General features: G+C 72.3%; 95 protein-coding genes, 2 pseudogenes and 1 riboswitch (1 of these 98 running past the window's edge). Of the genes and pseudogenes, 73 read left to right on the top strand and 24 right to left on the bottom strand.

The window, feature by feature from the left end; translation table 11 throughout:
• Nucleotides 1-514: the 3' portion of a bifunctional DNA-formamidopyrimidine glycosylase/DNA-(apurinic or apyrimidinic site) lyase gene (mutM, locus tag ABZ370_RS17275; protein WP_358621158.1), read on the top strand. The gene continues 386 nt to the left of window position 1, outside the view; 514 of the gene's 900 nt are visible here — the last part of the coding sequence; the start codon falls outside the window, past its left edge; the stop codon is at nt 512-514.
• Here the strand turns inward: mutM and ABZ370_RS17270 are convergent.
• Entirely contained in the window at nt 457-906 is a 450-nt protein-coding gene (locus tag ABZ370_RS17270) for a helix-turn-helix domain-containing protein (RefSeq protein ID WP_358621155.1), read from the bottom strand. The genes mutM and ABZ370_RS17270 overlap by 58 nt on opposite strands.
• A gap of 67 nt (nt 907-973) precedes the next feature.
• Nucleotides 974-1768, bottom strand: coding sequence for a CAP domain-containing protein (locus ABZ370_RS17265; protein WP_358621153.1), 795 nt, complete (start codon nt 1766-1768; stop codon nt 974-976).
• A 266-nt stretch (nt 1769-2034) separates the two neighbouring features.
• Here ABZ370_RS17265 and ABZ370_RS17260 point away from each other — a divergent pair, with 266 nt between their 5' ends.
• From ABZ370_RS17260 to ABZ370_RS17245, 4 genes are all read left to right on the top strand, one after another.
• Nucleotides 2035-2316: an acylphosphatase gene (locus tag ABZ370_RS17260; RefSeq protein WP_358621151.1), complete on the top strand. Its 282-nt coding sequence runs from the start codon at nt 2035-2037 to the stop codon at nt 2314-2316.
• Between the two features lie 385 nt (nt 2317-2701).
• Nucleotides 2702-2908 (top strand): hypothetical protein, encoded by a 207-nt coding sequence (locus ABZ370_RS17255; RefSeq protein ID WP_358621148.1) that lies wholly within the window; start codon nt 2702-2704, stop codon nt 2906-2908.
• A gap of 244 nt (nt 2909-3152) precedes the next feature.
• A complete protein-coding gene (locus ABZ370_RS17250; protein WP_358621146.1) occupies nt 3153-6959 on the top strand; it encodes an AAA family ATPase in 3807 nt (1268 codons plus the stop codon).
• 207 nt (nt 6960-7166) lie between these two features.
• The gene (locus ABZ370_RS17245; protein WP_358621143.1) at nt 7167-8585 is read left to right on the top strand and encodes a sugar porter family MFS transporter; all 1419 of its coding nucleotides are present in this window, start codon (nt 7167-7169) and stop codon (nt 8583-8585) included.
• Nucleotides 8586-8627: 42 nt separating this feature from the next.
• Here ABZ370_RS17245 and ABZ370_RS17240 read toward each other — a convergent pair whose 3' ends face one another.
• Nucleotides 8628-9614: an LLM class flavin-dependent oxidoreductase gene (locus ABZ370_RS17240; RefSeq protein ID WP_358621140.1), complete on the bottom strand. Its 987-nt coding sequence runs from the start codon at nt 9612-9614 to the stop codon at nt 8628-8630.
• A gap of 271 nt (nt 9615-9885) precedes the next feature.
• Here ABZ370_RS17240 and ABZ370_RS17235 point away from each other — a divergent pair, with 271 nt between their 5' ends.
• From ABZ370_RS17235 to ftsY, 5 genes are all read left to right on the top strand, one after another.
• Nucleotides 9886-10278 (top strand): hypothetical protein, encoded by a 393-nt coding sequence (locus tag ABZ370_RS17235; protein ID WP_358621138.1) that lies wholly within the window; start codon nt 9886-9888, stop codon nt 10276-10278.
• A gap of 128 nt (nt 10279-10406) precedes the next feature.
• Entirely contained in the window at nt 10407-10682 is a 276-nt protein-coding gene (locus ABZ370_RS17230) for a hypothetical protein (RefSeq protein WP_358621135.1), read from the top strand.
• A 1-nt stretch (nt 10683) separates the two neighbouring features.
• Nucleotides 10684-12828, top strand: a complete 2145-nt coding sequence (locus tag ABZ370_RS17225) for an ATP-binding protein (protein WP_358621132.1) — start codon at nt 10684-10686, stop codon at nt 12826-12828.
• A complete protein-coding gene (locus tag ABZ370_RS17220; RefSeq protein ID WP_358621129.1) occupies nt 12825-13493 on the top strand; it encodes a response regulator transcription factor in 669 nt (222 codons plus the stop codon). The genes ABZ370_RS17225 and ABZ370_RS17220 overlap by 4 nt, the downstream gene beginning before the upstream one ends.
• Before the next feature lie 129 nt (nt 13494-13622).
• On the top strand, nt 13623-14840 hold the full coding sequence (ftsY, locus tag ABZ370_RS17215) for a signal recognition particle-docking protein FtsY (protein WP_358621126.1): 1218 nt from the start codon (nt 13623-13625) through the stop codon (nt 14838-14840).
• A gap of 110 nt (nt 14841-14950) precedes the next feature.
• On the opposite strand, the gene ABZ370_RS17210 is transcribed toward ftsY, so the two are convergent.
• Nucleotides 14951-15607: a bifunctional DNA primase/polymerase gene (locus tag ABZ370_RS17210; protein WP_358621123.1), complete on the bottom strand. Its 657-nt coding sequence runs from the start codon at nt 15605-15607 to the stop codon at nt 14951-14953.
• A 444-nt stretch (nt 15608-16051) separates the two neighbouring features.
• Here ABZ370_RS17210 and ABZ370_RS17205 point away from each other — a divergent pair, with 444 nt between their 5' ends.
• The 5 genes from ABZ370_RS17205 (at nt 16052) to ffh (ending at nt 23960) form a co-directional block, all read left to right on the top strand.
• Nucleotides 16052-17554, top strand: a complete 1503-nt coding sequence (locus tag ABZ370_RS17205) for a hypothetical protein (RefSeq protein ID WP_358621587.1) — start codon at nt 16052-16054, stop codon at nt 17552-17554.
• 207 nt (nt 17555-17761) lie between these two features.
• Nucleotides 17762-19138: an ammonium transporter gene (locus tag ABZ370_RS17200; protein ID WP_358621121.1), complete on the top strand. Its 1377-nt coding sequence runs from the start codon at nt 17762-17764 to the stop codon at nt 19136-19138.
• The gene (locus ABZ370_RS17195) at nt 19135-19473 is read left to right on the top strand and encodes a P-II family nitrogen regulator (RefSeq protein WP_358621118.1); all 339 of its coding nucleotides are present in this window, start codon (nt 19135-19137) and stop codon (nt 19471-19473) included. The genes ABZ370_RS17200 and ABZ370_RS17195 overlap by 4 nt, the downstream gene beginning before the upstream one ends.
• A 45-nt stretch (nt 19474-19518) precedes the next feature.
• Nucleotides 19519-22077 carry a [protein-PII] uridylyltransferase gene (locus ABZ370_RS17190; protein ID WP_358621115.1) on the top strand — a complete coding sequence of 853 codons (2559 nt, stop codon included), beginning with the start codon at nt 19519-19521 and terminating at the stop codon, nt 22075-22077.
• Between the two features lie 320 nt (nt 22078-22397).
• Nucleotides 22398-23960: a signal recognition particle protein gene (gene ffh / locus ABZ370_RS17185; RefSeq protein WP_358621113.1), complete on the top strand. Its 1563-nt coding sequence runs from the start codon at nt 22398-22400 to the stop codon at nt 23958-23960.
• Nucleotides 23961-24148: 188 nt separating this feature from the next.
• On the opposite strand, the gene ABZ370_RS17180 is transcribed toward ffh, so the two are convergent.
• Nucleotides 24149-25003 (bottom strand): SAM-dependent methyltransferase, encoded by an 855-nt coding sequence (locus ABZ370_RS17180; protein WP_358621111.1) that lies wholly within the window; start codon nt 25001-25003, stop codon nt 24149-24151.
• Nucleotides 25004-25321: 318 nt separating this feature from the next.
• Here ABZ370_RS17180 and proS point away from each other — a divergent pair, with 318 nt between their 5' ends.
• The 18 genes and pseudogenes from proS to ABZ370_RS17090 all read left to right on the top strand — a co-directional run bounded on the left by proS (nt 25322) and on the right by ABZ370_RS17090 (nt 40151).
• On the top strand, nt 25322-26737 hold the full coding sequence (gene proS / locus ABZ370_RS17175; protein ID WP_358621108.1) for a proline--tRNA ligase: 1416 nt from the start codon (nt 25322-25324) through the stop codon (nt 26735-26737).
• 256 nt (nt 26738-26993) lie between these two features.
• Nucleotides 26994-27587 (top strand): hypothetical protein, encoded by a 594-nt coding sequence (locus tag ABZ370_RS17170; RefSeq protein ID WP_009714740.1) that lies wholly within the window; start codon nt 26994-26996, stop codon nt 27585-27587.
• Between the two features lie 155 nt (nt 27588-27742).
• Nucleotides 27743-28186 (top strand): 30S ribosomal protein S16, encoded by a 444-nt coding sequence (rpsP, locus tag ABZ370_RS17165; RefSeq protein ID WP_358621105.1) that lies wholly within the window; start codon nt 27743-27745, stop codon nt 28184-28186.
• 2 nt (nt 28187-28188) lie between these two features.
• Nucleotides 28189-28428, top strand: coding sequence for an RNA-binding protein (locus ABZ370_RS17160; protein WP_003958958.1), 240 nt, complete (start codon nt 28189-28191; stop codon nt 28426-28428).
• An 82-nt stretch (nt 28429-28510) separates the two neighbouring features.
• Nucleotides 28511-29062 carry a ribosome maturation factor RimM gene (rimM, locus tag ABZ370_RS17155; protein ID WP_358621102.1) on the top strand — a complete coding sequence of 184 codons (552 nt, stop codon included), beginning with the start codon at nt 28511-28513 and terminating at the stop codon, nt 29060-29062.
• Nucleotides 29059-29913, top strand: a complete 855-nt coding sequence (gene trmD / locus ABZ370_RS17150; RefSeq protein WP_358621099.1) for a tRNA (guanosine(37)-N1)-methyltransferase TrmD — start codon at nt 29059-29061, stop codon at nt 29911-29913. The genes rimM and trmD overlap by 4 nt, the downstream gene beginning before the upstream one ends.
• 133 nt (nt 29914-30046) lie before the next feature.
• Nucleotides 30047-30397, top strand: a complete 351-nt coding sequence (gene rplS / locus ABZ370_RS17145; RefSeq protein WP_055557941.1) for a 50S ribosomal protein L19 — start codon at nt 30047-30049, stop codon at nt 30395-30397.
• Nucleotides 30398-30459: 62 nt separating this feature from the next.
• On the top strand, nt 30460-31335 hold the full coding sequence (gene lepB, locus ABZ370_RS17140) for a signal peptidase I (RefSeq protein WP_358621096.1): 876 nt from the start codon (nt 30460-30462) through the stop codon (nt 31333-31335).
• A pseudogene (lepB, locus tag ABZ370_RS17135) lies at nt 31328-32468 on the top strand (signal peptidase I). The gene lepB (ABZ370_RS17140) and the pseudogene lepB (ABZ370_RS17135) overlap by 8 nt, the downstream one beginning before the upstream one ends.
• Nucleotides 32452-33378 (top strand): signal peptidase I, encoded by a 927-nt coding sequence (gene lepB / locus ABZ370_RS17130; protein WP_358621094.1) that lies wholly within the window; start codon nt 32452-32454, stop codon nt 33376-33378. The pseudogene lepB (ABZ370_RS17135) and the gene lepB (ABZ370_RS17130) overlap by 17 nt, the downstream one beginning before the upstream one ends.
• A 90-nt stretch (nt 33379-33468) precedes the next feature.
• Entirely contained in the window at nt 33469-34224 is a 756-nt protein-coding gene (gene lepB, locus ABZ370_RS17125; RefSeq protein ID WP_358621092.1) for a signal peptidase I, read from the top strand.
• A gap of 118 nt (nt 34225-34342) precedes the next feature.
• Nucleotides 34343-34825 (top strand): NUDIX hydrolase, encoded by a 483-nt coding sequence (locus tag ABZ370_RS17120; RefSeq protein WP_358621090.1) that lies wholly within the window; start codon nt 34343-34345, stop codon nt 34823-34825.
• A gap of 39 nt (nt 34826-34864) precedes the next feature.
• Nucleotides 34865-35173, top strand: a complete 309-nt coding sequence (locus ABZ370_RS17115; RefSeq protein ID WP_009714730.1) for a DUF2469 domain-containing protein — start codon at nt 34865-34867, stop codon at nt 35171-35173.
• Nucleotides 35174-35315: 142 nt separating this feature from the next.
• On the top strand, nt 35316-35675 hold the full coding sequence (locus tag ABZ370_RS17110; RefSeq protein WP_358621086.1) for a YraN family protein: 360 nt from the start codon (nt 35316-35318) through the stop codon (nt 35673-35675).
• Nucleotides 35676-37292, top strand: coding sequence for an ATP-binding protein (locus ABZ370_RS17105; protein WP_358621083.1), 1617 nt, complete (start codon nt 35676-35678; stop codon nt 37290-37292).
• Between the two features lie 53 nt (nt 37293-37345).
• Nucleotides 37346-38545 carry a DNA-processing protein DprA gene (gene dprA / locus ABZ370_RS17100; RefSeq protein WP_358621584.1) on the top strand — a complete coding sequence of 400 codons (1200 nt, stop codon included), beginning with the start codon at nt 37346-37348 and terminating at the stop codon, nt 38543-38545.
• A gap of 129 nt (nt 38546-38674) precedes the next feature.
• A complete protein-coding gene (gene whiG, locus ABZ370_RS17095; protein WP_358621081.1) occupies nt 38675-39508 on the top strand; it encodes an RNA polymerase sigma factor WhiG in 834 nt (277 codons plus the stop codon).
• A gap of 103 nt (nt 39509-39611) precedes the next feature.
• Nucleotides 39612-40151 (top strand): helix-turn-helix domain-containing protein, encoded by a 540-nt coding sequence (locus ABZ370_RS17090; protein WP_358621582.1) that lies wholly within the window; start codon nt 39612-39614, stop codon nt 40149-40151.
• A 476-nt stretch (nt 40152-40627) separates the two neighbouring features.
• On the opposite strand, the pseudogene ABZ370_RS17085 reads toward ABZ370_RS17090, so the two are convergent.
• Nucleotides 40628-41128 (bottom strand): annotated as a pseudogene (locus ABZ370_RS17085) (M23 family metallopeptidase); the annotation flags it as partial.
• A gap of 361 nt (nt 41129-41489) precedes the next feature.
• Here ABZ370_RS17085 and rpsB point away from each other — a divergent pair.
• The 9 genes from rpsB to ABZ370_RS17040 all read left to right on the top strand — a co-directional run bounded on the left by rpsB (nt 41490) and on the right by ABZ370_RS17040 (nt 51366).
• A complete protein-coding gene (gene rpsB / locus ABZ370_RS17080; RefSeq protein WP_358621078.1) occupies nt 41490-42452 on the top strand; it encodes a 30S ribosomal protein S2 in 963 nt (320 codons plus the stop codon).
• A 100-nt stretch (nt 42453-42552) separates the two neighbouring features.
• Nucleotides 42553-43389, top strand: a complete 837-nt coding sequence (gene tsf, locus ABZ370_RS17075) for a translation elongation factor Ts (RefSeq protein ID WP_358621076.1) — start codon at nt 42553-42555, stop codon at nt 43387-43389.
• 155 nt (nt 43390-43544) lie between these two features.
• Entirely contained in the window at nt 43545-44324 is a 780-nt protein-coding gene (pyrH, locus tag ABZ370_RS17070) for a UMP kinase (RefSeq protein WP_358621073.1), read from the top strand.
• A 104-nt stretch (nt 44325-44428) separates the two neighbouring features.
• Complete coding sequence (gene frr, locus ABZ370_RS17065; RefSeq protein ID WP_358621071.1) at nt 44429-44986, top strand: ribosome recycling factor; 558 nt, start codon at nt 44429-44431, stop codon at nt 44984-44986.
• A complete protein-coding gene (locus ABZ370_RS17060; protein WP_358621068.1) occupies nt 44986-46182 on the top strand; it encodes a phosphatidate cytidylyltransferase in 1197 nt (398 codons plus the stop codon). The genes frr and ABZ370_RS17060 overlap by 1 nt, the downstream gene beginning before the upstream one ends.
• A gap of 86 nt (nt 46183-46268) precedes the next feature.
• A complete protein-coding gene (gene rlmN / locus ABZ370_RS17055) occupies nt 46269-47375 on the top strand; it encodes a 23S rRNA (adenine(2503)-C(2))-methyltransferase RlmN (protein WP_358621066.1) in 1107 nt (368 codons plus the stop codon).
• A 65-nt stretch (nt 47376-47440) separates the two neighbouring features.
• A riboswitch (TPP riboswitch) is annotated at nt 47441-47544 on the top strand.
• Nucleotides 47540-48613, top strand: coding sequence for a thiamine ABC transporter substrate-binding protein (locus ABZ370_RS17050; protein WP_358621063.1), 1074 nt, complete (start codon nt 47540-47542; stop codon nt 48611-48613). Its footprint overlaps the riboswitch before it by 5 nt.
• A 95-nt stretch (nt 48614-48708) precedes the next feature.
• The gene (locus ABZ370_RS17045) at nt 48709-50322 is read left to right on the top strand and encodes an iron ABC transporter permease (protein ID WP_358621580.1); all 1614 of its coding nucleotides are present in this window, start codon (nt 48709-48711) and stop codon (nt 50320-50322) included.
• A 15-nt stretch (nt 50323-50337) separates the two neighbouring features.
• Complete coding sequence (locus ABZ370_RS17040; RefSeq protein WP_358621060.1) at nt 50338-51366, top strand: ABC transporter ATP-binding protein; 1029 nt, start codon at nt 50338-50340, stop codon at nt 51364-51366.
• 22 nt (nt 51367-51388) lie between these two features.
• Here ABZ370_RS17040 and ABZ370_RS17035 read toward each other — a convergent pair whose 3' ends face one another.
• From ABZ370_RS17035 to ABZ370_RS17015, 5 genes are all read right to left on the bottom strand, one after another.
• The gene (locus ABZ370_RS17035) at nt 51389-52525 is read right to left on the bottom strand and encodes an LOG family protein (protein WP_358621059.1); all 1137 of its coding nucleotides are present in this window, start codon (nt 52523-52525) and stop codon (nt 51389-51391) included.
• A 54-nt stretch (nt 52526-52579) separates the two neighbouring features.
• A complete protein-coding gene (locus ABZ370_RS17030) occupies nt 52580-53818 on the bottom strand; it encodes a hypothetical protein (protein WP_358621056.1) in 1239 nt (412 codons plus the stop codon).
• Nucleotides 53800-54528, bottom strand: coding sequence for an ATP-binding cassette domain-containing protein (locus tag ABZ370_RS17025; RefSeq protein WP_358621054.1), 729 nt, complete (start codon nt 54526-54528; stop codon nt 53800-53802). The genes ABZ370_RS17030 and ABZ370_RS17025 overlap by 19 nt, the downstream gene beginning before the upstream one ends.
• Nucleotides 54529-54671: 143 nt before the next feature.
• Entirely contained in the window at nt 54672-56318 is a 1647-nt protein-coding gene (locus tag ABZ370_RS17020) for a thiamine pyrophosphate-binding protein (protein WP_358621052.1), read from the bottom strand.
• 30 nt (nt 56319-56348) lie between these two features.
• Nucleotides 56349-57806 (bottom strand): sodium:solute symporter, encoded by a 1458-nt coding sequence (locus ABZ370_RS17015; RefSeq protein ID WP_358621051.1) that lies wholly within the window; start codon nt 57804-57806, stop codon nt 56349-56351.
• Between the two features lie 110 nt (nt 57807-57916).
• Between ABZ370_RS17015 and ABZ370_RS17010 the strand changes: the two genes are divergently transcribed.
• Nucleotides 57917-59368 carry a PucR family transcriptional regulator gene (locus ABZ370_RS17010; RefSeq protein ID WP_358621049.1) on the top strand — a complete coding sequence of 484 codons (1452 nt, stop codon included), beginning with the start codon at nt 57917-57919 and terminating at the stop codon, nt 59366-59368.
• Nucleotides 59369-59617: 249 nt separating this feature from the next.
• Here ABZ370_RS17010 and ABZ370_RS17005 read toward each other — a convergent pair whose 3' ends face one another.
• Together ABZ370_RS17005 and ABZ370_RS17000 are read right to left on the bottom strand one after the other, a co-directional pair.
• A complete protein-coding gene (locus ABZ370_RS17005) occupies nt 59618-60979 on the bottom strand; it encodes an aspartate aminotransferase family protein (protein WP_358621047.1) in 1362 nt (453 codons plus the stop codon).
• 2 nt (nt 60980-60981) lie between these two features.
• On the bottom strand, nt 60982-61455 hold the full coding sequence (locus ABZ370_RS17000; RefSeq protein WP_358621046.1) for an Lrp/AsnC family transcriptional regulator: 474 nt from the start codon (nt 61453-61455) through the stop codon (nt 60982-60984).
• Nucleotides 61456-61632: 177 nt separating this feature from the next.
• Between ABZ370_RS17000 and ABZ370_RS16995 the strand changes: the two genes are divergently transcribed.
• On the top strand, nt 61633-63084 hold the full coding sequence (locus ABZ370_RS16995; protein ID WP_358621043.1) for a gamma-aminobutyraldehyde dehydrogenase: 1452 nt from the start codon (nt 61633-61635) through the stop codon (nt 63082-63084).
• A 9-nt stretch (nt 63085-63093) separates the two neighbouring features.
• Here ABZ370_RS16995 and ABZ370_RS16990 read toward each other — a convergent pair whose 3' ends face one another.
• Nucleotides 63094-63783 (bottom strand): glycerophosphodiester phosphodiesterase, encoded by a 690-nt coding sequence (locus ABZ370_RS16990; protein ID WP_358621041.1) that lies wholly within the window; start codon nt 63781-63783, stop codon nt 63094-63096.
• Nucleotides 63780-64802 carry an adenosine deaminase gene (locus ABZ370_RS16985; RefSeq protein WP_358621038.1) on the bottom strand — a complete coding sequence of 341 codons (1023 nt, stop codon included), beginning with the start codon at nt 64800-64802 and terminating at the stop codon, nt 63780-63782. Before ABZ370_RS16985 ends, ABZ370_RS16990 begins: the two co-directional genes overlap by 4 nt.
• 114 nt (nt 64803-64916) lie before the next feature.
• On the opposite strand from ABZ370_RS16985, the gene ABZ370_RS16980 reads away from it, so the two are divergent.
• A complete protein-coding gene (locus tag ABZ370_RS16980; RefSeq protein ID WP_358621035.1) occupies nt 64917-65822 on the top strand; it encodes a DUF4190 domain-containing protein in 906 nt (301 codons plus the stop codon).
• Here ABZ370_RS16980 and ABZ370_RS16975 read toward each other — a convergent pair.
• Nucleotides 65768-66394: an NADAR family protein gene (locus tag ABZ370_RS16975; protein ID WP_358621032.1), complete on the bottom strand. Its 627-nt coding sequence runs from the start codon at nt 66392-66394 to the stop codon at nt 65768-65770. The two genes, ABZ370_RS16980 and ABZ370_RS16975, sit on opposite strands and share 55 nt — an antisense overlap.
• Nucleotides 66395-66658: 264 nt before the next feature.
• On the opposite strand from ABZ370_RS16975, the gene ABZ370_RS16970 reads away from it, so the two are divergent.
• The 5 genes from ABZ370_RS16970 to ABZ370_RS16950 are packed head-to-tail and all read left to right on the top strand — an operon-like array spanning nt 66659 to nt 72377.
• Nucleotides 66659-67906 carry a spermidine/putrescine ABC transporter substrate-binding protein gene (locus tag ABZ370_RS16970; RefSeq protein WP_358621578.1) on the top strand — a complete coding sequence of 416 codons (1248 nt, stop codon included), beginning with the start codon at nt 66659-66661 and terminating at the stop codon, nt 67904-67906.
• Nucleotides 67907-67934: 28 nt separating this feature from the next.
• Nucleotides 67935-69122 carry an ABC transporter ATP-binding protein gene (locus ABZ370_RS16965; RefSeq protein WP_358621030.1) on the top strand — a complete coding sequence of 396 codons (1188 nt, stop codon included), beginning with the start codon at nt 67935-67937 and terminating at the stop codon, nt 69120-69122.
• On the top strand, nt 69119-70036 hold the full coding sequence (locus tag ABZ370_RS16960; protein ID WP_358621027.1) for an ABC transporter permease: 918 nt from the start codon (nt 69119-69121) through the stop codon (nt 70034-70036). Before ABZ370_RS16965 ends, ABZ370_RS16960 begins: the two co-directional genes overlap by 4 nt.
• Nucleotides 70036-70830: an ABC transporter permease gene (locus ABZ370_RS16955; RefSeq protein WP_358621024.1), complete on the top strand. Its 795-nt coding sequence runs from the start codon at nt 70036-70038 to the stop codon at nt 70828-70830. Before ABZ370_RS16960 ends, ABZ370_RS16955 begins: the two co-directional genes overlap by 1 nt.
• A 20-nt stretch (nt 70831-70850) precedes the next feature.
• Nucleotides 70851-72377, top strand: coding sequence for an FAD-dependent oxidoreductase (locus ABZ370_RS16950; RefSeq protein ID WP_358621575.1), 1527 nt, complete (start codon nt 70851-70853; stop codon nt 72375-72377).
• A gap of 16 nt (nt 72378-72393) precedes the next feature.
• Here ABZ370_RS16950 and ABZ370_RS16945 read toward each other — a convergent pair whose 3' ends face one another.
• Together ABZ370_RS16945 and gabT are read right to left on the bottom strand one after the other, a co-directional pair.
• Nucleotides 72394-73011 (bottom strand): phosphatase PAP2 family protein, encoded by a 618-nt coding sequence (locus ABZ370_RS16945; RefSeq protein WP_358621021.1) that lies wholly within the window; start codon nt 73009-73011, stop codon nt 72394-72396.
• 379 nt (nt 73012-73390) lie between these two features.
• Nucleotides 73391-74740, bottom strand: coding sequence for a 4-aminobutyrate--2-oxoglutarate transaminase (gene gabT, locus ABZ370_RS16940; protein WP_358621018.1), 1350 nt, complete (start codon nt 74738-74740; stop codon nt 73391-73393).
• A gap of 270 nt (nt 74741-75010) precedes the next feature.
• Between gabT and ABZ370_RS16935 the strand changes: the two genes are divergently transcribed.
• The 3 genes from ABZ370_RS16935 (at nt 75011) to ABZ370_RS16925 (ending at nt 80778) form a co-directional block, all read left to right on the top strand.
• Nucleotides 75011-77179 (top strand): ATP-binding protein, encoded by a 2169-nt coding sequence (locus ABZ370_RS16935; RefSeq protein WP_358621016.1) that lies wholly within the window; start codon nt 75011-75013, stop codon nt 77177-77179.
• A 250-nt stretch (nt 77180-77429) separates the two neighbouring features.
• Nucleotides 77430-79160: a PucR family transcriptional regulator gene (locus ABZ370_RS16930; RefSeq protein WP_358621014.1), complete on the top strand. Its 1731-nt coding sequence runs from the start codon at nt 77430-77432 to the stop codon at nt 79158-79160.
• A gap of 157 nt (nt 79161-79317) precedes the next feature.
• Nucleotides 79318-80778 carry an aldehyde dehydrogenase family protein gene (locus tag ABZ370_RS16925; RefSeq protein WP_358621011.1) on the top strand — a complete coding sequence of 487 codons (1461 nt, stop codon included), beginning with the start codon at nt 79318-79320 and terminating at the stop codon, nt 80776-80778.
• A 47-nt stretch (nt 80779-80825) separates the two neighbouring features.
• On the opposite strand, the gene ABZ370_RS16920 is transcribed toward ABZ370_RS16925, so the two are convergent.
• Nucleotides 80826-83843, bottom strand: a complete 3018-nt coding sequence (locus tag ABZ370_RS16920; RefSeq protein ID WP_358621009.1) for a glycoside hydrolase family 3 C-terminal domain-containing protein — start codon at nt 83841-83843, stop codon at nt 80826-80828.
• Nucleotides 83844-84100: 257 nt separating this feature from the next.
• Here ABZ370_RS16920 and ABZ370_RS16915 point away from each other — a divergent pair, with 257 nt between their 5' ends.
• The 5 genes from ABZ370_RS16915 to ABZ370_RS16895 all read left to right on the top strand — a co-directional run bounded on the left by ABZ370_RS16915 (nt 84101) and on the right by ABZ370_RS16895 (nt 90525).
• Nucleotides 84101-85783, top strand: a complete 1683-nt coding sequence (locus tag ABZ370_RS16915; protein WP_358621007.1) for an extracellular solute-binding protein — start codon at nt 84101-84103, stop codon at nt 85781-85783.
• On the top strand, nt 85783-86724 hold the full coding sequence (locus ABZ370_RS16910) for an ABC transporter permease subunit (RefSeq protein ID WP_358621004.1): 942 nt from the start codon (nt 85783-85785) through the stop codon (nt 86722-86724). The genes ABZ370_RS16915 and ABZ370_RS16910 overlap by 1 nt, the downstream gene beginning before the upstream one ends.
• A complete protein-coding gene (locus tag ABZ370_RS16905) occupies nt 86721-87677 on the top strand; it encodes a carbohydrate ABC transporter permease (RefSeq protein ID WP_358621002.1) in 957 nt (318 codons plus the stop codon). The genes ABZ370_RS16910 and ABZ370_RS16905 overlap by 4 nt, the downstream gene beginning before the upstream one ends.
• Before the next feature lie 71 nt (nt 87678-87748).
• Nucleotides 87749-89740, top strand: a complete 1992-nt coding sequence (locus tag ABZ370_RS16900) for a beta-galactosidase (RefSeq protein ID WP_358620999.1) — start codon at nt 87749-87751, stop codon at nt 89738-89740.
• Nucleotides 89741-89820: 80 nt separating this feature from the next.
• Complete coding sequence (locus ABZ370_RS16895; RefSeq protein WP_358620996.1) at nt 89821-90525, top strand: hypothetical protein; 705 nt, start codon at nt 89821-89823, stop codon at nt 90523-90525.
• Between the two features lie 57 nt (nt 90526-90582).
• On the opposite strand, the gene ABZ370_RS16890 is transcribed toward ABZ370_RS16895, so the two are convergent.
• A complete protein-coding gene (locus tag ABZ370_RS16890; RefSeq protein ID WP_358620994.1) occupies nt 90583-92661 on the bottom strand; it encodes a glycoside hydrolase family 31 protein in 2079 nt (692 codons plus the stop codon).
• A gap of 81 nt (nt 92662-92742) precedes the next feature.
• A complete protein-coding gene (locus ABZ370_RS16885) occupies nt 92743-93750 on the bottom strand; it encodes a LacI family DNA-binding transcriptional regulator (protein ID WP_358620991.1) in 1008 nt (335 codons plus the stop codon).
• Between the two features lie 233 nt (nt 93751-93983).
• Here ABZ370_RS16885 and ABZ370_RS16880 point away from each other — a divergent pair, with 233 nt between their 5' ends.
• The 7 genes from ABZ370_RS16880 to ABZ370_RS16850 all read left to right on the top strand — a co-directional run bounded on the left by ABZ370_RS16880 (nt 93984) and on the right by ABZ370_RS16850 (nt 103434).
• Nucleotides 93984-95918 (top strand): acyl-CoA dehydrogenase family protein, encoded by a 1935-nt coding sequence (locus ABZ370_RS16880; RefSeq protein ID WP_358620988.1) that lies wholly within the window; start codon nt 93984-93986, stop codon nt 95916-95918.
• A gap of 106 nt (nt 95919-96024) precedes the next feature.
• Nucleotides 96025-97290, top strand: a complete 1266-nt coding sequence (gene dxr, locus ABZ370_RS16875) for a 1-deoxy-D-xylulose-5-phosphate reductoisomerase (protein ID WP_358620985.1) — start codon at nt 96025-96027, stop codon at nt 97288-97290.
• On the top strand, nt 97287-98588 hold the full coding sequence (locus ABZ370_RS16870) for a site-2 protease family protein (RefSeq protein WP_358620982.1): 1302 nt from the start codon (nt 97287-97289) through the stop codon (nt 98586-98588). The genes dxr and ABZ370_RS16870 overlap by 4 nt, the downstream gene beginning before the upstream one ends.
• A gap of 140 nt (nt 98589-98728) precedes the next feature.
• Nucleotides 98729-99886, top strand: coding sequence for a flavodoxin-dependent (E)-4-hydroxy-3-methylbut-2-enyl-diphosphate synthase (gene ispG, locus ABZ370_RS16865; protein ID WP_358620979.1), 1158 nt, complete (start codon nt 98729-98731; stop codon nt 99884-99886).
• Between the two features lie 311 nt (nt 99887-100197).
• Nucleotides 100198-101043 (top strand): GNAT family N-acetyltransferase, encoded by an 846-nt coding sequence (locus ABZ370_RS16860; RefSeq protein WP_358620976.1) that lies wholly within the window; start codon nt 100198-100200, stop codon nt 101041-101043.
• Between the two features lie 30 nt (nt 101044-101073).
• Nucleotides 101074-101640, top strand: coding sequence for a GNAT family N-acetyltransferase (locus ABZ370_RS16855; protein ID WP_358620973.1), 567 nt, complete (start codon nt 101074-101076; stop codon nt 101638-101640).
• 84 nt (nt 101641-101724) lie between these two features.
• Entirely contained in the window at nt 101725-103434 is a 1710-nt protein-coding gene (locus tag ABZ370_RS16850) for a proline--tRNA ligase (RefSeq protein ID WP_358620970.1), read from the top strand.
• Nucleotides 103435-104575: 1141 nt separating this feature from the next.
• Here the strand turns inward: ABZ370_RS16850 and ABZ370_RS16845 are convergent.
• The 3 genes from ABZ370_RS16845 to ABZ370_RS16835 all read right to left on the bottom strand — a co-directional run bounded on the left by ABZ370_RS16845 (nt 104576) and on the right by ABZ370_RS16835 (nt 106788).
• Entirely contained in the window at nt 104576-105538 is a 963-nt protein-coding gene (locus ABZ370_RS16845) for an aminoglycoside phosphotransferase family protein (RefSeq protein ID WP_358620967.1), read from the bottom strand.
• A gap of 43 nt (nt 105539-105581) precedes the next feature.
• Nucleotides 105582-106055 carry a ferritin-like domain-containing protein gene (locus tag ABZ370_RS16840; protein ID WP_358620964.1) on the bottom strand — a complete coding sequence of 158 codons (474 nt, stop codon included), beginning with the start codon at nt 106053-106055 and terminating at the stop codon, nt 105582-105584.
• Between the two features lie 91 nt (nt 106056-106146).
• Complete coding sequence (locus tag ABZ370_RS16835) at nt 106147-106788, bottom strand: hypothetical protein (protein ID WP_358620961.1); 642 nt, start codon at nt 106786-106788, stop codon at nt 106147-106149.
• A 185-nt stretch (nt 106789-106973) separates the two neighbouring features.
• Here ABZ370_RS16835 and rimP point away from each other — a divergent pair, with 185 nt between their 5' ends.
• The 8 genes from rimP (at nt 106974) to ABZ370_RS16795 (ending at nt 115249) form a co-directional block, all read left to right on the top strand.
• The gene (gene rimP, locus ABZ370_RS16830) at nt 106974-107480 is read left to right on the top strand and encodes a ribosome maturation factor RimP (RefSeq protein ID WP_358620958.1); all 507 of its coding nucleotides are present in this window, start codon (nt 106974-106976) and stop codon (nt 107478-107480) included.
• A 2-nt stretch (nt 107481-107482) separates the two neighbouring features.
• The gene (gene nusA / locus ABZ370_RS16825) at nt 107483-108487 is read left to right on the top strand and encodes a transcription termination factor NusA (protein WP_358620955.1); all 1005 of its coding nucleotides are present in this window, start codon (nt 107483-107485) and stop codon (nt 108485-108487) included.
• A 135-nt stretch (nt 108488-108622) separates the two neighbouring features.
• Nucleotides 108623-108913, top strand: coding sequence for a YlxR family protein (locus tag ABZ370_RS16820; protein ID WP_358620953.1), 291 nt, complete (start codon nt 108623-108625; stop codon nt 108911-108913).
• A gap of 152 nt (nt 108914-109065) precedes the next feature.
• Nucleotides 109066-112227: a translation initiation factor IF-2 gene (infB, locus tag ABZ370_RS16815; RefSeq protein WP_358620951.1), complete on the top strand. Its 3162-nt coding sequence runs from the start codon at nt 109066-109068 to the stop codon at nt 112225-112227.
• Nucleotides 112228-112349: 122 nt separating this feature from the next.
• On the top strand, nt 112350-112646 hold the full coding sequence (locus ABZ370_RS16810; protein WP_358620950.1) for a DUF503 domain-containing protein: 297 nt from the start codon (nt 112350-112352) through the stop codon (nt 112644-112646).
• Between the two features lie 89 nt (nt 112647-112735).
• Nucleotides 112736-113254 (top strand): 30S ribosome-binding factor RbfA, encoded by a 519-nt coding sequence (gene rbfA / locus ABZ370_RS16805; protein ID WP_358620948.1) that lies wholly within the window; start codon nt 112736-112738, stop codon nt 113252-113254.
• Nucleotides 113251-114171 carry a tRNA pseudouridine(55) synthase TruB gene (truB, locus tag ABZ370_RS16800; RefSeq protein WP_358620946.1) on the top strand — a complete coding sequence of 307 codons (921 nt, stop codon included), beginning with the start codon at nt 113251-113253 and terminating at the stop codon, nt 114169-114171. Before rbfA ends, truB begins: the two co-directional genes overlap by 4 nt.
• 121 nt (nt 114172-114292) lie before the next feature.
• Nucleotides 114293-115249, top strand: a complete 957-nt coding sequence (locus ABZ370_RS16795) for a bifunctional riboflavin kinase/FAD synthetase (protein ID WP_358620943.1) — start codon at nt 114293-114295, stop codon at nt 115247-115249.
• Nucleotides 115250-115343: the final 94 nt, after the last annotated feature.

The following is a 115343-nucleotide window of genomic DNA, read 5'->3' as shown; positions in this document are numbered from 1 at the left end:
CGGTGATCTGGAGGGGCTGCCGGACGCCATCGCGCACATCGCCCGCGACCCGCTGGACCCCGCCTTCGACGAGGCGGCCTTCCACCTCGCGCTGCGCCGTCGCCGTACCACCGTCAAGCGCGCCCTGCTCGACCAGTCGCTGATCAGCGGCGTCGGCAACATCTACGCCGACGAGGCGCTGTGGCGCGCCCGGCTGCACTACGACCGGCCGACCGCCACCCTCACCCGGCCGCGCTCCACGGAACTCCTCGGCCATGTGCGGGATGTCATGAGCGCGGCACTGGCGGTGGGCGGCACCAGCTTCGACAGCCTCTACGTCAATGTGAACGGCGAGTCGGGCTACTTCGAGCGCTCCCTCGACGCCTACGGCCGGGAGGACGAGCCGTGCCGCCGCTGCGGCACCGCCATGCGCCGCCGCCCCTGGATGAACCGCTCCAGCTACTTCTGCCCGCGCTGTCAGCGCCCGCCGCGCCCGGCCGGGGCCTCGGCGTTCTCGGTGCGCCGCCCGTCGTAAGCCTCCCGGGCCGTCAGCACCTCCGGCATCCGCGCCTCGACCAGGCCGATCAGCGCGAGCAGCCGTTCGGCGACCGCGAGCCCCAGCGGGGTGAGCCGGTAGTCCACCCGCGGTGGATTGACCGGCTGCGCCTCGCGGTGCACCAGACCGTCCCGCTCCAGCGCGTGCAGCGTCTGGGACAGCATCTTCTCGCTGACCCCGTCGACCCGCCGCCGCAGTTCGTTGAACCGGCAGCCGCTCTCGTACAGTGCGGTCAGGGTGAGGCCGCCCCATTTGCCGGTGATGTGCTCCAGCGTGGCGCGGGACGGACAGGCGCGCGCGAACACGTCGAAGGCCTCGTCCCCGGCGGCGTCCTCCTCCGGGCGGCTTCCGGCGATGCGTTCACATTCCATGCACACACCATACGCGCGCAGCGCTCTCTCCTGGATCGCGCTGTCGTCCGGTGAGCGCTCTCTGTGTCTAGTACCCGAAGTCCTGGGTCCACCAGGGGCCGTCGTCGCCGAAGTGCGTGCCGACGCCGAGTGTCGTGTACTGGCAGTTGAGGATGTTCGCCCGGTGGTCGGGGCTGTCCATCCACGAGTCCATCACATCCTGCGCGGTGGTCTGCCCGCGCCCGATGTTCTCCCCGCCCAGGTCCAGGATGCCCGCGAGCTTGGCGCGGTCCCAGGGGTCCTCGCCGTCCGGGCTGGTGTGGTCGAAGAAGTCGCGTATCGCCATGTCGTCGCTGAAGTCCTGCGCCAGCTGGGCGAGTTTCCGGTCCTCGGTCACCGGCCGGCAGCCGGCCGTGGCCCGCTCCTGGTTCACCAGGGCGATGACCGCCTTCTCGGCCGCCGCCGTCCGGTCCGGCTTCTCCGGCGGGAGGCTGGGCACCGGGTCGGTGGTGGGCGTACGGGACGGAGTGGCCGAATCCGAGCCGTCCCCGCCGCCACCGCCGCCGGTCCCGCCGGGCTTGCTGCCGGAACCCGGGCGCTCGGCCGGGCTCGTGGACGGCGTTCCGGCGGGCTTCGAGGGCGTCTTGGAAGGGGTCGTGGACGGCGACCGCGGGCTCGTGTCGCCGGAGCCCGTCGACGTCCCGGTGCCGCCCGGCGGGAAGGCCGTCCCCGGGTCCTGGGTCTCCAGGCCGGTGCCGGGCGACCCGCCGGCCTGCACCTGACCGGCGGGTTCACTGGCACCGCCGAGGCCCGAGGGGCTGCCCGGAACCAGTCCGGAGGCCATGGCCACAGCGCCCACCGCCATCGCGGCGGAAACGCTCAACAGTCCAGTTCTCACCGGTGCGAGAGGGCTACGGCGCGGTCCCCGGTGGCGGCCGGCGCCCACCTCGGGCGGGGTCGCGGAGCCGGGGGCAGATCGTCGATGGCGGCCCATCTCCTGCCTTCCTTGTGCGCGAGGGGTCAAATGTGTGGCTCGTGTGGGCAACTCATGTGTCACTCGTGTGAGTGAGTCTCGCTGAGCCGGGACTGTACGCCATGCGGCAGGAGATGAATGTGCCGAGGCGCCAATTAGCCCGTTAACGTGCACACATGAACGACAACGTGCGCCTCACCGCGTGGGTCCGCGGCCGTGTCCAGGGCGTCGGCTTCCGGTGGTTCACCCGGGCCAACGCGCTGCGCGTCGGAGGCCTCGCCGGTTTTGTCTCCAACCTCGCCGACGGCCGCGTACAGGTGGTCGCGGAGGGCCCGCGTGCGGGCTGCGAACAGCTGCTCGACTGGTTGCGGGAGGGCGACACGCCCGGGCGGGTCGACGGTGTCACCGAGATCTGGGACACACCGCGCGGCGGTTACGACAGCTTCGAGATCCGCTGAGCGAGCCCCCGCGTGACCCCCGTTCGGCCCTCTTCCGGCACCCCGCTGACCACGCCTTCCGTGCGCGCTGTGAGCAGAAATCGGCTGATGGTTGCGAATGGCGCCGCTCCGTGGAAGGCTGCGGAGCGTAGGAAGATCCCCAACCGCTACGGGTCCTCTGGAGAGCGGCGGCGCAGCTCGCGCCCCGATGTGCTCTCGGCCCTCGCGGTGCCCGGCGGCATGTGATCGTGTTGACCCTCAAACCAATTGGTGAGACTCTGGAAGTCCCCGCGCACCTTAGCTTGTCCGCCACCTCAGCACGGCAATATCGGCAGACATCGCGGGTGCGAATCCCTCACGACCCACACCGCTTCGGTCGGTCACTCAGTGTGGAGGACCATCCATCATGGCAAAGGCGCTTCTCGGTTACGTCGGCGGCTCCGACCCCCGAGTCCTCGCCGAGATGCGACGGCTTCAGCAGCGCGTTCAGGATCTTGAATCCGAGCTGGTTCGGATTCAGGCCGAGAACGACTCGCTGTCCGCCGCCGCTCGTCACGGCGACTCGCTGCTCGACAGCATCGACGTACCCCAGGCGGAGCCTGCGCTCGCCTGACCCAGCCCTCGGGCCGGTCGGGCTGAACCGTCAGCCGCTTGAGAATCTTCAAGGGACGCCTCGGCGTCCCTTCGTCGTTCCCCCACGTTTTCGGTTTTCCCTTACCGCTTGATGTGCCCCACCCCCTCGTCGGTGAAACCGATCATTACCGATCATTGAGGAAAGCGGGAAAAGCCGGGACGGTCCGCGGCGCCACGCCTTCGCGAGGCTGCCGGAGGAGGCCCGGAAGGTAGAGTCCAACGGCGTGCACCTGAAGAGCCTGACCCTGCGGGGTTTCAAGTCCTTCGCCTCCGCCACGACGCTCCGCTTCGAGCCGGGTATCACCTGCGTCGTCGGCCCCAACGGGTCGGGCAAGTCCAATGTCGTGGACGCACTCTCCTGGGTCATGGGCGAACAGGGCGCCAAGTCGCTGCGCGGCGGCAAGATGGAGGACGTCATCTTCGCCGGGACCACCGGCCGTCCCCCGCTCGGCCGCGCCGAGGTCTCCCTGACCATCGACAACACCGATGGCGCGCTGCCCATCGACTACGCCGAAGTCACCATCACGCGGATCATGTTCCGCAACGGCGGCAGCGAGTACCAGCTCAACGGCGACACCTGCCGTCTGCTGGACATCCAGGAGCTGCTGTCCGACTCCGGCATCGGCCGCGAGATGCACGTCATCGTCGGCCAGGGCCAGCTCGACGGCGTCCTGCACGCCGATCCGACCGGCCGCCGGGCCTTCATCGAGGAGGCCGCGGGCGTCCTCAAGCACCGCAGGCGCAAGGAGAAGGCGCTGCGGAAGCTGGACGCGATGCAGGCCAATCTGGCCAGGGTCCAGGACCTCACCGACGAGCTGCGGCGGCAGCTCAAACCCCTCGGGCGGCAGGCCGCGGTCGCCCGCCGGGCCGCCGTCATCCAGGCCGACCTGCGCGACGCCAGGCTGCGGCTGCTCGCCGACGACCTGGTCACCCTGCGCGAGGCGCTGCGCGCCGAGGTCGCCGACGAGGCCGAGCTGAAGAAGCGCAAGGAGACCACCGAGGCCGAGCTGCGCACCGCCCAGCAGCGCGAGGCCGCCCTCGAGGAACACGTACGGCAGCTCGCACCGCGGCTGCGCGACGCCCAGCAGACCTGGTACGAGCTGTCCCAGCTCGCCGAGCGGGTGCGCGGCACGATCAGCCTGGCCGACGCCCGGGTCAAGAGCGCGACCACCACCCCCGCCGAGGAGCGGCGCGGCCGCGACCCCGAGGACATGGAACGCGAGGCGGCCCGCGTCCGGGAACAGGAAGCCGAGCTGGAAGCCGCCCTGGAGGCGGCGAGCCGCGCCCTGGACGACACCGTCGAGCACCGCGCGGAACTCGAACGGAGCCTGGCGCAGGAGGAGCGCCGGCTGAAGGACGTGGCCCGCGCCATCGCCGACCGCCGCGAAGGGCTCGCCCGGCTCCAGGGCCAGGTCAACGCCGCCCGCGGCCGCGCCGCTTCGGCCCGCGCCGAGATCGAACGCCTGGCCGCCGCCCGCGACGAGGCCCAGGACCGGGCCACCGCCGCGCAGGAGGAGTACGAACAGCTCAAGGCCGAGGTCGACGGACTGGACGCGGACGACGCGGAACTGGCGGAACGCCACGAGGCCGCCAAGCAGGAGCTGTCCGGGGCGGAGACCGCGCTGAGCGCGGCCCGCGAGGCCGCCACCGCCGCCGAACGCGACCGCGCCGCGACCGCCGCCCGGCACGACGCCCTGGCGCTCGGCCTGCGCCGCAAGGACGGCACCGGCGCGCTGATGGCCGCGGCCGACCGCCTCACCGGCCTCCTCGGCCCGGCCGCCGAACTGCTGACCGTCAGCCCCGGCTTCGAGGTCCCGGTCGCCGCGGCCCTGGGCGCCGCCGCCGACGCGATCGCTGTCACCGACCCCACGGCCGCCGCCGAGGCGATCCGCCTCCTCCGCACCGACGACGCGGGCCGCGCCACCCTGCTCCTGGGCGCCCCCGCGATCCCGCCCACCCGGACACCCGCCACGGACGATGCCAGCGGTTCTGGTGCCGTCGGCACACCGGGTGCCCCGGCCACGGGACCGAGCGCCGCACCGGCGGCCCCGTCCCCCGGCGCTGCCGCCGTGCCGGGCACGCGGGCGTCCGCCGATGCCGGTGAGCGGGCTGGTCACGCGGCCGCCCTCTCCACCGCTGGGGGAGGCCTGTCACCGGGGGTGCGCACTGCGGGCGACGGCGCGGCCCAGCGGGACGTATCCGTACCGGTGCCGCAGCCTGCCGGGGGCGGGATGCCGTGGGTGGCGGGGCTGGTGGAGGGGCCTGCCGGGCTGGTGGGGGCCGTGCGGCGGTTGCTCGACGGCTTCGTGGTGGTCGGGACGCTGGAAGAGGCCGAGGAAGTCGTCCGGGCGCACCCGGAGTTGACGGCGGTGACCGCCGACGGCGATCTGCTCGGGGCGCACTTCGCGCAGGGCGGGTCCGCCGGGGCGCCCAGTCTGCTGGAGGTGCAGGCGTCCGTCGACGAGGCGGCGGCGGAGCTGGAGGAGCTGGCCGTACGGTGCCAGGAGCTGGCCGGGGTGCAGCGCGCGGCGGGGGAGCGGCGTACCGCGTGCGGGGCGCTGGTGGAGGAGCTGGCGGCCCGGCGCAGTGCGGCCGACAGGGAGAAGTCGCAGGTCGCGCAGTCGCTGGGCCGGTTGTCCGGGCAGGCGCGGGGCGCGGCGGGGGAGGCGGAGCGGTCGGCCGCGGCCGCCGCCCGGGCCGAGGAGGCGCTGGAGAAGGCGACCGGGGAGGCCGAGGAGCTGGCCGAGCGGCTGGCGGTGGCCGAGGAGCAGCCGGGTGAGGAGGAGCCGGACACCTCCGTACGGGACCGGCTCGCCGCGGACGGCGCCAACGCGCGGCAGACCGAGATGGAGGCGCGGCTCCAGGCCCGTACGCATGAGGAGCGTGTGAAGGGGCTCGCGGGGCGGGCCGACGCGCTCGACCGGGGCGCGCGCGCCGAGCGCGAGGCGCGGGCGCGCGCCGAGCAGCGGCGCGCCCGGCTGCGCCACGAGGCACAGGTGGCGTCGGCGGTGGCGGCGGGGACCCGGCAGCTGCTGGAGCACGTGGAGGTGTCGCTCGTACGGGCCGCCGAGGAGCGGGACGCCGCCGAGCGCGCCAAGGCCGAGCGCGAACGCGAGCTGGAGACGGCGCGCAACCGGGGCCGTGACCTCAAGGGCGAGCTGGACAAGCTGACCGACTCGGTGCACCGGGGCGAGGTGCTGGGCGCCGAGAAGCGGATGCGGATCGAGCAGCTGGAGTCGAAGGCGCTGGAGGAGCTGGGCGTGGAGCCGTCCGGGCTGATCGCCGAGTACGGCCCCGATCAGCTCGTACCGCCGTCGCCGCCCGCGGAGGGCGAGGAGCTTCCGGAAGACCCCGAGCATCCGCGCAACCAGCCGGTGCGGTACGTCCGGGCGCAGCAGGAGAAGCGGCTGAAGGCCGCCGAGCGGGCGTATCAGCAGCTCGGCAAGGTCAATCCGCTGGCGCTGGAGGAATTCGCGGCGCTGGAGGAGCGGCATCAGTTCCTGAGCGAGCAGCTGGAGGACCTGAAGAAGACGCGGGCGGATCTCCTCCAGGTGGTCAAGGAGGTCGACGAGCGGGTCGAGCAGGTGTTCACGGAGGCGTACCGGGACACCGCGCGCGAGTTCGAGGGGGTCTTCTCCCGGCTCTTCCCGGGCGGGGAGGGGCGGCTGGTGCTCACCGACCCGGACAACATGCTGACCACGGGCGTGGACGTGGAGGCGCGGCCGCCGGGCAAGAAGGTCAAGAGGCTGTCGCTGCTGTCCGGCGGGGAGCGCTCGCTGACGGCCGTGGCGCTGCTGGTGTCGATTTTCAAGGCGCGGCCGAGTCCGTTCTATGTGATGGACGAGGTCGAGGCCGCGCTCGACGACACCAATCTGCAGCGGCTGATCCGGCTCATGGAGGAGCTGCAGGAGTCGTCCCAGCTGATCGTGATCACTCACCAGAAGCGGACGATGGAGGTCGCGGACGCGCTGTACGGCGTCTCGATGCAGGGTGACGGAGTGTCGAAGGTCATTAGTCAACGCCTGCGGTGACCGCTTCAATACTTGAAGTCAATGGCGCAAAGGGTGCAGCGTAACTTCTTGGTCTCCTCCTATTGACTTCGAAACTTGAAGGAATAGTCTCTGCAACGTCGCTTTTACCTTTAAGTGGTGGCCGACCCCACGCGGCTCCGCCTCCACCGGAAGGGTCTGCCCCCCCCACGTCCGGCAGCGTTGCCGGACGGGCCACAGGAGTTCACGTTGACCACCACCGCGCAGGCGCAGGGGTCCGAAGGCCGTAAGGCCAAGCCGGACCATCTCGGCCATGTCATCTTCATCACCGCAGCCGCCGCGATGGGCGGCTTTCTCTTCGGCTACGACAGCTCGGTGATCAATGGAGCGGTCGAAGCAATCCGCGGCCGGTACGACATCGGGTCCGCGGCCCTCGCCCAGGTCGTCGCCATCGCCCTGATCGGTTCGGCGATCGGCGCGGCCACGGCGGGCCGGATAGCCGACCGGATCGGCCGCATCCGCGTCATGCAGATCGCCGCCGTGCTGTTCACCGTCAGCGCGGTCGGCTCGGCCCTGCCCTTCGCCCTGTGGGACCTGGCCATGTGGCGGGTGCTCGGCGGCATCGGCATCGGCATGGCGTCCGTGATCGGCCCGGCCTACATCGCCGAGGTCGCCCCGCCCGCGTACCGCGGCCGGCTCGCCTCCTTCCAGCAGGCCGCGATCGTCATCGGCATCGCCATCTCTCAGCTCGTCAACTACGGCATCCTCAACCTCGCCGACGGCGACCAGCGCGGCAAGATCGCCGGTATCGAGGCCTGGCAGTGGATGCTCGGCGTGATGGTCGTCCCGGCCGTCCTGTACGGGCTGCTGTCCTTCGCCATCCCCGAGTCGCCCCGCTTCCTGATCTCCGTCGGCCGGAACGACCGCGCCAAGGAGGTCCTGGCGGAGGTCGAGGGCAGGACCGTCGACCTGGACGTCCGGGTCGACGAGATCGAGCAGGCGATGCGCAGCGAGCACAAGTCGACCTTCAAGGACCTGCTCGGCGGCCGGTTCGGGCTGCTGCCGGTCGTCTGGATCGGTGTCGGGCTGTCGGTCTTCCAGCAGCTCGTCGGCATCAACGTGGCGTTCTACTACTCCTCGACGCTGTGGCAGTCCGTCGGCGTCGACCCGAGCAGCTCGTTCTTCTACTCCTTCACCACGTCGATCATCAACATCCTCGGCACCGTGATCGCGATGGTCTTCGTCGACAAGATCGGCCGTAAGCCGCTCGCGCTCATCGGTTCCATCGGTATGGCGTTCTCGCTCGCGCTGGTGGCCTGGGCCTTCTCCGCGGACCTGGTGGACGGCAAGCTTCCGCACTCCCAGGGCGTCGTGGCGCTGGTCGCGGCCCACGCCTTCGTGCTCTTCTTCGCGCTCTCCTGGGGCGTGGTGGTCTGGGTGCTGCTCGGCGAGATGTTCCCGAACAGGATTCGCGCCGCCGCCCTGGGCGTCGCCGCCTCCGCCCAGTGGATCGCCAACTGGGCCATCACGGCCAGCTTCCCGAGCCTGTCGGAGTGGAACCTGTCCGTGACCTACATCCTGTACACGGTCTTCGCCGTGCTCTCGATCCCGTTCATCCTCAAGTGGGTGCCGGAGACCAAGGGCAAGGCGTTGGAGGAGATGGGCTAACCCCCCGCCGCCCACTCCTCACTCGAAGAGAACTGCCCCGCCTCACTCCTTGAGGCGGGGCAGCACTCGTTCCGCGAACAGCCGCAAGCCCCGCCAGCCCTCCTCGACCGGCATCCCGCCGCACAGCGGATGCAGCACCAGGCTCGCCTGCTCGCCACCCTGCCGCGCGTACTCCACGCACTCCTCGGGCGTGACGATCCGGTAGACGCCCTCGCGGCGCAGCGCCCCGGCGTCCGCCGCGTGCGAGCGGACCGCCGAGCGCACCGTGCCCGACTGCCACGACGCGTAGGTGCGCGCCTCGTGCAGCAGATGCGTCCCGTACAGCGCCCAGGCCCGGTCCGGGTCCTCGGCGACATGCAGCAGCGGGGTGACCGCCGGGGGCATCAGACACCAGCCGTCCGTGCCGTACTCCATCCGCCGCGCGTGGTAGTACCCCTCCAGCTCCGGGAGATGGGCGCTCGGGAAGAACGGCAGGCCCAGCCGGGCCGCGCGGCGGGCCGCGGCCCGGGAGCTGCCGCCGACCAGCAGCAGCGGATGCGGCTGGGAGTACGGGCGCGGGGTGACCCGCACGGTGCGGCCCCGGTACGCGAACGGCTCGCCCGTCCACGCCGCGAGCAGCGTCTCCAGCGCCTCGTCCTGGAGCGCGCCGCGCCCCTGCCAGTCCTTGCCGAGCGCCGCGTACTCCTCGGACCGGTAGCCGATCCCGGCCACCGTGACCAGGCGGCCGCCGCTCACCAGGTCGAGCACCGCGATGTCCTCGGCCAGCCGCAGCGGGTCGTACAGCGGTGTGATCAGCGCGGAGACGGTCACCGTGATCCGGCGGGTGGCGCCGAGCACCGCGCCCGCGAAGGCCAGCGGCGCGGGTAGCCAGCCGTTCGCGGCCCCGTGGTGCTCCTCGGTCTGGACGGTGGAGATGCCCCGTTCGTCGGCGTAGGCGGCCATGTCGACGGCGGCGCGGTACCGCTCGGCCAGCGAGCGCGGAGTGGCGGCGGGATCGACGAGGTTGAGGCGTACGACCGTGACGGCCATGGCGGAGGGTCCTCCTTCGTCGCGGGGCGGCTCGAACGGACGTGAGCGGATGTGGGCAGGCGTGAACGAGTGCGAGCGGACGTGAACGCGCGTGAGCGGCGTCGCGCGGGCCACCGGACCGTAGCTGACGGAGCGTCAAATCGCTACCACCGTGAGGCACCGGGCAGGCCCGGGACGGATGACTCATGCGCCTGGGACGCGGGGCGGGCGAAGCTCATCCTGGGCCCGGCGAGCCGGGCCCGGAACCGCACAGCCACCTGAGGAGGGGCGCATGATCACCACGGGGGAAACGCTCATCACCACATCCGACATCGACGACCTGGTCGGCCGGGTCCGGCGCGGCGCGGGCGACACCCGGGAACTGGAGGCCGCGAAGGAGGCGCTCTTCGCCGGTGGACTCACCCCCGCCGAGGCACAGCGCATCCGCCAGCGGCTGATGGTCACCGCGCTGCGCCACGGCGGCGACCTCCTCGCCAAGGTGCTCGGCCGGCTCACCCCGCGCGAGACCGCCATGGTCCGCCGCTACGCCCACCGGCTCGCCAACTACCTGGACACGCTGGACATCTGGGCGGCGCAGCCCGTCATGCTCGCCCTGATGCGGTTCGGAATCCCCTACGACGAGGCCGAGTCGATCGCCGTCGCCGTCCTCTTCCAGGTGTGGTGAACCGGAAAGGGTGAACGCGCCACCGGAACGCGGGTGCGGGCGGGTCACCGGTTCGGGTGGGCCATGGTGTCCGCGCACTTCAGTGCCGTGCTGCGGGGTAAGGCTCGGGCGAGTACAGGAGGTTGAAGATGAGACTTTCCCGAATCCGCGCGACCACCGCGCTCGGCCTGCTCGCGGGAACCGTCATGTGGACCGCCAGTGCCTCCCCCGCCACCGCGTCCGGAGGTGCGGGGTGGCGGGAGGAAGGACACTTCGACACCCAGGGCGCCTGCCGGAAAGCGGGGCAGTCCGGGGTGGAGAGAAGCAAGTGGGACGAGTACAAATGCCGCCCCGGCCGCAGCGCCAGCTACGTCACGCTGTGGGTCCGGGGCGGCGCACGCCTCACCGGGCCGACCGTCGGCTGATATGCGGCACGCCCTTCCGAAAGACCGTGCCGTGCAGGCCGCGGGCGGGGTCTCCGCGCTGTTCGTCGTGGTGCTGGCGGGCTGGCTCGCCGGTCTGCTGCGGATCAACGACCAGTGGCTCGCCCTGTCCTCCACCCGCCTGCGCGGCACCGCGGTCCTGACCTCGGTGGCCGTGGGCGTCCCGGTGCTCGGCGTCGGCGTCCTGCTGCTCGCCGAGCGGTCCGCCCGGCGCTACGGCGGAGTGCTGCTGGTGGCGGGCGCCCTGTGGCTGCTGCCCTCGGCCGTCGCCGACCTGCTGGGACCCGCCGGTCTCGGACCGGTCGGCGCCGCCGTGTCCCTGCTGCTCGCGGTGGCCGGGATGGTCTGCCGGCCGCTGACCGTCCTGCTGCTGCCGCTGTGGCTCTTCCCCCGCGGCGCCAAGCGGCGCTGGCAGTGGTGGGCCATGAGCGCCGCCGCCTCCGCCTACTGGCTCGGATACGCCGCGCTGTGGCTGGTCAGCGAGCCGCGGGTCGGCGCGGTCAGCAACCCCGCCTTCCACACCGCGGGCGGCCAATGGGCCTTCGACCACCTCGACACCTACGCCGAGGCCGAACCCTGGGTGCTGCGCAGCGTGGCGGTCGCCGTCACGGCCGCCCTGTGCTGCCGCGCCGCCGTCACCGGTGGCGCCGAGCGGCGCGACTGGGCCCTGCTGGCCGCCGCCTACCCGGCCTGCGTCTCCCTCCTGCTGTCGGAGTGGGGCGAGGGCATGCCCACCATCGCCGCCCGCACCCTCGGCAGCGCGGTCTGGGCGGCCGCCATCTGCCTGGGCGTCGCCCGCACCGGGATCTGGCGGCTCGACCGCTCCACCAGCCACCGGCTCGCCCGCGCCTTCGTCCTCACCTCGCTCGCCGCCGTCGTCGTCTGCGCCGTCGTCGCCGTGCGGGCCGGGCTCCCCTCCATGCGCCATGGGACGACCGCCACCGCCGTCGGCGGCGCCCTGCTGCTGGGCTGGGCCCTGCGGCCGTCCGCCCGCTGGCTCACCCTCCGCGTCGAGCGCGCCTTCTACGGGCCCCGGGCCCGGCCGCACGAAGCCGTCAGTGCCCTGGCCGTACGCCTCCAACAGGCCCCGCACCCGGGCGAAGTGCCCCAGCAGATCTGCCGCAGCGCCGTCGAGGACCTCGGCGTCTCCGGCGCGGCCGTCAGCGTCGACACCCGCGCCGGACCCCGCATGCTGGCCGACGCCGGGGCACCGCTCACCGGCCGCGTCCAGACCTACCCGCTGCGCTACCACGGCCGCACCGTCGGACGGCTCGACGTCTCCCGGGACGGCTCCGGCACCCCCGCCGAGCGCGACAGCGGGCTGCTGTCCCTGCTCGCCGACCAGGCCGCCCCGGCGCTCGCCGCGCTGCGGCTGGCCGAGGAGGCCCAGGCCGCCCGCGAGCGGCTGGTGCTCGCCCGCGAACAGGAGCGGCGGCGGCTGCGCCGGGAGATCCACGACGGCCTCGGCCCCCAACTCGCCGCCGTGCGGCTGCGCCTGGACATCGCCCAGACCACCTGTCCGCCCGGCCACCCCGCCCGCGTCCAGCTCTGCGAGGCCGCCGAGACGCTCGCCGACGCCCTGGTCGAGGTGCGCCGCATCACCGCCGGGCTCGCCCCGGCCGCCCTCGCCGAGCGCGGTCTCGCCGGTGCGGTGCGGGACCTGGCGCGGCGGCTGGGCGTGGACGGGCTGCGGGTGAGCGTGGCCAGCCGCCCCGCCGTGCTGCCCCCGCTGTCGCCGGGCGTCGAGACCGCGGCGTACCGGATCGCGGCCGAGTCGCTCACCAACGCCGTACGACACGCCCGGGCGCGCCAGGTCCGGGTCGAACTCGCCACCGACCCCGATTCCCTCGAAACCCTCGAAATCAAGATCACCGATGATGGCAGCGGACTGCCCGAGACCGCGGTCCGCGGCATCGGGCTGGCCTCGGTCCGGGAGCGGGCCGAGGAGATCGGCGGCTCCTGCTCGGTCACCGGCTCCGCGACCGGCACCGTGGTGCACGCCGTGCTGCCGCTCACCGGCGCCGGGGAGAACGAGGACCCCGAGGAACACCTGGAGCACACCGGATGCCGGTCCTGTACGACGCTCATCACCCAGGCCAAGCCCAGGGAGAGGACCCGGGCCCCGTGACCGCGCCGGTGGGCGCCGCGCAGTGGCGCGTGCTGCTCGTCGACGACCATCCCCTCTTCCGGGAGGGCCTGGCCGCCGCCCTCAACCTGGACGACGCCTTCACCGTCGTCGGCCAGGCGGCCTGCGCGGACGAGGCGGTCGCCGAGGCGGGGCGGGCCGCACCCGATCTGGTGGTGATGGACCTCGGGCTGCCCGGCCGGTCCGGTCTGGAGGCCACCCGGCGCATCCTGTGCGCCCGCCCGGAGGCGCGGGTGATGGTCATGACGATGTCCGAGGACGACGACAGCCTGCTGGCCGCCGTGCGCGCCGGGGCCCGTGGCTATCTCCTCAAGGGCGCGGGCCGGGACGAGATCCTGCGCGCCCTGCACACCGTGGTGCGCGGCGGCGCCGTCTTCAGCCCGCGCATGGCGGAGCGGCTCGGGGCGCTGCTGGGCGCCTCCGGCGCGGCGTCGGCCAAGGAGGCGTTCCCGACCCTCACCGCGCGCGAACGGGAGGTGCTGGACCTGCTCGCGGGTGGGCTCGGCTACCGGCAGATCGCCCAGCGGCTGGTGGTCACGGACAAGACCGTGCGCAACCACGTCGGTTCGATCTTCGCCAAGCTCCAGGTGCACGACCGGGCCCAGGCGATCGTCCGGGCCCGGGAAGCCGGACTCGGCGGCGAGTGAGGGGGCGAGCGAGAAGACAAGTGAGGGGCGAGCGGGAAGACGAGTGGGTGGACGAGCGGGTAGCCGAGTAAGGAGACGAATGACGAGGCGAATGACTCCCTCCGCCGTGTGTCTGATACTGGGTGGGTTATGGAATTCGTCATCCTTGCTGTAGTCATCGCTGTGGTCGCGCTCGGCGCGATCAGCGGGCTTGTGATCAGCAGCCGCAAGAAGAAGCGACTGCCCCCCGCACCGCCGAGCAGCCCGTCCGTCACCGCGCCGCCCGCCGAACCGCACGTCGGTGAGGAGGCCGAAACCCCGCGCGAGGAGCCGCGCAGGACCATCGAAGAGGTGGACCTGCCCGGCGCCGAGGCACCGGCCGCGCCCGCGGAGGCCGCCGCGCCGGAGGCCCCGCCGGTCGAGGTCCCGGAGCCGACCGCGGGCCGGCTCGTCCGGCTGCGCGCCCGGCTGTCCCGTTCCCAGACGACCCTGGGCAAGGGGCTGCTGACGCTGCTGTCCCGTGAGCACCTCGACGACGACACGTGGGAGGAGATCGAGGACACGCTGCTGACCGCCGACGTCGGCGTCGCTCCGACCCAGGAGCTGGTCGAGCGGCTGCGTGAGCGCGTCAAGGTGCTCGGCACCCGCAGCCCCGAGGAGCTGCGCGGGCTGCTCCGCGAGGAGCTGCTGCACCTCGTCGGCACCGAGGCCGACCGCACCGTGCACACCGAGAGCGGGGTGGGGACGAACGGCGAGGAGAAGCCGGGCGTCGTCCTGGTCGTCGGGGTCAACGGCACCGGCAAGACCACCACCACCGGCAAGCTGGCCCGGGTCCTGGTCGCCGACGGCAAGTCGGTCGTGCTGGGCGCGGCGGACACCTTCCGGGCGGCCGCCGCCGATCAGCTGCAGACCTGGGGCGAGCGGGTCGGCGCCCGTACGGTCCGCGGCCCCGAGGGCGGCGACCCGGCGTCGGTCGGCTTCGACGCGGTGAAGGAGGGCATCGCCGAGTCCGCGGACGTCGTCCTCATCGACACCGCCGGGCGGCTGCACACCAAGACCGGTCTCATGGACGAGCTGGGCAAGGTCAAGCGGGTCGTGGAGAAGCACGGCACGGTGGACGAGGTGCTGCTCGTGCTCGACGCCACCACCGGCCAGAACGGTCTGGTGCAGGCGCGGGTCTTCCGCGAGGTGGTGGACATCACCGGCATCGTGCTGACCAAGCTCGACGGCACCGCCAAGGGCGGCATCGTGGTCGCGGTCCAGCGCGAGCTGGGCGTACCGGTCAAGCTGATCGGACTGGGCGAGGGCGCGGACGATCTGGCGCCCTTCGAGCCGGAGGCGTTCGTCGACGCGCTGATCGGCGACTGATCCGGCCCCTCATCTCCCTCACCTGCCTTATCGCCGGACGGGCTTGAATCGACGGACGATTCGAGCCCGTCCGGCGTTTCGTTTCGGCAAGACCGCTGTCGTGGGGGCCGTCAGGCCCCGGCGCGGTGGCTCGCGTAGGCGAGGGTGCCCAGCACCAGCCGGGCGTGCGGCGGGCGGCCCGCCGTGTCGAGGGCCGGCGGGCGCAGCCAGCGCACCGGTCCCCGGCCCCCGAGGTCGGAGGGCGGCGCGGTGATGTGGTCGCCCTTTCCTAACGAGCGCAGATCGAGGTCGGCGTCGTCCCAGCCCATGCGGTAGAGCAGCTCGGGGAGTTCGGCCGCGGCCCCCGGCTCGACGAAGAACTGGGCGCGCCCGTGCGGGGTGACGGCCACCGGGCCGAGCGGCAGACCCATCCGCTCCAGCCGCACCAGGGCGTGCCGCCCCGCGTACTCGGCCACCTCCAGGACGTCGAACGACCGGCCCACGGGCAGCAGGACGGCCGCCCCCGGGACCTCCTCCCACGCCGCCGCCGCGGCGTCGAGGGTGGCGCCCGCGGGCACGCCGGGTGCGAAGCCGAGCGGATGGGCGCCGGGGGCGGGGCAGTCGGCCGCACCGCAGGAGCATGCGCCGCCACGCGTGGCCCGGGCGCCCGGCACCACGTCCCAGCCCCACAGCCCGGTGTACTCCGCCACCGTGGTGGACTCGGACGGACGGCCGCGGCGCCGTGAGCCGGACCGCATCTCCCGGATGCCGCCGATCGTGAAGCCCATGCCCCCTCCAACGGGTCGCGCTCTGGATGGTTACGAGCCGGAGCGCACCCATGACACTCCGTCGCCGATGTGGTGCGTCAGACGGTGTGTCGCGGTGTAAGACGGTGGTGCGGAACGGCGCGTGCGCCCCGCTGTGCACCTCTTCGCGTTCTTCCGGTCGCCCCCTGTCAAGTGAATCCTGTGAATCCGCGATGGGGTTCATTCGAAGGGGTGGCGAATGGTGGCGTTTTCCCGATCCACCTCGCATGGGGCGTGATCGTAGGATTACTTTCGGTGCACGATCCCCGATTGCGAGCATATGCCCGGTCGCGGTCCGGTACTTGCCCCTGGCAAGGGCCGGTTCCGGCGGCGGACGGTTGATGCGCCGTATCGAGGGGACAACTGACCGTGACAGAAGGCATTCTGGTGGCGGTCCGGGAAGATTCGTGGGATGGGGGCGTTCCGGTGGGCGACAGCGGCGGCGGTGCTGACAAGCGACCCAACGAGCAGCTGGGGTCGTGGTTCGTGCGCAGCGGCTGGTCGAAGGGCGAACTGGCCCGCCAAGTGAACCGCAGGGCGCGCCAGTTAGGCGCCCACCACATCAGTACGGACACCTCGCGGGTGCGCCGCTGGCTGGACGGGGAACAGCCGCGCGAGCCGATTCCGCAGATCCTCTCCGAGCTGTTCTCCGAGCGCTTCGGCTGTGTGGTCGGCATCGAGGACCTGGGGCTGCGCCCCGCCCACCGGTCACCGTCCGTGTCCGGTGTGGATCTTCCGTGGGCCGGGCCCGAGACCGTCGCGCTGATCGGCGAGTTCTCCCGCAGCGACCTCATGCTCGCCCGGCGCGGCTTCCTCGGCACCTCCCTCGCCCTCTCCGCGGGCCCCGCCCTCATCGAGCCGATGCAGCGCTGGCTGGTGCCCTCGCCGGGCGGGGCGCCCGGCGCCGCCCGCGCGGCGGACAGCGGCCGCTCACGGCGCATCTCCCGGCTCTCCGAGCCGGAGCTGGAGCTGCTGGAGTCCACCATCACGATGTTCCGCACCTGGGACGCCCAGTGCGGCGGCGGGCTGCGCCGCAAGGCGGTGGTCGGCCAGCTCCACGAGGTCACCGACCTGCTCCAGGAGTCGCACGCCGAGGCGGTGTCCAAGCGGCTGTTCAAGGTCGCCGGTGAGCTGGCCGAGCTGGCCGGGTGGATGAGTTACGACATCGGGCTCCAGCCCACCGCCCAGAAGTACTTCGTCCTCGCGCTGCACGCCGCCAAGGAGTCCGGCGACCGCCCCCTCGGCTCGTACATCCTTTCCAGCATGAGCCGCCAGATGATCCACGTCGGCCGGCCTGACGACGCGCTGGAGCTGATCCACCTCGCGCAGTACGGCAGCCGGGAGAGCGCGACCTCGCGCACCCAGGCCATGCTGTATGCGATGGAGGGCCGGGCGTACGCCAACATGGGCCAGCCCAGCAAGTGCCACCGCGCGGTCAAGATGGCCGAGGACACCTTCGCCGACTCAGCCGCGGGCGACGGCGACCCGGACTGGATCGGCTTCTTCTCCGAGGCCGAGCTGAACGCGGAGAACGCTCACTCCTACCGCGACCTCGCCTATGTCGCGGGCCGCAGCCCCACCTACGCCCAGCTCGCCGACCCGGTGATGCGCAACGCCGTGCGCCTCTTCGGCGAGGAGACCGCCGGGGGTGAGGGCGGGCACCAGCGTTCGTATGCGCTCAACCTGATCGGCATGGCCACCGTCCACCTCCTCCAGAAGCAGCCCGAGCAGTGCGTGGAGGTCGCCGGGAAGGCGCTGCCGCTCGCCCAGCGCATCCGCTCGGAGCGGGTGAACAACCGCCTCCGCAAAACCGTGGACACGGCGGTGCGCCACTTCGGGGACGTGCCCGAGGTCGCCGAGCTGAGCGACAGGCTCGTCGCCATGCTGCCCGACTCCCCGGACGGGACGGGCTCCCCCCGGGCCGTCTGAGGCCGCCCGGAGAGGGTTGCGACACGGTAACGGAGCGGAAGGACTCCGCACCGCCAATTCATCGGCGCGTAACACGCCCGCGGCCTTCGTCACTGCCGCGAAACATCGAGTGGCATCGACTGAAACGGCGCTGCGCCAATCTCGTGGCGAATACCGGCCCTTTTGTTTATTGCCCGCACGGGCCGTTTCGACAGCGAGGAGACGCCGATGCCAGTGGGCATCACGATGCTTGCCGCGGACAAGATCACGCCAGATGACGCACTCAGCGCGGCCAACACCGGGTTCATGCTGCTGTGCGCCGCGCTGGTTCTGATCATGACGCCCGGCCTTGCCTTTTTCTACGGCGGCATGGTCCGCGTCAAAAGCGTGCTGAACATGCTGATGATGAGCTTCATCAGCATCGGCATCGTCACCGTCCTGTGGGTCCTCTACGGCTTCAGCGTCGCCTTCGACAAGGGCAATGCCCTCTTCGGCGGCTTCGACTGGCTGGGCATGCACAACATCGGGCTGACCGAGCTCTGGCCCGGATACACCATCCCGATCTATGTCTTCGCCCTCTTCCAGATGATGTTCGCGATCATCACCCCGGCGCTGATCAGCGGTGCCCTCGCGGACCGCGTCAAGATCACCGCTTGGGCGCTGTTCATCGCCCTGTGGGCGACGGTCGTCTACTTCCCGGTCGCGCACTGGGTGTGGGCACCCGACGGCTGGGCCTTCAAGCTCGGCGTGATCGACTTCGCCGGTGGTACCGCCGTCCACATCAACGCGGGCGCCGCCGCGCTCGGCGTGATCCTCGTCATCGGCAAGCGGGTCGGCTTCAAGAAGGACCCCATGCGGCCGCACAGCCTGCCGCTGGTCATGCTCGGCGCCGGTCTGCTGTGGTTCGGCTGGTTCGGCTTCAACGGCGGCTCCTGGCTCGGCGCCGACGGCGTCACCGCGGCCGCGTTCACCAACACCCAGGTCGCCACCGCCTCCGCGATGCTCGGCTGGCTCGCGTACGAGAAGATCCGGCACGGCTCCTTCACCACCCTGGGCGCCGCCTCCGGCGCCGTCTCCGGACTCGTCGCGATCACCCCGGCCTGCGGCGCGGTCAGCCCGCTCGGCGCGATCGCGGTCGGCGTCATCGCCGGTGTCGTCTGCGCCATGGCGGTCGGCCTGAAGTACAAGTTCGGCTACGACGACTCGCTCGACGTCATCGGCGTCCACATGGTCGGCGGCCTCATCGGCTCGCTGCTCATCGGCCTCTTCGCCACCGGCAAGGTGCAGAGCGACGCCAAGGGCCTGTTCTACGGCGGCGACTTCAGCCAGCTCGGCAAGCAGGCCGCCGGTGCCTTCGCGGTCCTCGCCTACTCCCTGATCGTCTCCGCGATCCTGGCCAAGATCGTCGACCTGGCCATCGGGTTCCGGGTGGACGAGGACGACGAGGTCGCCGGGATCGACCAGGTCGAGCACGCCGAGACGGCGTACGACTTCGCCGGTGCGGGCGGCGGTTCCCTCGGCGGCCTGCAGTCGGCCGCGCACTCGGCGGCCGGTGAGGCGAAGAAGAAGGACGCGAAGAAGGACCCTAAGAAGGTGGACGCGTGAAGCTCATCACGGCGGTAGTGAAGCCGCACCGGCTCGACGAGATCAAGGAAGCCCTCCAAGCGTTCGGCGTGCAGGGCCTCACCGTCACCGAGGCCAGCGGCTACGGGCGGCAGCGCGGCCACACCGAGGTCTACCGGGGCGCGGAGTACACCGTCGACCTGGTGCCCAAGGTCCGTATCGAGGTGCTGGCCGAGGACGAGGAGGCCGACGATCTCATCGAGGTCGTGGTCAAGGCCGCCCGCACCGGCAAGATCGGGGACGGCAAGGTATGGAGCGTCCCCGTCGAGACCGCGGTCCGCGTCAGGACCGGCGAACGGGGCCCGGACGCTCTGTAAGGGGCACCAACCGATCGCACGCCCAGCTGACAGGGAGCAGCCGAGTTGACGGAACGCGTCGAAGCACGGACAGAGACCACCGACTCGGGCCCCGGCGGCTACGCGGCGGCCCGGCTGCGACTTCTCCAGGAGGAGTCGCGGTCCGGGCCGCCGCGCCGCGGCGCGCTCGCCGACCTCACCGACCAGTGGCTGGCCGCGCTCCTCGCGGGCGGCGCCGAGACCTCCGGGATCACCGACGGCGTGGCGCTGGTGGCGGTCGGCGGATACGGACGCGGCGAGCTGTCCCCGCGCAGCGACCTCGACGTCGTCCTGCTGCACGACGGCTCCGCCGACTCCTCGGCCCTCGCCGCGCTCGCCGACCACGTCTGGTACCCCGTCTGGGACATGGGGCTGGCCCTCGACCACTCCGTACGCACCCCCGACGAGGCCCGCAAGACCGCCGCCGAGGATCTGAAGGTCCAGCTCGGCCTGCTGGACGCCCGCCATCTCGCGGGAGACGCCGCCCTGACCGCGGGCCTGCGCACCACCGTCCTCGCGGACTGGCGCGCCCAGGCCCCCAAGCGCCTGCCCGAACTGCGCGAGCTGTGCCAGGAGCGAGCCGAGCGCCACGGCGAGCTGCAGTACCTGCTCGAACCCGACCTGAAGGAGGCCCGCGGCGGGCTGCGCGACGCCATCGCGCTGCGCGCCATCGCCGCCTCCTGGCTCGCCGACGCGCCCCGCGAGGGCCTGGACGACGCCCGGCGGCGGCTGCTGGACACCCGCGACGCGCTCCACCTGGCCACCGGCCGGGCCACCGACCGGCTCTCCCTCCAGGAACAGGACCAGGTCGCGGCCGCGCTCGGCCTGCTGGACGCGGACGCCCTGCTGCGCCAGGTCTACGAGTCGGCCCGGACCCTCGCCTACGCGAGCGATGTCACCTGGCGCGAGGTCGACCGGGTGCTGCGCGCCCGCTCGGCGAGCCGGCCGCGGCTGCGCGGACTGCTCGGCGGCCGCGGACGCGGGGGCTCCGGTTCCGCGCAGACGCCGGGGGAGCGCAGCCCGCTCGCCGAGGGCGTCGTCGAACAGGACGGCGAGGTGGTGCTCGCCCGCGCCGCGCGCCCCGAGCGCGACCCCGTGCTCCCCCTGCGGGCCGCCGCGGCCGCCGCCCAGGCCGGTCTGCCGCTCTCGCTGCACGCCGTACGGCGGCTGTCCGCCGCCACGGGCCCGCTGCCGGTGCCCTGGCCGCCCGAGGCCCGGGAAGAACTCGTCACCCTGCTGGGCGCGGGCGAGTTCACCGTGCCGGTCTGGGAGGCGCTGGAGGCCGAGGGCCTGATCACCCGGCTGCTGCCGGATTGGGAGCGGGTGCGCTGCCGCCCGCAGCGCAACCCCGTGCACCGCTGGACCGTCGACCGCCACCTCGTCGAGACCGCGGTGCGCGCCAGCGCGCTCAGCCGCCGCGTCGGCCGCCCCGACCTGCTGCTGGTCGCCGCGCTGCTGCACGACATCGGCAAGGGCTGGCCCGGCGACCACTCGGTGGTGGGGGAGACGATCGTCCGGGACGTGGCCACCCGGATCGGCTTCGACCGCGCCGATGTGTCCGTCCTCGCCACCCTCGTACGTCACCATCTGCTCCTCGTCGAGACCGCCACCCGCCGCGACCTGGACGACCCGGCCACCGTGCTCTCGGTCGCCGAGGCGGTCCGCGGCCCCGCCGCCCTGGAGCTGCTGCACGCCCTCACCGAGGCGGACGCGCTGGCCACCGGACCCGCGGCGTGGAGCGCCTGGCGCGGCGCGCTCGTCGCCGACCTGGTCCAGCGGGTCGCCGCCGTCCTCGCGGGCGAGCCCGCCCCGGACCCGGACGCCCCGCAGCAGATCACGGCCGAACAGGAACGGCTCGCGATCGAGGCGTGGCGCACCGGCGGCCCGGTGCTGGCCCTGCACGCCCGGTCGGAGGCGCTGCCGCCTGGTGACCCGGCCACGGAACCGGAATCGGAACCGGAACCGGAACCGATCGGCGTCGAGCTGCTGATCGCCGTCCCCGACCAGTCCGGCGTGCTGGCCGCGGCCGCCGGGGTGCTGGCCCTGCACCGGCTCACGGTCCGGGCGGCCGATCTGCGTGCCGTGGAGCTGCCGTCGGAGCTGGACGGCGCGGACGGTGCGGGCAGTGCGGACGCTGCGGGTAAGCCGGGCGGCGTTCTGCTGCTGAGCTGGCGTGTGGCCGCCGAATACGGCTCGCTGCCGCAGGCCGCCCGGCTGCGGAACGATCTGCTCCGGGCGCTGGACGGCTCGCTCGACATCGTCGCCCGGCTCGCCGAACGCGAGGCCGCCTACCGCAGGTACCCGCGCCGCCGCGGCATCCACGCCCCGCCGCCGCGGGTGACGGTCGCCCCCGGCAGCTCACAGCTCGCCACCGTGATCGAGGTCCGGGCCCAGGACATCCCCGGCCTCCTCCACCGCATCGGCCGCGCCCTGGAGGCCGCCGGTGTCACGGTCCGCAGCGCCCATGTCAGCACGCTGGGCGCGAACGCGGTCGACGCGTTCTACGTCACGGACGCCACCGGCGCCCCACTGACCCCGACGCGCGCGGCGCAAGTGGCCCAAGAGGTCGAGCAGACACTGCGCTAGCGGATTCCCCGGCCAGCCTCGTCGTCGCCCGCCCTGGCGCCGCCCGCCCCGGCCCGGTGCTCGGTGCGGAGATGCCCGCCCCTGGCCGTTCCCGGGATTGAGGAGCGGGCGCCCGGGGCGGAGCTGCCCCAACCTCAGCCCCTCCGGCGTTTGAGGAGCGGGGGGCGAGGCGGAGCCCCGGTTCGGGGAGGGGCGGGGTGGGGGAAAGGCAGGCGCCGACCGGGCGGCGGACGCCCGGGGGCAGACCGTTACCTCAACGTGCGGATACCCTGGGAGGCCGACCGCCGACCCGACATCCGACCGAAGGATTCGCGACCACCGTGTTCGATACCCTCTCCGATCGCCTCGCAGCGACTTTCAAGAACCTCCGGGGCAAGGGCCGCCTCAGCGAGGCGGACATCGACGCGACGGCACGCGAGATCCGGATCGCCCTGCTAGAGGCGGACGTCGCGCTGCCCGTCGTACGGGCGTTCATCAAGCAGATCAAGGAGCGCAGCCTCGGCGCCGAGGTCTCCCAGGCGCTGAACCCCGCTCAGCAGGTCATCAAGATCGTCAACGAGGAGCTGATCGGCATCCTCGGCGGCGAGGCCCGCCGTCTCCGCTTCGCCAAGCAGCCCCCGACGGTCATCATGCTCGCGGGTCTGCAGGGCGCCGGTAAGACGACGCTCGCCGGAAAGCTCGGCCGCTGGCTGAAGGGGCAGGGCCACGCGCCGCTGCTCGTCGCGTGTGACCTCCAGCGCCCGAACGCCGTCAACCAGCTTGAGGTGGTCGCCGAGCGCGCGGGCGTCGCGGTGTTCTCGCCGGAGCCGGGCAACGGCGTCGGCGACCCGGTGAAGGTGGCCGAGGACTCCGTCGAGTTCGCCCGCACCAAGCAGCACGACGTCGTGATCGTCGACACCGCGGGCCGCCTCGGCATCGACGAGGAGCTGATGCGCCAGGCGGCGGACATCCGCGACGCGGTCAGCCCGGACGAGGTCCTGTTCGTCGTCGACGCGATGATCGGCCAGGACGCGGTGAACACCGCCGAGGCGTTCCGCGACGGCGTCGGCTTCGACGGCGTGGTGCTCTCCAAGCTCGACGGCGACGCGCGCGGCGGTGCCGCGCTGTCCATCGCACATGTCACCGGCCGTCAGATCATGTTCGCCTCCAACGGCGAGAAGCTGGACGACTTCGACGCGTTCCACCCGGACCGCATGGCGTCCCGCATCCTCGGCATGGGCGACATGCTCAGCCTCATCGAGAAGGCCGAGCAGACCTTCAGCCAGCAAGAGGCCGAGCAGATGGCGGCCAAGCTGGCGAAGGGACCCAAGGAGTTCACGCTCGACGACTTCCTGGCGCAGATGGAGCAGGTCCGCAAGATGGGCTCCATCTCCAAGCTGCTCGGCATGCTGCCGGGCATGGGCCAGATGAAGGACCAGATCAACAATCTGGACGAGCGGGACGTGGACCGCACGGCCGCGATCATCAAGTCGATGACGCGGGGCGAGCGCCAGGACCCGCACATCATCAACGGCTCCCGCCGCGCCCGTATCGCCCGTGGTTCCGGCGTCGAGGTGAGCGCGGTCAAGAACCTGGTGGAGCGGTTCTTCGAAGCGCGCAAGATGATGTCGAAGATGGCCCAGGGCGGCGGCATGCCGGGAATGCCCGGGATGCCGGGCATGCCGGGTGGCGGTGCCGCCAAGCGCAAGGGCAAGCCGCAGAAGAAGGTCAAGGGCAAGCAGCGCTCGGGCAACCCGCTCAAGAGGGCGCAGCAGGAGCGCGAGGCTGCCGAGCGCAGGGCGTCAGGCCAGCAAGGCGGCGCGTTCGGCGCGCCCGGTGCTGGTCAGGGTGCGGAGGACTTCGAATTGCCGCAGGAGTTCAAGAACTTCCTTCCCCCGAAGTGACGCTCTTGGGTGGGGCGCACGTGCGCCCCACCCAAGAAGACCCCGCAGAGCGGCGGGGAGCGGGCGCTTCATCGGGTTGCCGCACCGCTGGTTGCCCGGATCACCTCCGCGAAGGCGGAGAGCAGGTCGCGTTATCTCCGGACGTGAGCTCCAACGAGCGTGTGTACGAATGGGTTACGCCCGCAGGTTCAGACCCGGGCGATCAGATACCGCAGAACGTTCGGCATCCACACCGTCCCGTCCGGACGCTGATACGGATGCAGCGCCTCCGCTATCTCCTTGCGCACCTGCGTCGGATCGGTCGCCCGCTCCGCCGCGTCGAACAGCCCCGTCGACAGCAGGCCTCGCACCGCGCTGTCCACGTCGGCGTACCCGAACGGGCAGGCCACCCGCCCCGATCCGTCCGGCCGTAGCCCGGCCCGCTCGGCCAGCGTCTCCAGGTCGTCCCGGCCGCACGGCCGCCAGCGCGCCGGGGCGCACATCGGGTCGGCGAGCCGGGCCCCCACCCGCAGCACCGACGAGGTGGCGCACCGCTCCGGCGGACCCCACCCGGCCAGCACCACCGCGCCGCCGCGCTCGGTGAGCGCCGCGGCCGCCGTGAGCGAGGAGACCGCCGCGTCGAGCCCTCCGGGGCCGCCGGGGCCGCCCGCCGCCGGGGCGGACAGCGGCTCGAAGGCGGTCACGACCGTGAAGCGCGAGCCCGCCGCCGTCTCCCGCGCGCACACCGACTCCGGACCGCCGAGCCCCAGCCGCGCCGGGTCCCCCAGCCGCACCCGCGCCAGCGCGAGGCGCGGCTCGTCCGTGTCGACCCCGCAGACGGACGCGCCGCGCCCGGCCGCCATGAGCAGGGCGAGCCCCGAGCCGCAGCCCAGGCCCAGCAGCCGCGTTCCGGCGCCGACGTCCAGCCGTTCATAGACGGCCTCGTACAGCGGCACCAGCATCCGCTCCTGGATCTCCGCCCAGTCGCGGGCGCGGGCGCGCGGGTCCGCCGTGCGCGGTGGCGAGGGGTGCGGGCGGTGCGGCCGTACGAGCGTAGATGTCATCGAAAGGGCCCCAATCAGCGAAGATGCAGTGCCGTCGTCAGATCCGCCGTTGTGCGCCAGAGGGTGCCGTGTGGATGGTGTCGGCTCGTCCACAGGACACCCGCTCGTCGCGTCCCACCCCCGTATGCCAGAGAACTCCGCATCCGTCCGCGCGTCCAGAGCTTTCACGGCCGTGCTTACGTGCCCCCTCCGTGCGCCCCCGCACTCCTTCGCGTCCGCCCCGCTCCCGGGCCCGCCCCGGGGTGCCGCGACCACCCCGGCGCGGGCCCGGGCGATATTCCCTGGGGTGCGCCGCGCCGCCGCCGTACGATCGGCGGCATGGCGAAAGCACCCGTTCTCACCCCTCGTGCGGTGGATTTTCCGCGCTGGTACCAGGATGTGATCAACAAGGCCGAGCTGGCCGAGAACGGACCCGTGCGCGGCACCATGGTCATCCGGCCGTACGGATACGGGCTGTGGGAGCGGATGCAGGGCGACCTCGACGCCCGGATCAAGGCGGTGGGCGTCCAGAACGCCTACTTCCCCCTCTTCATCCCGCAGTCGTATCTGACCCGGGAGGCCGAGCACGTCGAGGGCTTCGCGCCCGAACTCGCGGTCGTCACCCACGCCGGCGGCAAGGAGCTGGAGGAGCCGGTGGTGGTCCGGCCCACCTCCGAGACCATCGTCAACGAGTACTTCTCGAAGTGGGTGCGGAGCTACCGCGATCTGCCGCTGCTGATCAACCAGTGGGCCAACGTGGTGCGTTGGGAGCTGCGGCCCCGGCTGTTCCTGCGGACGACCGAATTCCTCTGGCAGGAGGGCCACACCGCCCACGCCACGTACGAGGACGCCCGGGAGTTCGCCGCCCGTATCCACCGCGACGTCTACGCCGACTTCATGGAGAACGTGCTCGCCATGGACGTCGTCCCGGGGCGCAAAACCGCCCGGGAGCGCTTCGCCGGCGCCGTCAACACCCTCACCCTCGAAGGGATGATGGGCGACGGCAAGGCGCTTCAGCTGGGCACCAGCCATGAGCTGGGCCAGAACTTCGCCCGCGCCTTCAACACCCGCTATCTGTCCAGGGACGGCGAACAGGAACTGGTCTGGCAGACCTCCTGGGGCAGCACGACCCGCCTGGTCGGCGCGCTGGTGATGATGCACGGCGACGACGACGGGCTGCGGCTGCCGCCCCGGCTGGCCCCGGTCCAGGCCGTCGTCCTCGCGGTCAAGGGCGATGACGCGGTGCTCGCCGCGGTCCGCGAGACGGGCGACCGGCTGACGGCGGCGGGGGTACGGGTCCGGGTCGACGACCGCACCGACATCCCCTTCGGCCGCCGCGCCGTCGACTGGGAGCTGCGGGGCGTACCGGTGCGCGTCGAGATCGGCCCGCGCGACCTGGAGTCCGGCACCGCCACGCTCGTCCGGCGCATCCCGGGCGGCAAGGAACCGGTGCGCACCGACCTGCTGGCCGAGGCGGTCCCGAAGGCGCTGGAGGAGGACCAGGCGCTGCTGCTGCGCCAGGCGCGGGAGCGCCGCAAGGCGCGCACGGTGGAGGCGCGGACCGTGGAAGAGGCCGCGGAGGCGGCGGTCGCGGGCGGCTGGGCGCGCGTCCGGTGGGCCGACCTGGGCCCGGAGGGCGAGGCCGCGCTCGCCGAGCGGGCGGTGTCCGTACGGTGTCTGGTCGCCGAGGACGGGGCGGTGCCGGACGCCGATGACGCGCCAGGTAACGTCGCCCTCGTGGCGCGCGCCTACTGAGCGCTGCGATACCCGCGAGCCGGTGGCTACGGGCCCTGCGGGCCGGTGTCCAAGGGCCGGTGCCTGCGGGCCGGTGTCTACGGGCCGGGCCGTACGTGGCGGTACGTACCGCCTTGGTGCGCCGTGGGCGGCTCATCCACGCATGTGCGCACCCGCCCTCGTCGCGACGCATCAGCGTTGAACTGACTGGTACGTGCAAATTATTTGAGATGCCCCGGAATCGGAACACCGGGCGGCTCCTGCTCGTTAGCACGACGTGAGCACGACACCACCTGTACTCGCCGCAGAGCTGGCACAGGCGTGGGCCGATATTCAACGGCACCACCCCGAGCTGCCGGATCTAGCCGCGCCCGAATCGCTGATCGGAGAGTCGTCGTCCGCATGTGGCGCCGAGCTCTCCTTCGAACGGCTGCTGCACGAGGCAGTCCATGGCATCGCCGCCGCCCGCGGTGTCCGTGACACCTCGCGCGCCGGCCGCTACCACAACCGCCGGTTCCTGGCGATCGCCGAGGAGCTGGGGCTCGACCACTCCGAGGAACCGCATCCCAGCAGCGGCTTCTCGCTGGTCACCCTCAGTCCCGAGGCGAGAAAGCGCTATCGGACCACGATCGACCGGCTGCACCGCGCCCTCAAGGCGCACACCGTCGCGACCGCGGCCGAGACCTCCCGTGCCTTCCGCGGCCCCGCGGCGCGGCACGGCTCGTCCGGGGGAGGTGTCCGGGTCAAGGCCGTCTGCGACTGCGGGCGCAACGTCCGCGTCGTTCCGTCGGTGCTGGCCCAGGCGCCGATCATGTGCGGTGGCTGCGGGAAGCCGTTCCGCATTCCGGACGCGGTGGCCGCGGTCGGCTGACCTGTCACGGTGTGGCAGAATGGTCCGCTGTACTCGACAGCCGACCAGGACCCCTCTCTCCTCCGGCTGACGCGTCCATCGGGCACTCGGGTACCGCAACCCCACGCGGCACTTCGCAGTGCTCAACCACGTCAAGACCAGGAGACACCACTTCCGTGGCAGTCAAGATCAAGCTGAAGCGTCTGGGCAAGATCCGTTCGCCTCACTACCGCATCGTCGTCGCCGACTCCCGCACCCGCCGTGACGGCCGGGCCATCGAGGAGATCGGCCTGTACCACCCGGTGCAGAACCCGTCGCGCATCGAGGTCGACTCGGAGCGCGTGCAGCACTGGCTGAAGGTCGGCGCCCAGCCGACCGAGCCGGTGCTCGCCATCCTGAAGGTCACCGGCGACTGGCAGCAGTTCAAGGGCCTGCCCGCCCCGGCCCCGATGAAGGTCGCCGAGCCGAAGACCGACAAGCGCGCCCTGTTCGAGGCCGCTGCCAAGGACGCTGGTGACGAGCCGAAGGGTGAGGCCATCACCCCGAAGGCGAAGAAGTCCGAGAAGAAGTCGGACGAGGCGGCCGAGGCCGCTGAGTCCACCGCGTCGACCGAGGCCTGAGGATGCTCGAGGAAGCCCTCGAGCACCTGGTGAAGGGCATCGTCGACAACCCCGACGACGTGCAGGTCGCCTCGCGCAACCTGCGTCGCGGACGCGTGCTCGAGGTCCGGGTGCACCCCGATGACCTGGGCAAGGTGATCGGTCGCAACGGCCGCACCGCCCGCGCGCTGCGTACCGTCGTGGGCGCCATCGGCGGCCGTGGAATCCGCGTCGACCTCGTCGACGTGGATCAGGTCAGCTAGAGGCGATCAATAGGAGCACCGGCACGGGCCGGGGAGGGCTTTGCGCCGTCCCCGGCCCGTGTGCGTGAAAGGGACATGCATCGTGCAGTTGGTTGTCGCGCGGATCGGCCGTGCCCATGGCATCAAGGGCGAGGTCACCGTCGAGGTGCGTACGGACGAGCCCGAGCTGAGGCTCGGCCCGGGCGCCGTGCTGGTCACCGAGCCCGCCTCGGCCGGACCGCTGACCATCGAGACCGGCCGGGTGCACAGCGGCCGGCTGCTGCTGCGCTTCGAGGGGGTGCGGGACCGTACGGGCGCGGAGGCGCTGCGCAACATCCTGCTCATCGCGGAGGTCGACCCCGACGAGGTCCCCGAGGACCCCGAGGAGTTCTACGACCACCAGCTGATCGACCTCGACGTGGTCACCGTGGACGGCACGGCGATCGGCCGGATCTCCGAGATCTCCCATCTGCCGTACCAGGACCTGCTGATCGTGAAGCGGCCCGACGGCAGCGACGTGATGATCCCGTTCGTCTCCGAGGTGGTGCCGGAGATCGACCTGGAGGAGCAGCGCGCCGTCATCGACCCGCCGCCCGGGCTGCTGGACGAGGCCGAGGCGGAGATCGCGAGCGGCCGTGAGGACGCGTCGTCATGAGGCTCGACGTCGTCACGATCTTCCCGGAGTACCTGGAGCCGCTGAACGTCTCGCTGGTCGGCAAGGCGCGCGCCCGCGGTGTGCTGGACGTCCACGTCCACGACCTGCGCTCCTGGACGCACGACCGGCACAACACGGTGGACGACACCCCGTACGGCGGCGGCCCGGGCATGGTCATGAAGCCCGATCCCTGGGGCGAGGCGCTGGACGCGATCATCGCGTCGGGTGAAGGCGAAGGCGAGGGCGACGGGCTGGCCAGGCCGACGCTGGTGGTGCCCACTCCGAGCGGCCGCCCGTTCACCCAGACCCTGGCGGTGGAGCTCTCCGAGCGGCCCTGGCTGGTGTTCGCGCCCGCGCGCTACGAGGGCATCGACCGGCGGGTGATCGAGGAGTACGGGGAGCGACTGGAGATCCACGAGGTCTCCATCGGCGACTATGTCCTGGCGGGCGGCGAGGCCGCGGTGCTGGTGATCACGGAGGCCGTCGCCCGGCTGCTGCCCGGGGTGCTGGGCAACGCCGAATCGCACCAGGACGACTCCTTCGCTCCGGGTGCGATGGCCGATCTGCTGGAGGGGCCCGTCTACACCAAGCCCCCCGAGTGGCGCGGCCGGAGCATCCCGGAGGTGCTGGTCAGCGGCCATCACGGCAAGATCGCCCGGTGGCGCAGGGACGAGGCGTTCCGCCGCACCAGCGCCCATCGGCCCGATCTGATCGAGCGCTGCGACCCGGCGACGCTCGACAAGCACGACCGCGCGCTCCTGGCCGATCTCGGCTGGGAGGAGCTGCCCGGGGCGGGCGAAACCGGGGGCCGGGCCCGATTTGGGCGGCCGGACCGGGCCATGGAACAATAGGCCGCTGCCGTACGTCCGGGTGGGCGCCCCTGCCACAGGGGGACCGACGCTCGTCCGATGAGGGCGGCACTCCGAATCAACATCCCGATATGCCGCTGATGACCTGTGGCATCAGCGAAGAAAGCAGACGATCATGACTCACCTGCTCGACAACGTCGACTCCGCGTCGCTGCGCAGCGACATCCCGACCTTCCGCCCCGGCGACACGGTCAACGTCCACGTCCGCGTCATCGAGGGCAACCGCTCGCGTGTCCAGCAGTTCAAGGGCGTCGTCATCCGCCGCCAGGGCTCCGGCGTGCGGGAGACCTTCACCGTCCGCAAGGTGAGCTTCAGCGTCGGCGTCGAGCGCACCTTCCCGGTGCACACCCCGATCGTCGAGAAGATCGAGGTCGTCACCCGCGGTGACGTGCGCCGCGCGAAGCTGTACTACCTGCGTGACCTCCGCGGCAAGGCCGCGAAGATCAAGGAGAAGCGCACCCGCTGACTTTTGCGCGACTACTGAGCTCCCGTCGGATGCCCCGGCCGGGCCGGATAGGCTCTGGCCCGATGGACATCGAAGGACGGCTCGCGGAGCGCGATCGCTCCTCCTGCTCCGGCCCGGAGCACGAGGAGCGATCGCGCTCTTCGCATACCCCGGAGCAGCTCCCGGCGGCGCGGCCCGCGACCGGGCAGGTTCCCGAGGAGCAGCCCGCGGGGGATCAGCCCCCAGCCGAGCAGCCCCGCTCGCATGAGTGGCCGTGGCGGCGGGCCGCGCTCCTCGCGGCCACCTCCATGGCGCTGGTCCTGCTGGTGAGCGGGTTCGTGGTGCAGCCGTTCCTGATTCCCAGCGGCTCCATGGAGAACACCCTGCGCCCCGGGGACCGGGTGCTGGTGAACAAGCTCGCATACCGTTTCGGGGACGATCCGCGCCGGGGCGACGTTGTCGTCTTCGACGGCACCGGCTCCTTCCTGCGGGAGGAGCCGTCCGGCAACCCGGTGACCGGTGTGCTGCGCAAGGCGGCCGCGGCGGTCGGACTCGCCGAACCGGCCGCGACCGACTACATCAAGCGTGTGGTGGGCGTCGGCGGTGACCGGGTCGTCTGCTGCGACAAGCGGGGGAGGATCGAGGTGAACGGCCGGCCCGTGAACGAGGACTATCTGTACCCGGGGGACACCCCCTCGCGGGTGCCGTTCGACACCGTCGTGCCCGAAGGGCGGCTGTGGGTGATGGGCGACCATCGCGGCGCCTCCCGGGACTCCCGGGACCACCTCGGCGAGCCGGGCGGCGGCACCGTCCCCGTGGAGCAGGTGATCGGGCGGGCCGACTGGATCGGCTGGCCGTTCGGCCGGTGGTCCCGCATCCGGGGCCCGGAAGCCTTCGCACATGTCCCCGGCCCCGGCGGGGCACCGGGCGCCGCGGTCCCGGGCGGTGCGCATGGGTAACCGCGGACGCCCCCGCTCCGGCACCCGCCGGGCGGGACCCGCCCCGGCCCCGGCCCCCGCTCCCGCCGCCGACGCGCCGTCGCGGGAGCCGGGGCAGCGCCGGCTCGCCACGCGCGCGGAGCGGCGCCGGGTGCAGCAGCGGATCAAGCGCCGAAGGCGCCGCTCCGCCGTGCGGGAGATACCGATCCTGATCGGTGTGGCGCTGGTGATCGCGCTGGTCCTCAAGACCTTCCTGGTGCAGGCGTTCGTGATCCCGTCCGGCTCGATGGAGCAGACGATCAAGATCGGCGACCGGGTGCTGGTCGACAAGTTCACCCCGTGGTTCGGTTCCAAGCCGGAGCGCGGGGACGTGGTGGTGTTCAAGGACCCCGGCGGCTGGCTCGAGGACGAGCGGAAGCCGCCCAAGGACGATCCGCCGGTCATCAAGCAGGGCAAGGAGTTCCTGACCTTCATCGGTCTGCTGCCCTCGTCGGACGAACAGGACCTGATCAAGCGAGTGGTCGCGGTCGGCGGCGACACGGTGGCCTGCTGCGACACGAACGGCAAGGTCACGGTCAACGGGACGCCGCTGAACGAGGCGTATCTGTACCCGGGGAACGCGCCCTCGCAGCGCAAGTTCAAGGTGACCGTCCCCGCGGGGCGGATGTTCATGATGGGCGACCACCGGGCCAACTCGGCGGACTCCCGGGTGCACCTCGGCGAGGCGCACATGGGCACCGTCGCGGACGCGAGTGTGGTGGGCCGGGCCGTGGTGATCGCCTGGCCGTTCGGCCATATGCGGCAGTTGGAGGAGCCCGGAACGTACGCGTCCGTGCGGGACGCGCCGAGTGGGGCGACACAGGCGAGCGGTGCGCCGCATAGGCTGTCCCCCATGGATCAGCAAGGAATGATCCAGCTCCCGACCCCTGCGGAACTCCCGCTCGTTATGGGAGTGGTGGGCCTGCGCCGTTCGTGGAGCAGGCGGCAGCGGCGTGAGGAGTGAATGTGGGGGACTTGGCGGTCGGCGCGCGATCCGGTCACGAAGAGCCCGAAAGGCGGCCCGGGGTGACGGGAGAGGGAACCGCGGACCAGGCACCGGAAGCGTCCGGGGCGTCCCCGGCACCGGGTGGCGCTCCCATGGCCGGACCGGCTGACGCGCCGCCCTCCGGCCCTCCGGGACCGCCCCGGCCGGGGCCCGGGACCGGGCTCGGCGCGGAGCGGGAGACCGGTTCCGAGGAGGGAAGCGAGGAGGCCGGGGCACCCGGCTCCGGGCGGCGGCCCGCGAAGGGGCGGAAGGTGCGCTCCTTCTGGAAGGAGCTGCCGATCCTGATCTTCATCGCGCTGGTGCTGGCGCTGCTGATCAAGACCTTCCTGGTGCAGGCGTTCTCGATCCCGTCCGACTCGATGCAGAACACGCTGCAGCGGGGCGACCGGGTGCTGGTGGACAAGCTCACCCCGTGGTTCGGCTCGAAGCCGGAGCGCGGCGAGGTGGTCGTCTTCCACGACCCGGGCGGCTGGCTCGGGGAAACCCAGACGCAGGACTCGGGCCCGATCGCCGAGGGCATCCAGGAGGCGCTCAGCCGCGTCGGCCTGATGCCGTCCGCCGATGAGAAGGACCTGATCAAGCGGGTCATCGCGGTCGGCGGGGACACGGTCTCGTGCCGCCGCGGCGAGAAGGTGATGGTCAACGGCAAGGCGCTGGACGAGCCGTACATCTTCCCCGGGAACACTCCCTGTGACGAGAAGCCGTTCGGCCCGGTCAAGGTGCCCAAGAACCGGATCTGGGTGATGGGCGACCACCGCCAGGACTCGCTGGACTCCCGGTACCACCAGAACCTGCACAACGGCACGGTCTCGGTGGACGACGTTGTCGGGCGCGCGATCGTGGTCGCCTGGCCGGTCAACCGCTGGTCCGCGCTGTCGGTCCCCGGCACCTTCGACCAGCCGGGGCTGAGCGCGGCGGCTTCGATGGCCCCCTCGGCGCTCGGGCTCGCGGGCGCGGTGCCGCTCGTGCTGTGGCGTCGTCGCAGGCAGGCGGCGAAGGTGCGGGGGACGGCTGACTGACGCCCGTACCGCGGGTAAGGTGCGATCCCGTGCCCTAGGGCATGCGGAACAGGACCTTCTATGTCTGCTGGACGCGGCGGGAGCACTGGAATGAGCGATGCCCGAGGGGCGGGGGGCAGCAGGCTGGGCGTCGTGCTGTCCGGGCTGGTCGTGGCTGTCGGCTGTGTGCTGTTCCTGGGCGGCTTCGCCTGGGGCGCGGTGCTCTACAAGCCGTACAGCGTCCCGACCGACTCGATGTCACCGACCATCGGCAAGGGCGACCGGGTGCTCGCGGAGCGCATCGACGGCGGCGAGGTGCGCCGCGGTGATGTGGTCGTCTTCCAGGACGAGATCTGGGGCGCCCTGCCGATGGTGAAGCGGGTCATCGGGGTCGGCGGTGACAAGGTCGTGTGCTGCGACAAGCAGAACCGCCTCACCGTGGACGGCAAGGTTCTCGAAGAACCGTATCTGCAGGCCAAGGAACCGGCCTCGATGACCAGGTTCTCCACCACCGTGCCCAAGGGGAGTCTGTTCCTCATGGGCGACCACCGCAGCGACTCCCTCGACTCCCGGGTGCATCTCACCGACAGCAGCCGCGGAGCCGTTCCCACGGACGCCGTGACGGCCCGGGTGGACGCCACCGCCTGGCCGCTGGGGGCCTTCGGCATGATGGGGCGCCCTGAGGTGTTCGAGAAGTTGCCGGGCGGGGTCTCGCAGCCCGGTCCGCTCCGGCTCGTATCGGTCTCGGTCCTGACCGGCGCCGTGCTCATCCTGGGAGGTGCGGCCTACGGGCCGGTCGCGCGCCGGATGGGAGGCGGCACCACCCGGCGGGACGAGACGCGGGAGAAGGTGGCGGCCAGTGGCTGACGGGACTGACCGGGCTGACAGGACCGACGGGGCTGACGGGACTGACCGGGCTGACAGGACCGACGGGGCTGACGGGACTGACCGGGCCGACGGGGCCGACGAGACCGGCGCGGAGGGCATGCCCCTGCGCAAGGTCGCCCGGGTGGTGCTGCTCGACCCGAGGGACCGCATCCTGCTGCTGCACGGCTTCGAACCCGACGACCCCTCGCGGACCTGGTGGTTCACCCCGGGCGGCGGGCTGGAGGGCGACGAGAGCCGCGAACAGGCCGCGCTGCGCGAGCTGGCCGAGGAGACCGGGATCACCGATGTCCGGCTCGGCCCGCTGCTGTGGCGGCGCACCTGCTCCTTTCCCTTCTGCGGCCGCCGCTGGCACCAGGACGAGTGGTACTACCTGGCCCGTACGGAGCAGACCACGACGCGCCAGGAGGGGCTGACGGAGCTGGAGCGGCGCAGCATGGCCGGGACGCGCTGGTGGACGGTGGAGGAGCTGGCCGGGGCCACCGAGCCGGTGTACCCGACCCGGCTCGTGGGACTGTTGCGTACGCTGCTCGACGAGGGACCGCCCAGTACACCGGTGATCCTGGAGACTGAGCGCGTCTGACGCACAATGGGGGGACGCACGGCTGAAGGGGAACATGCCATGAGCGCCGAGGACCTCGAGAAGTACGAGACCGAGATGGAGCTGAAGCTCTACCGGGAGTACCGCGATGTCGTCGGGTTGTTCAAATACGTGATCGAGACCGAGCGCCGCTTCTATCTCACCAATGACTACGAGATGCAGGTGCACTCGGTTCAGGGTGAGGTCTTCTTCGAGGTGTCGATGGCGGACGCCTGGGTCTGGGACATGTACCGACCGGCGCGGTTCGTCAAGCAGGTCCGCGTACTCACGTTCAAGGACGTGAATATCGAGGAGCTGAACAAGAGCGACCTCGACCTGCCGGGCGGCTGACCGGCCCGGTGTGACGTCCCGCGGCCGGCTCACTCTTCCGGGTGGCTGAGTTGTCCACCGGCGGCTGGTCGTCCACAGAAATCCACCAAGATCCCTGAATTCGGGGCGGGGGCGTCACAGTCGGTGCCGGAGGTGGTGCCGAATGAACGCCAGGGGAGCACTGGGCCGCTACGGCGAGGATCTGGCGGCGCGCCGGCTGGCCGAGGCCGGGATGACCGTCCTGGAGCGCAATTGGCGGTGCCGGGACGGCGAGATCGACATCGTCGCGCTGGATGCCGGGGCGCTGGTCGTATGCGAGGTCAAGACGCGTCGCGCGGAGGGTTACGAACCTCCGGCGGCGGCGGTCAGGCCCGGCAAGGCCGACCGGCTGCGGCGGCTCGCCGAATGCTGGCTGGAGCGGCACGGCGGGCCCCCGCCGGAAGGCGTGCGGATCGACCTGGTGGGTGTGGTGCTGCCGCGGCGCGGCGCGCCCGTGGTCGAGCACGTGCGGGGGGTGATCTGAATGGGGTTCGCCCGCACCTGCTCGGTCGCCCTGGTCGGGGTCGAGGGCGTGGTGGTCGAGGTCCAGGCCGATCTGGAGCCCGGCGTGGCCGCCTTCGCCCTGGTCGGTCTGCCCGACAAATCCCTGGTGGAGAGCCGGGACCGGGTCCGCGCCGCCGTGGTCAACTCCGGTGCCGCCTGGCCGCAGAAGAAGCTCACGGTGGGGCTCAGCCCGGCGTCCGTTCCCAAGGGCGGCAGCGGCTTCGACCTGGCCGTGGCCTGTGCGGTGCTCGGCGCCGCCGAGCGCATCGACCCCCGGGAGATCGCCGATCTGATGATGATCGGGGAGCTGGGTCTGGACGGCCGGGTCCGGCCCGTGCGCGGGGTCCTGCCCGCCGTGCTCGCGGCCGCCGAGGCCGGATACCGGCAGGTCGTCGTCCCGGAGCAGACGGCGGCGGAGGCAGCCTTGGTCCCGGGCGTCTCGGTGCTCGGCGTCCGGAGCCTGCGCCAGCTGATCGCGGTCCTCACCGACGAACCGGTGCCCGAGGAGGACGAGCCACTGGAGGCCGGGCGGCCCGATCCCATGCTGGCCGGGCTCACCATGCCCGGCGCGGGCATGGGCACCGGAGTGGCCGCGCTCCCCGGCGCCGGGGCGGGGCGGCCCGATCTGGCCGAGGTCGCCGGGCAGCGGGCCGCGCGCGCCGCCCTGGAGGTCGCCGCCGCCGGGGGCCACCATCTGTTCCTCGTCGGGCCGCCGGGGGCGGGGAAGACCATGCTCGCCGAGCGGCTGCCCGGGCTGCTGCCGCCGCTCACCCGGCAGGAGGCGCTGGAGGTCACCGCCGTGCACTCGGTGGCCGGAGTGCTGCCCCCGGGCCAGCCCCTGGTGGAGACGCCCCCGTACTGCGCACCGCATCACTCGGCGACCATGGCCGCCCTGGTCGGCGGCGGCAACGGGCTGCCGAGGCCGGGCGCGGTCTCCCTCGCCCACCGCGGGCTGCTCTTCCTGGACGAGGCCCCGGAGTTCAGCGGCCGGGCCCTGGACGCCCTGCGGCAGCCCCTGGAATCGGGCCATGTCGTGGTCGCCCGCTCCGCGGGCATGATGCGCATGCCCGCGCGCTTCCTCCTCATGCTGGCCGCCAACCCCTGCCCATGCGGGCGGCACGGGCTGCTGGGGGACGGGTGCGAATGCTCGCCCTCGACGGTCCGCCGCTATCAGTCGCGGCTCTCCGGCCCGCTGCTGGACCGGGTCGACCTGCGTGTCCGCGTCGAGGCGGTGAGCCGGGCCGAGCTGACCGGGGCGGGCGGCGAGAGCACCGCCGCGGTCGCGGCCCGGGTGCGCGAGGCGAGGGAGCGGGCCGCCGCGCGCCTCGCGGACACCCCCTGGCGGCTGAACAGCGAGGTGCCCGGCCATGAGCTGCGCACCCGCTGGCAGGCCTGCCCCGGGGCGCTCCGGGAGGCCGAGCGCGACATGGAGCGCGGGCTGCTCACCGCCCGCGGCCTGGACCGGGTGCTGCGGGTCGCCTGGACCGTCGCCGACCTGGCCGGGCACGACCGGCCGCTGGCGCCCGACGTCGCCCAGGCCCTCCAGCTGCGCACCGGCGTGACCCGCGGGGTGCCCGTCGGCGCGGGGGAGTACTGATGACGGTATGCCCGGTGGAAGGCCCGGTCACGGAGCCCGGGATGTCATCCGCCATGGACCCCGGGCCGGGCGTGGCCGACGAGGAGCGGCTCGCCCGGGCGGCCCTCACCCGGCTCGTGGAGCCCGGCGACGAAGCGGTGGGGCGCTGGCTGCGCCGGCTCGGGCCGGTCGGCCTGCGGCGGGCGCTCACCGGGCAGGCCGCGCCGCCGCCCGGGGCGAGCCCGCAGCGGCTGGCCGGATGCGCGCTGCGGGCCGCCGGGCTGGACCCCGCGGCGGACCTCGGCCTGATCGCCGCCCGCGGCGGGCGGTTCATCTGCCCCGGGGATCTGGAGTGGCCCGGTCAGCTCGACGACCTGGGGGACGCTCGACCGGTCGGGTTATGGGTGCGCGGCCCCGCGTCACTGCGCATGTGGGCGCTGCGCTCGGTCGCCGTGGTGGGGGCCCGCGCCTGCACCGACTACGGCGCGCATGTCGCGGCGACGATGGGCGCCGGGCTCACCGAGCGGGGCTGGGTGGTGGTCTCCGGCGCGGCACAGGGAGTGGACGGTGCGGCACATCGCGGGGCGCTCGCCGCGGGCGGGGCCACCGTCGCCGTGCTCGCCTCCGGTGTGGACACCCCCTATCCGCGGGGGCACGCCGAGTTGATCGAGCGCATCGCGGAACAGGGTCTGGTACTGGCCGAGTTGCCGCCCGGAGCGCATCCCACCCGCAGCCGCTTCGTGCTGCGCAACCGGGTCATCGCCGCGCTCACCCGCGGCACGGTCGTCATCGAGGCCGAGTACCGCAGCGGATCGCTGGTCACCGCGCGCCGGGCACAGCAGCTCGGCCGGTCCACCATGGGAGTGCCCGGCCCGGTCACCAGCGGGCTTTCCGCGGGGGTCCACGAACTGCTGCGCGGCGAGGCCGTCCTGGTCACCGACGCCGACGAAGTCGCCGAGCTGGTCGGCGCCATCGGGGACCTCGCCCCTGTCCGGGAAGGGCCCCTCGTCGAGCGGGACCTGCTCGATCCCGTGACGGCACGGGTGCTGGAAGCGTTGTCGGCACAGGGCGGCAACGAGGGACGTGAGGTGGCCAGGGATTCCGGGACGAGCTGTGAGGAGGCCGTGGGCCGGCTCTACGAACTGCTCGCCCTGGGTTTCGTCGAACGCCATGGCGACCGCTGGCAGTTGGTGCCGCCCACGCGCCGTAGTGACCGCACACGGCGAGGCGATCCCCCAAATCGGGGCAATCGGGTGAAAGGGTTGAGGCGATGACCGTATCCGCACACCGCCGAGTCGATGCCCTTCGCATACCGCGACGTCGCAGTCACGCTACGCTCACAAGGTTTCCGGTGGAAGCGTACGTCCTCACCCATGTCATGGCAGAACGGCTCAAGGCGACGAATGCCCCAGCACATCTCCGGGTCTGACCGCGCGGCGCCGCCCGCTGCCCGCGGCGCGGTGCGCCCCGCGGCACCGTCCTCGCTCGACGAGCTGTGGCGGTCGTACAAAGCCACGGGCGACGGGCGGCTGCGGGAGCAGTTGATCCTGCACTACTCGCCACTGGTGAAATACGTGGCCGGGCGGGTCAGCGTCGGGCTGCCCTCCAACGTCGAGCAGGCCGACTTCGTCTCGTCCGGTGTCTTCGGACTCATCGACGCCATCGAGAAGTTCGACCCCGAGCGCGCCATCAAGTTCGAGACCTACGCCATCACCCGCATCCGCGGTGCGATGATCGACGAACTGCGGGCGCTGGACTGGATTCCGCGCTCGGTCCGCCAGAAGGCCAGGGCGGTCGAGCGGGCGTACGCCACGCTGGAGGCGGCGCTGCGCCGCACCCCCTCCGAGGCCGAGGTCGCGGCCGAGATGGACATCAGCGTCGACGAACTGCACGGGGTCTTCAGCCAGTTGTCGCTCGCCAACGTGGTCGCCCTGGAGGAGCTGCTGCACGTCGGCGGCGAGGGCGGCGACCGGCTCAGCCTCATGGACACCCTGGAGGACACCGCTGCGGACAACCCGGTCGAGGTGGCCGAGGACCGGGAGCTGCGCCGGCTGCTCGCCCGGGCCATCAACACCCTTCCGGAGCGGGAGAAGACCGTGGTCACGCTCTACTACTACGAGGGGCTCACCCTGGCCGAGATCGGCCAGGTCCTCGGGGTCACCGAGAGCCGGGTCAGCCAGATCCACACCAAGTCCGTGCTCCAGCTGCGCGCGAAACTCGCCGACGTCGGCCGCTGAATCGTCCCGCCGGGACAGCCACGGCCGTGACGCCACCGTGACGTCTCCGTACAGTGGTGACGTGCCCAGGATTCGAGCGGCCTCAGTGGCCGAGCACCGGACGATGCAGCGCGGCGCCCTGCTGGAGGCCGCCCGTTCCTTGCTGTCCGAGGGTGGTACGGAGGCGTTGACCTTCCCCGCACTCGCCGAGCGCACGGGTCTCGCCCGCTCGTCCGTCTATGAGTACTTCCGCTCCCGCGCGGCCGTGGTCGAGGAGTTGTGTGCCGTCGACTTCCCGGTCTGGGCCGCCGAGGTCGAGGCCGCCATGGAGGAGGCCGGTACGCCCGAGGCGAAGGTCGAGGCGTATGTGCGCCGACAGCTCGCCCTCGTCGGCGACCGCCGCCACCGTGCCGTGGTGGCGATCTCGGCCGGTGAGCTGGACGCGGGCGCGCGCGAGAGGATCCGCGCCGCCCACGGCGGGCTGATCGGCATGGTGGTCGAGGCCCTCGGCGCGCTCGGCCATCAGCAGCCCCGGCTGGCCGCGGTGCTCCTGCAGGGCGTCGTGGACGCGGCGGTCCGCCGCATCGAGCTGGGAGCCGCCGAGGCCCCCGAGGGCATCACGGAGGCAGCCGTCGCCATGGCCCTGAACGGCGTCCACGGCTGACCCCCGGTGCGCCGGGCTTGGCCCTGCGGCCCCGCTTTCCCGGCGGCCCCGCGCCCCTCGGTCCCACGGACCCCACGGCCCTCGTGGCCCTGCGGGCTCCACGGCCCTGGGCGAACACCGAGGCCCCGGTGGCCTTTGCGGCCCCCGCGCCGGTCGCGGAACCTGGGCCCTCGCGCTGTGCGGAACCTGCGGCCCTCGGCGAACGCCGGGGTGGCCGCGGACCCCAAGGTCCACTCCGTCGCGCCGGTCTGCTCCGGTCCGCTCCGGTCGATGTCGGCCCGGGGCGGTGACGGCGCGGCCGCGCGCCCGGCCGCATGGGCGCGCTTCCGGCGGGTCCGGCCGCGCAGGCGCTGTCCGGCCCAGGCGGTCGCGGCCGCCAGTGCCGTGGCCGGTGGCAGGTCCGACGGGCCGGTGGGGGAGGCGGCGGCCGACCCGGCGGTGGCCGGAGGTGACGCCGCCGCGCGGCCCCGGGCGGGCGGGACGTCGAAGACCGGCAGGAGGCGGGACGGGCCGCCCCGCAGCATCGGCGGCGGCAGCAGCGACAGCGGATCAAGGTAGCGGTCCCCGCGCCGCAGCCCCCAGTGCAGACAGCCGGGCGGGCAGTGGAACGGCCCCGCGTCCACCACGCCGACCACCTGCCCCGCCGCCACCCGCGCGCCCTTAAGCACCGCGGCCCGCACCGGTTCGTAGGACGTCCGCAGCGGAGGGGCGCCGGTCCCGGACAGCTCGATGGTGAGCACCCCGCGCCCCGCGACCGGCCCCGCGAAGCTCACCCGCCCCGCGGCCGCCGCCCGCACCGGTTGCCCCGCCCGCACCGCCAGATCGACCCCGCGATGACCCGCCGCCCACGGCGCGGGCGGCGGGCGCCACGCCCTCAGCACCGAGGGCCGCTCCGCCCCCTCCGGCCCGGCCACCGGCCACGACCGTCCATCGGTACCCGGGGCCGCTACCGCGGCCGGGACCAGTGCCGGGAACATCAGAACGCACAGGGCCAGAGCCCACACCACACCAAGCTGTCGCATGTCACCCACGGTGATGCCAATCGCCGCATCCGGTGGATCATGGACGCGAACTGGGGACTACTTACGGGTTGTGGATATCGCCGTCACCCGGCACCGCACGGGTCCCGTACACTTCTTATGGCGATCCGGGTCACCGGATCGACTTCGCACGCCCCGCCGCCGACGCCCCGAGCACGTATCGGCAGCACGGCGGCCGCGCCCCTCGGTCCTCGGACGAGCCCCCTACCAGGGCCCTCGTCCGTGGCAGGCGCGCCGGGGCGTCAGGAGCGGCGGCCGCCCGGCCGCCGTGGAACCGAGTACCTCAAGGAGTACGGCCATGGCCGTCGTCACGATGCGGGAGCTGCTGGAGAGCGGCGTCCACTTCGGGCACCAGACCCGCCGCTGGAACCCGAAGATGAAGCGCTTCATCTTCACCGAGCGCAACGGCATCTACATCATCGACCTGCTCCAGTCGCTGTCGTACATCGACCGCGCCTACGAGTTCGTCAAGGAGACCGTCGCCCACGGCGGCTCCATCATGTTCGTCGGCACGAAGAAGCAGGCGCAGGAAGCGATCGCCGAGCAGGCGACCCGCGTCGGTATGCCGTTTGTCAACCAGCGCTGGCTGGGCGGCATGCTGACCAACTTCTCGACCGTCTACAAGCGCCTGCAGCGCCTGAAGGAGCTCGAGCAGATCGACTTCGAGGATGTGGCCGCCTCCGGCCTCACCAAGAAGGAGCTCCTCGTCCTCTCCCGCGAGAAGGCCAAGCTGGAGAAGACCCTCGGCGGTATCCGTGAGATGCAGAAGGTGCCGAGCGCCGTCTGGATCGTGGACACCAAGAAGGAGCACATCGCCGTCGGTGAGGCGCGCAAGCTCCGCATCCCGGTGGTCGCGATCCTCGACACCAACTGCGACCCGGACGAGGTCGACTACAAGATCCCGGGCAACGACGACGCGATCCGCTCCGTCACGCTGCTCACCCGCGTGATCGCCGACGCCGTCGCCGAGGGCCTCATCGCCCGCTCCGGTGTCGCCACCGGTGAGAAGGCCGACAAGGGTGCGGTGGCCGAGCCGCTCGCCGAGTGGGAGCGCGACCTGCTCGAGGGTGAGAAGAAGGCCGACGAGCCCGAGGCCAAGCCCGCCGAGGCCGCCGAGACGCCGGCCGAGGCCGCTGTCGAGGCCCCCGCCGAGGCCCCCGCCGAGACCGCTGTCGAGACGCCGGCCGAGGCCGTCGCCGAGAAGCCGGCCGAGGACGAGAAGCCCGCCGAGGCCCCGGCAGCGGACGCCGAGCAGGCCTGACCACTCAGACGGTGTAAGAACGGCGGGGGACGGTGCGACGGCGCCGCCCCCGTCGTTCAACCCGTAGAGCTTTCGACTTTCGAGAAGAGATTCACAGATCATGGCGAACTTCACCGCCGCTGACGTCAAGAAGCTCCGCGAGCTCACCGGCGCCGGCATGATGGACTGCAAGAAGGCGCTGGACGAGGGCGAGGGCAGCGTCGACAAGGCCGTCGAGATCCTCCGCGTCAAGGGCCAGAAGGGCGTGGCCAAGCGCGAGAGCCGCAGCGCCGAGAACGGTGCCGTCGTCTCCGTCATCGCCGACGACAACTCCTCCGGTGTGCTGGTCGAGCTGAAGTGCGAGACCGACTTCGTGGCCAAGGGCGACAAGTTCGTGGTCGTCGCCGACACCATCGCCGCCCACGTCGCCAAGACCGTCCCGGCCGACCTGGAGGCCCTGCTCGCCTCCGAGATCGAGGCCGGTAAGACCGTCCAGGCGTTCGTGGACGAGGCCAACGCCACCCTCGGCGAGAAGATCGTCCTCGACCGTTTCGCGCAGTTCTCCGGCGGCTACGTCGCCGCGTACATGCACCGCACCAGCCCGGACCTGCCGCCGCAGGTCGGCGTCCTGGTCGAGCTGGACAAGGAGAACGCCGAGGTCGCCAAGGACATCGCGCAGCACGTCGCCGCCTTCGCGCCGAAGTTCCTGAGCCGTGACGAGATCTCGGCCGAGACGGTCGAGAACGAGCGTCGCGTCGCCGAGGCCACCGCGCGCGAGGAGGGCAAGCCCGAGGCCGCCCTGCCGAAGATCATCGATGGTCGCGTCACCGGCTTCTTCAAGGAGAACGTCCTGGTGGACCAGGCGTTCGCCAAGGACAACAAGAAGAGCGTCCAGAAGGTCCTGGACGAGGCCGGCGTCTCCCTGACCCGTTTCGCCCGTTTCCGCGTCGGCGTCTGAGCCGAGCGGCGAAACACCGGCGACACCGATAGGGTCGTAGGCAGCCAACCGTCAACCGGTCGGCCGCAGATGTGACGAGGAGGCCATTGCCGCAGAGGTCGTACCAGGACCCGTCCGGCAGTGGCCTTCTTCGTATGTGCACGAGGAGATCTCCAATGAATCACGGCGCGGACGCCGAACAGGCCGCCGACAAGAACGCGGACGGCCCAGCCCGACACGGCCGTTTCCTGCTGAAACTGTCCGGCGAGGCGTTCGCCGGCGGCGGGGGACTCGGGGTCGACCCCGATGTCGTGCACGCCATCGCCCGCGAGGTCGCCGCCGTTGTGCGGGACGGCGCGGAGATCGCCATCGTGATCGGCGGTGGCAACTTCTTCCGCGGGGCCGAGCTGCAGCAGCGCGGCATGGACCGGGCGCGCTCGGATTACATGGGCATGCTGGGCACCGTCATGAACTGCCTCGCCCTCCAGGACTTCCTGGAGAAGGAGGGCATCGACTCCCGCGTCCAGACCGCCATCACCATGGGCCAGGTCGCGGAGCCGTACATCCCGCTGCGCGCGGTGCGCCACCTGGAGAAGGGGCGCGTCGTGATCTTCGGCGCGGGCATGGGCATGCCGTACTTCTCCACCGACACCACCGCCGCCCAGCGTGCCCTGGAGATCGACGCCGAGGCGCTGCTCATGGGCAAGAACGGGGTGGACGGGGTCTACGACTCCGACCCCAAGCGGAACCCGGACGCGGTCAAGTTCGACGCCCTGGAGTACGGCGAGGTGATCACCCGGGACCTCAGGGTCGCCGACGCCACCGCGATCACCCTCTGCCGGGACAACAGGCTGCCGATCCTGGTTTTCGAGCTGACCGCCGAAGGAAATATCGCGCGCGCGGTGAAGGGTGAGAAGATCGGCACGCTCGTGAGCGACCGGGACGTACGCGCCTGACGGCTCGTTCGGGGGATGGACAACGGCCTGCCGGTCGGACACCGTGCAGGAGAAGACGCACGCAGGGGCGAGGCTCTGCTTACGGATAACACCAGGAGCAAGTGGTGATCGAAGAAATCCTCCTCGAGGCCGAGGAGAAGATGGAGAAGGCCGTTGTGGTCGCCAAGGAGGACTTCGCGGCGATTCGCACCGGGCGTGCGCACCCGGCGATGTTCAACAAGATCGTGGCGGACTACTACGGTGCGCTGACGCCGATCAACCAGCTCGCGTCGTTTTCGGTGCCCGAGCCGCGCATGGCTGTGATCACCCCGTTCGACAAGAGCGCGCTGCGCAACATCGAGCAGGCGATCCGTGACTCGGACCTGGGGGTCAACCCCAGCAACGACGGCAACATCATCCGGGTGGTGTTCCCCGAGCTCACCGAGCAGCGCCGCAAGGAGTTCATCAAGGTCGCCAAGGCCAAGGGCGAGGACGCGAAGATCTCGATCCGCAGCATCCGGCGCAAGGCCAAGGAGTCGATCGACAAGCTGATCAAGGACGGCGAGGTCGGCGAGGACGAGGGCCGCCGTGCCGAGAAGGAGCTCGACGACCTCACCGCGAAGTACGTCGCGCAGGTGGATGAGCTGCTCAAGCACAAGGAAGCCGAGCTGCTCGAGGTCTGATGAACGACTCTTCCTGGGGGGCCCCACCACGCGCCGGACTCTGGGGACCGACTGATCAGGGCACCTCCCCCGGCTACGGCTGGGAGGTGCCCCCTTCTTCGGCGGGTCCCGCGTCTTCGGCGGGTCCCGCGCACGAGGTGGCCGAAGCGGCGCAGACTCGCCCCATGCCCACCGTGCCGCACGCAGGCGGCGACCCCGGCGACGCCGCCGGCCGTGACCGGGGGGCCGCCCGGCCGGGCGGCCCCTTGTTCCGCGATGAGCACGAGCCGCGGCCCGGACCCCGGCCGCCCGCCGGGCAGCCGCCGACGCCCCCCGGCCCCGGCCCCGAGGCCACCGGTGGCGCGCCCGGCAACGGCGGCAGCGGCCAGGGGACGAAGAAGAAGAGCGCGGGCCGCGATCTGCGGGCCGCGATAGGGGTGGGCGTCGGGCTGGGCGTGATCATCGGCGTCTCGCTCTTCATCTACAAGCCGGTGTTCATCGGCGTCATAGCGGTCGCCGTGGTCGTCGGGCTGTGGGAGCTGACCTCCCGGCTGGCCGAGCGGAAGGACATCCGCGTCCCCCTGGTGCCGCTCGCCGTCGGCGGCGTCGCCATGGTCGTCGCGGGCTATGTGCGCGGGGCGCAGGGCGCCTGGGTGGCGGTCTCGCTCACGGCGCTCGCCGTGCTCGTGTGGCGGATGACCGAGCCACCCGACAACTACCTCAGGGACGTCACGGCGGGCGTCTTCGCCGCCTTCTACGTGCCGTTCCTGGCCACCTTCGTGGCGCTCATACTGGCCGCCCCCGACGGTGCGCAGCGGGTGCTGACCTTCCTGTTGCTGACCGTGGTGAGCGACACCGGCGCGTACGCGGTCGGCTGGCGCTTCGGCAAGCATCCGCTCGCGCCCCGTATCAGCCCCGGCAAGACCCGCGAGGGGCTGATGGGTGCGGTGGCGTTCGCGATGGTCGCGGGGGCGCTGTGCATGCAGTACCTCATCGAGGGCGGCGTGTGGTGGCAGGGGCTGCTGCTCGGCCTCGCCGTCGCGGTCAGCGCGACCCTGGGGGACCTCGGCGAGTCCATGATCAAGCGTGACCTCGGCATCAAGGACATGGGCAAGCTGCTGCCCGGCCACGGCGGGATCATGGACCGGCTCGACTCGCTGCTGCCCACCGCGCCCGTGGCGTGGCTGCTGCTGGTGATCTTCGTGGGCGGCGGCTGAGCCGCACGCCGGTAACAGAGGCTGTCCAAGGCCCCGCGCCGCCCGTGGCGCGGGGCCTTCCGCATGTCTGCGACACTGGTACGGCCATGCCTAAGCCCGGAGAACTCACTTTCGCCGTGCCGCGTGGGGCCAAGAAGCCCCCGCGGCACCTCGCCGACCTCACACCCGCCGAGCGCCGCGAGGCTGTCGCCGCCCTCGGGGAGAAGCCCTTCCGGGCCGGTCAGGTGTCGCGTCACTACTTCGCCCGCTACGCCGACGACCCCGCGCAGTGGACCGACATACCGGCCGCCGCGCGCGAGAAGCTCGCGGCGGAGCTGCTGCCGGATCTGATGAGCGTGGTGCGGCACATCAGCTGTGACGAGGACACCACCCGCAAGACCCTGTGGCGGCTCTTCGACGGCACGCTCGTCGAGTCCGTGCTGATGCGCTACCCGGACCGGGTCACCATGTGCATCAGCTCCCAGGCGGGCTGCGGGATGAACTGCCCGTTCTGTGCCACCGGCCAGGCGGGTCTGGACCGCAATCTGTCCACCGCCGAGATCGTGCACCAGATCGTCGACGGCATGCGGGCCCTCAGGGACGGAGAGATCCCGGGTGGCCCGGCCCGGCTGTCCAACATCGTCTTCATGGGCATGGGCGAGCCGCTGGCCAACTACAACCGGGTCATCGGCGCCATCCGCCGTCTCACGGACCCCGAGCCGGACGGCCTCGGGCTGTCCCAGCGTGGGATCACCGTCTCGACCGTCGGACTGGTCCCGGCGATGCTGCGGTTCGCCGACGAGGGCTTCAAGTGCCGCCTCGCGGTCTCCCTGCACGCGCCCGACGACGAGCTGCGCGACACTCTCGTCCCGGTCAACACCCGCTGGAAGGTGCGCGAGGTCCTGGACGCGGCGTGGGAGTACGCCGAGAAGTCCGGCCGCCGGATCTCCATCGAGTACGCCCTGATCAAGGACATCAACGACCAGGCGTGGCGCGCCGATCTGCTCGGGCGGCTGCTCAAGGGCCACCGGGTGCACGTCAACCTCATCCCGCTCAACCCGACGCCCGGCTCCAAGTGGACCGCGTCCCGGCCCGAGGACGAGAGGGCGTTCGTGGCGGCCCTGGAGCGGCATGGCGTGCCGGTGACCGTCCGGGACACCCGGGGGCAGGAGATCGACGGGGCGTGCGGACAGTTGGCGGCCACGGAGCGCTGACCACCGGCTGATACGGTGCCTTCGCGCCATCGTCGTACAACCATCCCGCAACGATGGACAACTGAACATTCCGACAGGGGAGCGCGACAGCGCTGAGAGTGCGGCACGGCCGCAGACCCTCCAACCTGATCCGGGTCATACCGGCGTAGGGAGTCAGCCTCACGATGAACAGTCATCTTCGGCGTGCCGTCACCGCCGCTCTCGTCGGCTCCCTCGGCACCGGTGTTCTCAGCGGCTGCGGCGGGGGCGCGGCGGACGGCAAGGACTCCAAGACCGTCACCCTGGTCTCGCACGATTCGTTCGCGGCGTCCAAAGCGGTCCTCAAGGAGTTCACCCGCACCACCGGCTACAAGGTGCGGGTGCAGGCCGGTGGTGACGCGGGGGCGGCCGTCAACCAGGCGATCCTGTCCAAGGGCCATCCGCAGGGCGATGTGTTCTTCGGCGTCGACAACACCCTCCTCTCCCGCGCGCTGGACAACGACCTGTTCACGCCGTACGAGGCGAAGGGCCTCGATAAGGTCCCGGCCGCGCATCAGCTCGACAGCGCCAAGCACCGCGTCACACCGGTCGACTACGGCGACATCTGCGTCAACTACGACCGCGCCTACTTCGAGGGCAAGAAGCTCGCGCCGCCGAAGACGCTCGCCGATCTGACCAAGCCCGCGTACAAGAACCTGCTGGTCACCGAGAACGCCGCTACCTCGTCCCCCGGCCTGGCCTTCCTGCTCGGCACCGCCGCCCGCTACGGCGACCACGGCTGGCGCGACTACTGGAAGAAGCTGCGGGCCAACGGCGTCGAGGTGGTCGACGGCTGGGAGCAGGCGTACTACGACCGCTTCTCCGGCTCGGCGGGCGGCGGCAAGGGCGACAAGCCGCTCGTCGTCTCGTACGCCTCCAGCCCGCCCGCCGAGGTGGTGGACGCCAAGTCGAAGCCCGCCAAGGCCCCGACCGGGGTGGCGGCCGGTACCTGCTTCCGGCAGACGGAGTTCGCCGGGCTGCTGAAGGGCGCGGGCAACACCAAGGGCGGCAAGGCGCTGCTGGACTTCCTGCTGACCAAGCGTTTCCAGGAGGACGTACCGCTGAACATGTACGTCAACCCGGTGCGCGAGGACGCCAGGCTGCCGGAGGTCTTCACCCGGTACGGGGCCAAGATCCCCGACCCGGCCACCCTGCCTCCGCGGAAGATCGCCAAGAACCGTGAGCCCTGGGTCAAGGCATGGTCCTCGCTCGTTCTGTAGAGCCCACGGAGCCTGTCGATCCCGCCGAGCGCCCCGCGCCCGCGCAGTCCCGCGAACGCGGCGGGCTGCGCGGCGCCGCCCTGCGGTTCGGCCTGATGGCCGTGCCGCTCGCCTTCTTCGCCGTCTTCTTCGCGTATCCGGTGGCCGCGATCGTCACCCGCGGGCTGCGCGCCGACGGCCGCTGGCACCTCGGGCGGATACCCGAGGTGCTGGGCGACCCGTCCGTCCTGCACACCCTGTGGTTCACCGGCTGGCAGGCGGCCGCGTCGACCGGGCTGACGCTGGCGGTCGCGCTGCCCGGCGCGTATGTCTTCGCCCGCTTCGCCTTCCCCGGCAAGGGGCTGCTGCGCGCCGTGGTGACCGTGCCGTTCGTGCTGCCGACCGTCGTCGCCGGATCGGCGTTCCTGGGGCTGCTCGGCCGCGGCGGGCTGCTGGACGAGTTGTGGGGGATACGGCTCGACACCAGCGTCTGGGCGATCCTGCTGGCCCATGTCTTCTTCAACTACGCGGTCGTGGTCCGCACCGTCGGCGGGCTGTGGGCGCAGCTCGACCCGCGCCAGGAGGAAGCCGCGCGGGTGCTCGGCGCGAGCCGCCTCGCGGCCTGGCGCCGGGTCACGCTGCCCGCGCTGGGGCCCGCCGTGGCCGCCGCGGCGCTGATGGTCTTCCTGTTCACGTTCACCTCCTTCGGGGTGATCCAGATCCTCGGCGGCCCGCGCTACGCGACCCTGGAGGTGGCCATCTACCGGCAGACCGCGCAGCTGCTCGACCTGCCGACGGCCGCGGTGCTCACCCTCGTCCAGTTCGCGGCGGTCGCGGCCGTCCTCGCCCTGCACGCCTGGACCGTACGCCGCCGGGAGGGCGCACTGCGGCTCGTCGACGCCGCCCGGACCGCGCGCCGCCCCCAGGGACCGGCGCAGTGGGGGCTGCTCGCGGGGGTGCTGGCCGTCGTCGCGCTGCTGATCGTGGTGCCGCTCGCGGTGCTGGTGGAGCGCTCGCTCCACGGACCGGACGGCTACGGGTTCACGTACTACCGGGCGCTCCAGTCCGCCGCCGGGAGCGGCGGCACCTTCTTCGTGGCCCCCGTGGACGCCATCGGGAACTCCCTCCAATACGCGGCCGTCGCCACCGTCTTCGCCCTCGTCGTCGGCGGTCTCGCCGCCGCCGCGCTCACCCGCCGGGCCGGGCGTCTCGTCCGCGGCTTCGACGCGCTGCTGATGCTGCCGCTGGGCACCTCGGCCGTCACCGTCGGCTTCGGCTTCCTCATCGCGCTCGACGAACCCCCGCTGGACCTGCGTGCCTCCTGGGTCATCGTCCCGCTGGCCCAGGCCCTGGTGGGCGTGCCGTTCGTCGTGCGCACGATGCTGCCCGTCCTGCGCGCCGTGGATCACCGGCTGCGGGAGGCCGCCGCCGTGCTCGGCGCCTCCCCGCTGCGCGCCTGGCGCGAGGTGGACCTGCCGCTGGTGGGGCGGGCGCTGGCGGTCGCGGCGGGCTTCGCGTTCGCCGTGTCGCTCGGCGAGTTCGGGGCCACGGTGTTCATCGCCCGCCCCGACCTGCCCACCCTCCCGGTGGCCGTCGCGCGCTTCCTGGGCCGCGCCGGACAGCTCAACTACGGGCAGGCGATGGCCCTGAGCACGATTTTGATGCTGGTGTGCGCCTGCTCCCTGCTGGCCCTGGAGCGCATCCGCACCGACCGCTCGGGGGAGTTCTGACATGGGGGGAGTCCGATGACGCTGCTGCGACTGGACGAGGTGACGGTCAGGTACGGCCGCCACGACGCGCTCGACGCCGTCGACCTGGACGTCGCCGAGCACGAGACGGTCTGTGTGCTGGGCCCCAGCGGCAGCGGCAAGTCCACCCTGCTGCGGGTGGTGGCCGGGCTCCAGCGCGCCGCCTCCGGCCGGGTGTGGCTCGCGGGCCGCGACCAGAGCGGCGTACCCACCCACCGGCGCGGGGTCGGGCTGATGTTCCAGGACCACCAGCTCTTCCCGCAGCGCGACGTGGGCGGCAACGTCGCCTTCGGGCTGCGGATGCGGGGCACCGGGCGCGCGGAGGCGGACCGCCGGGTCGCCGAACTGCTGGAGCTGGTCGGGCTGCCCGGTGCGCAGCGGCGGCCGGTCGACTCGCTGTCCGGCGGTGAGCAGCAGCGCGTGGCGCTCGCCCGCGCGCTGGCGCCGCGGCCGCGGCTGCTGATGCTGGACGAGCCGCTGGGCCAGCTCGACCGCGGGCTGCGGGAGCGCCTCGTCGTCGAGTTGCGGGAGCTGTTCGCCGGGCTGGGCACCACGGTCCTCGCCGTCACCCACGACCAGGGCGAGGCCTTCGCGCTGGCCGACCGGGTCGTGGTCATGGACGACGGGCGGATCGCGCAGTCCGGCACCCCGCTGGAGGTGTGGCAGCACCCCGCGAACGAGTTCGTCGCCCGCTTCCTCGGCTTCGACAACGTGGTCGAGGCGGCCGTCCACGGCGATGTCGCCGACACCGTGTGGGGCAAGCTGCCGGTGCCGCCCGGCTCCCGGACGGGCCCGGTGCGGCTGCTGGTCCGGCCGGGCGGGGTGCGGCTCACGGCCCCCGCGGACGGGCTGCCCTGCACGGTCGCGGCCCGTACCTTCCGCGGCGACCATGTGGCGCTCATCCTCCAGCCGTCCGACGGCCCCCGCCTGGAGGCGTCCTGCGCGCTGCGGGACGCCCCGGAGGCGGGGGACCGGGTCGGGGCGGCGTTCGACGCGGCGGACGTGGTGGTGCTCGGGTCGGCGTAGCCCGCTGCCCCGGCGGGGACGTTCAGCCCGTCAGGGAGGCCAGCGCGTCCGGGGCCTCGTCCACCGAGTCCACCAGCGCGATACGGGCCTTCATCGACCGTCCCTCCGCGAGCGCTTCGAGCAGCGGCCAGGCCGGGAGGCGGCGCGTCCAGTGGTCGCGGTCGACGAGCACCATCGGGGTCGGCTCACCGCGCGACTCGTAGTAGTTCGGCGTGGCGTTGTCGAAGATCTCCTGAAGGGTTCCGGCGGCGCCGGGCAGGAAGACGACGCCCGCGTTCGAGCGGGCCAGCAGCCCGTCCTCGCGGGTCGCGTTGGCGAAGTACTTGGCGATGTGCGAGGCGAAGGCGTTCGGCGGCTCGTGCCCGTAGAACCAGGTCGGTATCCCGACCGACGCACCGCCGTCCGGCCACCGCTCCCGCACCGCGAACGCGGCCCCGGCCCAGGTCCCGACCGAGGGGCGGAACGAGGGCTCCCGGGCGAGGAGTTCCAGCGCCTCCTTCAGCGCCGCGTCCGGCAGCGGTGCCGTGTACGCGCCCAGGTTGGCGGCCTCCATCGCGCCCGGGCCGCCGCCCGTCGCGACGGTCAGCCCGGTCCGTGCCAGCGCCTGTCCGAGCCGGGCGGCGCCCGCGTACCCCTCGGAGCCGCGCTCCAGCGCGTGCCCGCCCATCACGCCCACCACCCGGGCGCCGGTGAGCAGTTCGTCCAGCGCGTCGGAGACGGCATCGTCGTGGATCGAGCGGAGCATCGAGGAGAAGATGTCGCCGTCGGCCTTGGTCCGCTGGAACCAGGCGTACGAGAGCGCGTCCGGCGTGCCCGCGTACCCGTCCACCTCGTCGTCCAGGCCCTCGAACAGCTCGGCCGGGGTGTAGAGGGTGCCGCGGTACGGGTCGAACGGCAGGTCCGGCACGGGCGGGAAGACCAGCGCCCCTTGCGCCCGTACCCGCGCGGCGGCCTCCGGCTCCATCGGACAGCCCAGGAAGACCGCCCGGTCGGTGTCGGTGGACAGCAGCGCGGACGTACGGGCCGTCAGATCGACGGACTGGACCCGGTATCCGGCCAGGGTGCCGCGGGCGACAACCTGGTCGAACTCCTCCAGGGACTCTATTTCGACGTCGGGTGCGGTGGGCTCGGTGGGCGCGGAAGCGTCATCGGTCTGCACGCCGTCATGCTAATCACACCGGACGGTGGTGGGGTCACGGCCGGGTCGGTGGGGTCAGGAGTGGGTGAACGGCATCGTCGTCAGCTGGGCCACGCCCCAGGTCACCGGCGCGAGCACGAGCAGCAGCGCCCCACCGCGCAGCGCGGCGGCGCCCCGCAGCAGCCGGGCCGACGCGCCGAGGCGCAGCAGCGCCGCCGTGGTGCGCCGGCGTGCGCTCCGCGCCTCCAGCGCCGTCGTGAACACCGTGGTGAACGCGCACATCAGGACCAGGCCCACGCCCAGGTCCGTGAGCGGCCCGAAGGACTGGGCGCCGGAGTGACCGTGGGCCGCTCCGTGCAGCCGCAGCGCTCCGTACAGCCCGGCGGCGACCGCGCACAGCGCCCCCAGCGGGCGCCCGATCAGCCCCGCCTCCTGCTGCAGCATGCGCCCGGCCAGCAGCCGCAGCGGGCCCGGGCGGCCGAAGGCCAGCAGCCGCCCGCAGCCGTGGACGAGCCCGGGCCCGGCCAGGACCAGCCCGGCCACCGTCAGCGCCCAGCCGCCCACCACCTCGGGCGCGCTGCCGCCGAACCGGCCGGAGAGGGACACCAGCGAGCCGGCGGACGGATGCGCTCCGCGCCCCGCGTACGCCCCCAGCGCGAGCCCCGCCGTGGTCAGCGCGACGGCCCACGGCAGGGCGGACGCCGCGCGGTGGGGCGGCGGGGCGAGCCGACCGGTCGCCACGGTGGGGGCGGCCGACGGTGTCCGCCGGGGCGCACCCGATCCCGCTTCCGGCTGCCGGGGCCACAGGCCCGCCACGCTCGCCGCGCCCGCCACCAGCGGTACGACGGCCACCAGCGTGACCGCCCCGACCAGCGGCAGCGGCCGCTCCCCGCCGAGTGCGCGGCCCGCCGCACCGCTGCCCGCCCACAGCAGCCACGAGCCGCCCACGTCGCCGCGCAGATGAAGGAAGGCCAGCAGCGCCAGCGCGCTCCCGGCCGCACAGGCCGTCGCCGTCGCCGTGCCCGCCAGCAGCGCCAGCCGGGCCGGACCGAGCCCCGCCGCGGCGAGCCCCGCACCCGGGCGGGTGCTGGGGTCGGCACGGGCGACCGACGTGGCCAGCTGCACGGTCGCGGCCAGCGGTACGACGCACCACAGCAGCCGCGCGAGCGCGCCGTCGGGGTCGGCCGGGTGGCCCGCCGCGAACCCCAGGGCGGACAGCAGCAGAAAGCTCGCACCCGCCGCGGCGACGGCCACCAGCGACCGTCGCAACAGGATCAGCGGATGGGAGCCGCGGGCTAGGCGGAGGCTGAGCACGCCGCGATGCCCTCCGCGTCGGGGGACGGCGCCGAGTCGGCCAGGCGGCCGTCCAGCAGCGTCACGGTGCGGTCGGCGAGCGTGGCCACCTCCGGGTCCTGGGTGGCCAGGACGACCGTGATGCCGTGGGTACGCGCCGCCGAGGTGAGCGTACGCAGCACCTGGGCGCGGTCGGCGCGGTGCAGCGGCGCGGTGGGCTCGTCGGCGAACAGCACACTGGGCGCGGGGGCCAGCGCCCGCGCGATCGCGACCCGCTGACGCTGCGACTGCAGCAGCGCGCCGGGGCGCACCCCGGCGCACTCAGCGACATCGAGCCGCTCCAGCCACTCGCACGCCGCGCTCTTCGCGGCGCGCCGCCCGCTGCCGCGCAGCATCAGCGGCAGCGCGGCGTTCTCCCACCCGGTCAGCTCGGGCACGAGCTGCGGTTCGGTGTCGATCCAGCCGAAGTGGTCGCGCCACAGCCGCTCGCGGCTCAGCGGGGCCAGGGAGTGCACGGCGGTGTCGTTGAACCACACTTCGCCGTGGTCCGGCACGAACTGGCCCGACAGACACCTGAGGAGCGTGGTCTTCCCGCAGCCCCGGGGGCCGGTCACCGCCAGGATCTCGCCCTCGCGGGCGCCGACGGAGACACCGGCGAGGGCGGGCGAGCCGTCATGGGCGTACGAGAGGGTGCGTGCCCGGAGCACGTCGTTGTCCGGCGGAGCCACCATCCAGAGCACCTCGCCTTACCTGCGACCGTCTCGTTCCCCCGCCGGGGTGAACGAGGCCGGAGCCAATGGGTCACTGGCACGGTAAGGACTCCCGCCGGGGCCCGCGCCTCAGGCTCGGCCGGGCGCGGGCCCAGTTCCTCCGATCAGCCCTCGTCCGGGGCGTGGCCGGTGTGGGTGGGCGCGAACATGCGCAGGTGGGCGGGGAGGACGACGACCGACGGGCCCGGGGCGGCCAGCGCCGCCGCGAGGTCCGCGCGCAGCCGGTCTGGCGCGGACCGTACGGCCGTCACACCGAAGGACTCGGCGAGCGCGACGAAGTCCGGGCGGGCCAGTTCGGTGGCCGTCGCCTCGCCGAACGCGTCCGTCATGTACTCGCGCAGGATTCCGTAGCCGCCGTCGTCCACGATCAGCCAGGTCACCGGCAGGTCGTACTGGCGGGCGGTGGCGAGTTCGGCGATCGAGTACATGGCGCCGCCGTCGCCCGACACGGCCAGCACCGGTGTCGTACGGTCCGCGGCGGCGGCCCCCAGCGCGGCGGGCAGCCCGTAGCCGAGGCCGCCCGCGCCCTGCGCCGAGTGCATCGCGCCCGCGCGCGGGTCGAACGCGGACCAGGCCCAGTACGCGAGGATCGTCATGTCCCAGAAGCTGGGCGCGTCATCGGGCAGGGCCTCCCGCACGGCCCCCAGGACCCGCTGCTCCAGATCCAGGTCCTGCACCGCGATCCGGTCCCGTACGCGGTCCAGCAGGTCGGCCGTGGTCTTGGCGCCGGTGGACTCCGGGCGAGGGGACACGGCGGTGGTGAGCGCCGCCAGGGCGGGGCGAGCATCGGCGTGGATGCCGAGGGCCGGATGGTTGGACTCCAGCTTGCCGAGGTCGGCCTCGATCTGGATGACCTGACCGCGGGGCCGGAACGTGTGGTAGTTGGACGAGAGTTCGCCGAGCCCCGAGCCGGCCACGAGCAGGACGTCCGCCTCCTCCAGAAGGTCGGTCGTATGCCGGTCCTCCAGCCAGGACTGGAGGGAGAGCGGATGGTCCCAGGGGAACGCGCCCTTGCCGCCGAACGTGGTGGCCACGGGGGCGTCCAGGCGCTCGGCCAGCGCGCGCAGTTCTTCGCACGCCCCCGCGCGGACGACCCCGCCTCCGGCGAGGATCACGGGGCGTTCCGCCGCGCCGAGGAGCTGCGCGGCCCATTCCGTGAGTTCGGGCCGGGGCGGCAGCGGGCGCGGCGCGGCGGTCAGCGCGGTGACGGGCGGTACGGAGGTGGGGGCGAGCAGCACGTCCTGCGGTATCTCCAGCCATACCGGGCCCGCCGGTGCCTCCAGCGCGGACGCCCAGGCGGCGGCGATGGCGGACGGGATCTGCGAGGCCGTGCGGACCGTGTGGACGGACTTGACGATGTCGCGGAACGACGCCTTCTGGTCGGCCAGTTCATGCAGATATCCCTTGCGGCCGCCGCCGAGCCCCGGGGTGGGCACCTGGCTGCCGATGCCCAGCACCGGCGCGGACGCCGCCGCCGACTCCTGCAGCGCCGCCAGCGTCATCAGCGCGCCGGGGCCGGTGGACACCAGCAGCGGGGCGACCGAGCCGGTGACGCGGGCGAAGGCGTCGGCCGCGAACCCCGCGTTGTTCTCCACGCGCAGGCCTATGTAGTCGAGGCCGGAGCGGCGCAGCGCGTCGAAGGCGCCGAGCGCGTGCTGCCCGGGGAGCCCGAAGACGGTGGTCGCGCCGAGCGCGGTGAGGGATTCGACGACGAGATCGCCGCCGTGGCGCTCGCGCTGTGCGGTGCGCATGGAGTGCCTTTCGTGGTGGTCGGCCGGGGACTACGCGTTCGCCGGGGTCGGTTCGGGGGTTTCGGGCGCCGGGTCACCGGCCAGGCGGCGCTGCCAGGCGTTCAGGACCGCGGCGTCCGTGGGCTTGGTGGACAGGCTCACCGCCACGTACGTCACCAGCGAGGCCAGCAGGCCGAGGTAGATGGGCTCGTTGGCGAGGACGCCCTTCCAGACCATCAGCCCGATCACCGTCAGACCGCCCGCGGCCACCGAGGCCAGCGCCCCCGTGCCCGTGCCGCGCTTCCACAGGAGGCCACCGAGGATCGGGATCAGCAACCCGCCGACCAGCAGGTTGTAGGCGACGGTCAGCGCCTCGACGACATCGTTCAGCGCGAGGGAGATCCCGACGACCGTGACGCCCATGACGAGGATGAACAGACGGTTGCCCGCGACCTCGTCGTGCGAGGCGGCGGCGGGGCGGCCCCGGAGGCGGGCCCAGATGTCGTTGTTCGCGACCGTGGCGCAGGCGATGAGCGCGCCGGAGGACGTCGACATCACCGCGGAGAGGGCCGCGGCCAGGACGAGCCCCTTGACCCCGATGGGAAGGGCGTCCTTGACGATGGTCGCGAACGCGTCGTCGGGGGAGCCGAGGTGGGGGTAGAGGACCTTGGTCGCGGTACCGATGACCGCGCCGGCGACCGCGTAGACCAGACAGTACGTTCCGGCCACGGTGCCGCCGCTGCGGGCGACCTTGTCGTCGCGGGCGGTGAAGACGCGCTGCCAGATGTCCTGGCCGATGAGCATGCCGAACGAGTAGATGAGCACATAGGTGAAGACCGTCTGGGCGCCGATGCCCATAGGAGAGAAGTAGCTGTCCGGCAGTTCGGCCTTCATCGCGCCGAAGCCGCCCGCCTTGACGACGGCGATCGGCAGCAGCAGGAGCAGGACGCCGATGGTCTTCACGACGAACTGCACCATGTCGGTGAGCGTGATCGACCACATGCCGCCGAGGGTGGAGTAGCAGACCACGATGGCGCCGCCGAGCACGATCGCCACGACCCGGTCGAGACCGAAGATCACATCGAAGATGGTGGCGTACGCGATGGTCGAGGTGACCGCGAGCATCAGGGTGTACGCCCACATGACGATGCCCGAGATCAGCCCGGAGGACCCGCCGTAGCGCAGGTCCAGCATCTGGCTGACCGTGTAGACCTTGAGGCGGGCGATGCGCGCGGAGAAGAAGACGGACAGCGCGAGCAGGCCGACGCCGATGGTGAGGACCATCCAGGCGCCCGAGAGCCCGTACTGGTAGCCGAGGCCGACGCCGCCGATGGTGGAGGCGCCGCCGAGGACGATCGCGGCCATCGTCCCGGAGTACATGGCGGGGCCCAGGCGGCGGCCCGCGACCAGGAAATCGCTGGTGGACGTGGTGCGGCGCATTCCCCACCAGCCGAGCGCGAGCATGCCCGCGAGATAGACGACGATCACCGTGTAGTCGACAGCGGTCATGGTGGGGCCCTTCAGCGGGGGGACGGTGACCGAGACCCTAGGGTGTCGCCGAGGAGGCCGGGAAGTGTACGTTTCCTCCACTCGTGGTTCCCGGGATGGAGGAAACAGCCATGCCGCCGACAGTGCCCGTGCCTCTCGCCGCCCTGCTGGACCACCCCGGCCTGGGGTTGCGGCAGGTCGCCGGGCCGCGCGGGGAGGCGCCGGTGTACCTGGTGCACACGAGCGAGATGGAGGACCCCGTTCCGTATCTGCTGGGCGGTGAACTGCTGCTCAGCGCCGGGGTGCACGGTCCCGGGGCGACGGACGCGTACTGGGACCGCTATGTGGCCCGCACGGTCGAGGCGGGCGCCACGGCGCTCGGGTTCGGCATCGCGCCGGTGCACCAGGAGGTGCCTCGGGCTCTGGTCGAGGCGTGCGACCGGCATGGGCTGCCGCTGGTGGAAGTGCCGCGCGAGACCACCTTCACGGCCGTCGCGGGCGCCGTCTGGGACGTGATGGCCGAGCGCCGCCACCAGGAGCTGCGGCGGATCACGGAGGTACAGCAGTCCCTCGCGGCCGCCGCCGCCCGGCCCCACCCGGTACCGGCCGTGCTGCGCCAGCTGGCCCGGCATCTGGGCGGGTGGGCGGTGTTGTACGGGCCGGACGGAGCGGAGCTGGCGGCGGCCGGCGCCCGGCCGTCCCCCGAGGTACGCACCGCGCTCGCCTCGCTGGCCGCCCGGCTCCGGACGGGCCCGGCCTCGGCCGCGGGCACGGCGGACGGGACGTCCTTGAGCGCGTACGGCCTGGGCGGGCCGGAACGCCCGCTCGCCCTGGGAGTGTGCGCGCCCCGCCGCGACGCGACAGAGGGCACGGTAGGCGTGGCCATGGTGCTGCTCGCGCTGCTGACCGGGCAGGCGACGGCCGACGCCGGGGCCGAACGCACGGCACTGGTGCGGCTGATGCTGGGCGCCGAACCCGCCGCCGTCGCCGGGCTGCTGAACGGCGCGGACGTATGGACCGTGGTGCGCGGGCGGCGCCGCGGACGAGGCGGGGACGACGAGCTCCTGGCCGCGACCGCCCTCGCCGCCGGGCTCGGTACGTCGCTGGTCGACCTCGACGGGGACGAACTGTGCGCCCTGGTGCCCGGCGACGCGACGGTACGGGCGCAGCCCGGCTGGACCCTGGGCGCCGGGGCGCCGGTCCCCGCCGCCGGGCTGGCGCACGGCGGCGCCGACGCGGCCCGCGCCCTGCGCCGGGCGGTCGCGGAGCGGCTGCCCCTGGTACGGCACGCCCCGGAGCCGGGCGGGATCGCCGCACTGGTCGACCCGGCCGAGGCCGCGGCCCTGGGCCGCACTCGGCTCGCCCCGCTGGACGGCGCCCCGGCACTGCGCGAGACGCTGCGGATGTGGCTCTCGCTGCACGGCAGCTGGGACCGTACGGCGGTGGCCCTGGACATCCACCGCAACACGGTCCGCCAACGCATCGCCCGCGCCGCGTCCCTGCTGGAGGCGGACCTGAGCGACACGGACGTCCGGATGGAACTCTGGTTCGCCCTCAAGTGGGGTGCCGCTGATCAGCAGTGACGCCGTCTCAGGGCCCGGGCGTGGTCCCGGCGCCGAGACGGATCTGCGGCCGACCCCGGAGGTGACCGCCGCCCGGCGCACGCAGCGCGCCCATCCGCCCCGCGTCCTGGTCGGCGTCCCTCAACCCGCGCGCCCCTGCGCGCCGCCGCCGGGTTCGGGTTTCGTACGCCCGTGAACGCCGCGGGGTCCAGGGGCGGAGCTCCTGGGTTCGGGAAGGGGCGGGGTGGGGGAAAGCCACCCTGCCGTGGGTCAGAGCTTCGTCCAGGCCTCCGCGAGGACGCCCCTGAGCACCTGCTCGATCTCGTCGAACAGGGCCTGGTCCGCGATCAGCGGCGGGGCCAGCTGGATGACCGGGTCGCCGCGGTCGTCGGCGCGGCAGTAGAGCCCGTTGTCGTACAGCGCCTTGGAGAGGAAGTCGTAGAGGACGCGTTCGGTCTCGTCCGCCGTGAAGGACTCCTTCGTGGCCTTGTCCTTCACCAGCTCGATGCCGTAGAAGAAGCCGTTCCCCCGGACATCGCCGACGATCGGCAGGTCGTGCAGCCGCTCCAGGGTCGACCGGAACGCCGTCTCGGTGCCGAGCACATGCTGGTTCAGCCCCTCGCGCTCGAAGATGTCGAGGTTGGTGAGGGCGACGGCGGCGGAGACGGGGTGGCCGCCGAAGGTGTAGCCGTGCAGGAAGGTGTTGCCGTCCCGGTAGAACGGCTCGGCGAGCCGGTCGGAGACGAGGCACGCGCCGATCGGGGAGTAGCCGGAGGTCATGCCCTTCGCGCAGGTGATCATGTCCGGGACGTAGCCGAACTTGTCGCACGCGAACATCGTGCCCAGCCGCCCGAACGCGCAGATGACCTCGTCCGAGACGAGCAGGACGTCGTACCGGTCGCAGATCTCGCGCACCCGCTGGAAGTAGCCGGGCGGCGGCGGGAAGCAGCCGCCCGCGTTCTGCACCGGCTCCAGGAAGACCGCGGCGACGGTGTCCGGGCCCTCGAAGAGGATCTGCTGCTCGATCTGGTCGGCGCACCAGCGGCCGAACGCCTCCGGGTCGTCGCCGTGGAGCGGCGCCCGGTAGATGTTGGTGTTGGGCACCTTGTGCGCGCCGGGGACCAGCGGCTCGAAGGGGGCCTTGAGCCCGGGCACACCGGTGATCGACAGGGCGCCCTGGGTGGTGCCGTGGTAGGCCACGGCCCGGGATATGACCTTGTGCTTGGTGGGCTTGCCGGTGAGCTTGAAGTACTGCTTGGCCAGCTTCCAGGCGGTCTCGACCGCCTCGCCGCCGCCGGTGGTGAAGAAGACCTTGTTGAGGTCGCCCGGCGCGTAACCGGCCAGCCGTTCGGCCAGTTCGACGGCCTTGGGGTGGGCGTAGCTCCACACCGGGAAGAAGGCCAGCTCCTGTGCCTGCTTGTAGGCGCTCTCCGCGAGTTCGGCGCGCCCGTGCCCGGCCTGCACCACGAACAGCCCGGACAGGCCGTCGATATAGCGCTTGCCCTTGTCGTCGTAGATGTACGTGCCCTCGCCGCGCACGATCGTCGGCACGGGGGCGTTCTCGTACGACGACATGCGGGTGAAGTGCATCCACAGGTGGTCGTACGCCGTCTTGGAGAGGTCCGCGCTCATGGCTATCTCGTTCCCCAGGTGTAGGTCTGCTTCCGGAGCTTGAGGTAGACGAAGCTCTCGGTGGAGCGCACGCCGGGCAGCGTCCGGACGCGCTTGTTGAGCGTTTCCAGCAGGTGGTCGTCGTCCTCGCAGACGATCTCGATGAGGAGATCGAAGGAACCCGCGGTGACCACCACGTACTCGACCTCGTCCATGGCGGTCAGCGCGTCCGCGACCGGGTCGAGATCGCCGTCGACGTTGATCCCGACCATCGCCTGGCGCCGGAACCCCACCGTGAGGGGGTCGGTGACGGCGACGATCTGCATCGCCCCCTGGTCGATCAGCTTCTGCACGCGCTGCCGCACCGCCGCCTCGGACAGGCCCACGGCCTTGCCGATGGCGGCGTAGGGGCGACGGCCGTCCTCCTGGAGCTGCTCGATGATCGCCAGGGATACGGAGTCGATCGACGGCGTGCCGTTCTTGTCAGGTGTGGCCACGACCCTCACTGTGCACGAGCCTCGACTGTCTGACAACCCTCGATCAATGAATTTCGTTGTCGTGGTGTCGTGAAATCACTGATTCCGTTGTTCTGGTGTGGCGGGTATGTTGAAAACGTCGTCTTCGCGATTAGGGTGGTGTCTCACCCATCGGACAGCTGACAGGAGGGGTGGCACGTGACCACCGAGCTGCGTCGTTTGCGCAACTACATCGACGGGGAGTTCCGGGACGCCGCGGACGGGCGGACCACGGAGGTGGTCAACCCGGCCACGGGCGAGGTGTACGCGACGGCACCGCTGTCGGGAGCGGCCGACGTGGACGCGGCGATGAACGCGGCCGCGGCGGCGTTCCCCGCCTGGCGGGACCTGGTGCCCGGCGAGCGGCAGAAGGCCCTGCTGAAGATCGCCGACGCCTTCGAGGCGCGGGCGGAGGAGCTGATCGCGGCCGAGTCGGAGAACACCGGCAAGCCGATCGGGCTCACGCGGGACGAGGAGATCCCGCCGATGATCGACCAGATCCGTTTCTTCGCGGGCGCGGCGCGGATGCTGGAGGGCCGCTCGGCCGGTGAGTACATGGAGGGGCTGACTTCGATCATCCGGCGCGAGCCGATCGGGGTGTGCGCGCAGGTCGCGCCGTGGAACTACCCGATGATGATGGCCGTATGGAAGTTCGCGCCGGCGCTGGCGGCGGGCAACACGGTCGTCATCAAGCCCTCCGACACCACCCCGGCCTCCACCGTGCTCTTCGCCGAGATCATCGGCGGGGTGCTGGCGGAACTGGGCCATCCGCAGGGCGTCTTCAACGTCATCTGCGGCGACCGGGACACCGGGCGGCTGATGGTCGAGCACGACGTGCCCGCCATGGCGTCCATCACCGGCTCGGTGCGGGCCGGTATGCAGGTCGCGGAGAGCGCGTCGAAGGACCTCAAGCGGGTCCACCTGGAGCTGGGCGGCAAGGCGCCGGTCGTGGTCTTCGAGGACAGCGACATCGCCAAGGCCGTCGAGGACATCTCGGTCGCGGGCTTCTTCAACGCGGGCCAGGACTGTACGGCGGCCACCCGCGTGCTCGTCCACGAGTCGATCCACGACGAGTTCGTGACCGCCCTGGCCAAGGCCGCCGCGGACACCAAGACCGGTGCCCCGGACGACGAGGACGTGCTGTTCGGCCCGCTCAACAGCGCCAACCAGCTGGCCCAGGTCACCGGCTTCATCGAGCGGCTGCCCGCGCACGCCAAGGTCGAGGCGGGCGGCCACCGGGTCGGCGAGAAGGGCTTCTTCTACGCGCCCACCGTGGTCTCCGGGCTCCAGCAGGACGACGAGATCGTCCAGCACGAGGTCTTCGGCCCGGTCATCACCGTCCAGCCGTTCACCGACGAGGCCCAGGCGGTCCGGTACGCCAACGGCGTGGAGTACGCGCTCGCGTCCTCGGTGTGGACCAAGGACCACGCCCGCGCGATGCGGATGTCCAAGGCCCTGGACTTCGGCTGCGTCTGGATCAACACCCATATCCCGCTGGTCGCCGAGATGCCGCACGGCGGATTCAAGAAGTCCGGCTACGGCAAGGACCTGTCGGCGTACGGCTTCGAGGACTACACCCGCATCAAGCATGTGATGACGTCGCTGGGTTAGTCCCCGGGATCAGCGCCGGCTGAGCAGGGCGCAGAGGGTGCCGATGCGGTTCGTGGTGATCGCGTCGGCACCCGCGCGCAGCAGCCGCGCCATCGAGCGGCGGGTGTCGGCGGTCCAGGCGGAGACCAGCATGCCGTCGGCGTGGGCGCGTTCGACGAGGCCGGGGGAGACCAGGCCGAAGCGGTAGTTGAGCCAGCGAGGCCGCAGATCGGCCAGCAGGGTGGGCCGGGGCGGCGCGAGGGTGGTCCAGGTCAGGGAGATCTCGGCACCGGGGTCCGCGCGGCGCACCCGGCGCAGCGCGGACAGCCCGCCGCAGTAGTACACCCGGTCGGCGGCCCCGGCCTCGCGCACCTCGGCGACGGCCGCGAGGGCGGCCGACGCGTCGGGCAGGTCGATCAGCAGCCGGGCCGGGCCGGTCGCGGCGAGCGCGTCGCGCAGCGTGGGTATGCCCCCGCCGGACAGCCGCCGCACCTCGTCGGCGGTCAGCGCGGACAGCGGCCGGTCATGGCCCCACAGCCGCCTGAGGGTGGCGTCGTGCAGGAGGACCGGGACGCCGTCGCGGGTCAGCCGGACGTCGATCTCCACGGCGCCCGCCCCGGCGCGCACCGCCGAGCCGACCGACGCCAGGGTGTTCTCGCGGTGGGTGTACGGGTCGCCGCGGTGGCCGACCGGGAGGAAGGCCGCACCCACCGCCGTCATCGGGCCGCGACCGCCGTGTAGGCGTCGATCTCCGCGGCCAGCCGCGCCTTGCCGGGCGCGTCCAGGAAGGACGCCTCGACGGCGTTCTTCGCGAGGGCCGCGACGCCCGCCGCGTCCAGGTCGAGCAGCCGGGCGGCGACCGCGTACTCGGTGTTGAGGTCGGTGCCGAACATCGGCGGGTCGTCGCTGTTGATGGTGACGAACACCCCGGCCTCGACCAGCTGCCTGAGGGGGTGCTCGTCGAGGGTGGCGACCGCGCGGGTGGCGAGGTTGGAGGTCGGGCAGACCTCCAACGGAATGCGGTGCTCCGCGAGATGGGCCAGCAGCTTCGGGTCCTGGACGGCGCTGATGCCGTGGCCGATCCGCTCGGCGCGAAGCTCGGTGAGGGCGTCCCAGATGGTCTGCGGCCCGGTGGTCTCGCCCGCGTGCGGAACGCTGTGCAGCCCGGCGGCGATGGCGCGGTCGAAGTACGGCTTGAACTGCGGGCGCTCCACGCCGATCTCGGGCCCTCCGAGGCCGAACGAGACCAGCCCCTCGGGCCGCAGGTCGCAGGCGATGCGGGCGGTCTCCTCGGCGGACGGCAGCCCGGCCTCGCCGGGGATGTCGAAGCACCAGCGCAGTACGGTGCCGAACTCGGCCTCGGCGGCCTTGCGGGCGTCCTCGATCGCCTCGGTGAACGCGGCGTCCGGAATGCCGCGCCGGGTCGAGCTGTAGGGGGTGACGGTCAGCTCGGCGTAGCGGATGTTCTGCCGGGCCATGTCGCGGGCGATCTCGTAGGTGAGCAGCCGCACGTCCTCGGCGTCGCGGATCAGATCCACCACGGAGAGGTAGACCTCGATGAAGTGGGCGAAGTCGCGGAAGACGAAGTAGTCGGCCAGCGCCTCCGGATCGGTGGGCACCTTGGAGTCCGGATGGCGTGCCGCCAGCTCGGCCACGATGCGCGGGGACGCGGAACCGACGTGGTGGACATGCAGCTCCGCCTTGGGCAGTCCGGCGATGAAGGCGGTGAGATCGGTCAACGAAAACCTCCGGGTGACGGCCGCCGGTGGCGGGCTCCGGTCATCGTAGATGCGGCCGCACGGGGCGGTGTGGCCAGGCCGTAGCATGGGCGGACATCGCTGTGGGGGAGATACATGGCTGACCAGCCCGACCAGCACGACCAGCAGCGGCAGCCGGAGCCGCGCGACCACGACCCCTGGGCTCCACCGGCCCCGCATACGCCCCTGGACAAGCCGGGCAGGCCGGGCAAGCCGCCGCCCCGGCCCTCGGTGGCCGAGCAGCAGACCCTCACCTCGATGCCGACGGGCCCGGCCGCACCGCCCACGCCGCCCGTGCCGGGACCCCCGCCCGTGCCGCCCCCGCCGCCCCTGCCGGGCCCGCCGCCTGTGCCGGGTCCGCCGCCGCCCGCACCCGGGCCGCAGCCGGGGGCCGTGACCCTGCCGGACGCGGTGCCCCCGCCGCCGCCCGCCCCGACCGGCCCCGGCACCCCGAGCGCGTACCAGGGTTCGCCGTACGCCACCCCCGGCGGCTACGGCCAGCCGATGCCGTACGGCGGCCCGGCCCCCTACGGTGGCCAAGCCCCGTACGGCGGGCCCGGCTACGGCTACCCCAACGCGGCGTACCCCGGCACGGCTCACCCCGGCTACCCCGGTACCGCCTACCCGGGTGCGGGCTACGGCCAGGGCTGGCAGGCGGGCGGCGCCTATCTGCCGAGCAACGGCACCGGCACGGCCGCCCTGGTGCTCGGCATCATCGGCCTGGTGTTCTTCTTCAGCGTCGTGTTCAGCATCATCCTCGGTGTACTCGCGATCATCTTCGGGGCGCTCGGCCGCGCCAAGGCGAGCCGGGGCGAGGCGACCAACGGCGGCATGGCCCTCGCCGGGCTCATCCTCGGGTCCACCGCTGTGGTGGCGAGCGTGGTGATGATCTTCGTCTATGTCGCGGACGAGAACCGCGACAGCTCGGACAGCGCCGACGACTCCGGCTACGCGGATATGTCGGTCGTACGGGTGGTCCCGTCCGCCGATATGAGCCGCTGACGCGCCTTCATCAGCGCGAAGCCCAGCAGATTGAGCCCGCGCCAGCGCGCCGGGTCCGCCGCCCGCTCGTCGTCCGCCGCCAGCCCGATGCCCCATATCCGGTCCACCGGGCTGGCCTCGACCAGCACCCGCGAGTTGGTCCCCAGCAGATAGTCGCGCAGCGGCGGGTGCTGACCGAACTTGTGCACACTGCCCTCGACGACCAGCGCGAAGCGGTGCGCCCGCCACCGCGTCTCGTCGAAGCCGCGCACCGAACGGCCCGCGTCCTTGGCCTGCTTGGGGTGCGCGGCGGCCAGCGCCCGCCGCTCGGCGTCCGCGTCCCCGAACAGCCGCGCTTTCCCGGCCATCATCCAGTGCTCGGCGGTGGGGTAGGCGACGCCGTCCACCTCGAACGGCGCGGGCCACCACTGGCTGAAGCACTCCGAGCCCACGACGCCGTCACGCCGTGGCCGATGGCCCCAGAAATACACGTACTTGACGGTCTCGCCGCGTGCCGCCCGGTCCACCAGCTCCTCGACCGAGCGCGGGCCGCCGCTCGCCGTGGCCGAAGCCGTCTCCCCGTTCGTCTCCATGCCGCGGATTCTCGCACCGGCCACCGACAGCGCACCGGGCGACGGGATCGGTGAACTCGGGGCGTCGTCACCGAATTCGTCGAGAAACCAAAAAGCAACAACGGAATCCCTTGTTGAAGCAGGGGGGCTCTGCCAGGATCGGCCTCCGATTCCGGTTGGAGCCACGCCGCTCTCCCCGCGGGAGGGCGGTCCGGCGGAGGAGATCAGGCGATGGATCAGCGATGCGGTCCGACGGAGCGGCGGTTCGCCGAGGGGGCACAGCGCATGGAGTCACGGCACGAGCCCGAGAGCCTGTCCGCGCCCCAGCTCGCCGCGATCCGGCGGAGCGCGACCGGCGGCCGCATGGCGCTGTCCCGCCGGGCGCTGCTGCGTGCGGGCGGCGCCGGAGCGTTCGCCGTGGGCGGGCTCGGGGCGCTCAGCGGCTGCGGCATCCCGCCCGCCGGGCGTACCGGCGCCGACAGCGCCGCCGACGACCACTCCGCCGAGGAGAAGCGTGTCGACTTCTCCAACTGGACTGAGTACATGGACGAGACCAAGGGCGGGCACCGCCCGACCCTGGAGGAGTTCCGGCGCCGCACCGGCATCACGGTGAAGTACACCGAGGACATCAACGACAACGTCGAGTTCTTCGGCAAGATCAAGCCGCAGCTCGCCGCGGGCCAGGACACCGGACGCGACCTCATCTGCGTCACCGACTGGCTGGCCGCCCGGATGATCCGGCTCGGCTGGGTACAGACCCTGGACGCGGCCAACCTGCCCCACGCCTATACTCAGCTGGCGGCGGAATTCCGCAATCCGGACTGGGACCCGGGCCGCGCCCACTCCTACCCCTGGACCGGCATCCCCGCCGTCATCGCGTACAACAAGAAGGCCACCGGCGGCCGCAGCGTCACCTCCGTCTCCCAGCTCCTGGAGGACCCCGAGCTGAAAGGCCGGGTCGGGCTGCTCACCGAGATGCGCGACACCGTCGGGCTGACCCTTCTCGACATGGGCAAACGGCCCGAGGACGTCACCGCCGACGAGTACGGCGCGGCGATCGCCCGCCTCCGGAAAGCGTCCGACCGCGGCCAGATCCGCCGCTTCACCGGCAACGACTACACCGGCGACCTCACCCGGGGCGACCTCGCCGCCTGCATGGCCTGGGCCGGTGACCTCATCCAGCTCCGGGCCGACAACCCGGAGATCGAGTTCGCCGTCCCCGACGCCGGTTACATGACCGCCACCGACAACCTGCTGGTCCCGGCCGGGGCACGCCACAAGAAGAACGCCGAACGGCTCATCGACTACTACTACGAGCCCAAGGTGGCCGCGAAGATCGCCGCCTACATCAACTACGTCTGCCCGGTCGACGGTGTACGGGCCGAACTCGCGAAGATCGACAAGAAGCTGGCGGACAACCCGCTGATCCTCCCGGACGAGGAGATGGCCGCCAAATCCCATGCCTTCCGCTCGCTGTCGAGCAAGGAAGAGATGGCGTTCGAGGACGCGTTCGCCAAGCTCACCGGCGCCTGACGGCCTGACACGCGAGGGAAGCCCACCCATGACCCAGCCCACCACCACCGCCGCCACCACGACCGGCGGCGACGTCCGGCTCGACGGGATCAGCAAGACCTACGGGTCCTTCACCGCCGTCCACCCGCTCGGCCTGCACATACCCGCCGGTTCCTTCTTCGCCCTGCTCGGCGCCTCCGGCTGCGGCAAGACCACCACCCTGCGCATGATCGCCGGGCTGGAGGAGCCCACCACGGGCACCATACGGCTCGCCGGGGACGACATCACCGCCCTCCCGCCGCACCGGCGGCCCGTCAACACCGTCTTCCAGAGCTACGCCCTCTTCCCGCACCTCGACATCCACGAGAACGTCGCCTTCGGGCTGCGACGGCGCGGCGTCAAGTCCGTGAAGAAGCAGGTCGGGGAGATGCTGGACCTCGTCCAGCTCGGTGACTTCGCCCGCCGCAGACCGCAGCAGCTCTCCGGCGGCCAGCAGCAGCGCGTCGCCCTCGCCCGCGCGCTGATCAACCACCCCCGGGTGCTGCTCCTCGACGAGCCGCTGGGCGCGCTCGACCTCAAGCTGCGCCGCCAGATGCAGCTCGAACTCAAGCGCCTCCAGACCGAGGTCGGCATCACCTTCGTCCATGTCACCCACGACCAGGAGGAGGCCATGACCATGGCCGACACGGTCGCGGTGATGAACCGCGGCCGCGTCGAGCAGCTGGGCGCCCCGGCCGAGCTGTACGAGAGCCCGGGCACCACCTTCGTCGCCAACTTCCTCGGCACCTCCAACCTCATCGAGGCCGAGATCACCGACAAGAGCGGCGGCGATCTGCTGCTCACGGCCGCCGGAGGCAGGCTGGCCCTGCCCGCCGGGCGGTGCCGCGCCCCCGTCCGCACCGGCGCCAGGGTGCTGGTCGGGGTGCGCCCCGAGAAGATCTCGCTGACCCCCGCCGAGGACACCGGCGCCGTTCCCGCTGCCCGCAACCGGATGACCGGCCGCATCGCGGACTCCAGTTTCCTCGGAGTCTCCACTCAGTACGCCGTGGCCACCCCGGACGGCGCCGAGCTGGCCGTCTACGAGCAGAACATCGAGCGCGACCCCCGGCTCGTCCCCGGTGCCGAGGTCGTCCTGCACTGGAACCCCGCCCATACGTTCGGCCTCGACCCGGACCAGGACATCGGCGCGGGCACCGATCCGGATAACGGTACGGGCACCGGCGGGGAGGCGGCGTGACGGCCACGCAGACGCACGACGCGGCCCCCGTCAGCGCTGCGCCCCGCCACGTACGCAAGCGGCTGGTGCCCTACTGGCTGCTGCTTCCCGGCATCCTGTGGCTGCTGGTCTTCTTCGCGGCCCCGCTCGTCTACCAGGCGTCGACCTCCGTCCAGACCGGCTCCCTCGAAGAGGGCTTCACCGTCACCTGGCATGTACAGACCTACTGGGACGCGCTCACCGAGTACGCCCCGCAGTTCCTGCGCTCGGTGCTGTACGCGGCGACCGCCACCGTGCTGTGCCTGCTGCTCGGCTACCCGCTCGCGTATCTCATCGCCTTCCGGGCGGGCCGCTGGCGCAATCTGCTCATGGTCCTGGTCATCGCGCCGTTCTTCACCAGCTTCCTGATCCGCACCCTGGCCTGGAAGACGATCCTGGCCGACGGCGGCCCGGTGGTGGGGGCGCTGAACTCGCTGCACGTCCTGGACGTGACCAGCGGACTGGGGATCACCGAGGGGCAGCGGGTGCTGGCCACCCCGCTCGCCGTGGTGTGCGGGCTGACGTACAACTTCCTGCCCTTCATGATCCTGCCGCTCTACACCTCCCTGGAGCGCATCGACGGCCATCTGCACGAGGCCGCCCGCGATCTCTACGCCCGCCCCTTCACCGTCTTCCGCAAGGTCACCTTCCCGCTGTCCATGCCGGGCGTCGTGGCGGGCACCCTGCTCACCTTCATCCCGGCCGCGGGCGACTACATCAACGCCGAGCTGCTGGGCTCCACCGACCAGAAAATGATCGGCAACGTCATCCAGTCGCAGTTCCTGCGGGTACTCGACTACCCGACGGCGGCCGCGCTGTCCTTCCTCCTCATGGCGGCGATCCTCGCGATGGTCACCGTCTACATCCGCAGGGCAGGGACGGAGGATCTCGTCTGATGGCCCTCATCCGCTGGATACGGCGCAACCTGGTGGTCCTCGCGGGGCTGGCCACCCTCGCGTATCTGATCCTGCCGAACGCCGTCGTGCTGGTGTTCTCGTTCAACAAGCCGAACGGCCGCTTCAACTACGCGTGGCAGCGGTTCTCCACCGACGCCTGGACCGATCCGTGCGGCGTCTCCGACCTGTGCGGTTCGCTCTCGCTGAGCCTGCGGCTCGCGGTGTGGGCCACGCTCGGCGCGACCGTCCTCGGCACGATGATCGCCTTCGCGCTGGCCCGCTACCGCTTCCGGGCCCGTCCCGCCGTCAACAGCCTGATCTTCCTCCCGATGGCGATGCCCGAGGTCGTGATGGCCGCCTCGCTCGCCACGCTCTTCCTCAACATGGGCGTCGGCTTCGGCTTCTGGACGATCCTCATCGCCCACATCATGTTCTGCCTGAGCTTCGTCGTCACCGCCGTCAAGGCACGCGTCATGAGCATGGACCCCCGGCTGGAACAGGCCGCCCAGGACCTCTACGCCTCCCCGGCGCAGACGTTCCTGCGCGTCACCCTGCCGATCGCCGCCCCCGGCATCGCCGCCGGGGCGCTGCTGTCCTTCGCGCTCTCCTTCGACGACTTCATCATCACCAACTTCAACGCCGGATCGACCGTGACCTTCCCCATGTTCGTGTGGGGATCGGCGCAGCGCGGCACCCCCGTCCAGATCAATGTGATCGGCACGGCGATGTTCGCGGTCGCGGTGCTGTGCGTCCTCGCCGGTCGGCTGGCCGGCGCCCGCCGCAAGAGGAGCTGACCACCATGGCCGCAGACGCCATGCCCCGCCCTCCCGGAGGCGGCGACGTTCCCGGACCGCCCGTCCTGGAAGCCCTCGCCGACGTCGCCTACACCCCGTACTGGCTGGACGACCCCGGACGGCCCCGCCCGCACCCCGCCCTGGTCGGCGACGAGCGCTGCGATCTGCTCGTCATCGGCGGCGGCTACAGCGGGCTGTGGACCGCCCTGACCGCCAAGGAGCGCGACCCCGGCCGCGACGTGGTGCTGGTCGAAGGCCAGGAGGCCGGATGGGCCGCCTCCGGCCGCAACGGCGGCTTCTGCGCCGCCTCCCTCACCCACGGACTCGCCAACGGCGCGGCCCGCTGGCCCCGTGAAATGCCCGAACTGGAACGGCTCGGCCACCGCAATCTGGACGCCATCGAAGCCGCCGTCGCCCGCTACGCCATCCACTGCGACTTCGAACGCACCGGGGAGATCGACGTCGCCACCCGGCCCCACCAGATCGCCGAACTGCGCGAAACCGCCGCCCGGGCCGCCGCGCTCGGCGTCACCGAACCCCAGTACCTGGACCGTGACGCGGTGCGCGCCGAGGTCGACTCGCCCACCTTCCTCGCCGGGCTCTGGGACCGCCGGGGCGTGGCCATGCTGCACCCCGCCAAGCTCGCCTGGGGCCTGAAGCGGGCCTGCGCCGGGCTGGGCGTACGGATCTATGAACACACCCCGGCCGAGCAGCTGAGCCGCGCCGGGTCCGGAGCGGCGGGAACCGGAACGGCCAGAACCGGAGCAGCCAGAACCCGAACGGCGGGAACCGGAACGGCCGGAGCGGCCGGAAGCGGAACTTCCGGGATGCTGGTGCGTACGCCCTACGGCCGGGTACGGGCCCGGCAGGTCGCCCTGGCCACCAACGCCTTCCCCGCCCTGGTGCGCCGCGTCCGCCCGTACATCGTCCCCGTCTACGACCACGCCCTGATGACCGAACCGCTGACCGCCGCGCAGCTCGCCGCGATCGGCTGGCAGCGACGGCAGGGCCTCAGCGACACCGCCAACCACTTCCACTACTTCCGCATCACCGCCGACCACCGCATCCTGTGGGGCGGCTACGACATCGTCTACCGCTACGGCGGCGGGGTGCGCGCCGAATACGATCACCACCCGGCCACCTACCGCACCCTCGCGCAGCACTTCTTCCGCTGCTTCCCGCAGCTGGAGGGCGTGCGGTTCAGCCACGCCTGGGGCGGCGCGATCGACACCTGCTCGCGCTTCTCCGCGTTCTTCGGCAGCGCACACGGCGGACGCGTCGCCTACGCCCTCGGCTACACCGGCCTCGGCGTCGGCGCGAGCCGCTTCGGCGCGGAGGTGATGCTCGACCTGCTGGCCGGAGAACGCACCGAGCGGACCCGGCTGGAGATGGTGCGCAGCAAACCGCTGCCGTTCCCGCCGGAACCCGTCCGCTGGGCGGGGATAGGCCTCACCCAGTGGTCGATGAGCCGGGCCGACGCCAACGGGGGACGGCGCAATCTGTGGCTGAAGGCGATGGACCGGGTGGGGCTGGGCTTCGACAGCTGAGCCCCGGCGCCCCGTGTCAGGTCGTGCGTGGGCCGTTCCGTTCGCGTACCCGGAGCACCGCCCACAGCAGTACGCCGCACAGGCACCAGCTCCCGGCCACATCCAGCGGCCAGTGGTAGGCCCGGCGGACCAGACCCGCCCCCACCGCGACGTTGAGCAGCACGACCGCGGCGATCAGCCATCCCCGCAGCCGCCCGCGGAGCCGCCCCCGCAGGAGGGGGAGCAGCAGCACGGCCGCCGCGCCATAGGCGACGGCGGCCGTCGCGGCATGGCCGGACGGGAAGAACCCGGTCTCGCCCGCCAGCGGTCCGGGCGGGCCCGGGCGGTCGAACAGCGCCTTGAGCGGCGCGACCAGGGCCGGGACCGCCGCCATCGCCAGCGCGGCGGCCAGCGGCGCGGGCCAGCGGCGCGCCGCGCCCCGGGTACGCCACACCGCGCAGCCGAGCGCCACACCGAGGACCGGGAGCGCCACCGCCGCATTGCCGAGGTCGGCGAGGAATTCCGCGACGGGGGAGGGGAACGGCGAACCGGCGATCGCGCGGCCGAGCCGCTCGTCGAGCGTGCGCAGCGGACCATCGACGGCGACCTGCCAGGCGCACAGCGCGAACACCACCAGCAGAGTGGCGGGGAGCACGAGCGCGCGGAGAGCCGCAGCGCGGGAGAAGACACGGAAGAAGACAGACGGCGGCCCCGGAACAGGGGGGGTAGTTCCGGGGCCGCCGTGGCGATCGGTGTGCCGCACGCCCCGGGGGGTTTGGGGCGGGCGGCCGTCCGATCGGTGAGGAGATCCGGAGCCGGAGGCTCCAGTGGTGTGCGCGAGGGCACGGCCGGGTCGGGGCTGGGGAAGCACCGGCTCGGCATCGCCCGCAGTCCCCTGCGAGCGGGGTGTTTCTCTCATCTGGAATGACCGTACGGCAGCGAGAGCCTGTCGGACAGGCCGATCACCCACCTGCCATCGGCCCCGCACATCTTCTTCACGCGGCTCGACGATCCACTCACGGTCACGGCTCGCGTCACAGCTCGGCGAAGGCGCCCTCGAGGACGTCCAGACCCTCGTTCAGCAGGTCCTCCCCGATCACCAGCGGCGGCAGGAAACGCAGCACGTTCCCGTACGTACCGCAGGTCAGCACCAGCAGGCCCGCGGCGTGGCAGGCCTTGGCGACGGCCGCCGTCGCCTCCGGGTTGGGGTCCTTGCCGCCCGGCTTCACCAGTTCGACGGCGATCATCGCGCCGCGGCCGCGGAGGTCGCCGATGATGTCGTGCTTCTCCCGCATCGCGGAGAGCCGGCCCTTCATGACCTCCTCGATGCGCTTGGCCTTCGCGTTGAGATCCAGCTTGCGCATCGTCTCGATCGCGCCCAGCGCCGCCGCGCACGCCACCGGGTTGCCGCCGTAGGTGCCGCCGAGGCCGCCGGAGTGCGCCGCGTCCATGATCTCGGCGCGGCCGGTGACGGCGGCCAGCGGAAGCCCGCCCGCGATGCCCTTGGCGGTGGTGATCAGGTCCGGGACGACGCCCTCGTCCTCGCACGCGAACCACTGGCCGGTGCGGCAGAAGCCGGACTGGATCTCGTCCGCGACGAACACGATGCCGTTGTCCTTCGCGAACTCGGCGATCCGCGGCAGGAAGCCCTTGGCCGGTTCGATGAAGCCGCCCTCGCCGAGGACCGGCTCGATGACGATCGCGGCCACGTTCTCCGCCCCGACCTGCTTGCTGATCATGTCGATGGCCTGGGCCGCGGCCTCCTCGGCGCAGCGCTCCGGGCCCGTCAGCCAGCGGTAGGGGTAGGCGACCGGAACGCGGTAGACCTCCGGCGCGAAGGGGCCGAAGCCGTGCTTGTACGGCATGTTCTTGGCGGTGAGCGCCATGGTGAGGTTGGTCCGGCCGTGGTAACCGTGGTCGAACACGACGACCGCCTGGCGCCTGGTGTGCGCGCGGGCGATCTTCACCGCGTTCTCGACCGCCTCCGCGCCCGAGTTGAACAGCGCCGACTTCTTGGCGTGATCGCCCGGCGTGAGCCGCGCCAGCTCCTCGCAGACCTCCACGTACCCCTCGTACGGCGTCACCATGAAACAGGTGTGGGTGAAGTCCGCCAGCTGCGCCGACGCCCGGCGCACCACGGCCTCGGCGCTGGAGCCGACCGAGGTCACGGCGATGCCGGAGCCGAAGTCGATCAGCGAATTGCCGTCCACGTCCTCGATCACCCCGCCGCCCGCGCGCACCGTGAAGACCGGCAGCACGCTGCCCACGCCGTCGGCGACCGCCGCGCTCTTACGGGCGAGCAGCTCCTGCGACTTCGGGCCGGGAATCGCGGTGACGACGCGACGCTCCTGGGGGAGGGACGGGCCTCCGGACAGTTCGGTCATGAGGTACTCCACGGAAAGAAAGGGGCGTGACAGGGGCTTTACTCGCAGGCTAGGCGCGTGGCGAGTGAAGCGGCATGTTCCGTTCGGGAGCAGTGGGTGTGCTGCCTTGTCCGCGACGGCTATAGCCGCGGTCCGGGCGTCATCTCGGCAGGTCGTGAGGTGCCACCCCGGTGGGGTCGCTGAACTCCCCGGGCGGGAACACTAGATTGGGCGGTGGCGCGGTGGCGCGACACGCAGAGGCACAGCCGGTCAGGGGGCAAGGGGTAGCAGATGGACACCGAGGGCACATTCGACTCCCGCAACACCCACCCCACCCCACCCCCCCACCCCCCGGCCCCACCCCGGGTGCCTCCGCCGGCCCCCGCAGTACCACCGCCCATGCCGCCGGGCGCGCCCGAGCCGTCTGGCGCCCCCATGCCGTCTGGCGCGCGGCCGTCCTTCGCCGCGTGGCTGCGTTCCCCGCGGGCGGAGGGGGCGGGGCCGGGGGTGTGGGCGTATGGGCACCGGGTCAAGCCGCCGGAGGACCCGGAACGGATTCCCGGCCGACGCCTGATCAGCGGCGCGCTGATCTCCGGCCTCTGCGGGTGGCTGGTCTGGTCGCTGCTCTGGAACGGATACCTCGGCGGCTATTGGCTGTGGCCGATGTACCTGCTGACACCCGACTCGTGGTACGAGCGCGGGGGTAATACGGATGCAGGATGGTGGTCCCAGCGCATCTATATCGGCGTGTGTGTGGCCATCCTCGCCGTTCTCTTCGGCCGCGTCGGCCACTGGGGCGACGTCTGGCGCCGTTACGTTACGCCCCTCTTCCGGCGGGCCTGGGACGAGACGGACGCGGCGGCCGAGCCGAGTCGGCCCGAGGCCGATCCCGTCGAGTGGCCGCAGCTGCGGGCCGCCGGGGCGCATGGGGCGGCTGATCGGCTGGCGGCCGAGGCGCGCGGTGGGGCGATGAACGACGTCGATCACGCGCGGATCGAGAACGCCTGGCAGTCGGTCCGGGCCGGGCGGAACTCCCTCGCCGCGTTCACCGACACCGTGCTGCGCCACGGCGCCGCCTCGCACGGCCATCCGTCCGGCGCCCGGGACCTGCCCGCGCGCACGGCCGAGCACGATCTGCTGGCCCGCCAAGTCCGGCTCGGGACCGCCGTCGACGATCTGCGCAATCCGTACCAGCACCGCGGCGCCGGGCTCGCGCTCGACCCCGATGTGCTGGGCACCTCGCTGCTGGCCGTCGGGCCGCCCGGGTCGGGGAAGACCGGGCGGCTGGTGCGGCCCGTCGTGGAGTCGCTGTGTCTGCAGGCGCTCGCCGGGCGGGTCGCGGTGGTGTCCGTGGGGGCGGCGGGGGCGGGTCTGGGGACCGACGAGGCGTTCGACGTCGTCGTGAAGATCGGCCGTCCCGATTCCGTCTACGACTTCGACCTCTACGGCGGCACCACCGACCCCGACGAGGCCGCGGGCATCCTCGCCGAGGCGCTGATCGGCGACATGGCCGCCTCGCTGCCCGGCGGCGACAGCCGTCGCGCCGCCACGGCGCTGGCCCAGCTGCTCGGCCCCTATCGCGCCGCGCACGGCCGCTTCCCGTCCGTGCCGGACTTGCGTGAGCTGCTGGACGGCGCGAAGACGGCGGTCGGCGCGCTGCGCGAGGCGCTCGACGCGGCGGGGGAGCGGGCGCAGGCGCGGGAGCTGGAGGCGCGGGTGCGGCAGTCCGGTGCGCCCGGGGACGTGGGCGCGCTGCTGGCCGACCGGATCGCGCTGCTGGACCGGCCCGTGTTCGCCGACTTCTTCGACACCACCGGCGGCCGCCGTCCGTTCTCCCTCCGCGCTCTCGAACACCCGTTGCGGGTCCGGATCGATCTGCCGGAGCGCGGGCACGCCGAGGCGTCCCGCATGCTGGCCCGCCTCGTGCTCGCGCAGTTCACCGAGTGCGCGGTGGGCCGCGCCGACCGGTCGCTCTTCGCGTGCCTGGTCCTCGACGACGCGTCGCACACCATCACCCCCGAGGCGCTGCGCGGCCTCCAGCGCCTCCGCGCCGCCCACGCGGGCGCGGTGCTGACCCTCCGTACCCTCGACGACGTTCCCGAGGCGCTGCGCAGCGCGCTGCTGGGGGCGGTCGGGTGTCGGATGGCCTGTGCCGGGGTGACGACGTGGGACGGGGCCCGGTTCGCGGAGGTGTGGGGGACGGAGTGGGTCGAGACCCGGGACGTCACGGACCGGCAGATCATCTCGGACGAGCCGTTCACCAAGGTCCTGCACTTCATCCGCAAGGTGGTGACGGGGAAGGCCGTGACGACCCAGTCCGTGACGGTGCGGAAGGTGGAGCGCGAGCGCTGGTCCGCCTCGGAGCTGGCGCATTCGGTCCCCGCCGGGCACGCGGTGCTGTCGGTGACCTCGGTACGCGGCGAGGGCGGCCCCCCGGTGCTGGTGGACCTGCGCGGCTGAGCGAGACGGCCGCCGGGGCGGGGCCGGGGTTCTTCCCCACCCCGCCCCTTCCCGAACCAAGGGGCGGCCCCTGGCCCCCGCTCCTCGCGCGCCAAGGCGTCGGCAGCCCGGACCCCTCTCACCGACTGCAGAGCGCTCGGCACTACTCGGCGCGGATACCACGGATTCGTCCATTGAGGCAGAATCGGCAGTAGCCGTTCATACGGGGCGGTGAAGTCGCATTCGTCGTCGCATCCGCATCGAAGGTGCCATGCCTCCCACGCTCGCCTCGCTCGTCCACCACACCGCGCTCAAGCTGTCCGTCCTCGCGGGAGAGGACGGGTTGGAGACGCCGGTGCGCTGGGCTCATGTCAGCGAGCTCGCCGATCCCGTGCCGTATATGGAGGGCGGTGAGCTGCTGCTCATCACCGCGATGAAGCTGGACGCCGAGGACCGGGACGCGATGGTCCGCTACGTCCGGCGGCTGGTCGGCGCGGGGGTGGTGGGGCTGGGCTTCGCGGTCGGGGTGGCCTATGACGAGGTGCCTGCGGCGCTCTTGGCCGCGGCGAAGGAGGAGGGGCTGCCGCTGCTGGGGGTGCCGCGGCGTACGCCGTTCATCGCGATCAGCAAGGCCGTCTCGGCGGCGATAGCCGCCGATCAGTACCGGGCGGTGACCGCCGGGTTCGAGGCGCAGCGGGAGCTGACCCGTGCCGCGATCGGCGCCGAGGGGCCCGCCGCGCTGCTCGCCCGGCTCGCCGCGCACATCGACGGCTGGGCGGCGCTCTACGACGCCTCCGGCTCCGTGGTCGCCGCGGCCCCCGACTGGGCGGCCCGCCGCGCCGCCCGTCATACGGCCGACGCCGAGCGGCTGCGCGCCCGGCCCGCCCCGGCGAGCGTGGTGGTCGGCGGGGGCGCCGCGGAGGCGGGCGACGTGGCGACGGACCGGGTGGAGTTGCAGTCGCTGGGGACGGGGCGCCGTACCCGTGGTGTCCTCGCGGTCGGTACGGGCGCGCCGCTGGGCACCGCCGAGCGGTACGCCGTCCACTCGGCCGTGGCGTTGCTGACCCTGACCACCGAACGGTCCCGGGCCCTGCGGGAGGCCGAGCAGCGGCTGGGCACCGCCGTTCTGCGGATGCTGCTCGCGGGGGAGCCGGACCATGCCCGGGCGGTGGCCGGGCGGCTGTACGGGGAGCTGCTGGACGCCCCGTTCCGGATGCTCGTCGCGGAGGCGGTGCCGGGCGCCGGTACGCACCCCTCGCGCGGCACCTACGCCACGGACGAGACACCGGCGGAGCCGGACGCCGACAGCGACGCCGGTACCACGCCGGGCGACCCGGACCGCGCCGATCCCCTCGGCGTGCTCGTGGACGCCATGGAGGCGGCCGCGGCCCGCACCGGCGAGGCGGTGCTCGTCGTGCCCGACGGCGAGCGGCTGATCGTGCTGGCCCCGGACGGCGGGGCCGCCGTCGCCGTCTGTACGGAGCACGCCGAGGGCATCGAGAGCCGCCGCGGCGTGGCGACCCGCCCCCGCGACCGCGCCGCCGCCGCGGCCCAGGGCGGCTGCCTGGTCGTCGGCCTGTCCGCCCCGGCGGGCCCCATCGCGGCCGCGGCCGCCTACCGGCAGGCGGAGCAGGCCCTGTCGGTGGCGCGGCGGCGCGGCCGGGTGCTGGTCGAGCACGAGCACGTCGCGGCGGGTTCGCTGCTGCCGCTGCTCGCCGACGACGCCGTACGGGCCTTCGCCGACGGCATGCTGCGCGCCCTGCACGACCATGACGCGACGGGCCGCGGCGACCTGGTCGCCTCCCTGCGCGCCTGGCTGTCCCGGCACGGGCAGTGGGACGCGGCCGCCGCCGACCTGGGCGTCCACCGGCACACCCTGCGGTACCGGATGCGCCGCGTGGAGGAGATCCTGGGCCGCTCCCTCGACGACCCGGACGTCCGCATGGAGCTGTGGCTGGCACTGAAGGCCACGGCCCCGGCGACCCCCACGTTGAAGTCCTGAGATCTTCCAGTACACCGCACGCCACGCCATTGCGGTGCGCCGCGGCCACCGACTGCGCCGCCTCGGACAAACGCGCCGTGCGCCGCGCGCGCCTACGGTGGGAGCAGAGAGACATCCGCACCATCACCCCACCACTTCAGAAGGGTCGGGATTCGCCGTGCCAGAGACAAACGAAGCTGTCACCCACGCGTTCTGGCTCGCCGGCCGCGAGGCGACGGGCGAGAGCACGCTCGAGGTCACGTCGCCGTGGGACGGCCGGCGCGTCGGCGCGGTGAGCGTTCCCACCGAGGCGCAGATCGAGGAGGCCGTGGCGGCCGCCGAGGCCGTGCGCGGGGAGTTCTCCGCAACGCCCGCACACGTCCGGGCCGCCGCCCTCGACCACGTCTCGCGACGGCTCGCCGAGCGCACCGAAGAGATCGCCCGGCTGATCTCGGCCGAGAACGGCAAGCCCATGAAGTGGGCGCGCGGTGAGGTCGGCCGCGCCGTCTCCGTCTTCCGGATCGCGGCGGAGGAGGCCCGCCGGTTCAACGGCGGCGAGGCCCAGCGGCTGGACACCGACGCCGGAGGCGAGGGCCGCCTCGCGCTGACCCGCCGCTTCCCCCGGGGTGCCGTGCTCGGCATCGCGCCGTTCAACTTCCCGCTGAACCTGTGCGCCCACAAGGTCGCCCCGGCGCTCGCCGTCGGCGCGCCGATCATCCTCAAGCCCGCGCCCGCGACCCCGCTGTCCGCGCTGGTCCTCGGCGAACTGCTCGCCGAGACCGACCTTCCGGCGGGCTCCTGGAGCGTGTTGCCGGTGCCGAACGACCAGATGCCCGCGCTGGTCCAGGACGAGCGGCTGCCGGTCATCTCCTTCACCGGTTCGGACAAGGTCGGCTACGCGATCCAGGCGTCGGTGCCGCACAAGCACTGCACGCTGGAGCTGGGCGGCAACGGCGCGGCGGTGGTCCTGTCCGACTACGCCTCCGACGCCGACCTCGACCGGGCGGCCACCCGCATCGGCACGTTCTCCAACTACCAGGGCGGCCAGTCCTGCATCTCCGTGCAGCGGGTGATCGCGGACGCGTCCCTGTACGAGCGGCTGCTGCCGAAGGTCGTCGCGGCGGTCGAGGCGCAGGTCACCGGCGATCCGTCCGAGGACACGACCGACGTCGGCCCGCTGGTGAACGAGGACGCGGCCAAGCGCGTCGAGTCCTGGGTGGACGAGGCGGTCCAGGCCGGTGCGAAGCTGCTGACGGGCGGCAAGCGCGAGGGCGCGAGCTATGCCCCGACGGTGCTCGCGGACGTCCCGGCGGACGTCACGCTCTCCTGCGAGGAGGTCTTCGGCCCGGTGCTCACCGTCCAGCGGGCGGCGGACGAGGAGGCGGCGTTCGCGGCCGTCAACGACTCCAAGTACGGCCTGCAGACGGGCGTCTTCACTCGCGATGTGCAGACCGCGTTCCGGGCGCACCGCGCGCTGGAGGTCGGCGGTGTGATCGTCGGCGATGTGCCGTCGTACCGGGCCGACCAGATGCCGTACGGCGGCGCCAAGAAGTCCGGCGTGGGGCGCGAGGGCGTGCGCTTCGCGATGGAGGACTACACGTACGAGCGGGTCATGGTCCTCACCGGGATCGACCTGTAGCGCACGCTCCCAGCCGCCCGCCCCGGGCTTCTCCGGATTCTCGACCCTCAACCGGAGAAGCCGAGGCGGGCCAGTCTGATCGCCCCGCGCAGCGTGACGTGGAGGTCGTGCACGCCCGTCAGGGGTGTGGGCAGGTCGGCGCGGACGGTGGTGTACGTATAGCGGCCGCCGGTGGGCGGGACGGCGACGGTGGCCAGCGGGGTGCCGTCGGCGAGGTGGAGTTCGACCGCTGCGTCGACCGCTGCCTCGGCCGCTGTCCGGCCCCCTGTCCCGACGACTGCGTCGACCGCTGCCTCGTCCCCTGCCGGGACGGCCGCCTCGACCGTGACCGCTGCCTCGTCCCCTGCCGCGACCGCCGCCTCGACCGTGACCGCCGCCGCGCCCGCACCGAAGTCGCAGCCGCGGAAGAGCAGTCGGCCGACCGCCTCGCCGCCGCAGGCCACCGCGTCACCGCGGACCTTGGTGCGGTCGACGAGCACGGTGCCGTCCGCCGCGTCGTAGTCCGCGGCCTCCAGCCCGTGCCGCAGCACCGGGCGCGGAGCGGGCGGCGGGCCGTCGAGGGTGAGGGTGGTGGTGCGGCGGATGTCCGCGCTGGAGGCGCCCGCGTGGATCTCGTACGTGCCCGGGTCGACGGTCCAGCGGCCGTGCGCCACGTCCCAGAACCCCAGCGCCTCGTCCACCGGCACGGTGAAGAACAGCCGCACCATCTCGCCCCGGCGCAGGTACACCCGGCGGTGGGCGATCAGCCGCCGGTGGGGGCGCGGGACGCGCGCCCCCGGGGCGCTCGCGTAGATCTGCACCACCTCGTCCCCGTCGCACGGCCCGGAGTTGGTGACCGTGCACTCGACGGCCAGCGCCCCGGCATCGCTCCCGGGCCGTCGCACCGACAGGCCGTCGTAGCCGAACCGGGTGTACGACAGGCCGTGCCCGAAGGGGAAGAGCGGGGCGCCGTCGAAGTAGAGGTAGGTGGCGCGGGAGGCGATGATGTCGTAGTCCAGCAGATCCGGCAGCTCGTCCTCGGACGCGTACCAGGTCTGCGGCAGCCGCCCGGCCGGTGAGACGTCGCCGAACAGCACCCGGGCCAGCCCGGTGCCCGCCGACTGGCCGCCGTGCGCGGTCCACAGCAGGGCGGGCAGCGCGTCGGCCGCGTCCCCGACGGCGTACGGATAGCTGCTGGTCAGCACCAGCGCGGTGCGCGGGTTGGCGGCGTGGGCCGCGCGCCACAGCCGGTCCTGCGCGGCGGGCAGGGCGAGGGTGGTGCGGTCCTCGGTCTCGCGGCCGTTGATGTGCGGATCGTTGCCCAGGACGACGACGACCGCGTCGGCCCCGGCGGCGGCGCGCGCGACGGCGTCCTCGCCGCGTTCCACGACTTCCGGGTGGAAGACCTCGGCCCGGGACCGGTCGGCAACCTTCAGGCCCTCGGCGGCGACACAGACATATCCGCCCGTCCCGCCGTGTCTGAGGAGATGCCCGTCCCCGTGCCGCTCCAGCGCGAACGTCTCCTGAACGACCCAGCCCCCGGGCTGCTCGGCGGCGGCCCGCACGAAACCGTCCCCGGCGACCGTCAGATAGCGGCCGGAGGGGGCGCGCAGCGTGAGCACGCCCCCGCCCCAGTCGGCCAGGGCCAGGTCGGTGGGGGTGTCACCGATGGTCAGCGGCGGCAGGTCGGTGCGTCCCGCCGTATGCGCCGGGTTGAGCGACGCCTCCTGCGACGCCTCGCGCCCCCGCTCTTCCGCCACAGCACCGGACGGCACCCGCACCCAGCCCGCCGCGGTGCGCAGTCGGACGGTGTCCGTCCCCTCGACGAACACCACCCGGTCCGCGCCGAGCCGCGCGGCCAGGGCCTCACGCGGCGAGCTGCGGCGCAGCAGAGCGCCGCTGTACCAGTCGAGCTTGCACTCGTCGGCGAGCGGGCCGACCACGGCCAGCGTCCGGGTGGCGGACGGCGACAGCGGCAGCAGCCCGTCGTTCGTGAGCAGGACGACGGCCTGCTCGGCGGCCTCCAGGGCGAGCGCCCGGTGCGCGGGGGTGTCGAAGGCGCCCGGCGGATCGGCGTACGGATCGTCCTCCCCGCCGAACCCGTCAAACCCGCCGAACTCGCCCAGCGCGCACCGCATCGCCAGCAGCCGCCGCACCGCCGTGTCGACGGCGGACGCGTCGATGAGCCCGCGCTCCAGCGCGCCCCGCACCCGCTCGACCGTCTTCGAGGCGTCCTGGTCGTGGTCGGTGAAGCTGTCCACCCCGGCCAGCAGGGCGGCCGCCACGCCCTCCTCGTGGGTGGCGAAGTAGTGCTCGGAGTCGACCAGGTTGGAGGGCGCGCCCGCGTCCGAGCAGACCACCAGGTCGTGCGCGGTCCAGGTGCGCAGGTGCTCCCGCAGATACGGGGAGAGGTGGTTGGGCCGCCCGTTGACCAGGTTGTACGCGGGCATCACCCCGGCCACCGCGCCCGCCCGCACCGCGCCGCGGAAGGCCGCGAGGTCGTACTCGTGCAGGACGCGCGGGCGCACCGAGGACGACGTGGTGTCGCGGCCGGTCTCGTTGTTGTGCGCCAGCCAGTGCTTGAGGACCGGGGCGGTGCGCCAGCGGTCCGGGTGGTCGCCGCGCAGCCCGCGGGTGTAGGCGGCGGCCAGCGCGGAGGTGAGGTACGGGTCCTCGGCGTATCCCTCCTCGTTGCGGCCCCAGCGCGGATCGCGCAGCAGATTGACCGTGGGCGCCCACACGTTGAGCCCGACCCGGGGGTCGCGGGCGCGCATGGCGCGTATCTCGGCGCCGACCGCCTCGCCGATCCGCCGCACCAGGTCCGGACTCCAGGTGGCGCCGAGCCCGACCGCCTGCGGGAACACGGTCGCCGGTCCCATCCAGGCGACGCCGTGCAGCGCCTCCTGCCCGGTGCGGAAGGCGGCGAGGCCGAGCCGTTCCACCGCCGGGGCGTACTGGTGGAGCATCGCGATCCGCTCGTCGGGCGTGAGCCGGGTGAGCAGGTCGTCCACGCGGACGCCGAGCGGCAGCCGCGGATCGCGAAAGGGCGGACGGGTCGCCGGGGCACCGGGCTCGCAACCGCTCACAGGTCTCCTCGCGGAGGTCGGAGGTGTGATTCGAAGCGCTTCGATGCTGGGGGTCCAGGTCCCGCTCTGTCAAGGCTCGACGGACCAACGCACCTTTCCCGCCACCCGATTGCGATGAGACGAGAATCAACGGACCCCCCAACGACTCCTTCCCGCCCGGCCCTTGCGCGACCTGACCCCCCGACTTAATCTCAGCGCAATATCGAAGCGCTTCGACCATCGGTCGTACGGCGGGCTCGCCACGAAGGGTTGACGCAATGCCGAACTCCCAGGCTTCGGCCTCTACTTCCGCTCCCAGCCGGAGAACCTTCCTGGCCTCCACGGCGATCGCCGCGGCGGCCGTGACGGGAGGCGTTCCGCTGTTGTCCGCGTGCTCCACGGAGGGGAGCGGCGACAAGAACGGAACCACCTCCGGCAAGGACCTGAAGAAGCTGCTGCCTACCTATGCGGCCTCGAAGGTGGCGGACCCCGATATTCCGAGTGTCAACGGCTCCAGCCCCGGCTACACCAAGGCGCCGCCCGCCGCCGATCTGGTCGCCTCCGTGAAGGGCAAGCCCGGCCACGGCGGCAGCTACACCATGTTCGAACCGCTGTGGGGCACCCCGCCGTCCAAGGACAACGCCTACTACAAGGCGGTCGACGACGCGCTCGGCGCGAAGGTGAGACTTCAGCCGCAGGACGGCAATACCTACGGCGAAAAGCTCAGCGCCGTTCTCGCCTCCGGTGACATCGCCGACATCGTGATGATTCCGCTGTGGGAGATGGGCGGGAAGATCCATGGTGCGGTCAGCGCCAAATTCGCCGACCTCGGCCCGTATCTCTCCGGCGACAAGGTCAAGAAATATCCCAACCTGGCCGCCATCCCCACCGCCGCCTGGCAGATGTCCGTCTTCGGCGGCAAGCTCCGCGGCCTGCCGATGCCCTCCCGCCCGCTCGCCGGAGTCGTCCCGTTCTACCGCGAGGACCTCTTCAAGAAGAACGGATATCAAGTACCGAAGAGCCCGGACGAATTCCTCGCCCTCGCCAAGGAGATCACCCGCCCCAAGAGCAAGGTGTGGGCGTGCGACGACATGTGGTGGGCGGCGCAGCGATTCTTCGGCTGCCCGGGCGAAAAACCGTACTACTGGGTAGAGAAGGACGGAAAGCTCGTCCACAAGGTCGAGACCGACAACTATCTGGAAGCCCTGGAGTGGTGCCGCAAGCTCTTCGCCCGGGGCTATGTCCACCCCGACGCCATCGCGGGCAAGGCCAATGACGCGCTGACCCGCTTCACCTCCGGCCAGACCCTGATCATGAACGACGGCGACGCCAAATGGTACGGCGCCACCTTCGAACAGGCCGAGCCCAACCCCGGCTTCAAAATCCAGGGAATGGACTATTTCGGCCCCGACGGCGGCGACCCGGTCCTCTATCTCGACCCGCCCGCCCAGATCTGGTCCTTCCTCAACAAGAACCTCTCCAAGGAACAGATCGAGGAAGTCCTCGCCCTCGCCAATTTCATCGCCGCGCCCTTCGGCACCAAGGAACAGCGGCTCATCGACTACGGCGTCGAGGGGGTGCACCACACCATGAAGGACGGCGTTCCGGTCAAGAACGCCACCGGTGTGCGGGATGTCCAGGACACCTACCGCTTCGTCGTGTCACCGCAGGCCAGTGTCGCCTACCCGGACTTCCCGCAGATGGTCGAGGACTACTGCGGCTGGATGCGGCGTATGTGTAAGTTCGCGAAGAAGCCGCTCTTCTACGGCATGCAGATCCAGGAGCCCAACCGGTACGCCTCCCTCTACACCCCCTTCGAGGACCTGGCCAAGGACGTCACCCGCGGCCGCAAGTCGCTCAAGGACGCCCGGCGGGCCATCGACGACTGGCGCAGCGGCGGCGGCGACCGGCTCCGCGACTGGTATGCCAAGCTCCTCGAAGAGAACGGCAGCGGCGCCTGATGGCGGTGAACCCCCGCCACCGGACCGACGGCGTCCGGTGGTGGCACCGGCTGCGCCGCGACCGTGCCCTGCTGCTGATGACGGCCCCCGCCGTCGGTCTGCTCCTGCTGTTCACCTACGTCCCGCTGCTGTGGACCACGGTCGCCTTCAAGGACTACGACCCGTTCACCCAGGGGCTGTGGACCAGCCCCTGGGTCGGGTTCGACAACTTCACCCTGCTCTTCGAGGACAGCCGCTTCTGGGACGCCTTCGCCAACACCCTCAGCATCACCTTCATCCAGCTGGTGCTGTTCTTCCCGGTGCCGGTCGCGCTCGCGCTGCTGCTCAACAGCGTGCTCAGCGACCGGCTCCGGGGCCTGGTGCAGTCGGTCCTCTACCTGCCGCACTTCTTCTCCTGGGTGCTGGTCATCACGATCTTCCAGCAGATGCTCGGCGGCGCCGGGCTGCTCGCCCAGCGGCTGCGCTCCCACGGGTACGAGGGCTTCGACCTGATGACCGACCCGGGCGTCTTCAAGTACCTGGTCACCGCCCAGCTGGTGTGGAAGGACGCGGGCTGGGGCGTGATCGTCTTCCTCGCCGCGCTGTCCGCCGTCAACCAGGACCTGTACGAGGCGGCCGCCGCGGACGGCGCGGGACGCTGGCGCCGGATGTGGCACGTCACGCTGCCCGCGCTGCGCCCGGTGATCGCCCTGCTGCTGGTGCTGCGCGTCGGCGACGCGCTGACCGTCGGCTTCGAGCAGATCCTGCTCCAGCGTGACGCGGTGGGGCCGGGCGCCTCGGAGGTCTTCGACACCTATGTGTGGTGGGTCGGTATCGCCAACACCGACTACGGGATCGCCGCCGCGGGCGGTCTGATCAAGGGCGTCTTCAGCCTCGTCCTGGTGCTGATCGCCAACAAAGTCGCCCATATGCTCGGCGAGCAGGGGGTTTACCGGAAATGACCGTGACCGAGCGGCCCGCCGCCCCCGCCGCGACACCGCCCGCCCAGCCCCTGCGACGGCGCGGCGGGGAGAAGCGCCCGGTGTGGGAGGAGGAGCCCGGCAGGGTCGGCCAGGGGCTCAAGGGCATCACCCTGACCGGGGTGTGCCTGGTGATCCTCGGCCCGCTCTGGGTCGTGATCGTCACCAGCCTCTCCGACCAGAGGACCATCACCGACGCCGGCGGTCTCGTCATCGTCCCCAGGACGATCACCTTCCGGGCCTACACCGAGCTCCTGAGCGGCGGCACCGTGACCCGCGCGACGCTCGTCAGCCTCGCGCTCACGGCGGTGGGTACCACGATCAGCACCGTCGTCTCCGTGCTGTGCGCCTACGGACTGTCCCGCTCCGGCTCGTTCCTGCACCGGCCGATCCTGATGCTGCTGCTCGTCACCATGTTCTTCAACGCCGGACTGATCCCCACGTATCTGCTGGTCACCGGGGTCGGCCTGGACGGCAGCTACTGGTCGATGATCCTGCCGAGCGCCCTCTCGGTCTTCAACGTGCTGGTGCTGCGCGCCTTCTTCCAGGACACCGCGCCCGAACTGGTCGACAGCGCCCGCATCGACGGCGCGGGGGAGTGGCGCATCCTGCTCCAGATCGTGATGCCGCTGTCCAAGGCGGTGATCGCGGTGGTCTCCCTGTTCTACGCGGTCGGCTACTGGAGCCAGTGGTTCAACGCGATGCTCTACCTCAACGACCAGCAGATGTGGCCGCTGCAGATGATCCTGCGCCAGCTCGTCATCAAACAGCAGGCGCCGCAGGGCATGTCCCAGATGATCTCCAGCCAGCAGATCCCGGGCCTGGCCGTGCAGATGGCCGTCATGGTGCTGGCGCTGATCCCGGTCGCCGTCCTCTACCCGTTCGTCCAGAAGCACTTCACCAAGGGGATGCTCATCGGCGCCGTCAAGGGCTGACCCCTGCTGACCCCGCCGCCCCACCCCGCTGACACCGTTCCACCCGCCCGCCCCGACCCGAAAGAGCCGGTATGCCCGACCTGAACGACGCCACCCGCGGCCGCATCCTCTACGGCGCCGACTACAACCCCGAGCAGTGGCCCCAGAGCGTCTGGCACGACGACATCCGGCTGATGCGCGAGGCGGGCGTCACCACCGTCACGGTCGGCGTCTTCTCCTGGGCGACGCTCGAACCCCGCCCCGGCGCACGCGACTTCGGCTGGCTCGACCGGGTCATGGACCTGCTCCACCAGGGCGGCATCGAGGTGTGCCTGGCCACCCCGACCGCCTCCCCGCCGCCCTGGATGGGCGCCCGCCACCCCGAGACCCTGCCGCGCGACGAGACCGGCTCGGTCGTCTGGTACGGCTCGCGGAACCAGTTCTGCGCCTCGTCCCCCGTCTACCGCGACTACGCGCTGCGGATCGCCGAGGACCTGGCCGACCGCTACGGCGACCACCCCGCCCTGCGGATGTGGCACGTGGGCAACGAATACGGCACCCACTGCTGGTGCGACACCACCGCCGCCCACTTCCGCCGCTGGTTACGCACCAGGTACGGCAGCCTCGACGCGCTCAACGAGGCCTGGGGGACCGCCTTCTGGAGCCAGCGCTACGACTCCTGGGAGGAGATCATTCCGCCGCGCCGGGCCCAATACCTGGTCAACCCCGGGCAGGCGCTGGACTTCCGCCGCTTCACCAGCGACGCGCTGCTGGAGTGCTTCACCGCCGAGCGCGACGCGCTGGCCGCCCGCACTCCGCACATTCCGGTGACCACCAACTTCATGCCGCTGTTCATCGGCCAGGACGGCTGGGCCTGGGCCGCCGAGGAGGACGTCGTCTCCGTCGACGTCTACCCCGACCCCAAGGACCCGCACGGCGCCGCGTACGGCGCGATGATCCACGACCTGACCCGCTCCCAGGCGGGCGGGCCGTGGGTGCTGATGGAACAGGCCGCGGGCCCGGTCAACTGGCGCGGCGTCAACCACCCCAAGCCGCCGGGTCTGATGCGGCTGTGGTCGCTCCAGGCCGTCGCGCGAGGCGCCGACGGCGTGTGCTTCTTCCAGTGGCGGCAGTCCCGGCAGGGCAGCGAGAAGTTCCACTCCGGCATGGTCACCCACGCCGGGGAGCACAGCCGAACCTTCCGCCAGGTCCGCGAACTCGGCGCCTCCTTACGCGAACTGGGCGCGGTCCAGGGCCGCGATGTCCCCGCCCGGGCCGCCCTCCTGCACGACTGGCACGCCTGGTGGGCGAGCGTCCAGGACGGCAGGCCCTCCGCCCGGCTCCACTACGACCAGGTGCTGCGCGCCTGGCACCAGGCCCTGTGGGAGCGGAACCTCACCACCGACTTCGCCCATCCGCACGCCGATCTCGCCGACTACGCCCTGGTCGCCGTCCCCCATCTGTATCTGCTGACCGATGAGGCGCTGGAGAACCTGGCCGGTTACGTCCGCGGCGGTGGCACCCTCGTCTGCGGCTTCTTCACCGGCGTCGCCGACGAGGACGACCGGGTCCGCCCCGGCGGGGTCGACCGGCGGCTGCGCGACATCCTGGGGCTGCGGACCGTCCACGAGTGGTGGCCGCTGGACGAGGGCGAGACGGTGACCGCCGAAGGCCCCTGGCTCGGCCCGTTCACCGGCTCCCTCTGGTCCGAGGACCTGGAGCCCGTCACCGCCGAACCGGTCGCCCGGATCAAGGGCGGCGAACTGGACGGCCTGCCCGCCGTCACCCGCAACGCCTACGGCGACGGCACCGCCTGGTACGTCTCCACCCTCCCCGAACCCGCCGCGCTGCGCGCCCTGCTGGCCCGCGCCGCCGACGAGGCCGGGCTGACGCCGCCGCTGCCCGGCATCCCCGAGGGCGTCGAGGCCGTACCGCGCGGCCCGTACCTCTTCCTCCTCAACCACGGCCGCTCCCCGGCGGTCGTCCCCCTCCCGTCCGCGCGCACCGATCTGCTGACCGGCCGCGTGTACGACACCCAGGTCAGGCTGGACCGCTTCGCGGTCGTGGTCCTGGCACCGCTCTGATCCCCGGAATCCCCGGAATCCGGAATCCCCGAGTCCCCGAAAGCCCCCGCATGTCCCCCCACCCGAAAGGAACCGGCATCGTGCGAAGACGAGCCGTGCGTTCGCTTCTCCTGGCCCCATTACTGGCGCTCCTCACCGTGGTCGGCTTCGCCGCCGCGCCCGCCCAGGCCGCCACCTGGTCCTCCTCCGATCAGTGGGGCAACTGGTCCACCGGCGGCTACACGCTCTACAACAACATCTGGGGCTCCGGCGCGGGCTCCCAGAGCATCTGGGCCAACTCCGCGAGCGACTGGGGCGTATGGGCCAACCACCCGAACACCGGTGGCATCAAGTCCTACCCCAACGCCAAGAAGGTCGTCGGCAAGAAGGTCAGCGCCATCAACAGCCTGACCAGCAACTACAACGTGACGGTCCCGTCCTCGGGCGCCTACAACACCTCGTACGACATCTGGGACAGCAACTACGCGTACGAGATCATGCTCTGGGTCAACAAGACCGGCGCGGTCGGCCCGCTCGGCACCTCCCAGGGCACTGTCACCCTCGGCGGCCACACCTGGACCGTCTACAAGGGCAGCAACGGCGCCAACCAGGTCTTCTCCTTCATCCGCAGCTCCAACTCCAGCTCCGGAACGGTGGACATCAAGTCCATCGTGAACTGGGTCAAGAACACCAAGGGCTGGTTCGGCGATGTGACCATCGGTGACGTCCAGTTCGGCTACGAGATCACCTCGTCGGCCGGGGGCCTGGACTTCCGCACCAACAGCTTCGGCGTCAGCGCGAGCTGACGCCGAAGCGCACCGCCGCCGCCCCCCATGGCGGCGGCGGTACGCGCCCTGCGCGGATCAGTCCCGCACCGGCAGCCGGGCGCCGTCCCGCAGGAACAGCGGGATGCGGTCCAGGGGAGCGGGGACGGTCACCGGCCGGCCGCCGGCGTACTCCTCGCCCGTCCAGGCGTCCGTCCAGCGCGCGCCCGCCGGGAGGTACGCCGTCCGCTCGACCGCGCCCGGCTCCAGGACCGGGGCGACCAGCAGGTCCGGGCCCAGCAGGTAGGAGTCGGCGATGTCCCAGGCGGCCGGGTCGTCGGGGAACTCCAGGAAGAGCGGGCGCAGCGGCGGCAGCCCCTCCTCGTGGGCGGTGCGCATCTGGTCCAGCAGATACGGCTTCAGGCGCTCGCGTAGCCGCAGATACGAGGCCAGGATCTGTTCGGCCTCCTCGCCGTACGACCACACCTCGTTCGGGCCGCCGGTCATCCCCGGGCCGAGCGGCAGTCCCGGGGCGCGGTAGCCGTGCAGCCGCATCACCGGGGACAGCGCGCCGAACTGGAACCAGCGGATCAGCACCTCGCGGTAGGCCGGGTCGTCCGGGTCGCCGCCGTGGAAGCCGCCGATGTCGGTGTTCCACCACGGGATGCCGGACAGCGCCACATTGAGCCCGGCGGCGATCTGGCGGCGCAGGGTCGCGAAGTCGGTGCCGATGTCGCCGGACCACAGGACGGCGCCGTAGGCCTGGCTGCCCGCCCAGGCCGAGCGGATGAGGGTGACGACGTCCTCCTCGCCCGCCGCCCGCATCCCGTCGTACAGCGCGCGGGCGTTCTCGCGCGGGTAGAGGTTGCCGACTTCCAGCCCGGGCCCCGCGTGGTAGCGCAGATTCGCGGCGAAGCCGGGCTTCATCTCGGGTTCGCAGGCGTCCAGCCAGAAGGCGCGGATGCCGTACGGCTCCAGATAGTTCCGCCGCACCCGGGACCAGACGAACTCCCGCGCCCCGGGGTGGGTGGCGTCGTAGAAGGCGACCTGGATCGGCTCGCCCTCCCGTCGGTCGGGCCAGTCGGCGTGCGCGACGGGGCCGTACTCGGTGCTGATCAGGAAGCCGCGCTGCTCCATGGTGGCGTGGTTCTCGCTCAGCGGCGAGACCGACGGCCACACCGACACCATCAGCCTGATGCCCAGCTCGTCCAGCTCCCGCACCATCGCGGCCGGATCGGGCCAGGCCACCGGGTCGAACGCCCAGTCGCCCAGATGCGTCCAGTGGAAGAAGTCGCACACGATGACGGACATCGGCAGCCCGCGCCGCCGGTGCTCGCGGGCGACGGTCAGCAGCTCCTCCTGGGTGCGGTAGCGCAGCTTGCACTGCCAGAACCCGGCCGCCCACTCGGGCAGCATGGGGGCGCGGCCGGTGACCGCGGTGTAGCGGCGCTGGGCGGTGGCCGGATCGCCCGCGGTGATCCAGTAGTCGATCTGGCGGGCGCTGTCGGCGACCCAGCGGGTGCCGGTCGCGCCCAGCTCGACCCGCCCGATGGCCGGGTTGTTCCACAGCAGCGTGTAGCCGCGGCTGGAGGTCAGGACGGGGATGGTCACCTCGGAGTTGCGCTGGACGAGGTCGACGACGGCGCCCTTCTGGTCGAGCAGTCCGTGCTGGTGCTGCCCGAGCCCGTACAGCTTCTCGCCCTCGTACGCGCGGAAGCGCTGCTCCAGGCGGTGGTAGCCGTTGCCGGTCGCGGTGCGCAGCCGGGGCCCGGGCCACCAGAAGTGGGCGCGCTCCTCGGCCAGCAGCTCCCCGCCGTCCGCGGTCCGCACGAAGCGGATCATGCCGTCCGCGGCGATCTCGGCGGTGAGCGCGCCGTTGGTCAGCGCGGCGTGCCCGTCCGCCACCTCGATGGACGCGGCGGTCGGCGGCGGGGCGTCCTGGAGCGCGCCGGGCAGTCCGTCGGAGACCGGTCCGCCGAGCCGGGCGCGCACCCGGATCGCGTCGGGGCCCCACGGTTCGAGCCGTACGGTCTCCTGGCGCCCGCTCCACTCCAGGGCGCCGCCGCGCTCGGCGAAGGAGCCGACGGTGGGGGAGGTCTCGGTGAGCGAGGACGAGGGGGACGAGGGCGAAGAGGCGGACGCGACGGAAGCGGCGGGCGAAGACGGCGACGGGTTCACGGATGCGCTCCTCGGGGGTGCGGCGGTGAGGGGTCGTACGGTCGGTGCGTACGGGTCGCGCTGTCAGGAGGGGCCGGGCCGTCAGGCGGGGGCCGGGCCGGAGCTGGCCCGTTCGGTCAGCTCGGGCGCCAGCAGCGCAACCTGCTCGGAGGCGTCGCCCTGCAGCTTGGCCACCACCAGCTCGACGGCCCGCCGCCCCATCTCCTGCGCGGGGATGGCGACCGAGGTGAGCCGCACCGACGCGCTCGTGGCCACCTGGTCGGGGCAGATGGCGACCACCGAGACGTCCTCGGGAACCGCTCGTCCCTGCCGCCGCAGCAGGCTCAGCAGCGGATCGATGGCGGCCTCGTTCTGGACGATGAAGCCGGTGGTGCCGGGGCGCTCGTCGAAGATCCGGGACAGGGTGCCGTCCATCGACTCGTAGCTGCCCTCGCACGGGCGGTGCAGCAGTCGCAGCCCCAGCTCGCGGGCGGTCCCGCGCAGCCCGTCCAGGGTCCGCTCGGCGAATCCGGTGTGGCGCTCGTAGACGGCCGCCGCCTCGCCGATCACCGCGATCTCCCGGTGGCCGAGGGCGGCCAGATGCTCCGCGCAGAGCGTGCCGGTTGCGGCGAAGTCGAGATCGACGCAGGTCAGGCCGATGGTATCGGCGGGCAGTCCGATCAGCACGGTGGGCTGGCGGGCCGCGTGCAGCAGCGGCAGCCGCTCGTCCTCCAGCTCGATGTCCATCAGGATCATGGCGTCGGCGAGCCCGCTGCCGGTGACCCGGCGCACCGCTGCGGGGCCCTCCTCACCGGTGAGCAGCAGCACGTCGTACCCGTGCGCGCGGGCGGTGGTGGCGACCGCGATGGCGACCTCCATCATCACCGGTACGTAGATATCGGTCCGCAGCGGCACCATCAGCGCGATGATGTTGGAACGGCTGCTGGCCAGGGCGCGGGCTCCGGCGTTCGGGTGGTAGCCCAGCTCCTTGATGGACCGCTCGACGCGCTCCCGGGTGGGCGCCGAGATCGAGCGCTTGCCGCTGAGGACGTAGCTCACCGTGCTGGCGGAGACTCCGGCGTGCCGGGCGACCTCGGCGAGAGTGACCATGCGGGGGCTCCGTCCGGCGGGGGAGGGGAAGTGAAGCGCTTCGATGCAGACAGTAAGCCTCTCAGGGGGCGCTGTCCAGAGGATGTCGAAGCGCTTCAACGAACCTTCGGCCTACCTTCCGGGCATCTTTTCCTCCGCCGACCGCTTTGCCGACCCGGCCCGCCGGAGGCACACTGAACAGCGGTACGTGCCGGTAATGTCACGAGATCGTCATTTGCGGCAAGGGAGCACCGATGACCGCATCATCCGTCAGGCCGGTGTCCGAGCGTGAGGCGCGCCAGGTCGCCGAGGCCGCACGCGAACAGGCATGGCACAAGCCGAGCTTCGCCAAGGAGCTGTTCCTCGGCCGCTTCCGCCTCGACCTGATCCACCCCCACCCCGCCCCCGCACCGGACGACGTCCGCCGCGGCGAGGCGTTCCTCGCCAAGCTCCGCGAGTTCTGCGAGACCCGGATCGACCCCGCCCGCATCGAGCGCGAGTCGCAGATCCCCGACGAGACCATCAACGGCCTCAAGGAGATCGGCGCGCTCGGCATGAAGATCGACACCAAGTACGGCGGCATGGGGCTCACCCAGGTCTACTACAACAAGGCCCTCGCGCTGGCCGGTTCCGTCAGCCCCGCCATCGGCGCGCTGCTCTCCGCCCACCAGTCCATCGGCGTACCGCAGCCGGTCAAGCTGTTCGGCACCCAGGACCAGAAGGACCGCTTCCTGCCGCGCTGCGCCCGCACCGACATCTCGGCCTTCCTGCTCACCGAGCCGGACGTGGGCTCCGACCCGGCCCGGCTCGCCACCACCGCGGTCCCCGACGGCGACGACTACGTCCTCGACGGCGTCAAGCTGTGGACCACCAACGGCGTCGTCGCCGACCTCCTCGTCGTCATGGCCCGGGTGCCGAAGTCCGACGGTCACAAGGGCGGGATCAGCGCCTTCGTCGTCGAGACCGCCTCCGAGGGCGTCACCGTCGAGAACCGCAACGCGTTCATGGGGCTGCGCGGCATCGAGAACGGGGTGACCCGCTTCCACCGGGTCCGGGTCCCCGCCGCCAACCGCATCGGCCCCGAGGGCGCCGGTCTCAAGATCGCGCTCACCACGCTCAACACCGGGCGGCTCTCGCTGCCCGCGATGTGCGCGGGCGCCGGGAAGTGGTGTCTGAAGATCGCCCGCGAATGGTCCGCGGCCCGTGAGCAGTGGGGCAAGCCGATCGCCCGGCACGAGGCCGTCGGCGCCAAGGTCTCCTTCATCGCGGCCACCACCTTCGCCCTGGAGGCGGTCATCGACCTGGCCTCCCAGATGGCCGACGAGGACCGCAACGACATCCGCATCGAGGCGGCGCTCGCCAAGCTCTACGGCAGCGAGATGGCCTGGCTGATGGCCGACGAACTGGTCCAGATCCGCGGCGGCCGCGGCTTCGAGACCGCGGCCTCGCTCGCCGCCCGCGGCGAACGGGCCGTCCCCGCCGAGCAGATGCTCCGCGATCTGCGCATCAACCGGATCTTCGAGGGCTCCACCGAGATCATGCATCTGCTGATCGCCCGGGAGGCCGTGGACGCCCATCTGTCGGTCGCGGGCGACCTCATCGACCCGGACAAGTCCCTGTCCGACAAGGGCAGGGCGGCCGCCAAGGCGGGCGGCTTCTACGCCCGCTGGCTGCCCGGCCTGGTCACCGGCCCCGGCCATCTCCCGCGCGCCTACGCCGAGTTCGCCCCGCCCGCCCACCGGGACCTCTCCCCGCATCTGCGCTACGTCGAGCGCTCGGCGCGCAAGCTCGCCCGGTCGACGTTCTACGCCATGTCCCGCTGGCAGGGCCGGATGGAGACCAAACAGGGCTTCCTCAGCCGGATCGTGGACATCGGCGCGGAGCTGTTCGCGATGAGCGCGGCCTGCGTACGGGCCGAGATGCTGCGCAGCCGCGGCGACCACGGCGCCGAGGCCTACCAGCTGGCCGATGTCTTCTGCCGGCAGGCCCGTATCCGCGCCGACGAACTCTTCGGCCGGCTGTGGAACAACACCGACGACCTCGACCGCAAGGTGGTCTCCGGGGTGCTCTCCGGTTCGTACGAGTGGCTGGAGGCGGGCGTTCTCGACCCCAGCGGCGACGGCCCGTGGATCGCCGACGCCACCCCCGGTCCGGCCACCAGGGACAACGTCCACCGCCCCATCAGATGACCCGGCGAGGTGCCCCGCCGGGGACGATCCCCGGCCGGGCACGGAATCCCACCAGTCCTCCGGGACCCGGTCATCCGTGGCCGTCGGCACGGGCAACAATGGGCAGATGACGGATTCCCTGGCTGACCCGCATCTGCGCCCCCTGGCAGCCCCCGCCGACCCCGGAAATCCCCGCGACATCGTGATCCTGGGCTCCACCGGATCGATCGGCACCCAGGCCATCGACGTGATCCTGCGCAATCCGGACCGCTTCCGGGTGACCGCCCTGTCCGCCGCCGGAGGGCGGGCCGGGCTGCTCGCCGAGCAATCCCACCAGCTGAAGGTCTCCACCGTCGCGGTCGCCCGCGAGGACGCGGTGCCCGAGCTGCGCGCGGCGCTGGCCGCGCGGTACGGCGCGGGCGAGCCGCTCCCGGAGGTCCTGGCCGGGCCCGACGCGGCCACCGAAGTGGCCCGCTCCGCATGCCACACCGTGCTCAACGGCATCACCGGCTCCATCGGCCTCGCGCCCACCCTGGCCGCCCTGGAGGCGGGCCGGGTGCTGGCGCTGGCCAACAAGGAGTCCCTCATCGTGGGCGGGCCGCTGGTCAAGGCGGTCGCCAAGCCGGGCCAGATCGTGCCCGTCGACTCCGAGCACTCCGCCCTCTTCCAGGCCCTGCTCGGCGGCGGCCGCCAGGAGGTCCGCAAGCTGGTCGTCACCGCGTCCGGCGGCCCGTTCCGCGGGCGTACGAAGCGGGAGCTGGCCGCGGTCACCCCGGACCAGGCGCTGGACCACCCCACCTGGGACATGGGCCCGGTCGTCACGATCAACTCCTCGACCCTCGTCAACAAGGGGCTGGAGGTCATCGAGGCCCACCTGCTGTTCGACATTCCCTTCGAGCGGATTGAGGTGGTCGTCCACCCTCAGTCGTATATCCACTCGATGGTTGAATTCACCGATGGCTCGACGCTCGCCCAGGCGAGCCCGCCCGATATGCGCATGGCGATCGCGCTCGGTCTCGGCTGGCCCGAGCGGGTGCCGGACGCCGCCCCCGGCTGCGACTGGACCAGGGCCCACACCTGGGAGTTCTTCCCTCTCGACACCGAGGCGTTCCCCTCGGTCGACCTCGCCCGGCACGTCGGCGGCCTCGGCGGCACCGCCCCGGCCGTCTTCAACGCGGCGAACGAGGAATGCGTGGACGCCTTCTTCGGCCGGAAGCTGCCCTTCAACGGAATTGTCGATACGGTCGCGGAAGTGGTCGCCGAGCACGGCGCCCCCTCCGCGGGAACTCAGCTCACCGTCGCGGACGTCCTCGAAGCCGAGACGTGGGCCCGTGCCCGCGCCCGTGAACTGGCCGCCCGCGCGGCGAAGGCGACCCCGGAGGGTCACGCATGACGACATTGATGACGGTCCTCGGCATAGTCGTATTCGCCGTGGGCCTGGGGATCTCGATCGCCTGGCACGAGCTCGGCCATCTCTCCACGGCCAAGCTCTTCGGCATCCGGGTCCCGCAGTACATGGTCGGCTTCGGGCCTACGGTCTTCTCCCGCAAACGGGGGGAGACCGAGTACGGCATCAAGGCGATTCCGTTCGGCGGCTACATCCGCATGATCGGGATGTTCCCGCCCGGCGACGACGGCAAGATCGCCCAGCGCTCCACCTCTCCCTGGCGCGGCATGATCGAGGACGCCCGCTCGGCCGCCTTCGAGGAGCTGCAGCCCGGCGACGAGAAGCGCCTCTTCTACACGCGCGCGCCGTGGAAGCGCATGATCGTGATGTTCGCCGGGCCGTTCATGAACCTGATCATGGCGGTCGTGATCTTCGTCGGCGTGATGATGAGCTTCGGCGTCAACACCCAGACCACCAGCGTCGGCACCGTCTCCGCCTGTGTGGTCCCGGCCTCGGCCGCCGCCGACAAGTGCCCGAAGGGCGCCAAGGACTCCCCGGCCAAGGCCGCGGGGCTCCAGCCCCGGGACAAGATCGTCGCGTTCAACGGTCACCGGGTCGCGGACTGGAGCGCACTCCAGCAGGACATCCGCGAGACCACCGGCCCCGCGACGATCACCGTCGAGCGGGACGGCGCGCGCAAGATCCTGAACGCCGACCTCATCACCAACAAGGTCGCCAAGTCCGACGGGAACGGCGGCTACGTCGAGGGCCAGTACGTCAGCGCCGGGTTCCTCGGCTTCACCCCGGCCAACGGCGTGGTGCAGCAGTCCCTCGGCCAGTCCGTGGACCGCATGGGCACCATGGTCGAGGACGGCGTCCAGTCCCTGGTCGACCTGCCCTCCAAGGTGCCCGACCTGTGGAACGCGGCCTTCGGGGACGCCCCCCGCAAGGCGGACTCCCCGATGGGCGTCGTCGGCGCCGCCCGGGTCGGCGGCGAGGTCGCCAACCTCGACATCCCGCCCTCGCAGCGCATCGCGACGATGCTCTTCCTCGTCGCCGGGTTCAACCTCTCGCTGTTCCTGTTCAACATGCTGCCGCTGCTCCCGCTGGACGGCGGCCATATCGCGGGCGCGGCGTGGGAGTCCCTGCGCCGACGGCTCGCCAAGCTGGTCCGGCGGCCCGACCCCGGGCCGTTCGACGTGGCCAAGATGATGCCGGTCGCCTATGTGATCGCCGGAATCTTCATCTGCTTCACCCTGCTGGTCCTGGTGGCCGACGTGGTGAACCCCGTCCGAATTTCCTGATGACGTGAAATGTCCCGAAGTTCGCCTTTGGGTGGACTTCGGGGCCGGGGTGTGCTGGCGCGCCGCCCGGTGCCGTAATCTCGATTCCGGAGCCCGCTGATCTCGGGCCACTCAAACACCTTCTTGGGGCTACGAACCAGATGACTGCGATCTCGCTAGGAATGCCGTCCGTACCGACCAAGCTCGCCGACCGCCGGGTCAGCCGGAAGATCCAGGTCGGGGCGGTCGCCGTGGGCGGGGACGCGCCGATCTCGGTGCAGTCGATGACGACGACGGTGACCTCGGACATCGGGGCGACGCTGCAGCAGATCGCGGAGCTGACGGCGTCCGGCTGCCAGATCGTGCGGGTGGCCTGCCCCTCGCAGGATGACGCCGAGGCGCTGCCGGTGATCGCCAGGAAGTCGCAGATCCCGGTCATCGCGGACATCCACTTCCAGCCGAAGTACGTCTTCGCCGCGATCGACGCCGGGTGCGCGGCAGTGCGGGTGAACCCGGGGAACATCCGGCAGTTCGACGACAAGGTCAAGGAGATCGCCAGGGCGGCGTCGGACGCGGGCACGCCGATCCGCATCGGCGTCAACGCGGGATCGCTGGACAAGCGGCTGCTGGAGAAGTACGGCAAGGCCACGCCCGAGGCGCTGGTGGAGTCGGCCCTGTGGGAGTGCTCGCTGTTCGAGGAGCACGGCTTCCGGGACATCAAGATCTCGGTGAAGCACAACGACCCGGTGGTGATGGTCAATGCCTACCGCCAGCTGGCCGCCCAGTGCGACTACCCGCTCCACCTCGGCGTCACCGAGGCCGGCCCCGCCTTCCAGGGCACGATCAAGTCGTCCGTGGCCTTCGGCGCCCTGCTGAGCGAGGGCATCGGGGACACGATCCGGGTCTCGCTGTCGGCACCGCCGGCGGAGGAGGTCAAGGTCGGCATCCAGATCCTGGAGTCGCTGAACCTGCGGCAGCGGCGGCTGGAGATCGTCTCGTGCCCGTCGTGCGGGCGTGCGCAGGTGGACGTCTACAAGCTGGCCGACGAGGTCACGGCCGGGCTGGACGGCATGGAGGTCCCGCTGCGGGTCGCCGTGATGGGCTGCGTCGTCAACGGCCCGGGCGAGGCGCGCGAGGCGGACCTCGGTGTGGCGTCCGGCAACGGCAAGGGGCAGATCTTCGTGAAGGGCGAGGTCATCAAGACCGTGCCGGAGTCGAAGATCGTGGAGACCCTGATCGACGAGGCCATGAAGATCGCCGAGCAGATGGAGAAGGACGGCATCGCCTCCGGCGAGCCCCAGATCTCCGTCAGCGGCTGACGTCCCAGGGGCTCGATTCTTCCTGGTGGAGGTATCGCTGCCCTGGGTACAGTCGGCGCTCCGGTGCCCCCGTCTGACCGGCGAGAGAGCCGAAGGGGCGCGCCGCTGTCGAAAGGGAGACGCGCGCAGGGAGCGAGGTACGAGCGACCGAGCACGTCGACCGTCGACCGGGGGGCACCTCCCAGCGGTAGCTGGGGGCGGGCATTCGCGCCCCGGAGGCGAACCGAGCCTTCAAAAAGGGGGGAAGGTACAGTGCGGGGAATCGACTTCCCTCCGGCCGCAGGCCCGCAACCGGTGAGGCAATCCGACACGTGCTGACGACGTCCACCACCAGGGTCCTCGAGCCCCAAGAGCTCGACTCGGCCCTCGCGGTGCTCAACCGCGATCCCGTTTCCAACGCCTTCGTCGCCGCCCGCGTGCAGGCCGCGGGCCTGGACCCGTGGCGGCTGGGCGGCGAGATGTGGGGCTGGTACAGCGGCGGACGGCTGGAGTCGCTCTGCTACGCGGGGGCCAATCTGGTCCCCATCTGCGCCACCCCCGAGGCCGTGCGCGGCTTCGCGGAGCGTGCCCGCCGGTCCGGGCGGCGCTGTTCGTCGATCGTCGGCCCCGTCGAGACCACGGCCGAGCTGTGGTCCCTGCTGGAGCCCAGCTGGGGCCCGGCCCGTGAGGTCCGCGCCCGTCAGCCGCTCATGGTCACCGCCTCGATGTCCGCCGACGTCCCGCCCGATCCGCGGGTGCGCCGGGTCCGCAAGGACGAGCTGGACGTGATCATGCCCGCGTGCGTGGCGATGTTCACCGAGGAGGTCGGTGTCTCGCCGCTCGCGGGCGACGGCGGACTGCTGTATCAGGCGCGGGTCGCCGAACTCGTCGCCGCCGGACGCTCGTTCGCCCGCGTGGAGAACGGCCGCGTCGTCTTCAAGGCCGAGATCGGCGCCGCCACCCCGCACGCCTGCCAGATCCAGGGCGTCTGGGTCGCCCCCGAATACCGCGGCCGCGGGCTCTCCGAGACGGGCATGGCCGCGGTGCTGGGTTACGCGCTGAACGAGATCGCGCCCGTGGCGAGCCTCTACGTCAACGACTACAACACCGCGGCCCGCGCCGCGTACCGCCGGGTCGGCTTCCAGGAGGTCGGCGCGTTCATGAGCGTGCTGTTCTGATCGCCGGACCGGGCCAGTAGGGTGCCGCCCATGCTGCAGATGCCCGGGGAACATCCCCCGGACCCCCGAGGTGTCATCGTCGGGCCGCTCGACCTCGCCGCACGCGTGGACGAGGCGCTCGCCGTGCAGGCCATGGCCTTCGGGCTGACGGAAGAGGAGATCGGCGTACGGCGGCACATCGTGCTGCGCCACCTCACCAGCCCCGGCGCCCGGGCCTTCGGCGCGACCACCCCGGAGGGGCGGCTCGTGGGCTTCGTCTACGGCATGCCCAACGACCGCACGCACTGGTGGTCCACCGTCGTCCAGCCCTATCTGCGCGCGGCCGGGAACGAGGACTGGCTGGACGACGCCTTCGTCATCACCGAGCTGCACGTCCATCCCGGCTACCAGAACCGCGGCGTGGGCCGCCGGCTGATCACCGCCATCACCGACGGGGCCGTGCAGCCGCGGTCGATCCTCTCGGCCATCGACACCGACAGCCCGGCCCGCTGCCTCTACCGTTCGCTGGGCTATGACGACCTGGCCTGTCCGGTGCTCTTCCCGAGCGCGCCGAGCCCGTACACGGTGATGGGCGCGCCCCTGCCGCTGCGGCGCTAGCGTGCGCTTACGGAGCGCATTTCCGGGTTGCGTCCCCGGGCGGCTAACCTCCTGACATCCGTCTCGTACGCAGGAGAAGACCCCATGGCCAACGCCGCCCACGTCCAGCGCATGTCCACCTTGATGCTGAAGACGCTGCGCGAAGACCCGGCCGACGCCGAGACCGCCAGCCACAAGCTGCTCGTCCGCGCCGGATACGTCCGCCGCGCGTCCGCGGGTATCTGGGCCTGGCTGCCGGTCGGCAAGAAGGTCCTGGAGAACGTCTCCCGGATCGTCCGCGAGGAGATGGACGCGATCGGCGCCCAGGAAGTGCTGCTGCCCGCGCTGCTCCCCAAGGAGCCGTACGAGGCCAGCGGCCGCTGGGAGGAGTACGGCGACCTGCTGTTCCGGCTCAAGGACCGCAAGGGCGGCGACTACCTCCTCGGCCCCACCCACGAGGAGATCTTCACCCAGACGGTCAAGGACCAGTGCACGTCCTACAAGGACCTGCCGGTGATGCTCTACCAGATCCAGACCAAGTACCGGGACGAGGCCCGGCCGCGCTCGGGCGTGCTGCGCGGCCGCGAGTTCCACATGAAGGACTCGTACTCCTTCGACACCACTGACGAGGGCCTGGCCGAGTCCTACCGGCTGCACCGCGAGGCCTACCAGCGGATCTTCGAGCGCCTGGGCCTCGACTACCGCATCGTCTCGGCCGTCTCCGGCGCGATGGGCGGCTCCGCCTCCGAGGAGTTCCTCGCCCCCGCGGCGGCCGGTGAGGACACCTTCGTGGACTGCCCGAACTGCGACTACGCGGCCAACACGGAGGCGGTCACGACCACCGTCCCGGCGGTCGAGGGCGCCGAGCACGGGCCGGTCGAGGAGCTGGACACCCCCGACACCCCCACCATCGAGACCCTCGCCGCGCACCTGGGCGTCCCGGCCTCCGCGACCCTCAAGAACCTGCTGATCAAGGTCGACGGCGAGATCACCGCGGTGGGCGTCCCCGGCGACCGCGAGGTCGACCTCGGCAAGCTGGGCGAGCACCTGGCCCCGGCGGAGGTCGAGCTCGTCACCGCCGAGGACTTCGAGGGCCGCCCCGACCTGGTCCGCGGCTACGTGGGTCCGCAGGGCCTGGCGGGCAAGTCCTTCCGCTACATCGCCGACCCCCGGGTCGCCCCCGGCACCGCCTGGGTGACCGGCGCCAACAAGCCGGACACCCACGCCCGCAACGTCGTCTGCGGCCGCGACTTCGAGGTCGACGACTACCTCGACGTGGTCGTCGTCCAGCCGGGCGACCCCTGCCCCCGGTGCGGCACGGGCATCGCGCTCGACCGGGCCATCGAGATCGGCCACATCTTCCAGCTCGGCCGCAAGTACGCCGACACCTTCCAGCTCGACGTGCTCGGCCAGAACGGCAAGCCGGTGCGGGTCACGATGGGCTCGTACGGCATCGGCGTCTCGCGCGTCGTCGCCGCCCTCGCCGAGCAGACCCACGACGAGTCCGGCCTCTGCTGGCCCCGCGAGGTCGCCCCGGCGGACGTTCACATCGTCGCGGCGGGCAAGGCCCTCCAGACCGAGCTGGCCCTGGACCTCGCCGAGAAGCTGGGCACGGCGGGCGTACGGGTCATGGTGGACGACCGTCCCGGCGTCTCCCCGGGCGTGAAGTTCACCGACGCGGAGCTGATCGGCGTCCCGACCATCCTGGTCGTGGGCCGCGGCGCGAAGGACGGCGTGGTCGAACTGAAGGACCGCCGCACCGGAGACCGCGAGGAGCTCCCGATCGACGAAGCGGTGGCCCGCCTGTCGTCCTGACGGCCACGGGCCCCCGCCACACCGGGGGCCCAACCGCCGCCCCCCACCGAGCGCTCCGGCCCCGATACGTCCGGCGCCGGAACACCCGCACGACGCCACCGACTCCGGCCCCCGCCGGACCGGGGTCTCAACCGCTGCTCCGCACCGGGTGCTCCGGCCCGGCCCCGATGCGTCCGGTGCCGGAACGCCGACACGACGCCACCGAGTCCGGCTCTCGCCGGACCGGGGTCTCAACCGCCGCCCCGCACCGGGCGCTCCGGCCCGGCCCCAATGCGTCCGGTGCCGGAACGCCCGCACGACGCCACCGACTCCGGCTCCCGCCGGACCGGGGTCTCAACCGCCGCTCCGCACCGGGTGCTCCGGCCCGGCCCCGATGCGTCCGGTGCCGGAACACCCGCGCAACGCCACCGGCTTCGGCCCCCGGCCCCGCCGTGCCGGGACGACGCCGCGCCCGGCGCGGTGCTCGCCCCGCGCCGCGGGTCCCGGCCCTTCGCCCACCCCACCCCGGCTGGGGACTGCCCCCTATCCCCGCGCCGGGCGCTCCGCAGCGATGCCCTCAGCCTCCAGCCCTGGGCGCTGCCCCGTTCCCGGCCGGGCTGTGGGCCCGCCGGGGTTCTGGCGCTGTTTCCGTGCTGGGCTGAGGCTGATGTCCGCTCCGGGCTTCTGCCGGTCGCCGCCCAGGCCCTCCCGCGCCGGGCGCTCCGACCCGTGCCGCGCCGGACGGCGGCCCGCATCGCGCCGAGGGCCTCGGCCCTCGCACCCAAACCTTCAGCCGGGGCCCGGCCCGGCCCCGGGTGCGGCCCCCGCGATGTGGCAGGGGCTGCGCGCCGAGCCTCAATGTGGCGCTGCCCCTGGACGGGCGAGCGGGTCGGAGGCCACGGGGCACCGAATCCTGCGCGGCCCGGGACGGGGACCGGAGACGGGCCGTTGGGGCGGAGGCCGGTGGGCTGCCGGGGCCCGAGCCGGGGCGCAGCGGATCGGGCCTGCGCGGCCCCTCATGCGGAGCTTTCGCGGGCGCCTCGGTGCCTCGGGCCGGAGCGCGTGTCCCCGGTGCGGCCGGGGTGGGGCCCGCGCGGGCCCCGTGAGGGGGGCCGGGGGCGGTGCCCCCGGTTTCGGGAAGGGGCGGGGTGGGGGAGGAGCCCTACAGCCAGCCCGCGAACTCCAGCAGCAGTTCGGCCCGCCGCCGGTCACCGGCCGCCCCGTACCGCAGGCCCGCCTCCACGGCACGGAAGAGCGTCCAGCCCCGCAGCCGCTCACGGTCCACGTCCAGCGAGTCGGCCAGCTTGGCGATCCGCCGCCGCGCGGCCGCGGCCGGGCCGGGGCCTGCGGCCAGGTCCTCGCAGCGGTCGAGGACCAGCCGCGCCAGGTCGTACGCGCGCTCCCCGACGACCGGTACCGGCCCCACCGTGAGCCATGGCGTCCGCTCCCCGGCCAGCACCTTGCCCTGCCGGAAGTCGCCGTGCAGCAGCAGCCGTTCGGGCGGCTGGGCGGTCAGCCCGGACCGCAGTTCCAGGGCCTCGTCGGCCAGCGGGCGTACGTCGGCCGCCCACGCCCCCGAGGCGAGTACCGGCAGCACCTCGGCGGCCTCGCCGGTGCGCTGCTCGAGCGAATCGAGCGAATCGAGCGAGCCGGGCGAGCCGGCCTCCGCGTCCGGCGGCGGCACCCACAGCCGCCGCACCGTGCCCGCAGCCTCCAGCAGCGCCTTCGCCTCAGGCAGCGAGCGCAGCGACACGGCGGACTGCAGCCGCTCGATGAGCAGCGCGCCGTCCGATCGCCCGGTGCGCAGGAGCCGGGCCGCGCCCCAGCCGTTCCAGTGCGCGAGCGCGGCCGCCTCGTGGGCCGCGCGGGGGCCGGGTACGGGGAGCTTGAGCGCCGCCGGGGTGCCGTCCGCCTGCCGTACGAGCACGACCAGGCCGCCGCGGCCGCCGGGGGTGACCACCCGTTCGGGGGTCAGCTCCCACTCCCGCAGCCGCCGCGCGGCCAGCTGCGGCAGGGCGGCCAGCCAGCTCCGTACGGGCTCGGCCGGATCGTCGCTCACCGCGTCCAGCAGCCGCTTCGGTACCTGGAGGGAGGCCGTGCCATCGGGCTCTTCTGCCGCTGCCATTCTCGAGCTGCCCCCTGTCACCGTCACCCCACGCACGTCACTGTCAGACCCCGTCGGCGGCTCCGCTCGCCGACGCGGACGGGGCGGTCGGCGCGGCGCGTTCCGTGAGTCCAGGGAAGGCTACGCCGCCGCCCCGCCAGCGCACCGACCGGACCGCCGCCTCGCGCAGCGCGCCCGCCGCCTGCCGCCGCAGCGGGGCGTCGGAGGTCCGTACGAGGTCGGCGTAGACGGCGGCCACCCGGCTCTCCAGTTCGGCGGCGAGCCGGACCGCGGCGGCCGAGTCGGGCACCGCGAACGGCAGCGCGTACGCGGGGGCGGCGCTCTGCGGCGTACCGCCCATGTCGCGCACGGTGCGGACGAGGTCGTCGCGGCGGGCACGGTGCGCGGCGTACCCCTCGCGCGCCTCGGCGAGCCGGTCGTCGCCGATCCGGCCGCCGACGACGCCGTATCCGTACACGGCGGCGTGCTCGGCGGCGAGCGCGGCCTGGGTGGCCTTGAGCGTCGCGGCACGGTTCATCCGGGTACTCCTTCCGCGCGGAGGGGCCTGACGAGGCTGATGGGCCTGACGGGGCTGACGGGGAGGGGGCTGAAAGGGCTGACGGGGACCGTCATGAGCCCGGGTCGCCCTGGGTGAGGAGGTACACATGGGCGGCGCCGCAGGCCGCGACGGAGGCCAGCAGCCGGGCCAGTTCGGGCGGTGCGCCGGCGAGCGCGGTGGTGCGGCTGTCGGCGGTGTGCCGCTCGGCCTGGGCGAGGGCGCCGAGGGCCTTCTTCTCGTCCTCGGGCACCGCGGGCAGCCGCCGCCCGCCCGCGGCCGGTGAGCGGGACGCGGTCGCGGAGGCGGACGCGGAGGGGTCCTTGGAGCCGAACGCGGCGACATGCGCCGCCGTCTCCGCCCGCAGCGGCCGCAGCCGCTCCGCGAGACCGGCGTGGGCGTCGATGGTCGCGTCGTAGCGCGCGAGGAGCGCGGCCGAGTCCCGTACGCCCCGAGCGCGCAACGCCGCGCCGTCCGCGGAACCGGAGGAGCGGTGTCCGTCGTCCGAGCCACCGGAACAGCCGACCAGCAGCGCGGCGGCCCCCGCCGAACCACCGGCCAGCAGCAGACTTCGCCGCCGCGGGGACGCCGCCTGCGAGGCGGTCTGCGGGACGGTCTGCGCAGCGTCCTGCGGGCCGGTCCGCGCGGCGGTCTGCGCGGCGTCCTGGGGGAGGGACGGGGACGTGGGGCGAGGTGGGGGATTCGTGATCGGCACGTTCCTCTTTCCGGGCTGCGGCCGCTCCCGGCCGCCGTTAGTGATCACAGCAGGCGAGCGTACCCGCGCGAGGCCGGAAAGCCGGGCAGCGGCCACCGAATCGTCAGCCCGCCGCCGGAACAGATAGGCTTTGAGCTGACACGCGACCTTCCCACAACAGCACACGCGGCCGAGGAGTCACCCGGATGAGCACGACCCAGAGCGAAAGGCTGCGCGGACTGCTGGAACCGCTCGTCAGCGCACGGGATCTGGATCTGGAAGAGGTCGAGGTGACACCGGCCGGGAAGCGGCGCGTCCTTCGTATCGTGGTGGATTCCGACGACGGCGTGCAGCTGGATACGTGTGCGGAGCTGAGCCGGGCGATCTCGCAGTCGCTCGACGAGTCGGACGCGATGGGCCAGACCCCGTACGTCCTGGAGGTCACCTCTCCCGGCGCCGAGCGCCCCCTGACCGAGCAGCGCCACTACCGGCGGGCCATAGGCCGGCTGATGAGGGCGCAGCTGGCGGAGGGCGGCGAGCTGGTCGCCCGGATCGTCTCCGTGGACGACGAGGGACTGGATCTGGAAGTCCCCGGCGTGAAGGGGCGCAAGCCCACCGCCAGGCGGCTGGCCTTCAAGGAGATCTCCAAGGCCCGAGTGGAGATCGAGTTCAACCGCAAGCCCGAGGGCGACGAGAGCAAGGAGGAGGCGTAGCCGTGGACATCGACATGAGTGCCCTGCGGGGACTGGTGCGGGAGAAGGAGATCTCGTTCGACCTGCTGGTCGAGGCGATCGAGTCGGCTCTCCTCATCGCTTACCACCGCACCGAGGGAAGCCGCCGGCGGGCCCGGGTGGAGCTGGACCGCGCCAGCGGCCATGTGACGGTATGGGCCCGGGAGGACGCCGACGACGTCGAGGAGGGCGAGGAGCCCCGCGAGTTCGACGACACCCCCAGCGGCTTCGGCCGGATCGCCGCCATGACCGCCAAGCAGGTCATCCTGCAGCGGCTGCGGGACGCCGAGGAGGAGATCACCTTCGGCGAGTACGCGGGCCGTGAGGGCGATGTCGTCGCGGGCGTCGTACAGCAGGGCAAGGACCCGAAGAACGTCCTGGTGGACATCGGCCGCCTCGAGGCGATCCTGCCGGTGCAGGAGCAGGTGCCCGGCGAGGACTATGCGCACGGCACCCGGCTGCGTACATACGTCGTACGAGTGGTCAAGGGCGTGCGCGGGCCGTCGGTGACCCTTTCGCGTACGCATCCCAATTTGGTGAAGAAACTCTTCGCGCTCGAGGTGCCGGAGATCGCGGACGGCTCGGTGGAGATCGCGGCGATCGCCCGTGAGGCGGGCCACCGCACCAAGATCGCCGTCCGGTCCACCCGTTCGGGTCTGAACGCCAAGGGCGCGTGCATCGGCCCGATGGGCGGCCGGGTGCGCGCGGTGATGGCCGAGCTGCACGGCGAGAAGATCGACATCGTCGACTGGTCGGACGACCCCGCCGATCTGGTGGCGAACGCGCTGTCGCCCGCCCGGGTGAGCAAGGTCGAGGTGGTTGACCTGGCGGCCCGGTCCGCACGGGTCACCGTGCCCGACTACCAGCTGTCGCTGGCGATCGGCAAGGAAGGGCAGAACGCCCGGCTCGCGGCCCGGCTCACGGGCTGGCGGATCGACATCCGGCCGGACACCGAGCAGTCCGCCGATCAGTCCGCCGAGCAGGCCTGAGCGGATCGATCAAGGCTGATCGCGATCGATCAAGGCTGTTTCAAGCCGCGGACACCGCGATCCAGCCGAATTCGTGTGACGGTTCGATCACTCCCCCCAAGGGGTGAGGTCGCCGCAGGGAGGTAGACTTAAGCAGTGTCTGGCCGCACGCGTGCTCGTGCCTGCCCTGAGAGAACCTGTGTGGGATGCCGGGATCGGGCGGCCAAAGACGATCTGCTGCGCATCGTGGCGGTCGAGGGAGTTTGCGTCCCCGATCGGCGCGGTACGCTGCCCGGTCGGGGAGCTTATATGCACCCCACACGGGTCTGTCTTGACCTGGCGGTCCGCCGCCGGGCCTTTCCCCGGGCCTTCAGGGGACCGGGGGCGCTCGACACCACGGCACTGCGCCGTTATGTGGAGCACCAGGGTGACCAGTCACCCTCGTAAGAAGCTGGAAGAACGGCACGGGAACCCGTGCGGTCAGGTACCTCGCGAGTCGGAAGTAGGTCGAGATTGCGATGAGCACTCGATGAGTACGCGATGAGTACGCCCATGAAGTAGCGACGGTCCGGCGGTAACCCGGACCTAAAAGGAGCGAAGTGGCTAAGGTCCGGGTATACGAACTCGCCAAGGAGTTCGGCGTTGAGAGCAAGGTCGTCATGGCCAAGCTCCAGGAACTCGGTGAGTTCGTACGTTCGGCGTCCTCGACGATCGAGGCGCCGGTAGTCCGCAAGTTGACCGACGCTTTCCAGGGCGGCAACGGCTCCGGCCGTGCCTCTGGCAAGCCCTCGGCGCCGCGCAAGGCGACGCCCAAGCCCCCGACGCCCGGTCCGGCGTCGGCGGCCCGTCCCGCTGCCCCCAAGCCCCCGACGCCCGGCCCCAAGCCGGCCGCCGCCGAGGGCCCGAGCAGCACCCCCTCCGAGGCGCCCAGCCCGTCCGCGGCGCCCACTCCGGGCCCGCGTCCGGCGCCCGCTGCCCCCAAGCCCGCGACGCCCGGCCCCAAGCCGGGTCCGGCGCAGCCCGCGGCTCCGGCGCAGCCCGAGTTCACCGCACCGCCGGCCACCCCGGGCCCCAAGCCCGCCGCGGCCAAGCCGGGTGCGCCCAAGCCGGGCGCCACGCCCGGTCCGCGCCCCGGCGCCCGTCCCGGCCCCGGTGGCCAGGGCGGTCAGGGTCAGGGCGGCCAGGGCCAGGGTGGTCAGGGCCAGGGCGGCCAGGGTGGCCGTTCCGGCGCCCCGCGTCCGGGTCAGGAGCGCGGTGGCCCGCGTCCGGGCGGCGGTCGTCCGGCCGGTCCGCGTCCGGGTAACAACCCCTTCACCTCCGGTGGCTCCACCGGCATGGCGCGTCCGCAGGCACCCCGTCCCGGCGGCGGCGCCCGTCCCGGCCCCGGTGGTCAGGGCGGTGCCGGTCCGCGTCCGCAGGGCGGCGGCCAGGGCGGTCCCGGTGCCGGTCGCGGCCAGGGTGCGGGCGGTCCCCGTCCCACTCCGGGCTCGATGCCTCGTCCGCAGGGCGGTCAGGGTGCGGGCGGTCCCCGTCCCGGCGGCGGCGCCGGCGGCCCGCGTCCGAACCCGGGCATGATGCCGCAGCGTCCGGCCGCGGGTCCGCGTCCGGGCCCCGGTGGTGGCGGCGGCGGTCGCGGTCCCGGCGGTGCCGGTCGTCCCGGTGGCGGTGGCGGCGCTGGTCGTCCGGGTGGCGGCGGCGGTTTCGCCGGTCGTCCCGGTGGCGGTGGCGGTGCTGGTCGTCCGGGTGGCGGCGGCGGTTTCGCCGGTCGTCCCGGTGGCGGCGGTGGCCGTCCGGGCTTCGGCGGTCGTCCGGGTGGTCCCGGCGGCCGTGGTGGTACGCAGGGTGCGTTCGGCCGTCCCGGCGGTCCGGCGCGTCGTGGCCGTAAGTCGAAGCGGCAGAGGCGCCAGGAGTACGAGGCCATGCAGGCCCCGTCGGTCGGCGGCGTGATGCTGCCGCGCGGCAACGGCCAGACGGTCCGGCTGTCGCGTGGTGCCTCGCTCACGGACTTCGCGGAGAAGATCAACGCCAACCCGGCGTCGCTGGTAGCGGTGATGCTGAACCTCGGCGAGATGGTCACCGCGACCCAGTCCGTCCCCGACGAGACGCTGCATCTCCTCGGCGGCGAGATGAACTACAACGTCGAGATCGTCAGCCCGGAGGAGGAGGACCGCGAGCTTCTCGAGTCCTTCGACATCGAGTTCGGCGAGAACGAGGGCGGCGAGGAGATGCTCGTCGCGCGTCCGCCGGTGGTGACCGTCATGGGTCACGTCGACCACGGTAAGACGCGACTTCTGGACGCGATCCGCAAGACCAACGTGGTCGCGGGCGAGGCCGGCGGCATCACCCAGCACATCGGTGCCTACCAGGTCTCGACCGACGTCAACAACGAAGAGCGCAGGATCACCTTCATCGACACCCCGGGTCACGAGGCGTTCACCGCCATGCGTGCCCGTGGTGCCAAGTCGACCGACATCGCGATCCTCGTGGTGGCGGCCAACGATGGTGTGATGCCCCAGACGATCGAGGCGCTGAACCACGCCAAGGCGGCCGACGTGCCGATCGTGGTCGCGGTCAACAAGATCGACGTCGAGGGCGCGGACCCGACCAAGGTGCGCGGTCAGCTGACCGAATACGGCCTGGTGGCCGAGGAGTACGGCGGCGACACCATGTTCGTCGACATCTCCGCCCGCCAGGGTCTGAACATCGACGAGCTGCTCGAGGCCGTGGTCCTCACCGCGGACGCCTCGCTCGACCTGCGCGCCAACGCGGAGCAGGACGCGCAGGGCATCGCGATCGAGGCGCACCTCGACCGCGGCCGCGGCGCCGTGGCCACCGTGCTGGTCCAGCGCGGCACCCTGAAGGTCGGCGAGACGATGGTCGTGGGCGACGCCTACGGTCGCGTCCGGGCGATGCTCGACGACAACGGCAACCAGCTCCAGGAGGCGGGTCCCTCGACCCCGGTCCTGGTGCTCGGTCTGACCAACGTGCCGGGCGCGGGCGACAACTTCCTCGTCGTCGACGAGGACCGCACCGCCCGCCAGATCGCCGAGAAGCGCGCCGCGCGTGAGCGCAACGCCGCCTTCGCCAAGCGCACCCGCAGGGTCTCCCTGGAGGACCTGGACAAGGTGCTCAAGGCCGGTCAGGTCCAGCAGCTCAACCTCATCATCAAGGGCGACGCGTCCGGTTCGGTGGAGGCCCTCGAGTCCTCCCTGCTCCAGCTCGACGTCGGCGAAGAGGTCGACCTGCGCGTCCTGCACCGCGGTGTGGGTGCGGTCACCGAGACCGACATCGACCTGGCGACCGGCTCCGACGCCATCGTCATCGGCTTCAACGTGCGCGCCGATGGGCGTGCCACGCAGATGGCCGAGCGCGAGGGTGTGGACGTCCGCTACTACTCGGTCATCTACCAGGTGATCGAGGAGATCGAGGCGGCCCTCAAGGGCATGCTCAAGCCGGAGTACGAAGAGGTCGAGCTCGGCACGGCGGAGATCCGCGAGGTCTTCCGCTCGTCCAAGCTGGGCAACATCGCGGGTGTGCTCATCCGCTCCGGCGAGGTCAAGCGGAACACCAAGGCCCGCCTCGTCCGCGACGGCAAGGTCATCGCGGAGAGCCTCAACATCGAGGGCCTGCGCCGCTTCAAGGACGACGTCACCGAGATTCGCGAAGGCTTCGAGGGCGGTATCAACCTCGGCAGCTACAACGACATCAAGATCGACGACGTCATCGCGACGTACGAGATGCGCGAGAAGCCGCGCGGCTGACGCGCTGCCTCTCATCCGGGGCCGGTCGGCGGAGAATTTCCGTCGATCGGCCCCGGCCCTTGCGTGTACGGTTCGAGAAGTCCGAACCTCGAAGGCCCCACGGGTGGCTTGACCCGGACCGCATGTATGTAGGGACATTGTCCTTTGACCTGCTCCTCGGCGACGTACGGTCGTTGAAGGAGAAGCGCTCCGTCGTCCGCCCGATCGTCGCCGAGCTGCACCGCAAGTACGCGGTGAGCGTGGCGGAGGTCGGCGACCAGGACCTCTACCGCAGGGCCGAGATCGGCCTCGCGGTGGTCTCCGGGGACACGGGCCACCTGACGGAAGTCCTCGACCGCTGCGAGCGGCTGGTCGCGGCGCGGCCGGAGGTGGAGCTGCTGTCGGTACGACGGCGGCTCCACAGTGGTGACGACGAGTGAAGGCCGGGGACCGGGGACGGCCGGTCGATGACCGCCCCCGACCGTTCCTGACCACCGATGACTGAAGTGAAGAAGAGAGAAGAAGACGCATGACCGACACTGCGCGGGCACGCAAGCTGGCGGACCGCATCCGGGTCGTGGTCGCGGAGACGCTGCAGCGGCGGATCAAGGACCCGCGGCTCGGCTATGTGACCATCACCGACACCCGGATCACCGGTGATCTGCGGGAGGCGACCGTCTTCTACACGGTCTACGGCGACGACGAGGAGCGCGCGGCCTCCGCCGCCGCCCTGGAGAGCGCCAAGGGCGTGCTGCGGTCGGAGGTCGGACGGCAGACCGGGGTGCGGTTCACCCCGACCCTGACGTTCGTCCCGGACGCCCTGCCGGACAATGCCCGTACGATCGACGACCTGCTCGCCAAGGCCAAGGCGGCCGACGCGGAGGTCCGGGAGGCCTCCTCGGGCGCCGCGTACGCCGGTGAAGCCGATCCGTACCGCAAGCCGGGCGAGGACGAGGCGGACGAGGCCGACCAGGCCGACGAGGCGGACCGGGCGGACGACGGCGAGTCGGGCTCCGACGGCAACGGCAAGGGTGCCGCGGACGCATGACACGCAAGGGCAGGGCCGGTTCCGGTGCGCCGGACGGCCTGGTGATCGTCGACAAACCGGCCGGGTTCACCTCGCACGACGTCGTCGCGAAGATGCGCCGCTTCGCCGGTACGCGCCGGGTCGGGCACGCCGGGACGCTGGACCCGATGGCCACGGGCGTGCTCGTGATCGGCGTCGAGAAGGCGACCCGGCTGCTCGGCCATCTGGCGCTGACCGAGAAGGAGTACGCGGCCACCGTCCGGCTCGGCCAGAACACGGTCACCGACGACGCCGAGGGGGAGATCACCTCCTCGGACGGGGCCGCCGGGACCGCGCTCGACGCCGTCCGGGCCGGGATCGGCGAGCTGACCGGGGACATCCAGCAGGTGCCGTCCAAGGTCAGCGCCATCAAGATCGACGGCAAGCGGTCCTACACCCGGGCCCGGGAGGGCGAGGAGTTCGAGATCCCGGCCCGGCCGGTCACCGTCTCGTCCTTCGGCCTCCACGACAGCCGCGAGGCGAAGGCCGAGGACGGCACCCCCGTCCTCGACCTCGACGTCACGGTCGTGTGCTCCTCGGGTACGTACATCCGCGCCCTGGCCCGCGACCTCGGCGCCGGGCTCGGCACCGGCGGCCATCTGACGGCGCTGCGCCGCACCCGGGTCGGCCCGTACGGGCTGGCGGCCGCGCGGACGCTGGAGCAGCTGGAGGAGTCCCTCCAGATCATGCCCATCGCCGAGGCCGCGGCCGCCGCCTTCCCGCGCTGGGACGTCGACGAGCACCAGGCCCGGCTGCTGGGCAACGGCGTACGGATCGACATGCCGCCCCGTGAGGGCGGCCGGTCGGGCCCGGTGGCGGTCTTCGGGCCGGACGGGCGCTTCCTGGCCCTGGTGGAGGAGTCGAAGGGCCGGGCCAAGAGCCTCGCGGTCTTCGTATAAGGGTTCCGCGGGTCCCCCGCCGACCGGCCTCCGGTGCACGGCGGGGACCGGCGGCATGGCAGTCTTAGATCTGCGAAAGCGATAAGTCGGCAGTCAAAGGTTCGGGCGAGGAGCGGGCATAGTGCAGCGCTGGCGTGGCTTGGAGGACATCCCCGAGGACTGGGGGCGCAGCGTCGTCACAATCGGTTCCTACGACGGAGTGCACCGCGGGCATCAGCTGATCATCGGCCGCGCGGTGGCCCGCGCGCGGGAGCTGGGCGTACCGGCGGTCGTGGTCACCTTCGACCCGCATCCGAGCGAGGTCGTGCGGCCCGGCAGCCATCCGCCGCTGCTCGCCCCGCACCAGCGGCGTGCGGAGCTGATGGCGGAGCTGGGCGTGGACGCGGTGCTGATCCTTCCGTTCACCCAGGAGTTCTCGCGGCTCACCCCCGCCGACTTCGTGGTGAAGGTGCTGGTCGACAAGCTCCACGCGCGGGTCGTGGTGGAGGGCCCCAACTTCCGCTTCGGCCACCGGGCCGCCGGAAACGTCGACTCGCTGCGCGAGCTGGGCACCACCTACGACTACGAGGTCCAGGTGATCGACCTGTACGAGCGCGGTACGGCGGGCGGCGGCGAGCCGTTCTCGTCCACCCTGGTGCGCAGGCTGGTCGCGGAGGGGGACGTCACGGGCGCCATGGAGGTCCTGGGGCGGCCGCACCGCGTCGAGGGCGTCGTGGTCCGCGGCGCCCAGCGCGGCCGCGAACTGGGCTTTCCGACGGCCAACCTGGAGACGCTGCCGCACACCGCGATCCCGGCCGACGGGGTCTACGCGGGCTGGCTGACGGCCCAGGGCGAGGCCATGCCCGCGGCCATCTCGGTCGGCACCAACCCGCAGTTCGACGGGACCGAGCGGACCGTGGAGGCGTACGCGATCGACCGGGTCGGTCTGGATCTGTACGGGCTCCATGTCGAGGTGGACTTCCTCGCCTTCCTGCGCGGGCAGGAGAAGTTCGACTCGATCGAGGCGCTGCTGGAGCGGATGGCGGCCGATGTGAAGCGGGCGAGCGAGCTGGTGGAGGAGCACGGCAGCCCCCGCTGACGCTCTTTTCATACAAAAGGCGATCGCCCCGCCGGACCTGATCGACCGTGCCCCGGGAACTGAATTGGGCGATGAGATAGGAGGCGACCTGCTC

Source organism: Streptomyces sp. NPDC005962, from assembly GCF_040629205.1.
Lineage (GTDB): Bacteria > Actinomycetota > Actinomycetes > Streptomycetales > Streptomycetaceae > Streptomyces.
This window is presented reverse-complemented; position numbering and strand designations above follow the sequence as displayed.

Bases quoted from the DNA above. Each gene is read 5' to 3' on its own strand.
- tsf (WP_358621076.1), top strand. From the start codon at position 42,553: ATGGCGAACTTCACCGCCGCTGACGTCAAGAAGCTCCGCGAGCTCACC.
- rbfA (WP_358620948.1), top strand. From the start codon at position 112,736: ATGACCGACACTGCGCGGGCACGCAAGCTGGCGGACCGCATCCGGGTC.
- ABZ370_RS16930 (WP_358621014.1), top strand. From the start codon at position 77,430: ATGCCTCCCACGCTCGCCTCGCTCGTCCACCACACCGCGCTCAAGCTG.
- ABZ370_RS17120 (WP_358621090.1), top strand. From the start codon at position 34,343: ATGCCCCTGCGCAAGGTCGCCCGGGTGGTGCTGCTCGACCCGAGGGAC.
- ABZ370_RS16845 (WP_358620967.1), bottom strand. From the start codon at position 105,538: ATGGCAGCGGCAGAAGAGCCCGATGGCACGGCCTCCCTCCAGGTACCG.
- ABZ370_RS16990 (WP_358621041.1), bottom strand. From the start codon at position 63,783: ATGACGGCGGTGGGTGCGGCCTTCCTCCCGGTCGGCCACCGCGGCGAC.
- ABZ370_RS17180 (WP_358621111.1), bottom strand. From the start codon at position 25,003: ATGACATCTACGCTCGTACGGCCGCACCGCCCGCACCCCTCGCCACCG.
- ABZ370_RS17005 (WP_358621047.1), bottom strand. From the start codon at position 60,979: ATGAGCGCGGACCTCTCCAAGACGGCGTACGACCACCTGTGGATGCAC.
- ABZ370_RS17115 (WP_009714730.1), top strand. From the start codon at position 34,865: ATGAGCGCCGAGGACCTCGAGAAGTACGAGACCGAGATGGAGCTGAAG.
- ABZ370_RS16900 (WP_358620999.1), top strand. From the start codon at position 87,749: ATGCCCGACCTGAACGACGCCACCCGCGGCCGCATCCTCTACGGCGCC.
- ABZ370_RS16855 (WP_358620973.1), top strand. From the start codon at position 101,074: ATGCTGCAGATGCCCGGGGAACATCCCCCGGACCCCCGAGGTGTCATC.
- ABZ370_RS17255 (WP_358621148.1), top strand. From the start codon at position 2,702: ATGGCAAAGGCGCTTCTCGGTTACGTCGGCGGCTCCGACCCCCGAGTC.
- lepB (WP_358621096.1), top strand. From the start codon at position 30,460: ATGGACATCGAAGGACGGCTCGCGGAGCGCGATCGCTCCTCCTGCTCC.
- rlmN (WP_358621066.1), top strand. From the start codon at position 46,269: ATGCCTAAGCCCGGAGAACTCACTTTCGCCGTGCCGCGTGGGGCCAAG.
- ABZ370_RS17235 (WP_358621138.1), top strand. From the start codon at position 9,886: ATGATCACCACGGGGGAAACGCTCATCACCACATCCGACATCGACGAC.
- ABZ370_RS17160 (WP_003958958.1), top strand. From the start codon at position 28,189: ATGCTCGAGGAAGCCCTCGAGCACCTGGTGAAGGGCATCGTCGACAAC.
- ispG (WP_358620979.1), top strand. From the start codon at position 98,729: ATGACTGCGATCTCGCTAGGAATGCCGTCCGTACCGACCAAGCTCGCC.
- ABZ370_RS16955 (WP_358621024.1), top strand. From the start codon at position 70,036: ATGGCCCTCATCCGCTGGATACGGCGCAACCTGGTGGTCCTCGCGGGG.
- ABZ370_RS17015 (WP_358621051.1), bottom strand. From the start codon at position 57,806: ATGACCGCTGTCGACTACACGGTGATCGTCGTCTATCTCGCGGGCATG.
- ABZ370_RS17090 (WP_358621582.1), top strand. From the start codon at position 39,612: ATGCAGCGCGGCGCCCTGCTGGAGGCCGCCCGTTCCTTGCTGTCCGAG.
- ABZ370_RS16950 (WP_358621575.1), top strand. From the start codon at position 70,851: ATGCCCCGCCCTCCCGGAGGCGGCGACGTTCCCGGACCGCCCGTCCTG.
- ABZ370_RS16915 (WP_358621007.1), top strand. From the start codon at position 84,101: ATGCCGAACTCCCAGGCTTCGGCCTCTACTTCCGCTCCCAGCCGGAGA.
- gabT (WP_358621018.1), bottom strand. From the start codon at position 74,740: ATGACCGAACTGTCCGGAGGCCCGTCCCTCCCCCAGGAGCGTCGCGTC.
- proS (WP_358621108.1), top strand. From the start codon at position 25,322: ATGGCGAAAGCACCCGTTCTCACCCCTCGTGCGGTGGATTTTCCGCGC.
- truB (WP_358620946.1), top strand. From the start codon at position 113,251: ATGACACGCAAGGGCAGGGCCGGTTCCGGTGCGCCGGACGGCCTGGTG.
- ABZ370_RS16970 (WP_358621578.1), top strand. From the start codon at position 66,659: ATGGAGTCACGGCACGAGCCCGAGAGCCTGTCCGCGCCCCAGCTCGCC.
- pyrH (WP_358621073.1), top strand. From the start codon at position 43,545: ATGAATCACGGCGCGGACGCCGAACAGGCCGCCGACAAGAACGCGGAC.
- ABZ370_RS16905 (WP_358621002.1), top strand. From the start codon at position 86,721: ATGACCGTGACCGAGCGGCCCGCCGCCCCCGCCGCGACACCGCCCGCC.
- whiG (WP_358621081.1), top strand. From the start codon at position 38,675: ATGCCCCAGCACATCTCCGGGTCTGACCGCGCGGCGCCGCCCGCTGCC.
- ftsY (WP_358621126.1), top strand. From the start codon at position 13,623: ATGGAATTCGTCATCCTTGCTGTAGTCATCGCTGTGGTCGCGCTCGGC.
- ABZ370_RS17240 (WP_358621140.1), bottom strand. From the start codon at position 9,614: ATGGCCGTCACGGTCGTACGCCTCAACCTCGTCGATCCCGCCGCCACT.
- ABZ370_RS16880 (WP_358620988.1), top strand. From the start codon at position 93,984: ATGACCGCATCATCCGTCAGGCCGGTGTCCGAGCGTGAGGCGCGCCAG.
- ABZ370_RS17260 (WP_358621151.1), top strand. From the start codon at position 2,035: ATGAACGACAACGTGCGCCTCACCGCGTGGGTCCGCGGCCGTGTCCAG.
- lepB (WP_358621094.1), top strand. From the start codon at position 32,452: ATGGCCGGACCGGCTGACGCGCCGCCCTCCGGCCCTCCGGGACCGCCC.
- ABZ370_RS17200 (WP_358621121.1), top strand. From the start codon at position 17,762: ATGCCAGTGGGCATCACGATGCTTGCCGCGGACAAGATCACGCCAGAT.
- rimP (WP_358620958.1), top strand. From the start codon at position 106,974: ATGAGCACGACCCAGAGCGAAAGGCTGCGCGGACTGCTGGAACCGCTC.
- ABZ370_RS16975 (WP_358621032.1), bottom strand. From the start codon at position 66,394: ATGGAGACGAACGGGGAGACGGCTTCGGCCACGGCGAGCGGCGGCCCG.
- ABZ370_RS17010 (WP_358621049.1), top strand. From the start codon at position 57,917: ATGCCGCCGACAGTGCCCGTGCCTCTCGCCGCCCTGCTGGACCACCCC.
- ABZ370_RS16910 (WP_358621004.1), top strand. From the start codon at position 85,783: ATGGCGGTGAACCCCCGCCACCGGACCGACGGCGTCCGGTGGTGGCAC.
- ABZ370_RS16980 (WP_358621035.1), top strand. From the start codon at position 64,917: ATGGCTGACCAGCCCGACCAGCACGACCAGCAGCGGCAGCCGGAGCCG.
- ABZ370_RS17050 (WP_358621063.1), top strand. From the start codon at position 47,540: ATGAACAGTCATCTTCGGCGTGCCGTCACCGCCGCTCTCGTCGGCTCC.
- dxr (WP_358620985.1), top strand. From the start codon at position 96,025: ATGACGGATTCCCTGGCTGACCCGCATCTGCGCCCCCTGGCAGCCCCC.
- ABZ370_RS17020 (WP_358621052.1), bottom strand. From the start codon at position 56,318: ATGCGCACCGCACAGCGCGAGCGCCACGGCGGCGATCTCGTCGTCGAA.
- ABZ370_RS17040 (WP_358621060.1), top strand. From the start codon at position 50,338: ATGACGCTGCTGCGACTGGACGAGGTGACGGTCAGGTACGGCCGCCAC.
- ABZ370_RS17060 (WP_358621068.1), top strand. From the start codon at position 44,986: ATGAACGACTCTTCCTGGGGGGCCCCACCACGCGCCGGACTCTGGGGA.
- ABZ370_RS17225 (WP_358621132.1), top strand. From the start codon at position 10,684: ATGCGGCACGCCCTTCCGAAAGACCGTGCCGTGCAGGCCGCGGGCGGG.
- dprA (WP_358621584.1), top strand. From the start codon at position 37,346: ATGGACCCCGGGCCGGGCGTGGCCGACGAGGAGCGGCTCGCCCGGGCG.
- trmD (WP_358621099.1), top strand. From the start codon at position 29,059: ATGAGGCTCGACGTCGTCACGATCTTCCCGGAGTACCTGGAGCCGCTG.
- rpsB (WP_358621078.1), top strand. From the start codon at position 41,490: ATGGCCGTCGTCACGATGCGGGAGCTGCTGGAGAGCGGCGTCCACTTC.
- ABZ370_RS17270 (WP_358621155.1), bottom strand. From the start codon at position 906: ATGGAATGTGAACGCATCGCCGGAAGCCGCCCGGAGGAGGACGCCGCC.
- ABZ370_RS16840 (WP_358620964.1), bottom strand. From the start codon at position 106,055: ATGAACCGTGCCGCGACGCTCAAGGCCACCCAGGCCGCGCTCGCCGCC.
- rplS (WP_055557941.1), top strand. From the start codon at position 30,047: ATGACTCACCTGCTCGACAACGTCGACTCCGCGTCGCTGCGCAGCGAC.
- ABZ370_RS16965 (WP_358621030.1), top strand. From the start codon at position 67,935: ATGACCCAGCCCACCACCACCGCCGCCACCACGACCGGCGGCGACGTC.
- ABZ370_RS17110 (WP_358621086.1), top strand. From the start codon at position 35,316: ATGAACGCCAGGGGAGCACTGGGCCGCTACGGCGAGGATCTGGCGGCG.
- ABZ370_RS17230 (WP_358621135.1), top strand. From the start codon at position 10,407: ATGAGACTTTCCCGAATCCGCGCGACCACCGCGCTCGGCCTGCTCGCG.
- ABZ370_RS17105 (WP_358621083.1), top strand. From the start codon at position 35,676: ATGGGGTTCGCCCGCACCTGCTCGGTCGCCCTGGTCGGGGTCGAGGGC.
- ABZ370_RS17045 (WP_358621580.1), top strand. From the start codon at position 48,709: ATGGCCGTGCCGCTCGCCTTCTTCGCCGTCTTCTTCGCGTATCCGGTG.
- ABZ370_RS17025 (WP_358621054.1), bottom strand. From the start codon at position 54,528: ATGGTGGCTCCGCCGGACAACGACGTGCTCCGGGCACGCACCCTCTCG.
- ABZ370_RS16850 (WP_358620970.1), top strand. From the start codon at position 101,725: ATGGCCAACGCCGCCCACGTCCAGCGCATGTCCACCTTGATGCTGAAG.
- ABZ370_RS16885 (WP_358620991.1), bottom strand. From the start codon at position 93,750: ATGGTCACTCTCGCCGAGGTCGCCCGGCACGCCGGAGTCTCCGCCAGC.
- lepB (WP_358621092.1), top strand. From the start codon at position 33,469: ATGAGCGATGCCCGAGGGGCGGGGGGCAGCAGGCTGGGCGTCGTGCTG.
- ABZ370_RS16935 (WP_358621016.1), top strand. From the start codon at position 75,011: ATGGACACCGAGGGCACATTCGACTCCCGCAACACCCACCCCACCCCA.
- ABZ370_RS16870 (WP_358620982.1), top strand. From the start codon at position 97,287: ATGACGACATTGATGACGGTCCTCGGCATAGTCGTATTCGCCGTGGGC.
- ABZ370_RS16810 (WP_358620950.1), top strand. From the start codon at position 112,350: ATGTATGTAGGGACATTGTCCTTTGACCTGCTCCTCGGCGACGTACGG.
- ABZ370_RS17210 (WP_358621123.1), bottom strand. From the start codon at position 15,607: ATGGGCTTCACGATCGGCGGCATCCGGGAGATGCGGTCCGGCTCACGG.